Genomic DNA, 115,343 nt, shown 5'->3' with positions numbered 1-115,343 from the left:
CCTGCTGCGTTTCTCGCGCAATTTTGGCAAGGAAGCTGCACTCTCGGCCGGAATCGATGTGGCTCTCGAAGCGGATGCTGCAGTTTTGATGGATGCAGACCTCCAGCACCCTCCCGAAATGATCTCTGAATTTGTCCGTATCTGGCAAACTGATTGCGTGGACAGTGTCTATGCCTATAAGGTTGATCGCCGTAATTCGGAAGGACCAATAAAGGCTGCGCTGTCGCAGATATTCTTCTGGGTTATTAATCGCGACCAACGATATCAGATACGGCCCGGTGCCGGCGATTTTCGGCTGATCACTAAGCCATTTATGAGTGCACTGCGCAGTTTGCCGGAAAATGACCGCTTCATGAAAGGTCTGTATGGATGGGTGGGCTTTCGCCAGGTCGGAATTCCGCTTGATCCGCCGCCACGACTCCGGGGCGCGAGCAAATATACTTCGCTCCGTCTGTTGCTAATGTCGCTTGGCGCGATAACAAGTTTCTCGACCACGCCACTACGTTTGATGGCAATGGCTGGCACGGTTATCGCCACGATCAATCTTGTATACGGTATCTATATCGTCATTCAGCACTTTTTGTTCCCAACTGTTCCGGTTGGCGTCACCTCTGTCCTGGTATTGATTGCTTTTTTTGGCGGCATTCAGCTGATGTTTCTAGGGCTGATTGGGGAGTATATCGGTAAATCCGTTCTGGAGGCTAAAAGACGTCCAATTTACATTTTGGCTGAAGACATTCGCTACAAGGAACGGGAAGATGCGGATCGCGGATGACTTTGGGCTGGGACGTGGTCATGACCGGGTCATCCTGTCGCTGCTCGAAATCGGCCGGCTTGACGGGACATCAGTTATGATCGGCAATGCTATGAAGCCTGAAGATATTGCTCGTTTGCGGAGATTGCGCACTGGCGGTGCAAAGGTTGGGTTACACCTGAACCTCACAGAAGTGGTTCCCGGAGGCGACCCTGTCTGGCGATTGTCCCAATTGCTCAAGCCGATATTCGACGCACAATTCTTACGGGAGATCAGAACGTCCCTGACCCGGCAGGTAGAAGCGTTTGTTGTACTTTTCGGAAGCCTCCCCGATTATTATGACGGCCATCAGCACTGTCATTGTTTTCCGGCGATCGCACCGTTGGTGACGCGTCTGCCCTATGGGGACAAAACATGGGTACGCGTGCCATTGCCTGCCACCTGTGCGGGTCGATGGCTTAATTTTCGTGCAGGCGGAGCCAAGGTCCTGATCATTATGGCGCTAGCGGCGAGAGCACGCACCATATTCGCCAAGGCAAAACTGCAAACAAACCGCGATTTCTCGGGCTTTCTTCGCCTAAACGATCCTTCCAGTGTTCGGCGGTGGCTCCCGCGCCTCTTGGCTGAGATGCGGCCTGACTGCCTGATGATGCTCCATCCCGGTGAAGACGCTGACCCGATCCAATGCGCCGGACATGCACCAGTCAGCCGCGTGATAGAGGCCCAGATTCTCAGTGAAGGTCAAACAAAATGACAAAGAGCCGGTTTATCCTGTTGGGCCTTGTTTTACTGCTTTTTGTAAGGCTTCTCGCGATGGTTTGGTTTCCCCTGACAGACCCGACCGAAGCGCGTTATGCTGAAATCGCCCGCAAGATGGTTGAAACGGGCAACTGGATCACACCCCAATTCGATTACGGCGTACCTTTCTGGGCCAAGCCGCCACTGCATACATGGTTATCGGCGGCGGGGATTGCCGTGTTTGGTGCCACTCCCTTTGCTGCAAGGCTGGGGATTTTGCTTGCAACCTTTGCAACATTGATAATCTTATGGCGGTGGGCCTTAACACTTACTGACCGCCGCACAGCGGCGGTTGCTGTCTTGGTTGCCGCCAGTTCAGGCCTGTTTTTTGTCTCTGCTGCATTTGTCCAGACCGACATGGTGCTGACGCTTGGCGTAACCGCCAGCATGGCGGGTTTTTATAACGGATTAGCAGGAAGCCGCCGCTGGGCCTGGCTTTTCTTTCTGGGCCTCGCTATCGGCCTCCTGGCCAAAGGGCCTGTTGCTGTGGTTCTGTCCATCACCCCGATTGCCGTCTGGATGCTATGGCGCGGCAATTGGAAGGATTTTGCGCGTCTACCGTGGATCGGCGGTATTGTATTGTGCGTCGTACTGGTCATTCCCTGGTACATTGCAGCAGAAATAGCGACACCCGGCTTTTTACATTATTTCCTGATAGGCGAGCACATCCAGCGCTTCCTTCAACCCGGCTGGACAGGCGATCTCTACGGTGCAGGCCGCGAACATGCCAGAGGATCGATCTGGTTGTTCTGGATTGTGGCCACATTGCCGTGGAGTCCGTTGTTGCCCATTCTCGTATGGCGGCTGAGAAAGAACGGCGTACCGAATGATCACAGCCTCCAACTCTACCTACTCCTTTTTGCACTGACGCCGTTGGTCTTTTTTACGCTCGCCGCCAATATTCTGCTAGCCTATGTGTTGCCAGGCGTGCCTGCAGCAGCTCTGCTTGCCGTGATCTTGTGGACGCGAACAGGCTCCACCGGAGCTGGCTGGCTCAAACTCGGGGTAGTCGAAGTCCTGGTGATCTTCACCTGCCTGATCGCCGCCTCGTTTATTGGCCTGGACCGTTCGTTCTTGCCGACCGAGGCGCGCCTGATAGCAGACTACCCGGGTTCGGGCCGTCTGGCCATTCTGGGTGCGCGAAGCTTTTCAGCCGAATTCTATACACAAGGCAAAATAACACGGCTGGAAACACCGAAAGAACTGGCAGCTTGGCTCAAACCGGGCGATGGGGTTCTGGTCGCAAAAGGTGACTATGACGCCTTTGCCAGTCAATTCGGCAATATGATCAAACCGACATCCGAAGACCGAAGATATCTGCTGTTCATCCCTATACCAGCTTCAGCTATTGCTGAGTAATCACGAGGATCATAGCGACTTCAGTGACAATTGAAACATTGTAGTCGCTCTAATTTTTATCGTTACCAGAATCCTATACGGAAGGCGCTTTAGATCTGGTGATCTAACTGCGACTTCAAACCGTATGACCATGTCTGTCATGGCTGGGGCCAAACATGGTGAAGCTGGTTGGAGAAATTTTGCCGTCGGGCTCACAGTGGGTTCAACGGCCCAGTTCATTCAGCACTGATATCAGCTTTCGCCTTCTACAGCCGTCAATTTCTGGCTGGAGTTGCTACTTATCAATTCGTCATCGTTGATTTCCGCGAATTCGTCCCCGTCGTGTCGTAGGCTCATAAATATGACAATCACGACAATTGCGGCGAGAAATATTACGCTGGTAATGATTACGCCGAGACCCAGCCCACCATATTGAACAGGCTGAGACATGAAGTCGCCTAATGAGGCACCGAGAGGTCTGGTGAGAATGTAGACCAGCCAGAAGCCGAGTATCGGGTCCAGGCTGAGGAAGAAATAGCCGATGCTGAGCGAGAGGATGATCATCCCGAAAAGGACACCGGTCGCCAGATAGCCCAGTGCGAATTTTTCGGCCACAAGGTCGCCCGCCGCCGTGCCGAGCGCAAAGGTGAAGAGGATGGCCAGCCAGTAAAATGCTTCGCGCCGCCCGGTGTAAATGGAGTGGATCGAAAGCGTTCCTTCGGCTCTGAACCACAGGAAGAACGTCAGGGCCAGGGCACCAGAGAACGCGATCGTCGTATTCAACAATGGCACATGGAAATTGTCGACCAGGTTATCTGTAATCAACGTGCCGACGATACTGATCAGCACCACGGACAGCCAGTAGGCGGCGGGAACATATTTTTTCTGGGAGAACTGCCAGATAAGGGCAAACGCCAGTACTGCCGACATGATCAGCGACGTAGCCGTTAGCCCTAAACCCATCTGCACATTAAGATAATCAGCCGCCGTCTCTCCCATGGTGACGGCCATCAGTTTTATGAGCCAGAAGTCGGTCGTAACGCGAGGAACGCGATTGTAGACAGCGGCATTGGTAGCCAGTGCAGACATTGTGAATCTCCTTGAATGGTCGTCGAAGGAAGGCGGTTTGAGGAGCGATGGTGTTTGTCGTCAGCCTATTGAGCAGGCTGAGCCGGATTGTTGAGGACCATCATCAAGGCTGCGAGAGTCATGTTGACCTTGTCCACCGACGGGTTCGATTGACGAAGAGCCTTCAGTGCCGCATCGGAAGCAGCGTCGATGTTGTTCCAGTCGTTCTGGTTCAGTGGACGTATCGCGGTCTCGGCCTGGTCCCACGCCGTCTCATAATCGGAGATGCGCTTGGCCGCGCCAGTGAGATCTCCCCTGGAAGCGAGGGTCTGGACGTCAGCAATGATGGTCTTGAACGATGATAGGTCGCCTAGGCCCGATGTTTTCGCTGGCGCCGTACTCGCATAGAGCTCGAAACCTGTGAAAGCCGCTACCGGAGCAGCAATGAGCGCGATGGCAAGAAAAATCTGTCTCATCAATGGTTCTCCGTGAATTTTGGGCCGCCTGAAAGGCAGAAGTTCCAGGTCAACCTGCATTGGTTGACACATGCGTAAAGTTACAGTTCGAAACCTGTTGCGATCATTGGGTTCGGCTGGAACATAATGACTAAGCCAGTTCAATTAGCTGAGAATTAGAACAGACGTCGGCGTGGTTCGGACGCTGTCAACGTTCGGCAATTGTGCACGAAAGTATTATTAATGCTCCCGTGGGGGATTGAAGACGGTACATCGCTCGAGCAAAATTCAGCAGATCTTAGATTAATCGCCGCGGTGCAGTTGGCCCCCGCACCAAAATCTATTCACATGACTGCGTTTAGGTTACGCTAAAGCATGCGTATTCTCGTTATCGAAGATGATGTCATGCTCGGACGGGCCCTCGTGCAGGCCCTCGATGACGCTGGCATGTCGGTTGATTGGGTACGTGACGGGCGGATCGGGGATGAAGCCATCGCGGTCGGCGGCCATGGTTTGGTGCTTCTTGACCTCGGTTTGCCTGGCCGCTCGGGCCTCGAAATACTGCGCTCGCTGCGGACTGCCGGTGACAAAAGGCCTATACTGGTGATCACCGCACGTGACGAACTCGACGATCGGGTCGCTGGACTCGACTTTGGAGCGGACGACTACCTGGTGAAGCCGTTCGAGGTTAAAGAACTGCTCGCGCGCATGCGCGCGGTCTTGCGTCGGCATGGCGGCCATGCAACTTCGATCCTCGTTACGGGTGAGATTGAGCTGGATTTATCGAGTCATGAAGTAAAATATCGCGGGTGTAGCGAAGTGTTGCCCGCGAGAGAATTCGCGCTGCTTCAGGCGTTGCTGGAGCGTCCAGGCACAATTCTATCCCGCAACCAGCTGGAGGAAAAACTCTATGGATGGGGCGAAGAGGTAGAAAGCAACGCTATCGACGTCCTCATCCACTACGTCCGGCGCAAGTTCGACAAGGACATTATACGCAACATCCGGGGAGCCGGTTGGATGGTTCCCAAGTGAAAGGCGCGATTTCGATCCGACGTACGGCTTTCATATGGCTCGCTGGATTAATGGCGGCCATCGGCGTCTGCGCGGCCATAACATCATTCTTCCTCGTCAGGAGCGAGGCAGACGACCTGCTCGACAATCAGCTGCGGCAGATTGCGCTCTATATCGGGGAGGCGCCTGCTGTACCAGCCGGGCGGGTTGGCGATGTGCCGCATGACCCCGAGGATGACTTCGTCATCCAGGTCTGGAATATCGCCGGCAAGCCGTTGCGACTTTCACATCCAGCCGTTGATATTCCCCGCCAATCAGTGAGCGGGTTTGCCGACATTTCGATCGGCGATGACAATTGGCGCGTCTATACACTGGCAGCGCCGGACCGAACTGTTCAGATTTCCCAGGATATGAGGGTTCGGCAGGAACTCGCCTCCAATGCAGCGCTCCAAGCTGCATTACCGATCATTATGCTGATACCATTGTCATTGGTGACGCTGGGCTGGATCATCGATCGGATTATGGCGCGGCTTAATCGCCTGGCAGTCGCGGTCGCTTCCCGAGACGTGGGGGCGGACGACCCCGTTCCCATAGACGACGTGCCTCGCGAAGTTGCTCCTTTTGTAAGCTCGATCAACCTGTTGCTCGCGCAGCTTCGCGCACTATTGGAACGCCAGCGGCGGTTTATCTCAGATGCAGCTCATGAATTGCGCACACCACTGTCGGCGCTGCAGATTCAAATCGACAACCTTCGTCACGATGACCGGGATGACCGATTTACTCAGCGTTTGACTGAACTTGACGCCGGAATCAGCAGGGCCACCGGCCTGGTAACCAAGCTATTGCGCCTGGCGAGGTACGACGCCAAAGAGCCCGCACCATCACCGCAGCCGATTGATCTTGCCCAGCTCGCATTCGATACAGTCGCCCGTCTATCACCACTCGCGGAGAGCCGTCAGATTGACCTAGGCATCACGCGCAAAGACAGCGCTACGGTGGTCGGCTCGTGGGTTGATCTCGAGATCATCCTCGGTAATCTGGTAGATAACGCCATTCGGTACACTCCGCCGGGAGGAACCGTCGACGTCGCGATAGCAGTCACTGGAAAAGAAGTTCACGTGGAGGTCCGCGACACTGGTCCCGGCTTAACGGAAGAAGATTTGCCGCGTGTCTTTGAACGGTTCTTCAGGGCAAAGCCTCAGGACAGCGAGGGAAGTGGCCTGGGGCTGGCAATCGCAAAGGCTGCAGCCGAGAGACAAGGAGCGAGACTTAGGCTTGACAGCCGCGAGGATGGGCCAGGCTTGATTGCAAGCCTCATTTTACAAGCGGAACCAAGCGGTTTTAGCATGCGCTCGGGACACCATAGTCCGGTGAAAGAAGCTTAGCCGAACGGCTATCTGGTTGGTCTAACGAAACTGTGCTGGCGAAACAGATACTGACTGGCGAACAAGATTTTGGCTGTGTTTCTGTTTCGATGTCTCGCGCCATTTTCCGGACTTTGGAGCAGAATGCGATGCTGCCACCAAATCGGTCCATTAGAAATAAATAATAACAGCATCCGCGGCTCTTCCGCGAAAAAATCATGCATACTTCGTAGCAATAAGAAGCAAATTTCTCGCCTATCGCGATTTAGCGTTGTTGGAAACGCTAGGAGGCAACGTGACCATTCTAAACAAACACCCTGATTTTGGTTGTCCGCTCCAGTCTTCGGACGCTGAAATGTTCGGCGAAGAGGCGGCGCAGGAAGTCGAGCGCTTTTTGTCCTACCGCGAAAATCACGCCGAAACACCACTGCATTGCTTGCCGGCATTAGCGAGCGATCTCGGTGTCAGCGCGATCTATGTCAAGGATGAAGGGCATCGCTTGGGGCTCGGCAGCTTCAAGGCGCTCGGAGGCGCCTATGCGGTCATCCGCCTAGTGCTCGATGAGGCAGGTAGACGATTTGGCCGGCGTGTCGATATTGCCGAACTGCAGACGTCCGCTGTCAAAGCCGTTGCCGCAACAATGACGGTGGCCTGCGCGACTGACGGAAATCACGGCCGCTCAGTGGCACAGGGTGCGCAATTGGTTGGTGCCAGAGCAAGGATACTCGTCCATTCTGGCGTCAGCGCCGAACGCATGGAGGCGATTGCGCTTTTCGGCGCCCAAGTGATCCGGGTCACTGGCACTTATGACGACTCCGTCGCCGAGACGGCACGCATTGCTGCAAATAACGATTGGATCGTCGTCTCTGACACATCGTGGCAAGGTTATGAGTATATTCCCGCCCTCGTCATGCAGGGTTACACGGCTATGGTGCGAGAGATATTGCGTCAAGTTCCACACCTGCCTACCCATGTCTTCGTGCAGTCCGGCGTTGGCGGTGTCGCGGCGGCTGTTGCCGCTCATCTGTCTGTCGCGTTGGGTAAGCAGCGCCCGGTATTTGTCGTCGTCGATCCAGCGCGAGCGGCCTGCCTCTACGAGTCGGCTCGTGCTGGCCATCCGGTCAGGGTTGAGCCTGGTGAGCCGACTGTCATGGCGATGCTCGAATGCTACGAGCCGTCGCGCGTTGGCTGGAGGATGCTGGTTCGTGTGGCGGATGCATTCATGACTATCGACGAGGAGGATGCTATCGCTGCGATGAACCGCCTGGCGCGTCCTACCGGAAATGATGTGGCGATTGTCGCAGGCGAGAGCGGGGGTGCAGGGCTGGCCGGCCTTATGCGGGCCGTGGCGACCCCTGCCGACAAATCGGCACTTGGTCTTGATACTACGTCCCGTATTCTCGTCATCAATACAGAGGGCGCAACCGATCCCGGCCGTTACTTGCAACTCGTCGGGATGAGCCCGGCAGAGGTCGTTGCTGGAGCGTAAGGATCGGCCCGGTGGCATGGGCTGATTGCCTCTCGGGAGTATCGAGGACAGCGGTTCGAGGAGGGCATGAATTGAACGACATGATGACTTTGGAACGTGAGATGACGGTATGGCGACGAGCGTTACACGCCTATCCGGAGGCAGGATTCGAGGAAACGCGCACCGCAGCCTTTGTCGCCGCGAAGCTGCGGGAACTGGGCGTAGATGATATTGCGCAGGGTGTCGGCGGAACCGGGGTTGTAGGTACGCTGAAGCGAGGCAGCAGCAATCGCGCCATAGCCTTGCGCGCCGACATGGATGCGCTACGCATTACGGAGCAGGGACAGGCTGATTATTCGTCACAAAATCCGGGCGTCATGCATGCTTGCGGCCATGATGGTCACACCGCCATGCTGCTTGGTGCCGCGAAGATACTCGCGGAAGAAGGTGGGTTTGACGGCACCGTGCGCTTTATCTTTCAGCCTGCTGAAGAATGGGGAAAAGGTGCACTCGCGATGTTGAATGATGGGTTGATGCAACGCTTTCCGTTCGAGGAAATCTACGGTCTTCACAACATGCCGGGTCTACCGGTTGGACATTTCGAGACACGCGCCGGCCCCATCATGGCAGCGGAAGACAATTTCGAGATCGTGCTGAGGGGCGTCGGCGGCCATGCTGCTCGTCCGCACTGTGGTAGCGAGGTTCTGGTTGCTGCTTGCTCACTGGTTACCTCTTTGCAAACGATTGTCTCTCGCCGGCTGAATGCTACCGACATCGCGGTCGTCTCGGTGACAGAACTGATTTTAGACGGCACCCGTAATGCCTTGCCTGGACTGGCTCGTATTCTCGGTGACGCGCGCAGCTTTCGTCCCGAGGTTAGTGCGGAGATCGAAAAGCAAATGCGTATCATTGCCGAAGGCATAGCGTTGAGCCACAATCTAACAGCGAAAGTTGCCTATAGCCGTGAATTCGCTCCGTTGTTCAATGAACCGGCATTGGCCGAAGAAGCCTTTGCCGCCGCGGGCATGGTGTTCGATGCAGGCAATATTCGCATCGCTGCTCAACCGATGGCCGCTTCCGAAGATTTTGCCCGTTTCATCGACCATGTGCCCGGATGTTTTGTTTTCCTGGGGAACGGCGTCGAATCCGAACCTTTGCACAATCCGAGTTACGACTTTAACGATGACGGCCTGCTTCCCGGGGCTCGCTATTATGCGGCCGTCGCGCGACGGCGCCTGCCGATGACGTGATTTCGTATCGATCGGCACTCCAATCCCCGGCGGACATTACACCACCGACGCCAACACCTCATTGCGAAGGTAGAGACCCTTATGCACCTGATTGTAAATCCTTTTGCTTCCGATGATGTTGCCGAACTCATGACCTGGTTCCCGGATATGGCGAGCGTCGTCCAATGGGCTGGTCCGCGCTTGCGTTCTCCACTCGACCATTCGCAATTTCAGTCCCTGCTTGACACTCCAGATCAGGACGGGACATGGAGAGCATGGACGGTCCGCAAGAGCGGACATCAGATTGTCGGGCATTTTGAGCTGCTTTTCGATCCCATCTGTGGTCAGGCGACCTTGGGTCGCGTCGCCATCGCGCCCAACGCCCGGGGAAAAGGATATGCGGCTCCATTGGTTCGGGCAGCGTTGGAGATCGCGTTCGGCCGGGACGACATTCATCGCGTTGAACTGCGCGTTTTTGATTTCAACGCTGCGGCAGTCGCCGTCTACGAGCGGCTAGGCTTCGTCCGGGAGGGAACGTGCCGCGACGCCGTCCGGGTCGGGGCTGAAGCCTGGAATGTTCACATCATGAGCTTGTTGCGCCGAGAGTGGAACACGGTTGCGCTGGATGATCGGACGACCTCTCGATGAGATTGTTTTATTCGCCTACCTCGCCTTTTGTGCGAAAGGTGATGGTGGTAGCTCACGAGCTTGGGATCGCCGACAAGATCGAGCTGCGGCGGGTGCTCGTTTCTCCGCATCTGCCGAATCCCGAGCTTGCCACCTTCAATCCTCTGATGAAATTGCCGACGCTGTTGGCTGACGGCGGCGAGGTACTTTTCGGATCGCAACTCATTTGTGAGTTTCTGGACCATGACTGTGGCGCGACGCTATTTCCGCAAAGCCAGTCCATGCGCTGGCGGGTCGGCCGACTTCACGCCTTGGCGGACGGGATGCTGGAGGCCGGCATCGCCTGCCGAGAAGACTTGCACCGGTTCGGGACGGCGACATCCGACATATGGAGCGACGGACGAGAGATGAAAATTTCCCAGGGACTAAGTTATCTGGAAAGTGTCGCCGACGAATTGGAGAACCAAGTTAATATTGCGACAATCACTATTGCTATCGCTATCTCCTGGCTTCGCTTTCGCGGATTCATTGATGATCTGGTCCCCTCCGCACCGAAGCTGGCTACATGGCACCAGGGTTTTGCCGCTCGCCCCTCCATGCAGCAAACGAAACCCGCCGACGACAGTTTCAGCTGGAAGGCCCGCTAACCCGTCAATGACTCGCCCACGGGGCTTCCACTCGGCCTGTCCGATAGATCCGCGACGGGAATGCGAACTCCCGACTTCACTCGCTTCATCGACACAACTGTCCTGAACCGTCTGACATTACGGTCGTCGTGGAACAGTATCTGACATATCTCGTCATATTGCTCCATGGATTCGACTGTTAGAATTAAGAAGAAGTCTGTTTCACCTGTCACGTAGTAACATTGTTGGACTTGGGGGCAAGCCAGGAATGATTTGCGTGTCATCTCAAGTAGATCGATGCGTTCACTCTCAAGTGTTACCTCAACAATGATTGTGGTGTATCGGCCGAGCTTTGCGGGGTTCAGCACCGCGACCACCGTGTCGATGATCCCGATATCCTCCAGGCGCCGGATTCGTCGTTGAACCGCGGCGGTTGACAGATGCACCAGCTCGGAGAGCTGCCGCAAGGGCCGACGCGCGTCCAGCTGGAGATGGTCGAGGATCTTTGTATCAAAACTATCTAGATCGGTTCGTCTGCTTTTCATTTGCCTGTTCCTCCTGAAGCTTGCCGATGGAGCGTTGTTGTTGCAGTACACAAATCGTCCTACGCAAAAAATTCTCGCCAAACACAGTCAAAACGAGCACACGCGACACGATCTCAGTTCTACTTTGCGTTCGCCCGTTGGATTGTTAGAGGTGATTGCGCGTATGATTGAGCATGTCGTTATGGTGCCAGGACTGGCTTGCACATGGGAGCTCTTCGCGCCGCAGTCGTCTGCGCTCGAAGGGCTGGCGACGTTTTCCGTCGCCAACCATAGTGCTTGCGATGATCTGCCCTCATTGGCTCGGTCGATCCTAGATGATGCGCCTCCGCGGTTCGCGCTCTGCGGGTTTTCGCTTGGGGGATATGTCGCGTTGGAGATCATGCGACAGGCCCCCGATCGCGTAACCCGCCTTGCGCTACTTGACACAGCGGCCGGACCGGAATTGCCGGAACAGACCGTCCGGCGGCGGAGGCTGCTTAAACTTGCCATAGAAGAGGGTATGGATAGGGTTTGCGACCTCATGATGCCGTACCTTGTGGGCACTACCAGGTGGAATGATCCGGCACTTGCGGCAACGGTACGGCGTATGTTTTCTGATACAGGCGCTGCAGCCTTTTCGCGACAAGTCCAAGTCATCATGTCCCGCCCGGATTCGCGGCCCGATCTCAGGCATATCCAATGCCCGACGATGATCTTGGTCGGCCGGGACGACATGTTGACGCCCGTCGCCGCGGCAGAAGAAATGGCAGCGGAAATTCCCCATGCAAGTTTCATTGTGCTCTCCGATTGTGGTCACCTGACCACGCTGGAACGTCCCGCCGCTGTAAGTGCAGCGATGCAGAATTGGTTGGCGAAAGGGATTGCAATGTAATTTACATCATGCATAATATGTTTTATGTAAATGGAAAGGAACGAATATGCAAGTGTCGCCAAAGCGCTCGTCTCGGAGGACTCAGCAGGAGCGGCGGGAGGAAACCCGGAAAGCCCTACTGGAGGGCATGATGTCCGCTCTGATGGAGCTGGGCTATGCACGCACCACGACAGGAGAAATCACGCGCAGGGCAGGATTAACCTCTGGCGCCCTGCAGCATCATTTCGCTTCCAAGGAAGAGCTTGTCCTCGCTGTCGTGGAGTATCAGTTTGAAGAAGTTCGGGTTCAGCTTGAGGCATTCGCGCACGATCATAAGGCCGAGCACACTTGGAAGCCGTTCATCGAATTATTGGGCAGTATCTATGCCGGCCGCCGCTACATGGCGATCTGGGAAATTGTGATGGGAACGCGCGCAGACGCAAATCTCCACATTTTGGTCATGCAACACAGGATCCAGTCACAGGCCACTTTGGAAAGGCTTTGGAGCGCGATCTTTATGGACAGTATACCAGACAAGACCAAGCGCGTGGACCTCATGCATTTCACGCTGTCCACACTGCGCGGTTACGTCTTCTACAACGCAATTGCTCCAGACGACCAGTTCTTCGAGAGGCAAAAGGAAGTTCTCTTTTCCTTTCTGGAGGCAGAGATGCGGCCATCAACAGAAGTGATACCCAAAATACCCGACCGCGAGCGCAGGCTCTAGATCTTCAATTCCAAGCAACAAAAAAAGGGGAACGAACGTGGCTGGACTACGAACGAGATCGGCTGTCCTTGCATTGGTTTTAACCATGGCGAGCTCTGCCTCTGCTGCCGAACTTCAGATCGGCATGAGGTCGGAAGTGGTGATGGATCCGCATTTCATGTGGAGCAACAGCAATGCCGCGTATTATGTGCAGACATATGGCTATCTGCTGCAGCCGGACGAAAAGGCGCAGATGCAGCCCATGCTTGCGAAATCCTGGAAGGCGGTTGATGACACCACCTGGGAGTTTCAATTGCGTGAAGACGCGAAATTCCATGACGATACACCGGTGACGGCTGAGGATGTGGTCGCGTCATTCAATCGTGCCGCAAATCTCCCCGGAGCCGCTGCGCCCTATGCGGGCGCGATTGCCGGAATCAAGGCGGTCACAGCTCCCAGCCCATTCTTGGTACGTATCGCGACGCATGGCCCCTTGCCGCCGCTTCCATATCAGGCGGCGCAGATACCAATCATTCCGAAAAGAATTGCCGCCTCCGCTTCCACGGCAGATTTCAGCAATCTCTCTGCCGCCATTGGTGCCGGACCCTACAAATTTTCGGCCTACGTGCCTGGTGATCATCTTGTGGTGGAGCGCTTTGACGGCTATTTCGGCCCGAAACCCCAATGGGATAAGGTCACTTTTAAGTTCATCACTGACAATGCCAGCCGCACGGCGGCATTGCTGGCCGGTAGCATTGATGTGGCGGACGCCGTGGCCACCGCAGATGTGAAGCGACTGCGCGAGGATCCCAATATTTCCGTCCACAGCGGTACCTCGGACCGTGTCATTTACATGGCAATGGACACCGAGCGCGATCGATCACCGTTCATCACTGACAAGAATGGGGTTCCGCTGGAGCATAATCCATTCAAAGATATCAGAGTCCGCCAAGCCATTACCCACGCCATCAATAGGCAGGCTATCGTCGATCGCGTCATGGATGGGCTTGCCGTACCGGCAAGCCAGATGGTTCCTCCCGGCTTCGGCGGATACAATCCCGATATTCAGGTGCCGGCCTATGATCGCGAACTTGCAAGGAAGTTGCTGGCCGAGGCAGGATATCCGGATGGCTTCGGATTAACGATCCATTGCCCGAACGACCGCTATGTCAATGACGCTAGGGTCTGTCAGGCGGTAGGCCAGCAATTGGCGCAGATAAACCTCAAGGTCAAAGTCGAGACCTTGCCGCGCAATGTCTATTTCCCAAAAATTCTCGACCACAAGGGTGAGCGCTTCAGTTTCTTCATGTTCGGGTGGGGCAGTTCTTCCGGTGGTGAAGCTGAGGCGCTGTGGCAGATCATGCACAGCTATGAACCGGGAAAGCAGCTGGGTGCGGTCAACTCCGGTCACTACTCCAACCTTAAGCTCGACGCGATGGTTGAAGAGGCTTTGAAGGTCCTCGATGTATCCAAACGCCATGCACTGGAACAAAAGGCTATGGCGATGGCGATGGACGACGTTGCGACGATCCCGCTTCACTACCAGGCAGTCGTCGTGGCGACACGCAAGGGACTCGACTACCGCATCCACGCCGACGAAAGCACGCTTGCGACCGCTGTGTCCACATCACCCTGATCTGACTGAAGCACCACAAACCAACCGAACCATTCTCTTCAGGAGCGACCAATGGACTTTGTCATAAGTCGCATTGCACAGTCGATCGCCGTTCTCTTCGTGGTGTCGATCCTCGTTTTCTTTGGCGTATACATGATCGGAAACCCTGTATATGCGCTGATTGATCCGAGATCTTCACAAGAGGCGATCGATCTGGCGATCAAGTCCCTCGGTCTTGATAGACCGGCGTGGGAGCAATACCTCACCTTCCTGTGGAAGGTCTTTCATGGCGACTTCGGTGTCTCCTACGTTTATAGCCAGCCGGCTCTGCACCTAATCGCAGAGCGACTACCCGCGACGCTGGAATTGGTGTTTACGGCTTTTGTTTTCGGATCCGCAATCGGCTTGCCACTTGGTCTAATTGCTGGAAAGTCGAACAATGGTCTGCTCAGCCGGTCTATTTCAGCCGCGTCGATCATGGGTTTCAGCCTGCCAACTTTCTGGGTCGGTATCATGCTCGTGCTGGTGTTCTCGGTCCACTTTCATGTGCTGCCTCCAAGTGGGCGCGGGGAGATAGGCACTGTCTTCGGTATTTCAACAAGCCTGGGGACATGGAACGGAATCCAGCATCTGATGTTGCCGGCGCTTAATCTCTCTCTTTATCCGGCGGCCCTGATGATCCGCCTGGTGCGCTCCGGCGTACAGGAAAATCTGCGCGCGGAATTTGTACTGTTCGCGCGCTCCAAGGGGCTGGCGCCAAGGCGGATCCTGATCACATATGTCTTGCGAAACGCGCTCATTCCCGTGGTCACTGTCATGGGTATTGTCGCTGGTACTCTGATCGCCTTTGCCGTCGTCACCGAAACCGTTTTCGCGTGGCCCGGCACAGGCAAGCTCATCATCGATTCCATTCGCATGCTCGATCGCCCTGTGGTCATCGCCTATGTGTTGTTCACTGTTGTGCTGTTCACGATGATCAATTTGGTAACCGATTTGGTGTGTGCGCTTATCGATCCTCGCCTGCGTATCGCGAGGGCGCGCCAGTGAAACGTTTGAGCCAATTTCTGACCCTGTACAGCAACAGTAGTATCGCAGTTGTTGCCATGGGTATGTTCCTGTTGCTGCTGATCATGGCACTGCTGGCGCCGCTCATCTCGCCACAAAACCCTTACGATCTCGCCCAACTGAACCTCCTCGATGGTCGCCTGGCGCCAATGACGCGCGGATCAGATACCATGCTCTATCTGTTGGGAACCGATGACCAAGGCAGGGACGTGTTGAGCGCGATCCTCTACGGACTGCGCATCAGCATTGGCATTGCGTTCCTAAGCGGGGCGATTGCGGTGACGATAGGTGCGTCGGCGGGCATGATAGCAGCCTATGCTGGCGGAGCCCTTGATGCGATCGTTATGCGTATTGTCGATATTCAGCTGTCCTTTCCCTCGATCCTGATCGCTTTGATCTTGCTCGCGGTGTTCGGTCCGGGTCTGGATAAAGTCGTTATCGCGTTGGTCATGGTGCAGTGGGCCTACTACGCCAGAACCGTTCGAAGCGCTGCGCAGACGGAGATCGCGCGCGACTACATCGAAGCCGCACGATGCCTCGAACTTGGCGCCATGCGCATCATGTTCCGCCACGTCCTGCCGAACTGCTCGGCTCCACTTTTTGTGGTGGTTACAGTCGAGGTGGCAAGCGCGATAGCGCTGGAAGCAGCCCTTTCCTTCCTCGGAGCTGGTGTTCCCGTTACGGAGCCTTCCCTGGGGTTATTGATAGCGAATGGCTATTCATTCGTGTTGAGCGGAGATTATTGGCTCAGCCTCTATCCCGGTGCGGTGCTGTTCATCCTTGTGGCTAGTGTCAACCTCGTGGGCGACCGGTTGCGTACCATCCTCAATCCCCGTCACACCAATTGATGAAGAGTGCTGTGATGTATCGCAAACAACCATTGCTCAAGGTTACGGACCTTTCGGTCGATATCGTTCTCTCGGGAAAAGGACTGACTTCCGTCGACCGTGTGAGCTTCGATCTCAACGAGGGAGAAATCCTTGGTTTGGTCGGGGAGTCTGGATCGGGGAAATCAACAGCTGGTCTTGCCGTTCTCGGCCTGCTGGAGCCGCCGATGCGAATTGCGGGGGGAAATGTCGATTTTCGCGGGCTCAACCTGCTGGAATTGCCGGCGCAGGAGTTGCGTCGCATGCATGGCGCGGAAATGGCGATGGTTCTTCAAAACCCGATGTCTGCTCTCAATCCGACGCTTCGTATCGGCGACCAAATGATCGACGCGATATTGGCGCATGAGACTGTGTCGAGGAAGGATGCCTGGAAACGCTCGCGCGACGCGCTGGGGCGGATGGGGGTGCCGTCGCCGGATGAAAGAATGGAAGCCTATCCGCACCAGTTCTCCGGCGGTATGCGCCAGCGTATCGTGATCGCCACCGCACTTCTCAATCGGCCGAGCCTCATTATAGCGGACGAACCGACAACGGCGCTCGACGTAACCGTGCAGGCGCAGATCTTGCACGAGGTGCGCCATATGTGCTCCGAGCAGCGTACCGCCCTTATCTGGATTACGCATGATCTCGCGGTCGTGGCGGGCCTCGCCGACCGTCTCGCAGTTATGTATGCAGGACAGATCGTGGAGCAGGGGAGTGTCGATGAGGTTCTCGACAGGCCTGCCCATCCCTATACGCGCGGCCTTATCGCTTCCGCCACCGGGGCACATCGCGAGCAGAAACGTTTCTTCCAAATCCCCGGTCTACCGCCGAAACTTGAGCAGTTGCCACCCGGCTGTCGGTTCGCGCCACGCTGCGGTGAGGCGACGGAACTTTGCCGCTCTGCGCCGCAATCGAGGCTTATCGAGGAAGAGCGTAGGGTGAGCTGTCACCATGTCACGACGAAGCTGCCGTTGGAACCGGAATGCGGAGTAACAGGATGAAGACCGTCACGCCACTTGAACTTGCCTCCATTTCCAAACAGTTCCAAATCCCTGCCTCGCTCGGACGCAAGCTGGCGGCACGGATCACGGGAAAGCCTGCAGCGTCGACTTTGCAGGCACTCGAAGCCGTTTCCCTATCATTGGGCCATCGCGAAATCGTGGCACTGGTTGGTGAATCCGGCTGTGGGAAAAGCACAGCAGGCCGCATCGCGGCAGGAGCGATTGCCGCCTCCGGTGGTGAGGTTCGCTATGCGGGCAAGTCTCTGTCGACGTTGCGCGGGCGCTACGCTCGACAACAGCGGTTGGGGGTCCAGATGGTGTTTCAGAATCCGCGCGAGGCGCTCAATCCGCGCATGCGCGTTGACCGAATTCTGGCTGAGCCTGCGCTTCGCCACGGCTTTACCACGCCCGCGCGAGCCGCCGCCTACACAGACGATCTGATGAGGGCGGTCGGTCTCGATTCGAGCATGAAATCACGCTTTCCGCATGAACTTTCGGGCGGTCAATGTCAGCGCGTCGGCATTGCGCGCGCTCTTGCCGTGCAACCCGACGTGCTGGTCTGCGACGAAGCGCTGTCAGCACTCGATGTTTCGGTCCAAGCGCAGATCCTGAACCTGTTCCTTGATCTGCGTGAAACGCACGCGCTGTCATTTCTGTTCATCAGCCACGACCTTTCCGTGGTCGAGCGCATCAGCGACCGCGTGGCGGTCATGTATCTGGGGCGCATCGTCGAGCTTGCGGACACCCAGGATATCTTCTCAAGGGCTCACCATCCCTACACGAAAGCCCTCCTCGCCGCCGCGCCGCGCATGGATCAGCGGCGCCAGACGTACGGCGCGATTTCCGGTGAGGTTCCGTCCCCGCTTGCTCCGCCGAGCGGCTGCCATTTCCATCCGCGCTGCCCGCACGCCACGGCTCGATGCGCGCTGGAGCGCCCGCCTTTGCGCGAGGTCGCGCCGGGACAATGGTCCGCATGTTTTCTCGATTTCCGCAACTAACTCTTCACAGGAGGTATCCGATGAGCAGACAGTTCAAAGTATCATTGACCAGACGCGGCGTTTCCGCAATCGCCCAGATGCAGGAAACAGCGGCTCCCAAACTTGCTAATCTCATATGGTCGGCACTGCCGATCGAAGGGCCGGTGTTCCACGCCAAGCGATCCAATAACGAAATCTATACACTTGCGGCTCCATTTGGAACCGGTGAACCGATGCCGGAAAACGCGACGATCTTTCCCATCCCCGGCGACATCGCCTATTTTCACCTGCCGCCGGTTAAGGTCGTGAACTATGTCACCGCGTTGAAACAGCATTTGCCGCCCGAGCTTTATGAGGTTGCGCCCCAGACTGGGCTTGCTGACTTGGGTATCTTTTACGGGCGTAACAACTTTCTGTTTGGTCCACTGGGGCCGGGGCCGGGTAGCGTCTTTGCTACTATCGTTGAAGGGCTCCAGGAGTTCGCAGCCGCTTGCAACGACCTATGGTATGCCGGAGCGGTCGACGAGAAGCTCCGCTTTAGCCATATCGATTAGTAAAATCATCATAACAATGTTAATGTATTGGATATACCTATGACAGTCCGAATTGGAATCGACATCGGTGGGACATTCACCGATGTCAGCCTTTTGCGCGACGACGGAAGCGCGCTGGTTTTCAAGACGCCCTCGACGCCTTTGTCTCCGGAGACCGGGGTTATCCGCGGTATCGAGATCGCCCTTGAGCGGGCGGGTGCCGCCGCCGCCGACTGCGTGGAGCTGATTGTCGGCGCGACTGTAGGGCTGAACGCGATCATCGAGCGCAAGGGCGCGCCAGTTGGGTTTCTCGTTACCGCCGGCTTTGAAGACATGCTCGAACTTGGCCGGGTCAAGATGACCAATGTGTTTAGCCTGAAGGAGGTACGTCGTCCCCCGTTGATCCGGAAGAACTGGGTACGTGGCGTCGAAGAAAGGCTGGACGCGCAAGGCGCTGTCATCAAGCCGCTAGACACCCGGCAGCTCGTCGCGGCAACCCGAGAGCTCGTTGACATGGGTGCGCAGACGATTGCGCTCCTTTTCCTGCATTCCTATCGGAACCCACAGCACGAGCGTATCGCCAAGGAAAGCCTCCAGAAAGCGTTTCCAGGACTGGATGTTGCAATTTCAAGCGATCTGTGGCCGCAACTGCGGGAATATGAACGCGCTACCGTTTTGGCCATGAACAGCTACATATTGCCCAAGACCCGGAGCTACCTTACCGCGATCGAAACTGAAAAGAAGCGTTTGGGCATCAAATGCCCCGTCTATGTGTCCGCTTCGAACGGCGGGTTGGTGCCAGTATCGCAGGCTCTTGAGCGGCCGATCTCGACCCTGTTGTCAGGACCCTCGGCAGGGGTCGTCGCCGCAGTTGAACTAATGCGCCGCAGCTCCATCCCCAGTGCAATAACCTTCGACATGGGTGGGACGAGCGCGGACATATGTGTTCTGGAAAAAGAGAACATTCCCTATGCCTGGGGGCAGGAAATCCAAGGGCTGCCGGTTATCATGCCCTATGTCGACGTTTCGGCAATAGGCTCCGGCGGTGGATCGATTGCTTTTCTGGACAACGCTGGGCTCCTCAGGGTTGGTCCACACAGCGCGGGATCCAATCCGGGGCCTGCTGCTTATGGACGTGGCGGCACGAGCCCGACGGTGACGGATGCCTATCTCGTCAGCGGTTTCATAGATCCGGAAAACTTTATCGGCGGCGAAATCGATCTTAGCCTCGATCGTGCGGTGGCAGCCATCGAAACCGTCGCCAGTCCGCTCGGTATGACGGTCGCGGAAACTGCTATGGGCATTATCAAGATCACGACCTCCGTTCAGGTTGCGGAGTTGACGCGCCTTGCTGCAAAAAAGGGAATTGATCTTCGCGATTTCACACTGTTGCCCTTCGGAGGCGCCGGACCAACTCAAGCATGCCTTCTGGCGGATGAGTTACAGATCCGCAAAATTGTCATTCCCGCCGCGCCAGGCGTGTTCTGCGCATTCGGCGCTGCGCACGCCGATTTCCGGTTGGATTATGTCCGTACCGTCTACGGTTTGCTCAGCACGCTTCTGGAAGCCGATGTCGAAGCATGGTTTGCTGCTCAGGAGGACCAAGCCCGTTTGGCTCTGAGCGATGTCGCGGATCGCATCCGGACATTCGAGGTCATTCGCACAGCCGATGTGCGCTATGCAGGTCAGGGATTTGAAATCTCAATCCCCTTTACCACGATTGATGACATTGATGGTAACTTCCGTGCCGAATATGCGAAGCGCTACGGCCCTCAGCATGGCCACGCCCCCGTGGAGATCATTACCTTCAGAGCCACGGTGGTTGGGTGTCGTACACACCCCCCACTGTCAATCCGGAAATCCGGCGAGGCTCCCGACACAAACATTTGTCGCGAGATACTTCTTGGCGGCGGCGCTCTGAACGTTCCCGTCTTTCAACGGTCGACGCTGAATCCAGGTTGGCGCTCGACCGGCCCCTTCCTCATCGACCAGGCAGATACGACCTGCGTCGTCACCAGTGGCTGGCAAGCCGAGGTCGATGACTATGGCGCCCTGCATCTGACCAAGGAGACCACCAATGCTTAGCAGAAGCGAATTCTGCCCAAAAGACAGGTTCGAGCTTTCGGTATTCTGTAATCTCGTCACCGCGATCACGGAAGAGGCGTGTGGTGTACTCGCTCGTACCGCCTATACAACCTTCATCAAGGAGGCCGAGGACTTTTCAGTCGCCCTTGCGAAGCCGGATGGAACCTTTTTCGCTTTTCCCGGACGCTCCGGCGTGCCGACCGCGGTCGCGTTGCCGATGGATGATGTCCTGGCCCGTATTACTTCCTGGAAACCTGGTGACATTCTCCTGACGAATGATCCGTATCTTTCGGGCGGCATGGTCACCCATACGCCGGACGTGACGATGATCGCTCCAGTCTTCTTCGAAGACCAGCTTGTCGCTTTTCGCTGGAGTTTCCTGCACTCTTCTGATGTCGGCGGTGCTGTACCCGGCAGCTTGGCTGCGTCGTTCACGGAGGTGTTTCAGGAGGGCTTGCGTATTCCGCCGACGAAACTCTACCAGGCGGGAAAGCTCAACGAAGATCTCTACAACCTCATCGTCACCAATGTCCGTGTGCCGGACCAGCTTTGGGGTGATCTACAGGCGATGGTGTCCGCGTTTCATGTCGCGGGCGATCGGTTGGTGGCGCTTTTCACCAAATATGGGCTGGAGCGCACCAACGAGCTGATCGACGAGTGTATTTCATATGCAGAGGTGAAAGCACGCGCTGTCATTGAATCCATCCCCGATGGTGTTTATAGCTTCGTCGACTATCTCGACGACGATATAAATTCTCCGCACCCGGTGAGGATATGTCTGGCGCTGAACAAGGCTGGCAGCGAAATACATGTGGATTTTAGCGGCACCGATCCGCAGGTCATGGCTGCGATCAACCTCGCTACTGCGGGAAAGAAGGCTCACACCTGGCTCACTGTGGGAATCCTTCAATTTCTGCTGACAGCTGATCCGGAGATTCCAGTTAATGGAGGCGTACTGCGTCCGATTTCGGTTCACGCACCGGTTGGTACAATTGTCCACGCCGTGGAGCCAGCAGCACTTGGTGGACGGGCCGTTAGCGGCATTCGTGTGATGGACGCGACCTTCGGCGCCCTCATCCAGGCGCTACCGGGTCAGGTCCCGGCGGCTGGAAGCGGGCAAGGGTTGTTACCAGTAATCTCGATGCCAGATATGGAGAGTGGCCGCCGCAAGGTGAATATCCTGCAGCCATTGATTGGAGGCACTGGCGCGCGGCCCGGAGCAGATGGCTATGACGGAACGCACTACTCGCTGGGATTCATGAAGAACACACCCATTGAAGTCATCGAGACCGATATGGACGTATTGATTCATTCTTATGGGTATGTTCAAGATTCAGGCGGTGCAGGAGAGTTCAGGGGCGGACTGGGAGTGGGCTTGCGAGCGGAAGTGACTGCTGCAGATACAACGGTGGCGATTCGTGGCATGGAGCGGACACGCTTTGCTCCGTGGGGGGCGTTCGGTGGGCAATGTGGCGGCCTTACCAGTAAGCTGCGAACGAACCCAGGACGACCAAACGAGCTCATTCATCCGAAGGGTTCTGATTTTGTTCGTCTCTCACCCGGAGACTTGATCGAGTTCGCGACGTCTGGTGGAGGGGGCTATGGGGAGCCGTTGCTACGCGCACCAGAAAAGGTGGCGGAGGATCTCGCTTTCGACTTTGTGAGCAAAGCTCAGGCAGAGGAGATTTATGGCGTTGTCTTCAAAGATGGCATCGACCAAGTTGATCTCGCAGCCACCAGTAAAAAACGAGAAACGATCCGACAGTTGCGCCCATATCGATCCGATCTGTTTACATTTTGCGAAGCCAGACGGGCGCACGAGGCGACCTGGACGGTGCAAGCTTATGACGCACTAGGCGCAATCCTATCGACCTTGCCGATATATGCCCGCCCGTTTGCAAAGCAAGTACTGATGGATAGGGTCGCGGCATTGGGGGAAGCGCCATCTTCAATGTCTCGAGAGTTCATCTGGCGTCTTTGGAAGGAAAATGAGCAGACACCTTGTCCCTCGCGCTCGCGGAACGAATGATCGGGTACGTATATACTCGTTACGATAAGTGGCAGATTGGTTTCCGGATCAATGGAACGAGCTTAGAAAAATTGGTCTAACTCGGCTCCATTCGATCATTTCCCCAAGTGGTTTAATTTCTGCTTATGTTGTCGGGATGAAGACTGTGATTGTCATGGTGCACGATAGCTCTATGCCGTGACTTTTTTCCGAAGCCTCTCGATCTCGAGCTGCCCTTGACAAGGAAACCCCTGCGCCGGAACCGAACCGTATTTCCTGACCCACTTGCGCAGGATATTCTCATGAACATCCAGATCGCGGGCTGACAGCGCAACGCTGACCCCGCGCTCTAGCACCAACTTCACCGCTTCAAGCTCGTACTCACTGCTAAATTTGCTTAGTTACTTTTCTGTGTTCGAGTGTCTTTGGAAACACCTTAACTCGGTGCCCACCAAACGGGCAGTAGGCTACATATAATGACATTGGACGGAATTGATATGGGCATGGTTTACTGGCTGCAATGAAAATTACTCGGGATGAAACCTCATGAAAGACCTAACCCAATGCGTTGCTATTCCTAGCGTTAAAACTGATGGATTCGACACCTTCAGCGTTGCCACCCACCGGGCCTCGACAATTGTGTTTAAAAATGCGGAAGAATATGCCGCTCGGGAACAGCGTGGTCACGACGGCTATACCTATGGTCTTTATGGAACGCCGACAACACGGACGTTGGAAGCCAAGCTCACGGCTTTAGAGCAGGGCGTGCGAACGTTCCTTGTCCCTTCGGGTCAGGCTGCAAACTCAATTGCTATCCTTCCGTTTCTAAAAGCCGGCGACAAAATCCTGATCGCGGACACATCGTATCCACCGATGCGCGATTTCGCCAATCGCGATCTCGCGAGGTTCGGCGTCAATGTCGAATATTACGATCCGGTCTCTATTGAAGATCTCGGGAGAAAAATTGACGGTCGGACCAAACTTGTCTGGTGCGAGTCCCCCGGCTCGACAACGATGGAAATACAGGATCTACCGGCAATCGCCGAAATTTCGCATCGCCACGGTGCCCTGGTCGGCTGCGACAACACTTGGGCTACACCGCTGAACTATAAGCCCCTGGTGCTCGGCGCGGATATCGTCACTGAGGCGCTGACCAAGTACATTTCAGGTCACTCTGACTTGCTTATGGGCTCCATTACAGTACGAAGCGAGGAGTTGATCACCCCAATCCGGGCGTTCCTCGGTCGCTTCGGTGTCGGTGTGTCGCCTGATGATGCCCAACTCGTGCTGCGGGGCATGGAGACACTCGGTGTCCGGCTAAAGCACGCTGCTGAAGGTGCATCCAAGCTCATTACATTGATCGAACGCCACCCCCTGGTAGATCGGGTTCTCTTTCCATCGCTCCCGAGCTTCCCTGGCCACGCCATATGGAAACGTGACTTCCTTGGAGTGAGCGGGGTGTTCAGTGTCGTGCTAAAGCCGAGGGCCGTACCGCACGCGGCAGCGTCACTCAATGTGCTCAAGACAATTGCGATCGGTGCATCCTGGGGTGGAACTCGCAGCCTTATTGCTCCAATGCCGGTGCGGCAAAGCCGCAGTGCCACGAGCTGGGCAGAAGATGATCTGGTCTTGCGGATTAGTGTCGGATTGGAACATCCCGACGATCTGCAGACGGACATTGAAGCATTCCTCGCCGAGATCACATCACGTGCCGAAGGCGGAGGGATTGTAAGTCCGAGCTAGGTCGCTTGGACGAATCGAATCGGTAAGGGATTTTGGATTTCGCGAAGAAACCCAATCCGTTTCTTGAATTATTCGTGGCGTTTAAGAAGCACCTCTCAAAGCTAAAGCTGAAGTATACTAACGCTTCCGCTCGCAGCCTGCACTAAATTGATAGTTCCGGGGTCGCATACACTCATCGTTACCGTTTGAGGGAGTTTTTCGACGTTAATTGACACTCAAAGCTGAGTCCCAAAGCAAATTGAACATCTTTTGGTGATTCTTGACTGGCAATCAGCACCTGACCCAATGGCCGGCATTCTCGTGAATTGTATTCCGCCAGGCCTCGTACAAACCGAAATTTCAATGAAATGAGCAAGAACGCGATTGCGCTTTCGGTATCGAAGATTCCACTGAAACGTCTTGGCACAAATGGCGATATTGCAGCCCGGATCCTGTGGATAGCATTGGAGGAATACAACTTCGTCACCGGCGCTGCATTTGATGCCTGCTATGGCGGACGCTCCAGCTATTAATTCCGGTCGGAAGCACCCGGCATATCTCTTGGGTGCTTTGAAAACTTAATAATCGGCCTTGAGCAATTGCTATAGTTTTAAAGCAGACAGAATCTCAATGTTGCGGTCCGAACCCACATCGCTGATATCACGTCCTAGCGACTCCACGTAAGAATCGCGTTCGAGATTGAGTCTGATAATTTCGGCTTCATATTGGGTTACAACAGCAGTCAGCCAGCGGTTTACTAAAAAATCTGGATCTGCAAGTTCGATATTGAACCGTTCGAGATATCCATTTGTTCTTTCCGCGTCATACCATTGGCCACCCACAACCCATTGATTGACCGTAAAAAGCCGTCGCAACTTGCCGCGCGCATCGACGCTAATGGCAATCAGATGGCAAGGTGAACTTTCTGGTCCGTCTGGACGGACGAAGCAATGAAAATGGCCATGTTCCCCCTGGCTTTCAGCATCGTCGTGGCAGTGATAATACCACTGAGCGCCAGTAGCGTGATCATAAACGTCCTTTTCAGGATAATGTTTCCATGTCTTGAGACCTTGCGCAGGCAATATCCTCAGGAGCACACCAGAACCCGATTTTGCGAGAATATTCTCACAATAAGCCATTTCCTGCGCTGCTCGCTCTTTTGCCGCCGAGGATATCAAAGTGCACCCGCTGAACAGGGGTTGCCGCCAGATACAGCGTTAGAGCGAACCGCCGGCTCAGGCGTGGGAGCCGTTTCGCCACTATATTCGTCGGCGAGATTGTCGTAGCTGCGCTGTCCCGGCACTTTAGGTATGGCTGCGGCGCATGGATTAAAGCTTTCGTCCTGCGCGATGGTCGGTTTCGGCGCTTCGCTGGTTGCATAGTCGGCAACTATTGCACCAAGGACCGTGACGAGGGAAGCACCGAACAGGAGAGTGTTTTTCTTGCTCATATTCTCTTGAATCCATCGAGACCAAATAGGGGGCGCAAAGCAATTCCCAGTAGGCTTCCCAGGAATGCCATGACAAACCACACCCAGCCATGCAGGCTGCCGGAAGCGATGCCGCTGAAAAGCGCCCCGATATTGCACCCGAATGACAGGCGCGCGCCATAGCCCATCAGCAGACCGCCGACAATGGCGGCGAGATAAGAGGCGAAATGCACTTTTGCCTTCTCGGCAAATTTACCAGCCAGAGACGCCGCGAGAGCAGCGCCGAGAATGACGCCGAAATTCATTACCGATGTTACGTCGAAGAGAACGCTCTGGCTCAAGGCCCGTGCCTGCGCTGGATTCTGCCAGAAGGTCCAACTTTCGACAGGGATGCCGACGGCGTTGAATATTTTTGCGCCCCACAAGCCGAAGCCATAGGTCACCGACCACGGATGCCCAGCGAGGAAAAGCGTCAGCACGTTGCCGAGAGCAAGCACCAGGGCTGCGATAATCAGCGGCCAAGGTCCATGGAGAAACCTTGCCGGGGTCAAATCCGCAAGGCCGTTGAAAACAGATTCAATATTGCCGTACTTGCGCCTTTCGACAGCAGCCAGAATGCCGATGATCGCGGCAATTCCGATAAGCGTAATGGCAGTACCTGAAACCGGGCCGAAAGAACCGCCCAGAGTTATGAGGGGCAATGACGGCAGAGAAAGCCAATAGGACAGATGTGCTGTTGCAACCGTTGCGCCGGTAATGAAGCCCACCAATGTCAACAACATACGGCTGCTTCCGCCTCCAACGGTGAACAACGTGCCTGATCCACACCCGCCGCCGAGCTGCATCCCAAGGCCGAAGATGAACGCACCCAAAATGACCGATACACCAACCGGCGCCCAGGCGCCGACCAGCGAACGATCAAACGGGTTGAGCCCATTCAGAAGTGGTATAAAGACAATCGCGGTCAAACCGATCATCAAGAATTGCGCCCGCATGCTTCTGGATCGGCCTTCTGTGGCAAAACGCCTCCAGCCACCCGTGAAGCCGAATGACGCGTGGTACAATGCAAGACCGATCATGGTGCCTGTCATAAAAAGCATTGCTTGCGTCAGACTGACGAGTGTACCGATCACGGCGACACCTGTGCCCATTACCGCCAGAACAGTCAGGAGAGGTGGAACACTCACCTTTGGGGATTGAGGCAGCGTGTTTGCCGCAAAAAATGCCATAATATTCTATTCCTCTGTGCAGGCGTCCTTATCCCACGATTGCCCCCGGTCGGAAAATAAATGCGATCCCTAAAGCCAGCATTTCGGGGAAATTTTCCGCGGAATATATGAGATAATAAGTAATTTCTTCCTTTAGTGCGAATGTTTCACTGGTTACTTTCCAACGGACACCTTTGAAGGACCGCGCTGTGAAACCGAGACCGTACCGCGAAGCTATAGTCGCATTCGGACTTCTTTTCTCTTCAATCTACTATAGCACCGCGACCGTTTCCGCTTATGCTGAAGAGCAGCGCGCCCAACTGGTTCAGTATACGCCTAGCACTAACCTCAAAGCTCTGGCTGCCAACGGAAAGACGGTCGTATTCTTCTTTGCGACGTGGTGTCCGAATTGCATTTTGACCCTGACGGAACTCAAGGAAAAATGGAACGAGATATCGCCCGATATCACGCTTGTGATTGCGGATTATGATCAGGAGACCGCGCTTAAAGCCGAATATGGTGTTACTTATCAGGACACATTCGTGCTCCTCGATAAAAACGCAAAAAGTGCAAGGCTCTGGAATGCAGGTGGTGTCGTCGGGTTGAACCAGAACACACGGCCACAATGAGCCTTCTTTTCGCTTTTATCGCCGGCGTGGTGACAATACTGTCACCGTGTGTATTGCCGCTTCTGCCGGTTATTCTTGCCAGCACTGCGCTTGACGGTCGGTCGCGTCCGATCGGCCTCATCATCGGCTTTGCAGTGTTCTTTACCGCCATTACCCTGCTTCTCAGCGTGTTTGTGCGCCAATTTGCGGTGTCGCCGGACGTTCACCGCACATCTGCTGCGATCATCTTCATCGTGCTTGGCATCATTCTGGCAGTGCCTCCCCTCAAAGCTGCCTTTGAAATGAAGACATCCCGGATCATCGGGCGGTTTGCATCAAACGGCAGAGTGGCGAGCGGTTTCGGAGGCGGTTTCGTCACCGGAGCAGGATTGGGTCTCGCATGGACGCCATGTGTCGGCCCCATCATGGCCTCAGTGATAACATTGGCACTCAACCAGCAGAGCACCATGGCTTCCGCCCTGACTGCAATTGCCTTCAGTCTCGGTACGGCCATTCCCATGGGACTCGTTGTCCTGCTTGGTAACCGGGTTTACAGCCGTTTGGGTTTTCTCAAGAGACATAGCGCGTCAATCCAACAAGGTATGGGAATACTTATTTTGCTTGTTGGCCTTGCCATCTGGTTCGGCTTTGACCGCACAATCCAGGCGATTTTGTTCCAATCGTTTCCGGGCTGGGATAGTGCCCTTACAAGCTGGGAAAAAGCGGCGGCAAATTGAGTTTTGCAGAATGAGCTTACAGGAAAACAATTTACCCCTAACAGCCTGATAATTGGCAGGCTATTCATTGTTTTGAGCGTGGCTTTCGTGACAATTCGTCCTGTAAGTTTCAGGAGATATCGCAATGTCGACCCAATCAGCAAAAACCCTTCTCGCCGCCAGCGCTCTGTCGGTACTGGTTCTCGGTGCCGCTCCGGTGATAAGCCCGCTCATCCCGAATTTGCCTGTTAACGCCGAAGCGTTTGCTCAGGAGGCGGCAACTCCGATCATCATCAATGGGCAGCAGTTTAAGGAACTGGTAGATAAGGGAGCCAAGATTGTCGATTCCCGTCAGCCTGCAGCTTATGAAAAAGGCCACATTCCGGGCGCGGTCAATCTGCCTTGGGCGAAGCTCAATGTCTCTGAACGCGATGGCATTCGTAACGAATTTGCCGAAGATTCGGTCTTTGAAGACGTGATCAGCACTGCTGGATTGAAGGCGGGCGATACGCTTGTCATTTATGACACCAATTCGCTGCCCGGTCGCGCATTTATCGCGCTCGAATATGCTGGTTTCAACAATATCCACGTTCTGGATGGGGGTGTGGGTGCGTATTCTGGCGATCTTTCGACTGAACCTGTGCCGGTTCAAAAGAGCGATTTCAAACTTACCGATAAGCACGATGTGCGCGTCGACAAGGCCTATGTTGAATCGAAGCTCAAAGCTAAGGACACGGTTATTGTCGATGGACGTAATGCCGACGCTTTTGTCGACGGTCATATTCCCGGCGCCAAGTCGATTGTCGCAGCCAATCTTTTGACACAGGACAAAAAAGTTCAGCCCGAAGATGTAATCAACAATCTGCTCGCTGCACGCGGTATCGACAAGAACAAGGAAATCCTTTCTTACTGCGGTAGTGGCGTGGCGGCTGCCAATAATTATATCGCTCTGCGCAATCTCGGTTACACCAATGTGCGCATCTATGATGAAAGCTGGGACGAGTGGAGCCGCGATCCCAAGGCGGGTCAGTCGCTGGCCCTGGGAAATTATACTTTCTCAGGCGATGAAGTTTCCGCCGCATCGAAGGAACCGGGCCCGCATTTTCTGACTGAAGCGCAGGTCAAGGAACTGGCAAAAGACCCTGAAGTTGTTGTTGTCGATGTGCGCTCGCCGTCCGATTATAGCGCCGGTCAAATTCCAGGCTCGGTGAATGTGTTTTGGGACGCGACACTCGATGAAAATCGGGTACTCAAAAAGCCGGATGATCTGAAGAAGATCTACGCCGAAGTCGGTGTGACGCCGGACAAGAAGGTTATTCTCTTCACTCGCGGCGGGGTGCAGTTGACCCATAGCTATACCGTGCTTTCCCTTCTCGGGTTCAAGAATGTTGATTTCTTCACCGGCAAATTTGAGGGCTGGGAAAACGGAGCTTTAAAAAAAGGCTGAGGTCTTTTCCGCACTCATACAAATGAACCCGTCGCCCCGCTGTCGACGGGTTCATTGCTTCCAAAGCATACGTTACTCGCCGGCTTGAACCTGCCGTTCTCGACCAGGCGACGCCGGCCAATCGTAAGGCATCTTTACTATATTCTTTGAGATGCGCATCTTATGAGCACGATAAATGCATGATGTCGGCTAGGAAAAACAATTTATATTATCTATGGAATTAGTGTATTATTGTTGGCTCTTACGTAAAACCCGACATATTCTCGCCCTCCAACGTCGAGTTTACCTGCAGACGAGTGCGGGACGTAAAGAGGGCACGAATGACCAAAATTGGTTTAAGAGGGATTTATGCGGCTGGTCTAATCGGACTTACGGCCACGAGCTCGGTAGCCGCATATGCTCAGACCCCGGTTAGGGGCGGGACATTTACCGTCGCTACGAATGGTCAGGAGCCCGCTTGCATCGATCCACTCATTAATGCGACGGCAGGAGTGATTGTATCGCGCAACTATTCGGATTCGCTCGTCTGGCAAACTGAGGACGGAAAATTTCTTCCGTGGCTTGCGGAAAGCTGGACCATATCCGACGACGGAAGGGTTTATACCTTCAAAATCCGCAAGGGGGTGACGTTCACGGATGGAGCCAAGCTCGACGCTCAGGCGGTGAAAACAAACTTCGATTACATCGTCAATCCCAAGACGAAATCGCAGCTCTCAATGGCTTATTTCAAGCCTTACGAGAAATCGGTCGTGATCGATAACGATACGCTCGAAGTCCACCTCAAGCAGCCCTACAACTCCTTTATTAATATTCTCGCACAGTCTTATTTCGCGCTTCTGTCGCCCAAGCAGATTACGGAAAAGCCGGAAACGACTTGTGACGCGCCTATCGGCTCCGGCCCCTTCAAAATTGTGAAGTGGAACAAGAACAGCAACATCGAATTTGTTCGTAACGACAATTACAATTGGGGCCCTCCCGGCAGCCATGAAGGTCCAGCTTATGTGGAGAAACTCGACCTGCTCTTCATTGGAGAAGATCAGATCCGCTATAATTCCTTGCTGAATGGTGAGATCGACGCCGTCGATTTTGTGCCTCCTGAGAATGTCGAGGAGATCAAGCAAAACCCCGATTTCGGCTTCATCAGGGCAATTCGTCCGGGCACGGCCTATTCCTGGCACCTCAATAATTCCAGGCCACCATTTAACGATCCGCGTGTCCGTAAAGCCTTGTTGAACTCGATCGATCGCGCGACGATTGTTGCGGCGTCTTCGTTTGGACAATGGGAGCTCTCAGATTTTCTAACATCTTCCACTCCCGATTTCGCCGCCGATCTCGGCAAGCATCTGACCTATGATCCGGATCAAGCCAACAAGTTGCTGGACGAGGCAGGTTGGACAGAGCGGGATTCCGATGGTATTCGCAAGAAGGACGGAAAACGGCTCGAAGGTTTCATCCCACTTGATGGCACCAATGCATCGCGCAAGCGACTGGCCGAGCAGGCGCAGGCTGGAGCACGCGCCGTTGGCTTCGATCTGAAAATTGAACTGTTGCCCTGGCAGCAACTGTCGGAACGCCAGCTCAAGGGCGATTACGATGTCAATGCAGGGCTTTGGTCGTCAAACACCGCAGATATGTTGTGGTTGAGATTTTCGAGTAAGAACATTTCCGATGGAAAGGTTTTGGGCCAGAACGCGGCATATTTCAATGATGCAACGTTCGATGATCTGGTTGAGAAAGCCCGCCAGTCAAGTGATCCGGAGGAACGCAAGGCACTCTATCGGCAGGCGCAGGAAAGTCTCGTCGAACTGGTGCCCAGCGTGCCTCTTTACGGAGATCCGCGCACTGCGGCGTTCCAGAAACGGGTTAAGGGCGTCAAATTCGACTATGCGTATCTACAGCCCTACTGGTTTGACGTTTGGCTGGACGATGCAGCCCTATGAGTAATTTCCTTTCCCATCTGGGCTGGCGCCTGCTCCAAGGCGTTGGCGTCATGTTCGGTGCGGCGGCGCTCACCTTTGTTGCCGCGCGCATGGTTCCCGGAGATCCGGCGCAAGCGATTGCTGGTGGCCCGGAAGCCTCTCCTACGCCCGAAGTGCTCGCGCAGATCCGGGCCGAATATGCACTGGATGCACCGCTTGTAACCCAGTTTATTCAATATGTGACAAAATTTCTGTCCGGCGATCTCGGCATGTCTTACCGGCTCAATATTCCTGTCCGGGACGCCATCATTGAGCAGGCATGGCCGACACTTGCGCTGGCGTCTTCGGCCGCGCTGATTGCGGTTGGGCTTTCCGTGATTCTGGCGCTGGCAACGGCGGGTCGCAACCCGGTTATCAGAGCCGTTTCTTCGGCGATCGAGCTTACATTCGCGTCGATGCCGACTTTCTGGCTTGGGCTCCTGTTGCTCACGATCTTCTCCTACAAGCTCGGATGGCTGCCCGCGATTAGCAGAACACATCCATTGGCATTGGTGCTGCCGGCACTGACACTTGCCCTGCCATTGGCCGGTTCCATGACGCAGGTGCTGCGTCATGCTCTGGAGGAAGGGTTGGAGCAACCGTTCGTATTGAGTGCACGAGCGCGGGGACTTGGCGACTGGAGCATTCGCACGGGCCACGTCCTGCGCCATGCATTGCCGCCCTATCTCACGATGGCTGGGTATCTTGTGGGCAGCTTGCTGGGCGGTACGGTCATTACCGAGATGCTGTTCAACCGGCAGGGCATTGGCAAGTTGCTGTTGCATGCGGTGCTGGGGCAGGACCTTCCAGTCGTCATGGGTGTGGTGCTTCTGGCCGCGCTCGTCTTCGTGACAATCAATTTGATCGTGGATCTGCTCCATCCGATTATCGATCCGCGTTTGAGGAGTTTTGCCCAATGACAGCATACGACACATTGGTCATAAAGCCTGCAGAATATGTTCGAGAACGGCCACGGTTCGGCGTTGTGTTTGTCGCCCTGACCTGGGTTTACCGGCATGCGGCACTCTCGCTATCGGGCGCTATGCTGCTGCTATTGATCGTGAGTGCGCTTTGGCCGGGGCTGCTGGCACCATACGATCCTTTTGCCGTTGATACGCATAATATCCTTGCTGCGCCTTCGCTCGATCATCTGTTCGGGACCGACGAGAATGGTCGCGATGTGCTCAGCCGTATCATCTATGGCGCGCAAAGTTCGCTCCGACTGGGCTTCGGCGCTGTGCTTATTGCGCTGGTGGGCGGTATCGCGCTTGGTCTCGCGGCAGCGCTTGGCAACCGTCTGGCGGATATCCTCGTGATGCGCACCGTCGATGTCGGTCTGGCATTTCCGGAATTGCTTCTCGCATTGATCGTGATTGCGCTGATCGGGTCGGGACCCGATAGCGCAATGACTGCAATCGGCATCGCGACAATTCCGAGTTATGCACGGCTAACGCGTGCGCAAGCGCTCGGAGTGAGCAGATCAACTTATGTCGAGGCCGCGCATGCGCTGGGGCTTGGCTATTCACGTGTTTTGTGGCGCCATATCCTGCCGAATGCGGTGCCGCCTATTCTCGTCGTCGCTGCGATCGGCGTGGGTACGGCAACGCTTGCGGGCGCTGCGCTCAGCTTCATTGGTCTTGGTGTTTCTCCGCCCGAACCGGAATGGGGATCGATGCTGGCAGCGGCCCGCAACTTCTTGCGTCAGGCATGGTGGTACGGAACTTTTCCAGGCTTCGCTATCATTCTTCTCGTTATCTCGACCTCCGTTTTTGGACGCCAGCTGCAAAAGCGTCTGGAGGGCAGGGCATGAATCAATTGCGGGTTGGTATCGATCAGCGCCCGAATAGTGCGGAAACACTTATCGATGTTTCACGCCTGAAGGTCAGCTTCGACGGCGTGCATGAACCGGTCGTGAAGGACATCTCGTTCTCCATCGCGAAAGGGGAATGTCTGGCCATCGTTGGGGAATCCGGTTCCGGCAAAAGCGTCACAGCGAGGTCGCTTATCGGCTTGGCAGGACGTAAGGCAATCGTCTCAGGCGACCGACTGGCCTATAAGGGGGCAAATCTTCTCGCAAACAGTGATCGCTCCTGGCGGCGGATACGCGGCGCCGAGATTGGTTTTGTATTGCAGGACGCGCTGGTTTCTCTCGATCCGCTTCGCACCGTGGGAAGGGAAGTTGCAGAGGCGGCTCGCGTGCACAATCCCGATCTGAAGGGCAAAGCGCTCGAGGCATTTGTGATCGACCTTTTGAGCCGGGTGGGAGTTCCCGAACCCGCACGCCGTGCGCGCCAGCTGCCGTCAGAACTCTCTGGCGGTCTGCGCCAACGGGCGCTGATTGCGACAGCCCTTGCAGGCAATCCCGATCTCCTTATCGCAGACGAGCCAACAACCGCACTTGATGTCACCGTTCAGGCGCAAATCCTTTCGCTTTTCGAGACATTGAAACAAGCTGGAAAAGGGCTGTTGGTAATCAGTCACGACCTCGCTGTCGTCAGTCGTCTGGCCGACCGCATTGCCGTCATGAACAATGGTCGGATCGTTGAGATCGGGACGGTGGATCAAGTTCTGTGCGATCCACAGGATGACTATACGAAGCTTCTCATTGCAGCGGTCCCGACTGGAAAACCTCGCGGCACGCGCCTATCGACAAAGTCAGCGCCGCCAGCTGTAGTGACACATGCGTCATCGGCTCAAGTCGTGGCGCGGGTGGAGAGTGTCAGCAAACGCTTCCTGGGTGCAAACGCTGCTGGGCGAAATGCGGTTGAATCCGTTTCATTTGAATTGCGGGAGGGGGAAACTCTCGGTGTCGTAGGGGAGTCCGGCTCGGGTAAGACCACAACATCGCGCATTCTGCTCGGGTTGACTCAGCCGGATAGCGGGTTGGTGGAGATCGGAGGCAAGAACTGGTCGTCGCTTCGGGGGCGTGAAAGGCTGGAGTTGCGCCGGGGAATCCAGGTCATCTATCAGGATACGCTGAGCTCGTTTGATCCGCGCTATTCGGTGGGGCCAACCCTCGATGAAGCCATTTCCGTTGCCGGGATTACGCGTGCGGAGGTTCGAAAAAAGCGCGCACTCGAACTTCTCGACGCAGTCGGCCTGAATGCGTCCTTTCTTGACCGGTTCCCAATCGAAATGTCTGGTGGACAGCGCCAGCGCGTCGCTATCGCCCGGGCGCTAGCGCCAGAGCCGAAAGTTATTGTCTGCGACGAGCCGGTTTCAGCATTGGATGTCTCGGTGCAAGCGCAGGTTCTCGATCTTCTCGCGGATCTTCAGGCGCAGACCCGCGTAGCCTATCTTTTCATCTCGCATGATCTCGGCGTGATTAATCACATCAGCGACCGCGTGATCGTGATGAAGGACGGGCGGATTGTCGAAGAAGGCGAGACCTTCCACACCATGACGCAGCCGAGTCATCCCTACACTATGGAACTGATAGCGGCGATCCCACGCATCAAAGGCTCCAGCCAAGCAGGAATTCATGTATGAGCGCCTCGACATTGTCTGCGCGTATCGAACACGCTTCCAACCCGATTGAATATTCATTCGACGCAGTAGCAGAGATTTTTCGACCCATTTTCCGTCGCATTGCTGAGGGGACGCTTGACCGCGAACAGCAACGCCGTTTGCCGTTCGAACAGGTCGCTTGGCTCAAGGAAAAACGGTTTGGTGCTTTGCGGGTGCCGCAGCAATTTGGCGGTTACGGATTGGATCACCGCAGCTATCTCCAGTTGCTCATAGAACTGGCGGAGGCCGATCCCAACGTAGCGCATCTTTTCCGAGGCCATTTCGCTGTGGTTGAGGAAAAGCTCGCCGAACCGGATGCCCGCAAGCGTCTCCTATGGCTGGAAAGGCTTGGGCGCGGTGATATTGTCGGCAATGCATCGACGGAACCCGGTGACGGCGCTGTTGACAAGAAATCCACACGCCTCCTGGAAAGTGATGGTGTATGGAAACTGAGTGGCACGAAGTTCTACACGACCGGCAGTATCTTCGCCGATTGGATTGATACGTCGGCGCGGCGTAGCGACGATGAACATGTGTCTGTCCTTGTCAACCGCAATCACTCTGGTGTGGCGATCACCGATGATTGGGATGGCTTCGGCCAGCGGCTTACGGGTACCGGGACTGGTGTATTTTCGGATGTCCCGGTCGATGATGACGCCATTGTGGTGCGTTCGGAACGGCTTCCTTATCTCGGCGCGGTCTATCAGACGGTTCTGCTTGCAGCACTCGCTGGTATTGCGCGATCCATAGCGAATGAAACGGCCGTCCACTTGAAAACGCGTAAGCGCATTTATAGCCACGGCAACTCGGATCTCGCGAAGGACGATCCGCAACTCAAACAGGTGGTTGGCGAAGTCGCCGCTGCTGCTTATGCAGTGGAAAATCTCGTGCTTTCCACCAGTGGCCGTTTCACAGAGGCCGAGGCTGCGGTTCTTTCACGCAATCCCGAACTCGCCAAGGCGGCGGCGCAGAAGTTGGAGATAGACGTGAACAAGGTACAAATTGTCATTGCCGATCTTGTGCTGCGTGCCGCAAGCCGCCTCTTCGACGCGCTGGGCGCATCCGCTGTGCGGACCGAGAACGGACTTGATCGCCACTGGCGCAATGCCCGCACTATTCTTTCGCACAATCCTTTGGTCTATCGCGCACGCATCGTGGGTGACTATCACGTCAACGACAAGCTGCCAGAACTTGCCTGGAGTGTCGGTATCGCCAATGGCGTGAAGGGAAACTGATCATGGCCGAACTTCTTTTCAATGCTTTCGTGATGAACACCGCCTCACATATCCAGCATGGCCTCTGGCGGCACCCAGATGCCAGACAAGCCGATTTCGAGGATGTCGATGTCTGGATCAATCTTGCCAAGACGTTGGAAGCAGGACTTTTCGACGCGATGTTCTTCGCCGATGTCGTCGGACTCTACGGACCGTTGCATGGTGACTACGAAGTCAATGCGCGCGAAGGGCTCCAGATTCCAAGCAATGATCCTTCTGTGCTGATGTCGGCACTTGCGGTTCATACGGAGCATCTAGGTCTGGCCTTTACCAGTTCCGTTCTGCAGGCGCATCCTTATGAATTTGCGCGCCGGATATCGACACTCGATCATATATCCAAGGGCCGCATTGCTTGGAATATTGTTACCAGTACACAGGAAAATGCAGCACGGAATTTCGGACTCGATCGCCTAACAGATCATGATGAGCGCTACGTCTGGGCGGAGGAATATCTCGATGTCGTCTACAAGCTCTGGGAAGGATCCTGGGATGAAGGCGCATTGCTAAAGGATCGCACACGCGGTGTCTTTTCCGATCATACCAGAATTCACAAAATCCATCATACCGGTCAACGCTATCGCGTCGAAGGCCCGCATTTGCCATCGCCGTCGCGCCAGCGGACGCCGCTTTTGTTCCAGGCGGGATCTTCGGGTGCCGGGCGGGCATTCGCCGCGCGCCACGCCGAGGCGCAGTTTATCGCTCCTCCGAATCCGGCTGCCGCTGCGGAGCTCATCGCCGATACCCGGCGTCTTGCGCAGAGCTTTGGACGGCTGCCTGAGGATATCAAATTCTTTCAGGGCTTTTCGTTTGTTGTGGGTAGTACCGAGGAAGAGGCTCGCCGCAAGGAGGCGGAGCTTGATGACTATCTGAGCGGCGAGGCCTTTCTAGCCCATTCCAATCTGGGGGTTGATCAAAATACGGGACGTCCATATCCATCCGATATGCTTCTCGCCGAAATCCGGACCAATGGAGGCCACAGCCATATCGAATGGCTCCGGAAAGCAACACCGGGACGTGAACCTACCGTGGCCGATCTCGGTCGGCTGACCTCCCGTCGTCATGCACGGCTTGTCGGAACTCCCGACCAGATTGCAGACGGACTCGAGGTGTGGCGCGATGCAGGCATTGACGGTGTCAATCTCATCAACTGGATGATCCCGGGTTCCTATGAGGAATACAATGCGCATGTTTTGCCTACACTACAAAAGCGTGGCCTTGCCAAAAGCGAATATGCAGACGGTTCGCTACGCGCCAAGATGTTCGGATCAGACCGCCTCAATGAACGCCATCCAGCCATACGATACAAAGGCGCTTTTTCCTCACTCGCTAAAGTGCCTAAGAGCGTGAACGACTGAGCCTTCACGGCGGGCAGAAGATGTGCTCGGTGACTCTGTTGTAGTGCATTACTTTTTCGAACTTGATGTTTGATGTTTTTGACCGGCAATCAGTTGGTTTCGCTCACAGACAGTGAACAATACTAAGCACACGCGACCAAATGTCGGCGCTTACTCAAGTTTCGTCAAAGCCATTATCCCGCGATTGAGCCTGTCGTGCGAGCCGTAAAGCACTAAACATTAGCTCGATTTCCATGAAGATATTAAAGTCAAGGTGCATTTTAATTTGGCATCGTGTTGTCCTGCTACTGGCTCTTGGGTCCGAACCGGTTAATTGAATACCGGTCCATAACCGAACCTGTACAAACTTACATGCGATCGCCGTTCGAAGCAGCTGCACCATGATCCCGCATTCGGCGGGTCCGGGGTTCGGGAGAAGGAAACCATTCTTTGTACCGGCATTTTAAACCATGTCGAGCTTCGGTCCATTCTACCAGAGATCCGTCGGAGCGTGATCAGGCTCCGGGGATAAGAAAAGGGTGATAGGGGATGATCAGGCGTGCGACATCACAGCGCCTACGATCACTACACCGCGCGTGGCAAATTTCCACAAAGTGACGAGAAGTTTGCGAGCAAGTGCGATGGTCGCAACCTTCTTGCCACGGCCTCCATTCTGGCTGACCCGTTGCTGGAATCAGCATGCCAATTGGGAGTCCGGCTGATAGCGCAGCCACAGCCAGGAGAGCTAGACCAACGTCTTACGCAGCCGCGGGTTTCCCAATTTGAACACGCCCTGCTCATGATCGATCGAGCCGCTTTTCCAGGGACTGGCAGCCAGACCTGCATAGGCAGCGACTTGTCGTCGATTGTTAAAGTCCCGGAACAAGCCTTCATTTGCAAGAACATTGGCGAATTTGGAGCCAATCCCGTTGAGAGCCAAAAGTAGCGTCCTGGGATCATTTTCTTTTGCCTGCTCCATGCCCTTATGCGCATTGATGAGACAGATTTGCAGTTGGCATTGATTGCGAAGCGAAATGCAGTCGATGCTGCACGGGCACTCCTCGTACAAGCTCAGGCCGACGAACGGCGCTATGCGATCCTGGTTAAAAAAGGACTGGCAGCGACGCCGCAATGTTACGAACAGGCAAAGGCTGCTCTCGACACGGCTGCGGCTCAACTATCGGCTGTCGAGGCCTAAGCCCGCGTTGCAGAAAACGAAGTCAGCTATTCGGTCCTGACCGCAGATGCTGACGGTACGGTCGTAAACACTCTGGGCGAACCGGGACAGGTCCCTCCAAACGTGCCGTGAGGCAGTGGAGGACGCGATCCAGGCGGTTTATTCAGCTGATCAGGGTGTCGCTCTCAGTATCCCACATAGCTGATGCTCACGGTTCCTCGCGAATTGACATTTCGCCAAGCTTCGTATGAGTCTGCGTGTGACGCCGTCTGGAAAACTTCTCACACTCTGCCCCTGTCACGCGGAGTGCAGATACCTGTCTTAAAATGAAATACCAGAATGCGGTTTTAAATGAGTTGCAATAGCACGGTCGAGCCCTTCGATTGCCTGTTGCGCACCCCTTATACGACCAGTCGCCGCCAGCGACGATGCAGAGCTCGCCCCGAAGACGAGTTCGGACACTGCGTCCACAGGTAACGTGATAGACGGGTTTTCGCCATTTTGCATTGCCCCGTCTCCATTGATCGTCCACACGCCATTGTTCTCGGGGATCAGTTGATCTTCAATCCGGAGAACAACATCTTGAGTAGCGTTGTAGCTGCGAGCGTTTAGGAATTTGTGCAAGTCCAGCGGTCTGATCCAACTCTCGTCGCGGAGTTCTGACGTTTGCACGGCGCGGGCATTTTCGACCAGCCGCGGCAGTGGATCGTCGACCGGACGTGATGGCAGGATGACCTTGTGGAGAATGTCCTGTGATAACACATGGCCGAGCAGCGCCCGCCAGGCATCATCATCATGAGCGATTAGATCATCGACAATGGCCGTGCGCTGCGTCGCGGTAAACCAGTTGTCCGTTGCCTGAATATGGAAACGGATATAACCGCGTTCCGCACCTTTAGCGCCAACCACCACGGCATGATGCGGGGTGGACCCATGTCGGGTGCGAAACTCCTGAATTTTCCACCAACCGTCCCAACGCTGCAGACTGGCGGACCGTGGCGACGGTACGACCGCTGCAATTTTCTGAAACAGATCAAAACTCTCAAAGGCATCGACCACGCGCAAATCCGTGCGCCGCTCGGGCTTGGGCCGACCGCCATTGGTTAGGTCAACATCCTGCCGAACAGACCAAGACGCGATTCCGTATCCGTAGCGTCCATAGATGCGAGCGTCGGATGCACGCAACCCCGCGACAACATAACCTTGCGCATGAGCGCGCCTCAACTGCTCGCTCAGCAGTGCGCGGGCAATGCCATTGCGGGTCTGGGTTGGGGCAACGCCGACATGCGTCACCGCAAGGTGACTGACGTAAGTGCCGCCGGGCAGGGCAATCGCACCGGCAAACCCATTGACCACGCCCTGCAACGTACCGTCGATAAATCCACCGAGTGGTGAACCGCTTTCCAGATAGGCGGTTTCGGCCGCAGCATCGGCCCGTCCAATATCGCCAATGCCAAGCATGGCCTGACGGAACTGTGCAAAGGCCTGCCGTTTTTCTTGCGTGCTGGTAAGGGCACGAACCTCTACGGGGCGGGTGTGTTCAGTCATGTGGGCTATCCCGAAAATTGAAAGCTGTGGTGGCCTGCGCAACGGATCGCCCGTGCGCAGCCGTCGTCGGTGGTGCTCAGGGGGAGGACATCAGGTCGCTACGTCACGACACCGGTGCCAGAACACCACGGGATTTCAGGCGGGCGGCAGCGCCTTCACCGAAATGCCATGCTTCTTCCAGATGCGGTTGGCCGGAGAAGATGAAATGATCAAACCCTGCCTTGTGGTAGGTCTCGATCAGGTCCGCCACCTGTTCATGGCTGCCGACCAGCGCGGTTCCTGCGCCACCGCGCACGAGGCCGTAACCGGACCACACACCGGGATGGATTTGCAGTTCACGGGCTGATTTTGGCAGGCCATCCCGTTCAGCATGCAGCGCCGTCATATGGCTTTGGCCGACGGATTCCGATTTTGCCGCAAGGCTTTTGGCGTTTGCCACCTGATAAGGGGAAACCCAACCGAGCAGCTTGTCGGCCACCGCCCATGCCTCATCCTCGGTGTCACGGGAAATCACATGCAGGCGAATGCCAAATTTCAGGTCGCGACCCTTCGCCGCCGCCTGTGCCTTCAGCTTCTTGATGTTGTCGGCCTCAAGTTCCGGCTGGCGTCCCCAGACCAGATAAACGTCGGAATGCGAGGTGGCGACTTCGGTTGCTGCACCGCTTGCGCCACCAAAAAAGATCTGCGGCAGGCCGTAAGGGGCCGCATTGATGCGGGCTTCGCGGATGTCGTAATGTTTGCCCTTGAAGGAAAACGGTTCTTTCGCGTTTTCATCGGAGACACCGCGCAGCACCTGAATGAATTCTGCCGTGCGCTCATAACGAGCGTCATGACCAAGGTGGTCACCAAATCGCGCCTGTTCAAAACGGTCACCGCCGGTCACCACGTTGAGCAGCAAACGGCCCTGCGTCACCCGCTGAAAGGTGGCGGCTTGATGCGCAACCAGGGTTGGCGAAATCAGACCTGGGCGAAAGGCCACTAGAAATTTCAGCCGTTTTGTCTCGGCGGACAGGGCAGCGGTGGCAATCCATGCGTCTTCGCACCACGTGCCGGTTGGGGTCAGCACAGCGTGAAAGGGCTGGGCTTCGGCTGCCCGTGCAACCTCACCAAGATAGGCAAGAGTGGGGGCGCGGTAACCGCCAGCAAAGTCGATAAGGTGGCTGTCATTGCCCGAGCCGGTCAGTCCACGGCTGTCGCCATTGGTTGGCAGATACCAGTGCAGATGAATTTTCCCACTCATGACCGGGTCTCCGAAGCGACGGATGAAGGTCGCTTCCGTCTTGATGAAATGCTGTTATGTGTCATGCGAAGTCTCGTTGTGTGAAGGAAGGAACCCGGTGGACTGCCTCATCGCGCCGGCCAGGTACGGAGGCGATGAGGGTCCGGGCATAGTCTGATTTTGGTGCGCGAATAAGCGCATCGGCGGGGGCAACCTCGACAATCTGACCGCGTTGCATCACCGCAATCCTGTCGGCAATCGATACGGCGACCCTGATGTCATGGGTGATGAACAACATCGCTAGGCCAAAGTCCATTTGCAGCTCGGTCAGTAGTGTCAGAACCTGCGTCTGCACCGAAACATCCAGTGCCGAAACCGGCTCATCGGCCACCAGTAATCTGGGCTGCAGCATCAGCGCACGCGCCAGCGCGATACGCTGTCGTTGGCCGCCCGAGAAGGCGTGCGGTTTGCGGTCGGCGGCGCGCGCATCAATGCCCACCCGGCGCAAAAGCTCGTTCATGCGCGCCTCTGCCTCATCCCTACTGACGCCGAAATGCCGGGCAGCCTCGGTCAGGATGCGACGTATGCTGTGGCGCGGATTGAGAGAGGATTGCGGGTCCTGAAACACCATCTGCACCAGCGGGCGTCGCTCGCGGGTAAACAGGTCCTTGGCGTTTTCAATGTCGTCTCCGGCAAAACGGAAGGTGCCGGCATCCCGTTCAATCAGCCCAGTAATGACTTGACCGAGCGTTGATTTGCCCGAACCGCTTTCGCCGACCAAAGCAAGCGTTTCACCCTGCCGCAGCAGCAGGTCTACGCCACCAAGCGCTGCCACCGGTTCCTGTGTTGTGCTGAGCAGACGGCGGGAGGCGGCATGGGTTTTGCGGATGCCGTCAAGCTGCAGTAGAACGGCACCATCGACCGGTGGGCGATGTCTGTTGTCATCAAGGTCAGGCACGGCTGCCAGCAAGCGGCGTGTATAGGGGTGCTGCGGCCGCGCCAGCAGATCAGGGGCGGTGCCAGTCTCAACGATTTCGCCGTTCTGCATGACCACGATACGGTCGGCAATGTCGGCAACCACACCAAAGTCATGGGTGATAAACAGCACGGCAAGGCCGCGTTTTTCGCGCAGATCAAGGATCAGTTTGAGGATTTCCGACCGGGTTGTGACATCCAGTGCCGTGGTCGGTTCATCGGCAATCAGCAGTTCCGGTTCGCAGGCAATGGCCATGGCAATCGCCACGCGCTGCCGCTGCCCGCCAGACAGTTCATGAGGATAGCGCTGGCCGATCGTGTCCGGCTCCGGCAGCTTCATGGCGGCAAACAGTGCAGCGATCTTGTCCTTAGGTGCAGGAAAACCGTGCGCCTCAAGCGTTTCCGTCACCTGCCGACCAACCGTCAACAGCGGGTTAAGTGCAGTCATCGGCTCTTGAAAAATATAGCCAATGCGCGTGCCACGCAGTCTGCGCAGCTGTACCTCATTGAGAGAGAGAATATCCTGGCCGTCAAAGGACAGAGCACCGCCGGTAACCTTCAATGTGTTGCCTGGCAGCAGACCGGCAATGGCTGAGGCAAGCACTGATTTGCCCGAACCGCTTTCGCCGACGATGCACAGCACCTCGCCGCGTTTGATCGACACCGTGGCGTTGGACACAGCAAGAGATCGATCAGCCCCTTTGGGAAGGGCAATGTCGAGCCTGTCTATGGCAACAAGTGGGGTGCGTTTCTGGCTCATGGCTGATGCCTCCCGGCATGTTTGGGGTCCAGCCAGCGTTCCAGCCCATCACCAACCAGATTGAAGGCGAGCACAGTCAAGAAAATTGCCAGCCCCGGCAGGGTCGACAGCCACCAGTTGACGCTGAACGAGGTTCTGCCGGACGCGAGCAGGAACCCCCAGGACACGGAGTCGCGACTGCCAAGGCCAAGAAAGCTGATGCCGGATTCAATCATCACGGCACCCGCAATCAGCAGCGAGGCCTGCACCACCACCTGCGGCAGCACATTGGGCAACACATGCAAAAGGGCAATGCGCAGATGCGACAGGCCACTGATACGCGCAGCGCGCACCCAGTCGAGACGCCGCAGCGACAGCACTTCGGCCCGCACGATCCGCACGATGGGCGGCCATGATATCAAAGCGATTGCAAACACGACGGTCCAGCGGGTGGGCGAGAGAATGGCAACGATCATGATCGTCAGCAGGAAACCGGGGATTGTCTGGAAAAACTCGGTGATGCGAATGATCAACTCGTCAACGATCTCGCCAAAGTAACCGGCCAGCAGCCCGAGCACGACACCAAGGCTGACGGCAAAGGCAACGACACTGACGGCTACCGCCAGCGTTGCCCGGCTGCCATGCACGAGACCGGCGGTCAGGTCACGCCCCAGCATATCGGTACCAGCGGGAAAGCCAGGCGAGAGGGGCGGCAGGTTTGGCCGCGCCACCATACGCCATGGATCGCCGGGATAGATCAGATCGGCAAAGATCACCAGAATTGCCAGTGCGGCCAGCACCGCAAATCCAAAGATCACAGGTGGTCGGAGCAGGGGATGGTTTGGCCAGCTGATCATACCGTTCCCTCCCGCTCAAGGCGCGGATCGATCAGCCGATAGGCGGCATCAGCAATAAGATTGGCAAGGATCACCCCGAAGGACGAAACGATGAATACGGCAAGAAGCACGTTATAGTCACGGGTAGTCAGCGCGTTGAACGCCATCCTGCCAATGCCCGGCCAGGCAAACACCGTCTCGACGAGGATCGAACCGCCAATCAACTGGCCGGCCTGCAAGCCGGCAATGGTGATGGTCGGCAACAGGGCATTGCGCAGCAGATGGTCGCGCCAGATCCGCCAAGGCGAGAGGCCCTTGGCGCGCGCCGTGCGAATGAAGTCCATGCCGGACACCTGAAGCAGTGCGGTGCGCGACACCCGGGCGTGAATCGACATATGGAAAAGCCCAAGCGTAAGCACCGGCAGCACCATATGGGCCAGACGATTGACAACGGCTGGCCATCCGCCTTGCGAGGCGATGGCGGGTGTTTCCATGCCATAGGAGGGCAGCCAGCCGAGCTTGACGGCAAAGATGATGATGAAGACAAGGCCTACCCAGAACATCGGCATGGCAAAAAACGCCACCGATATCGTGGTGATGACGCCATCCAGCGCCGATCCCGGTTTTCTAGCCGCAAGGGCACCCAGTGTCACGCCGAGGGCGACCGAAAACAGAAAACCGCTTATCGTCAGAACAAGCGTTGCCGGAACTTTTTCAAGCACGATGTCAATCACCGGTCGCTGGTCACGATAGGACAGGCCGAAATCGAAAGTCGCGACACTCTGCAGATATTTCCACAGTTGCAGATAGACCGGCCCATCTAGTCCGAGGTGACGGCGCAGGTCTTCGACAAAGGCCGGGTCACTGCCACCCTGGTCGCCAGCCAGAATGAGCGCCGGATCACCGGGCGCCAGACGCAGCAGCAGGAAGCTGCCGATGACCACGAACAGCAGTGTCAACAGCGCCTTGGAAAACCGCAGCCCAATGGCATAGGCGGCATGTGCCGCCCGGCCTCTGAGCGCAGGGTGGTGCCCCTGCGCCGTGTTTTGCTTTGCCGCCATTACTTCTTCAGCCAGACATTGGCGAATTTGTCATCGGTGCCGAGCGCCGTGGTGATGAGGTCCTGAACCTTGTCGCGGTAGAGCGTCGGGAAGACAATGTCGTGTGTCCAAACCATCGGCACATCCTGCGACAGGATTTTCTGGACCTTGGAGTAGATTTCCTTGCGCTTGGCGTCATCCTGCTCATGCGCACCCTGATCGAGAAGTGCGTCAACCTCGGGATTGGAATAACCGTTGATGTTACCGCCGGTGCTGCCGGCATTGTCGCCCTTGACGGTCGTGTAACCGTAGGAAATGCCAATGCCCGGATCGGCCGTGGTGTAGACGAAGTTCTGGGCAATATCATAATCGAAGGTGGTCAGGCGTTTGAACCAGCCGGCAACGTCAACTGACTGGATTTCAACCTTGATACCAACCGCACCCAGCGCCTCACGCAAATATTCCGCCTGCCGCGACCACAATTCACCATAGGGCAGAGGCACCAGCTTCAGCGTGAAACGTGTGCCATCGCCACCCACCTTGTAACCGGCCTCGTCCAGCAGGGCTGCGGCCTTTTCCGGATCATAGGGGTAAGTCGTCTCGACGCTTGCATCCTTGTAAGCCCACAGGCTGGAGAAGGGGCCGTTGATCGGTTTGCCATAACCAGCAAAGATCGTGTTGATGATGAAGTCGCGGTTAATCGCCTGGGTGATGGCCTGACGGACCGTCCGGTTGGCGAGAAGCGGATTGCGGTTGTTGATATGCACATAACCGATCGGCTGCAGGAACTCCCAACCACCTTCATTGACCGCAACACCCTCAAGTGCAGAAAGGCGCGGAATGTCGAAATTCTCGACATCGCCGGAGCGCAGCACGTCGACCTGTCCAGTTTCGAAGGCAATCGAGCGGGAGTTCGCATCCGGCACGATCTGGAAATCAATTTCATCGAGATAGGGTTTGCCCGCATCCCAATATTTGTCGTTACGAACCAGACGGATGATGCTGCCCTTTTTCCACTCCGAGAACTTGAACGGGCCGGTGCCGATAAATTCCGAATTGGCAGGTGCGGCGCGCAGATCGGTTACGCCGACATATTTATGGGCCGGGACGATCGCCAGATTGAGCGACCACAGGATGGCCGGGTAGGGCGCCTTCAGCGTAAAGACAACGGTCAGATCATCAGGCGTTTCGATGTGGTCGATCTGCGCGCTGAGGTCTTTTGAACGTGCGTGCTGGATCGGCAGGAAGTCGCCGATGCTGAAGGCAACATCCTTTGACGTGAAGGGCTCGCCATCATGCCAGGTAACGCCGGGGCGCAGCTTGAACGTATAGGTCTTGCCATCGGCGGAAACCTCCCAGCTTTCCGCCAGCCGCGGAATAGGTTTGATGTCCCTGGCGGAATAACCAAGCAGCGAATCGTAGATCTTGTTGCCAACAAAGGTCGCCGGACCCAAGCGGTTGATGCCGGGATTGAGCGAGATGGGCTCCGGCTGGACAATCAGGTTCAGTGTGCCTCCGGTCTCCGCCGAAAAGGTCGTGGACGCGAAGGCCATACCGACAATCGCTCCGGTTAATCCAAGCGCAAATGATCTCCAGCCGCGAGCAAACATCTCATGATCCTCAATTCTATAGTTTTAGTAGATATGATCGAAAAAGGAATCAAAGGTGCGCTGCTTCTGTTCTAAATTTGGGCCGAAAAATGAAATTCTTCTATCGTGAAGTGGTGAAGGCATGATTGCGCAGCGCCGCTCGCGATCAAGAGCGAACAAAAGTTAGCGGAAGCGTATTCCCCATACGATGTGTGAGGCGGACAGATATTTTCCCGAACGCGCGCAGTTTGGAACTTTGCGACACTCGCAGAATTTTCGAAATCTATAAATATTATAGACATTATCAATTAAGGTTGTTCCAATGAAATCTTATTCTCACTGCTCAGCACTGGGACGTGTTGCATCGAGCCTTGCCATTATCGTTTCGCTTGGGGGAGAGGCGCTGGCAGGTGAGCCGCAATATGGCGGTACGCTGCGCATTGCTTCCCAGCAGGCAGATCTCGATGCCTTTGATCCGCTGACGGGTTACAGCACCGATTCCTGGGAGATCCTGCGGGCAGTCACCCGCCAGCTGGTCACCTATCCTGGCGCATTCACCGATATCAAGGACGATACCAAGCTGGTGCCTGACCTTGCCAAGTCCTGGGACGTGTCGGATGAAGGCAAGACCTACACCTTTCATCTGAAAGACGATGTGTTCTTTTCCGGCCCCATCGATCGCAAGATTGTAGCAGGCGATTTCGTATATAATATCAAGCGCTTCTGCGACCCGAACAAGCAGGTCGCAGCCATCAACTACTTCAATCTGGCGATATCAGGCTTCAAGGCCTATTGCGAGGAGTTTGCCAAGGTTCCACCAGGTGATCTTGCCGCAACCAAGGCATTCATCGATTCCCACGAAATCTCTGGCGTCAGCGCCCCTGATGACAAGACACTCGTGATCAGGTCGGATTCAAAAAACTACGACTTCCTCAACATTCTCTCGATGAACTTCGTGTCGCCGCTGCCGCCGAAAGTCGCGTCGAAATATTTCCCTGACTCTGCGGAGTTCCGCAAGAACTTCCCCTCCAGCGGTCCTTATTACGTGGATAGCTATCAGGATGGCCAGAAGCTGGTGCTGAAAAAGGCCAAGGGCTTCAAGGCCGAAAGCGACGAAGCCCGCAAAGCCTATGTCGATGAGATCATCGTTGATTTTACCGCCAACAGCGAAGACAGCATCGTCCAGAAGATCGAAGCGGGTGAGGCGGATCTGTCGCTTTATCTCGACACACCGCCAAGAACCGCAATCAGACGTTTCCAGACCCAGAAGGCGGAACAGCTGCATTCGTCCAACAGTGGTGCGGCCAACTTCATCACCTTCAACGCTCGCCCGGAAGCCCAGAGCGACGGCGCCAACGCGCTGAGAAAGCTGGAAGTGCGCCAGGCTCTGACCTATGCCGTCAACCGCGCCCATCTGGTGCAGGTACAGGGTGGCCCGATTGCCGCCGTGCCGCTGTCGCAGATCATCACCTCGACCATTCTCGGTCACGAGGCGTTTGATCCGTACCCGACCGAAGGCAACAAGGGTGACGCGGCGAAGGCCAAGGAGTTGCTGGCAAAGGCCGGTTACCCCAATGGCGTGAAGTTTGATGCCATCTACCGCACCACCGCCCAGTTTGAGGCAATTGCCGTTGCGGTGAAGGAAGATGTCGCTGCCGCCGGTATCGAGCTTAACCTGATCCCGGTTCCGCCAACCCAGTGGTATGCCTTCATTCAAGACGCCAAGAGCAGATGGGATATTTCGCTTGGTGGACAGTTCGCGCCAGACTGGCAGGGTCCAAGCACCCGCATGCTTCTGGGAGGCTGGCTCAACTCGGATGCTGCACCTTGCGGTACCGGCAATGTCAACTCGATTTGCTACAGCAATGCCGAGCTGAACAAGCTGGCCGCTGAGGCATTCCCTTCGGATGACCCCGGTCCGATCTGGGCCAAGGCTGACAAGATCGTCTCTGCCGACATTCCGTGGATCCCGCTGTTTGAAAAGCGCAAGATCGCCATCACCTCAGACCGCATTACCCACTGGGCATGGTCTTCGCTGGCTGTTCAGGCGGATATCACTAACATCGCAGTGAAGAAATAAGTCCGATGAGCGTCTTCTCCGTACACGATTTGCAGGTTCGTTTTGGCACCGTCGAGGCTGTCAGAGGCGTATCATTTGATGTCGAAGCGGGAAAGACGCTGGCCATCGTCGGCGAGTCCGGATCGGGCAAGAGCACCAGCCTGCTGGGGGCGGCTGGTCTCCTGCCAGCCTCGGCAAAGGTGCGCGGCAGTGTTCTCTACCGTGGGCGGGAGATACTAGGTGCGTCACCGGCGGTGTTGCGAAAGATAAGGGGGGCCGAGATCGGCTTTATCTTTCAAGATCCGCTGAGCAACCTTCATCCGCTCAAGACGATTGGCGACCAGATCGGTGAGGCGATATCGGCTCATCGATCCATCGGCAAAAAGGAGAAGCGCGAGCGTGTACTTGCGCTTCTCCACGACGTTGAAATATCGAACCCGGAAAAGCGGCTGGATGATTATCCGCGCCATCTCTCGGGCGGCATGCGCCAGCGCGTGATGATTGCCATTGCCATTGCGCTGAACCCCGGCCTGATCATCGCCGATGAGCCGACCACGGCGCTCGATGTGACTGTTCAGGCCTCGATCCTTGATCTGCTGCGACGTTTGCAGGAGAGGCACGGTACCGCACTGGTCTTCGTCAGCCATGATCTGGCTGTCGTGTCCGATATCGCCGATGATGTGGTGGTGATGCGGGACGGTCTTGTGGTCGAACGTGCCGCCGCCGATGCCATCTATGCCACGCCAAAACATTCCTATACACGCGAATTGCTGAGTGCAGCACGGCTGGATGGCCCAAGAACTTATACACAGCCACCTGCGGTCAGCGCAAGCCAGTCGCTGCTTGATGTGGACGGTCTCAGCCGTTCCTTTGTTGCAGGCCAGCCGGTCCTGGAGGACGTAACGTTTTCTATCGCCAAGGGCGAAATTCTCGGGCTGGTTGGTGAATCCGGTTCTGGAAAATCAACCATTGGCCGGCTGATTGCCGGTCTTGATCGGCCGGATGATGGCTCCATTGCACTCTCCGGCACCAATTATGCACGGGCCGGCCGCCCTACCACGCTGACCGCCGCCGCACGCCGCGACATTCAGGTGGTGTTTCAGGACCCTTACGCCAGCCTCAATCCGCGTCGATCCGTTGAATCCATTCTTGGCGACAGTTTCGTCATCGCCGGTGAACGAGACCGCACGCGCCTGCGCCAGCAGGTTCACCAATTGCTGGCAGAGGTGGAACTACCGGAGGCCATCGCCAGCCGTTTCCCGTCGCAACTCTCGGGTGGTCAGCGGCAACGTGTTGCCATTGCACGGGCAATTGCTTCACGGCCATCGCTCGTTGTCGCGGATGAGCCGGTGTCGGCGCTCGATATCACCACTCAGGCCAAGATCGTCGAATTGCTGCGCCGTCTGCGAGATCGCATGGGAATTTCTTTCCTGTTCATTTCCCATGATCTCGCTGTGGTCGGTGAATTATGCGATCGCATCATCGTGCTGGAGAAGGGGCATATCGTTGAGGCTGGCCCAACCGGGCGCATCTTCGAACGTGCCGAACACACCTACACAAAACGTTTGCTGGCCTCGATGCCCGGCAGCAAACGGCAACCCGTCAATACAGTTGTGAAGGCCGTGTCCTATGTCGGTTGAGATCATTGAGGACGCACCGCGCCGTCACTGGTTGCCGGAATTTGTCGGCGTCTTGTGGCGTGAGCGAAGCGTGCGGGTTGGCGCCATCATCGTTTTTGCAGTGCTGGTCGCAGCGGTCTTGGCGCCACTGGCTGCCTATCTGACCGGGCATGGCCCGACGGACCTGTTTCCGGATGTGGCGCTGGATGAAATGGGCCTGCCGGTTGGCCCATCCTGGGCCTTTCCGCTGGGCGCTGATGGAAATGGCCGCGATGTGTTCGTGCGCACACTGTACGGCGCGCAGATTTCACTGCTGGTCGGTATTCCCGCGACCACGGCTGCGATGATCATCGGCACGTTGATTGGCATGATCAGCGGTTTTCTGGCGGGCCGGGTCGATCGGATCGTCAGTCAGGCAATCGATGTTGCCATGTCGTTTCCCTTCGTCGTCACTGCACTCAGCCTGTTGTCATTGAACAGGGGCGAGCAGGGCATGCCGTTGATTTCGCCTGTCGTTGTGGTCATTTTGGTGATTACGCTGTTTTCGTGGACCTACTTTGCCCGCCTGACGCGCGGCATGGTGCGGGAACTGCGCTCAAGTCCGATGATCGAGGCATCGCTGGTGGCGGGCGCTTCAAAATCCCGCATCATCTGTCTCGATATCCTGCCCAATATCCTGCCGACCCTGCTGGTATATTGGGCGGTGCAACTTCCGGCCAACATAGTGGCGGAGGCCACCTTGTCCTTCCTCGGTGTGGGCATTCAGGCACCGGTACCAAGCTGGGGCAACATGATTGCCGAAGCCCAGCGCACCTCGCTTTATCAGGACCAGCCCTGGTTTTTGGCCGGACCAGCTCTTGCGCTTTTTCTCACCGTGGTCGGCTTCAACACCCTGAGTTCCGGTTTGCGAACCGTGCTCGATCCGCATCAGAGGCGTTTGTAATCCATGACCAGAAACTTCATTTCAACCGTGTTTCGGTCCGCGTCGACACTCGTCATCGTACTGATCCTGTCTTTCTTCATCACTCGCATTGCCTATCGTAATCCTGCGGCCATGCTGGCGCCACGCAACGCCACGCAGGAAACCATTGACGGTGTGGCGCGGGCCTTGCGCCTCAACGAGCCATGGTACGATCAGCTGTGGTATTACCTGTTTCGTGGTCCTGACATTCAAGGCGCGCCGATGGGCTTGATGCACTGGCCACCGGCGCTTGGATTTTCGTTTCGCAAGCAGGCGCCAGTCACCGATCTCATTCTGGCAAAGGCCCCGGTGACCATTTCGCTGGCACTTGGCGCACTGGTCATCTGGATGGCGATCTCCATCATTTCTGGCGTTGTTGCCGCCCGGTGGCATGGCCGTTTCATTGATCATGTATTGGCGCTTTTTGCCTATGTCGGCCTGTCGATCCCGACATTCCTCAGCGGCATTCTGATTTCCTATTTTTTCTTTTATCAACTGACCAACCATGGTTACAGCTGGTTTCCGAGCAGCGGTTATGTGCCCCTGACGGAGAGCCCGCTGGAATGGGCGCGCCATCTGGCATTGCCCTGGGCAACGCTGGCCATTGCTGAAATCGGCATTTTCCAGCGCATCGTCAGGGCAGGCATGCTCGATGTTCTGGGCCAGGATTATATCCGCACCGCCCGCGCCAAGGGGCTCAGCGAAAGCCGCATCTACCTGTCGCACGCCTTAAAGGCGGCCCTCAATCCCATCATCTCGCTGGGTGGGCTTGAGCTTGCCGTGATCATGGGCGGCGCAATCGTCACGGAAACGATCTTCGGTCTCGATGGTATTGGCCGGATGGCGATTACCGCCGCACTGGACGGCGATTTTCCGCTGGTCATCGGCACGACTATCTTTGCCGCATCCGTTTTTGTGGTTTGCACCCTGATCGTTGATTTGGTCGCGCAATGGCGTGACCCGAAGTGATCCGACGTGACCCGGCCAATCCTGTCCGATGCGCTGATGCCGGCGCTTAACCCCTCAAACCCGACAATCCTGCAGATGGCCTTCAAGGCTCGTCGCCAACACAACAGACATTCGCGCCCGCATCTTTTGCTGATGCTGTGCCACTATGAAGGATAATGACATGACCGCAGTAGATGCAACGATTTCACGCAGCTATTTGCGCCCCGCAACGGCACGAGAAGAGGCACTCGTCGAGCGCTTCCAGCCGGTCTTTGACCGTATTGCCGAAGGCAGTATTGAGCGTGAGCGCAACCGCACCTTTCCCTTTGAACAGGTGCAGTGGCTGAAGGATGCCGATTTTGCTCTGGTGCGTGTGCCGGTGGAGTTTGGCGGTTTTGGTGCCTCGCTTGAGCAGGTGTTTTACCTGCTTTCCCTGCTGGCAGAGGCCGACGCCAATGTCGCCCATATCTGGCGCAACCATCTGGCCTTTGTTGAGGACCGCCTCAATGCCCGGCCATCCGCCGCCAATGAACGTTGGCTGCAGCGCTTCCGCGACCGCGAATTTGTTGGTGGCGGCTGGACGGAAGCCAATAACGGCACCTATGCCACCATCAAGACCACAGTCACTAAAACCGATGACCACTACCGGGTATCCGGCGCCAAGTTTTATGCCACCGGCAGCCTTTATGCCGACTGGCTGGATGTTATCGGCAAGGACGCCGACGGCACGCTGATCACCACACTCGTCAACCGCCACCAGCCCGGCGTTGAGCTGACCGATGACTGGCCGGGTTTTGGCCAACGCACCACGGCCAGCGGCAGCGCTGTTTATACGGATGTTGTGGCGCATGAGGGCGATGTTTTTCCAGCCAGCGAACGTGTTGTCTATCAGGGGCATTTCTACCAGACGGCGCTGCTGGCGGTTCTGACCGGCATCACCCGGGCCGTGCTGCGTGATGGTATCAAGGCGCTCAAATCCCGTGGCCGCAATTATCCGCAAGGGCTTGATCCGGTGCCGGCACTGGATGCGCAACTGTTGCAGGTGATAGGTGAGGTTTCGGTGCGTGCCTTTACGACCGAAGCGGCACTTCGCCGTGCAGCAGCTTCGCTTGACCTTATTGCTGCCGCCCACGCTGCTGGTGATGTGGAACTGCGCGACAAGCGCGCGACAGCCGGTGAGGTGGCTGTTGCGCAGGCGCAGATCGCCATTGTCGACAACACGCTCTATGCCGCAACCCATGTGTTCAACGCGCTTGGCGCCTCGGCCACATCAGAGGAAACCGCGCTCGATCGCCACTGGCGCAATGCCCGAACGCTGGCCTCGCACAATCCGGTTGCCTACAAGGCCCGCATCCTTGGTGACTATCTGGTCAACGACAAATCGCCGGTGTCGAGCCTCGCGCGGCTTGGTCGCGGCGGGCAGGGCAACTAAGGAGCGACACCATGACCAGACCTTATCTCGCCCTTGCATTGGCCGGTCCACATCTGGTGGAACTGACCGGCAGCCGTGAACTGCTGGCACGCTGGGATGCCTTGCCGGTTGCCTTTACGGTGCTTGGCATCGACCGCATCGATGGTAGCGAACCGGCAGCCGTGACGCTTGCCAGCAGTGCCGCCGGTGCCACGCTGGCCGGTGCGACCGAAAACGGCCGCTTCCTGATTGCCGCTGCACCACAACGTGACCACCCCTATAATCTGGCACGCCGTGTTGCGTCGCTTGCCCATCTCTCCGGCGGCCGCAGTGGCCTGCTTGTCGGTATTCGTGATGCCTATGCACCGGAAGGGCCAAAGGATGCTCCGGCATGGGGCGGGGCGGGGCTTGGCGGCGGGGCGCAGCTTAATGCCAAGACGGCCTATGACACGGCCGTTGCCGTAAGAGCGCTGGAGCAAAGCTGGCCGCATGACACGATCATCGGTGACCGTGAAAGCGGTATTCTCGTGCAGTCGGACCGTATCGTGCATGTCGATATTGCCAACAGCTTTTCCATTGCCGGACCGCTCAATGCACCGGAACCACAGACCGGTGCCTCGGTCATTGCCTGGTACGGCCACACAAAGGCGGATGCGCCACCGGCGGGAGACAATAACCCGATTGAGCTGGTGTTGGGTGGCGCGGGTGCTGTGCCCGTAGTCTCCTTGGAGGAGACACCACCCACCCAAGGTGTGACCGGTGTCGTGCTGAAGGCAGGCAACGAGCAGTCGGTGCGCGCGTTGCTGGATGCGGCAGAGCGCCTGTTGGCGGATGGTTTTGAACCAACGCCGCTTGGCGGCTCCCTGCGAGATGCCATCAAGCTCGTCCTACCGCAGCCGCTGCCATCCACGGTGCGTGCTGCTTTCCCGGCGCCAAAACCTCAAGTCGCGCTGTAGACGGTATTGGAGACATTTCAGATGACAAACAAACGATCTGGCCACGCCCTGCTCGGCATCAACGTGCTGGTTCTCGGCTATCTTCCAGCCGCTTGGAAAACACCCTTGCTGGAAAAGGATGCCTTTATTGATCCGGCCTATTGGGAAAACATCGGCAAGACGGCCGAACGTGGCACGCTGGATGCGCTGTTTCTGGCCGATGGTCCGCTGCTCGGTGACCCGGCCTATGATGCCAATCCGATACGGCTGGAACCTTCGGTCAATTGGGGGCACGTGGCGGCCGCAACCTCGCATGTTGGTCTGGTCGCAACGGCCTCTTCAACCTTCAACGATCCGTTTGAACTGGCCGAGCGCTTTTTATCCTGGGACCACCAGACCGGTGGACGTGCGGCATGGAATGTCGTGACCACACGTGGTGTGCCGGCGGCGCGCAATTTTGGCATTCCCGACATTCCGGCCCGTGATGACCGCTATGAACGGGCCAGCGAATTTGTGGATGTCGTGCGGGCGCTGTGGGCTTCGGCGGTTGACGGGCGCGACATTAATCATCAGGCCGAGTTTTTTAACATTTCCGGTCGCCTACGTGTGCCGCCATCAAAACAGGGCCAGCCAGTCATCTTTCAGGCCGGTGGCTCACCGCAGGGCCGCACACTGGCAGGCCGAATTGCCGAAGGGGTATTTGCAGCAGAACTGACCAAGGCTCAGGCAATCGAACATTACCGGCTGGTCAAGGGATTTGCCCGCGACAATGGCCGCTCGCCGGATGATGTAAAAATCCTGCCGGGTCTGCTGCTGAGCCTTGGCAGCACGGAAGAGGAGGCACGTCGCCGCAGCGATGAAATCCATGATGCCGGTCCAGCATCCTATTCCATCGGTTGGCTGTCACAGGCCATCGGTTACGATGCATCGAAACTGGAACTGGACGAACCGTTTCCCGATGAGGTTCTGGGTCCTATCAAGGACACCAAGACCTTCCTTGGCAGCATCGGATTTCGCGAATCCATCATCACGCAGATCCGCAGGACCAACCCGACGGTGCGCGAATATCTGCGCCAGACCCGTTACACCGGTTCGGGCCACGCCGGTTTCGTCGGTACGCCGGAGCAGCTAGCAGACCATATCGAGGACTGGTTCCACGCTGGCGCCATCGATGGTTTCAACCTGCAGCCTGATCGGCTGATCGATGGCCTGCCGGTGATTGCCGATGAGCTGGTACCGATCCTGCGAAAGCGCGGTCTCTATCGCCATGAATATGAGACCGAAACGCTGCGCGGCCACCTTAAAGCTGCTTCGCCAACGCCTTTCGTCTGAGTAGTTGTGAGCAATATTGGGCTTGGCGTAGGAGGTTACGGAGTTTGGGAACGGCGGTAAAACCGCCAATTCCAACGAATGTCGGTATCGGTAGTTGCGGCCCCCGCAACCAGAATAGAACCAAAAACCTCGAGCTTCTTTACCACACGGCCGTCAGCTGCGGCGGTGGTGTTCGGCTTTGCAATCGGGGCAGTGCTTGGCATTGCCTTTGCTGCGGCGTTGGCTTCCTCACGCCTTGCCGACAGGCTGGTAATGCCGACCTTCAACGGGCTGAAACAGATATCACTGCTTGCATGGATTCCGCTTATCTCGGTCTGGTTCGGCTTTGGTGAGCAGGCGAAGATCGTTTTCGTGGCGCTTGCCGCCTTCATTCCAATCGTTCTCAACACTTATGACGGCATGCGTGCAGCCCCTGCCGATCTGCTCGAGGTCGGGCACGCGCTGAAATTCAACCGTCGCCAGCGGATTCAGCGTATTTACCTGCCATCCGCAATGCCATCCATCGCAACGGGCGTGCATCTGGGTCTGATCTATTCCTGGCTTGCGACGGTTGGGGCAGAATATTTCCTTGCCGTCGGGCCGGGCATCGGCGGACGCGAACGGTTCGATATGGCGATGGTGATGGTCGGTGTAATTATTCTCGGTCTTGTAGGATTTTCGCTCAATCGTCTGGCCTATACGCTGGAAGCATACCTGCTGCGGTGGCAGCCGAAACGCTCTGCATAACCGGCATCGATAAGGTCAGCGCAGCAGCGGCAGCAATTGATCGCCCTGCCTTTTGATCTCTGAAAGATAGGGCGTATCGGACAAAACGAAGTGGGAAATCCCGAGATCCTGATATTTTTTCAGCGAACGGGCAACCTCTTCGGCAGTGCCGACGAGCCATGTGGTGCCAGCCCCGGCGGCTCCAGCCTTCCCCGGAGCGGTATAGAGATTGTCATCCAGAACATCGCCGCGTTCATGCAGGGCGAACAGTCGTTGCTGACCTACGGCAACCATGCGGCGATGATCGTGCCAGCGGTCTACTGTGACCGTGGTCATAGCCGCGACCTTGGCTTGAGCATCCGCCCAGGCCTGTTCCGCGGTGCCGCGGATTAGCGTCGTGATACGCAACCCGAATTCAAGCGGCGGAAGGTTGCGGTCTAGTTTTGAACTCAGGCTTTTGAGCCGGTCGATCCGCGCTGCGATATCCTCGATCGGCTCGCCCCAGAACAGTTGCACATCGGCTTCGGTTGCTGCGACCTGTTCGGCAGCATGCGATGCGCCGCCAAAATAGAGTTTAGGGTGACGGCGTCCACCACGTTCCACGATGCTGGGGGCGACCGTCGAATTTGTGACATGAAAATGCTCACCGGCCCACGTCACATTTTCTTCTGTCCATAGACGGCGGATGAGATTCATGAATTCCCTGGTGCGGGCGTATCGCTGTGGCTGATCACCTTCGCTGTCGCCATAGGCGGCGAGATCATCCTGGCCCGAGACGATATTGATCCGTATGCGGCCATTGCTGAGATGATCAAGAGTCGCTGCGGCGGCGGCAAAATGAGCCGGGCGCCAATAGCCCGGACGTATCGCGATCAGTGGCTCGAATGTGCGGGTACGGGCAGCAAGAGTTGCGGCGACGGTGAATGTGTCCGGCCTTCCCCATCCAGTACCGATCAGCGCACCCTTCCAGCCATGATCTTCAACGGCAGTTGCCTGCGAAAGCAGGGCATCCAGACTGTTGTGATCTGGTTTCGCAATGTCACCTCGATGACCGGGCTTGGTATCATTGGGAATGTACCATAGAAATTCAGATGCCATGCTTATCACGTGCTCAATCGATTTCTGTTTAAAAATATCCGCGACTATGTCGCCTGCGAATGAACAAAACCCGGATTCTTGCTCTATGCAAAGTTATAAATTCTATAGAAGCAGCTACGCGTAAAACATCTTTGCGGAAATATCTCATTCTTGTTCGAGGAAGGGCGAATGAAAAGCGACGGTTACGTTAGCTTTTGTTCAAGTTCGAACAGGAATGTGGGCGATATGCTTTCCTTTTATTGAGGTTTCACGTGGTTTTCCCTGGAATATTGGATCGAGAAGCTACCTCGCCAACGCCCACTGAATGGCATTCAGAATAAAAGGGTTGTTCCGCTTATCAGGCAGACAAACGTCTTAGAAACCGTCGCGACGGGTGTCCTGCCTCATGATCCAGCACAATACGGATGACACGTCCGCGGCTTCAGGTGAAAACTTGTTCGTTGCCTTGCTCATATCGGCTCCGCTTTCATAGAAGTAGGTTTCTCAAGCAAATCTAGTGCGGTTCACCTGAACTGAGGATCGGAGGCAAAGTTGTGTTGAGAGTTTAAGATGCACCATTAATGGTGATCACAAAAGTTCCGTTTGCACTGAACACAGGTTCCTGACTAAGGAAGGAGTGTTCAAAAATTGGACGGTTAGAGGCTGAAGCGGTGGGAGATAGCGGCAAATGTTAGGTTCTGTGAAAAAAGCGGTCACCATCATCGAGGCCTTTGCGGATGGGCAGCGTGAATGGTCCGTCACCGAACTGAGCCGCGAACTGAATTTGCCACAGCCCTCCCTGCATCACTTCCTTTCCACGTTCCGCAATGTCGGATGGGTCGTGCAGGACCCGGCCAGCAAGCGTTATCGCCTCGGTATCAAATTGTGGGAAATCGGTTGTGCTGCCGTCAATTTTCGGGAGAACGCGGAAAGCGCACGTCCCTTCCTGCATGGGCTTATGGAAGCGTGCGGCGAAACGGTCCATCTGGGCATGATTTCGCAAGAAGACCCAGCAAACGTTGTCTATATCGACCGGGTTGATAGTGCAGAGCCTGTGCGGATCGTGACAGCCCTGGGAAGTCGGGCGCCGTCGCATTCATCAGCGATGGGCAAGGCCATTCTTGCGCATAATGAACGCTTTGAAAATGCGGTCGTGGCAAAGCCTCTCGTAGCAGTTACAAGCCACACGATCACCGATCCGGTCTTACTGAAACAGGATTTCGCCGAAACGCGGCAGCGCGGGTATTCAATCGGCAAGGGCGAGTTTATCGGTGAAATGATCGGTATTGCTGTGCCCGTGCGCGACCGGTTCGGCGAGGTGACGCTCGGTATCGGTCTATGGGCGCCGGCGCAGCAAATGACCACTCAATATATAGATCGGATTGCGCCGATCATGCTGGAAACCGCCCGAAAGGTTTCGCAGCAGCTCGGTTATCTCTCAGCGCACATTTGAGAAAATCGGTCTAATTCCAGATTGAGAATTGAAAATCCATTCGTTGAATGCGGGCGGTTTGCCATTATTCTTTATATGAAACTAGATTTCATATTATGAAATATGATGGAAGATCGAAGTGAGCGTCGAATTAATAGGCTATGTTCCGCATACTAGGGCCACGGAAACTTCCGGCCTGTGGTGGTCGTCGGATTTTGATGTCGATTACATTGAAGAAACGGCTTTGGCCCACGAGGAAGCGGGTTTCGACAGCGTTCTGGTCGGGATGCATTCCTGGTCGCCCGATCCGTGGATGATCGCTTCGCATATTTTGCGCATTACGAGAAAGCTCAAGGTTCTGGTTGCGCATCGGCCTGGTACTGTGCAGCCGACCCTTGCAGCAAGGCAGGCAATCACGCTCGACCGGCTTGCCGGCGGCGGGCGCCTGGGTCTGCATATCATCACCGGCGCGCCGGGTGGCGAATTGCAGCGCGATGGCGACACGCTGGCGGATGATCTGCGCTATGAACGCACGGCTGAATATATCGACGTCCTGCGCAAGGTGTGGACCGCCGATCAGCCATTCGATCATGCAGGCCCATATTATAGCGTCAAGCAGGGTTTCAGCTCGGTACGGCCTTTGGCGCAGCCTGCGATCAGTTTTGCGGGGTCTTCCGCAGGGGCTTTAGCGGCAGGACCGGGCCGCACAGATTATTACATGGTCTGGGGTGAGCCTCTGGCTGCATCCAAGGCAACCTTCGATGAACTGCACGGCCTTGCCAATGAGCGCGGTCGACCCCTGACGATCAGTGTTTCGCTTCGCGCAATCATTGGTGAGAGCGAGGACAAGGCCTGGAAAAAAGCCGAAGACATCTACAATCGCGCAGCCTCAGAGCTTGCGACGGTCGGCACGGCTGAAGGCAATTTAAAGCAAATGGAGCAGAAAGCCGATTCCGTCGGGGCCATCAAACTCGACGCTATAGCGCGTCAGGGCGATGTGCAGGATGAACGTCTTTGGCTTGGCTTCACACGCCTCGTAGGGCGGGGTGGTTCTACCGCCACACTGGTTGGAACGCTCGATCAGGTGACGGATTCATATTTGCAATATTACCAGCTGGGTGCCAGCGCCTTCTATCTGCGCGGGTGGGAGATTGCCGCAGATGCACGGAAATACGGACGGCAGCTGATCCCAGCGCTGCGGAAAAAAATCGCGAAATATGAGCTGCGGAAAAACGCTGTACATCAGGCCGCCGAATAACCACCCCCCAAATTGTTCGAGATCATGTCAAACAGCCATCAACAGACACCGCGCCGTTCCGGTCTTATTCTCGGCCTGAGCGTCACCTCCAACGGTTCTCACACGTCCGGCTGGCGCTATCCCGGTGCGCCTGCAGATTCTTCGCTTGATATCGATTTCTGGCAGGACCTTGCGCGCCGCGCGGAAGCCGCCAAAATCCACTTCATCTTTTTTGCTGACGGTGCCGCAGTGCGGCAAGGCGCGGACGATCCGGAGGCGCTACGCTATATCGGCAAGGTCGACCAGTTCGAGCCTTTGACCCTGATCTCGGCGTTATCGATCGCAACCAGGAATATCGGCTTTATCGCGACCGCCTCGACTACCTATAACGAGCCATACACGGTTGCGCGCAAATATGCCTCTATTGACTATATCAGCAAGGGGCGCGTGGGCTGGAATGTCGTCACCTCCTGGAGTGAGGCTGAAGCCCAGAATTTCAATCTCGATCGCTCTCTTGAACATGGTCTGCGCTATCGCCGCGCCAGCGAGTTTGTCGATGTTGTGTTCAAGCTCTGGAACAGTTGGGAAGACGATGCCTTCTCGCGCAACCAGACTTCAGGGCAATATCTCGATCCGGCTAAGCTGCATATCCCCAATCACAAGGGAGAGTTCTTTTCCGTCAAGGGCCCGCTCAACGTCGCCCGTCCCATTCAGGGCTTTCCGGTTATCGCACAGGCGGGGTCGTCGGAACCAGGCCAGCAACTGGCCGCGCGCACAGCCGATCTCGTCTACACCGCACAGCAGAATTTCGAGAATGCCCGTGTCTTTTATGAAGGTCTGAAAGCGCGTCTTCCAGCTGATGGGCGAGGCCGGAATTCGCTGAAAATCCTGCCGGGTGTCCTGCCCATCATTGGGCGTACGCGGGAAGAGGCAGAGGAGCGCCACCAGAAGCTGCGGTCGCTCATTCATCCAGCCGTTGTTTATGCGATGCTGGAACCGAAATTCGGCGATATGTCTGCCTATCCGCTGGATGGCCCCATTCCGGATCTGCCGGAAACCAATGGGATCAAATCAATCAAAGCACAGCTCGATGCGGCGCGCGCGAAGGGGCTGACGATCCGCGAATTATACGAAACATCGGGTGCAGGCGGCCATCGCCAGATCGTGGGCACTGCGCAAGAAATTGCCGATCTCATCGAGGAATGGTTTGTCGGCGAGGCCTGCGACGGATTCAACATCATGCCACCTTATTTCATCGAGGGTTTGCAGGATATTTTTGATCTTCTGATCCCTGAATTGCAGAGGCGTGGCCTGTTCCATAGCGATTATGAGGGGCACACCTTGCGCGAAAACCTCGGTCTGGAGCGCCCCGCTCATCCCGCCGCACAACTAGCTGCCAATGCTGCCGCTGAATAATCACGAGAGACAGATCATGACATCATTCAATCGCAGTGCTTTTATTCTAACCGGTATTGTCGCGCTCGGCACAAGCCTTGCAGGCACACCGTCCAGAGCCGAGGAAGCGCTCGTCGTGGTCGGGCAGGGCGGCTCCTATCAGGAGGCGCAGCGCAAGGCGTTCTTTGAACCCTTTACCAAGGAAACCGGCATCCGGATTATCGAGCAGTCTCCCTCCGATCCAGCCAAGTTTCAGGCCATGGTTGAGAGCGGAAATGTCGAGTGGGACGTGGTCGATGTCGACCAGGAATTTGTCTATCGCGGCTCAAAGCTCAATCTTTTCGAGAAAATCGATTATGCGACCGCTGGCATCAAGGCTGGTGATTTTGATGCGGGACTGATCAGCGATTATTCGGTGCCGAGCATCGTCTGGTCAACGACGCTCAATTATAATTCCGAGCGTATTGATGCAGAAAAATCAGCCAAGTCTTGGGCCGAATTCTGGGATGTCGAGAAATTCCCCGGCGATCGCACCTTGAACAAGCGCCCAATCAACACACTGGAAATTGCTCTTCTGGCCGACGGCGTAGAGGCGGATAAGCTCTATCCTTTGGATGTGGATCGCGCTTTCAAAAGTCTCGACAAGATCAAGCCGCATGTTCAGGTCTGGTGGGAAACCGCAGGCAAAGCGGAGCAATTGCTAGTCGATGGCGAAGTTGCCTATTCGGCAGCTGGCAATGCCCGCGTGCAGAAGGCAAAACGTGACGGTGCGCCTGTGGATGTGAACTGGGGACAGGCCCTTCAAACATCTCAGTCGTGGGTTATCCCGCGTGGTTCGCAGCACAAGGACGCTGCGGTGAAATTCATCGCTTTCGTATCCCAGCCAGAACGGCAGGCAGACCTTGCAAAGCTCATTGATTATGGTCCGAGTAACAAGCGCGCATTCGAATTTATCGATGATGATGCGCAATTGCCGACTTCGCCGCGGTTGCAGGAACAGGCTGTGAAAACCGATCCAAAATGGTGGTCCGAGAATTACGAAAAAGTCAGTGAACGTTTCAATCAATGGCTGCTTAAGTAAATCTCTGAAGGGAGGGCCTCGCCCTCCCGTCCTCTTCCTATAAAATATGGACGACAGTCGTGCCTCCCTTAAACGACGACAATATCATTCAGATCAGACGGCTGAATAAAAATTACGGTTCAACGCCTATTCTGCGCGATGTCGATCTTGACGTTCGGCAAGGTGAATTCCTAACCCTGCTTGGGCCAAGCGGGTCGGGCAAAACCACGCTTCTCAATATCATTGCCGGTATCCTCCAAAGCGATTCCGGTTCTATCCTGCTGCGTGGTCGTGATATTTCGCATCTGCCGCCCGAAAAGCGCGACATTGCGGTCGTTTTCCAGAACTACGCGTTGTTCCCGCATATGACGGTTGCGCAGAATGTTGCTTTTCCGCTTAAAATGCGGGGCATCGGCCGCGATGAGTGCCGCAAACGCGTGGAAGATGCACTTTCTATTGTCAAGCTTGAGACATTTGCTGGCCGTTATCCCTCGGAGCTGTCTGGCGGGCAACAACAGCGTGTGGCTCTGGCGCGTGCTCAGGTCTTTGGTCCAGCCATCATGTTGATGGACGAGCCGTTAAGTGCACTTGATAAACGGTTGCGTGAGCATATGAAGACCGAACTCAAGCTCATTCAGCAAAGGCTGGGCCTGACGGTCATCTATGTCACTCATGATCAGGGTGAAGCGCTGGCTTTGTCCGATCGTATTGCCGTGATGGAAGAGGGGCGTATCGCGCAATTATCCTCACCGCAGGAGATTTACGAGCGCCCGGCTAACCGTTTTGTGGCCGAATTCATTGGCGAAGCCAATCTGATGCCGATGGAACTGTTCAAGCCGGGACAAGCGGGAACCATGCTTGTTCGTCCTGAATATATCCATGCCGGCGATCCGGTCTCGCGCTCGGATTACAGGCTGGATGCGCAGGTGCAGACTGTCATCTATGAGGGCACGCATTACATCGTATCCCTACAGGCACAGGAACGGCCAATCACCGTCCGGCTCGAAAAGGGTAAACTACCCGTTTCTTTGGAACCGGGCCAATGGCTGCAACTCGGATGGAATGCCAATAACGCGCATGAGTTAGCGCAATGAGCAATTTTTCAGCCGCCTATCCGTCGAAAATAGCCGGAGAAAATGGCCATACGCTGCTTGCGCGCTTTCAGATGCGCAAAGCAGCCTTTTCAGCCTATCTTCTCTGTGCTCCCGCTCTCGTCGTACTGCTGTTCATCTATCTTGGCCCGATTGTGCAGACGCTGATGCGCAGTTTTGCGACCCAAGGCGCATGGTATGAAAACTATGCCCGGCTGTTCTCGACCGATATTTACTGGCAGTCCTTTGTCATAACGTTTCGCATATCGGCCATCGTCACGCTGGTCTGTCTTGTGCTTGGCTATCCGGTCGCCATATGGCTCACACGGTTGACCGTGAGGCGGCGCGCGATTGCCTTCGCTTTCATCCTGATACCCTTCTGGACCAGTGCGCTCGTCAGAACCTATGCCTGGACTGTCATCCTGCAAAAGCGCGGTCTCATCAATGCCACGCTTAAAACTCTCGGCCTGATCGATACCCCGCTAACGTTGTCCTATACGACGCTTGGAACGATTATCGGCAATGTGCACATCCTGCTGCCTGCCATGATACTGACGCTATATGCAGTTCTTTCTAGGATAGATGTTTCGCTGATCAATGCTGCGCGTTCGCTAGGTGCACGGCCCGTTTCGGCGTTCCTGCGCGTTTATCTGCCCTTGTCGCTTCCGGCGATCATCGCGGGAAGCACACTGACTTTTGTGGCCTCTCTTGGCTCCTATATCATCCCTGCTCTACTTGGGGGACGCGAAGACCTTTTCGTAGCCCAACTGATTGACCAGCAGGTCAGCAAATTGCTCAATGTCCGCTTTGCTTCGGCCATAGCCATGGTTCTGCTGGTGTTGTGCCTCATATTATGCGTGGCTTATGCCCGTTTTATGGAGCAGGGCGAACGGCGGAGCGGAACAAATGGCACTCTTGTTGTCAAATCTTCGGGATGGGGTCTTCCATCCTATGCGGCACTGGTGCTCCTGTTTCTGGTTCTGCCTACCTTTGTGCTAATCCCGCTTTCGTTCAGTTCGGCGCGTTATCTGACATTTCCACCGCCCGGTTATTCCTTGCAATGGTATCAGTCTTATCTTGGCAATCCTGCATGGATGGAGGCTACATTTCGCAGTCTGCGCATTGCGCTGGCCGCAGCCATCGGCGCGGCCATTTTGGGAACCCTTGCCGCACTCGGCATGAGCCGTATGAGCAAGCTGTCACGATATATCTTTACAGGATTGATGCTTTCGCCGCTGCTGATCCCCAATATCATCTTCGCGCTTGGGCTTTACCAGCTTTATTCAGCTTTGGGCCTGATCGGTACGGAGACGGGACTGGCGATGGCGCATACGGTTTTGGGCCTGCCCTATGTCATTATCACGGTCAGTGCGGCTTTGTCGGCCCGCGACCATCATCTGGCGGTGGCAGCACGCAGTCTGGGTGCCGGCCCGGCAGATGTCTTTCGCTTCATCCAGTTTCCACTGCTTCGCAATGCCATTCTTGCCGGCGGGTTTCTCGCCTTTATAGCGTCCTTTGACGAAGTGCTGATTGCGATCTTCATTTCTGGTGCGCGCACGTCAACATTGCCGAAAATGATGTGGGATGGCGTGACGACTGAAGTCAATCCGACCATATCGGCGGTATCGGTCATAGTGATCTCGATTTCGTTGCTGGCAATGCTGCTTATGAATTTGCTGCAACCGCGAAAAGAGAGGTCATCCAAATAGGTTTGACGCCATTTCCCCTATTCATGCGAACAAGGTTTTACTTAACCTGGAAACTAAGGTTCTCATTTCTTTAAATGCTAATGGCGCAGGACAATATTGGAATGACTTCAGGAAGGAATCCAAAATGACGGCTTTAAAACTTGTTGGTTTGGCAGGCAGCTTCAACCGGCCCTCAAAGACATTGTCCCTCGTGCAGCATATCGCAGAACGTGCGAGCGCCGAGTACGGCTTTGAAGCCACGAGCTATGATTTGCACGATGTTGGGCCATCACTTGGCCGGGCTCTGTGGCGCAACGACCTTGACGAACAAGCCGAAGGCATCATCAATCAGATTGTTGCAGCCGATGTTCTCGTCGTCGGTTCTCCTACCTTCAAGGGATCCTATCCCGGACTTTTCAAACATCTTATCGATCTCATCGATCCGCAGGACTTACACGGCAAGCCGGTTGTCATCGCAGCGATCGGTGGCGGCGACAAGCATGCTTTGATCGTCGAGCACCAGTTGCGGCCATTGTTCGGGTTTTTCTCCGCGCATACGTTGCCGAACGCTATTTATGCATCCGAGCGTGAATTTACGGATTATCGCGTGTCTTCCGAGCCGCTTTTCCGCAGGATCGAGGATGCAGTTTCGGAACTTGGCGCTTTTTTCCCGAAGGTAAAGGCTTCGCTTGTCGCTGCCGAGTGACGCCCGTTTGCTTCGCGGCGGCGTGATTGAAATGGAAACAGATATCGGGGTGTGGAATGCCACTCCTGCCCGCGGGGCTTCGTATTGTGATGATCAACTGCATTGCAGTCCAGCCATCACCCGTCTTAGGTATGAGCCAATCGGCCTTGCAACGCCCCAATGGAACGCCGCACCGATCTTTGAAATTGATGTCGAGCGATTGTCATTGGCGAACTGGTTCGTGGGGAGCAAATCAGAATAAGCAGTTCAACGTTGTCAATGCGGTGAGGCGGGTGGCAGACCTAGCGATTCTTGACTGGCAATCATGCGAGATGCGTTCCATTCGATATCGAAGGGTAGCGAGGTAAGCGACGAAATTATCCTGTCGTCAATCAGTTCCCGTCAGATATGAAGGAGAAGAGATGCTTGCTGTTATGCCGGGCACTACATCATCAACCGCCCTTGGAGGGATAGAGCGTCTCCGTACCCATCTGTAAGTCAGCTTTTCAGCAGCCAAAAGATCGCGATAACGGTCTCGTTTGGAATTGCTGAATATCAAGGCCATGACCGAAAGTTGCTTCTTTTGGCGGCCGACAAGGCGCTTTATTCTGCAAAGAATGCCGGTCGAAGTCGTATTTTTGTCAGCATTGGATCTCAGCTAATAGCAGATGTCGCAGTGTTGCATATGCACACCGTAAATTACGCGCTGCGTCATCCGTTTTGCTAGAATCCGGCTGATCGCTCCTCCTCAATCTATATAAAAAGAGCGCGTAAGATGCGCTGGGCGAGGCGTGTCTGCGAAAATGTGCTCGAAGATTGCCAATCCCCTCTTTGATTTGGGCACAATCTACAAAAAATTCTAGAAGGCAATTCTCGAAACTCAGAAGACCATCTGTAATTAGTTTATTGTTGCATTTTTGCTACCTCAAATTGCATTCTTCTGTGTTAGCTGGAGTCTAAATAGCTATTTCAGGAGTATGGCATGCAGTATCGGAAATGCGCCCTTCTTTCGACCTGTTCCGCTTTTGCGTTCACAGTTCTCCTTCCAGTCACCGTCACTCTTGTTCCATCACAGGCATTAGCCGCATGTACGACAACCGGCAGTTCTACGGTCTGTACGTCGACAGCGCCTGCGGTGTGGAGTACTACAGTTGGTACAGGTCGTGCAGACAATAACCGATCCATTGACGTGCAATCGGGGGCGGGAATCAATACAAATAATGTACCTGCCATCAGCATCGGTGACGGCGGTACGATTAATGTTCGTAATGGTGCAAGTGTCACAAACACTTCCAATCCGTCCGGTTCGGGTCCGTTCGGTACCGGACCCAATACTATTGAGTTTGGCAGCAATGGTCAGTTGATAATCGAACAAGGCGGCCAGGTCATTGCGAACGGCACCAATACACGGGCCGAAGCCGTCAATGTGCACGGTTACGGTAATACGATCATAAATCGCGGCCTCATCCAGGGGCAAAGCAGCGCTGCAATCTGGTTCGAAGATCAGGTGACCGGAGCCAAGAATACGGTAGATAACTACGGAACTATCCAGAAACTTGGCGGTGGTAGTGTTATCGGAACGAACGGTGGTGCCGGTATCAACTTTATCAATCGTACAGGCGCTCAGGTGGTCGGCGATTTGAGCTTCGCAGGTGGTAACGACACGCTCACATTTGAACCGAATTCCGTTGTAACCGGTAACATTAATGGTGGCGGTGGCGTAAACGACCTTATTTTGCAAGGCATTCTGGGATCAGACGATACGCTTGCAGGCGCGCTGAGAAACTTCACCACCCTGACAAAAAATGGCGATGGGCTATGGACGGTGAGCGGTAGCCTTTCTGGTTTCACCACAGTTACGGTAAACGATGGAACGCTGGCGCTAACCGGTAACAATGTTGATTATACCGGAACTGTGATTGTTCGACCGGACGGTGTTCTGGAAGCGCGTGCACAAAGCCTTCCAGTGAAAACTATCGCAGTCAACAACGTCAACAACGTGCAGAATGACGGTCTCGTTCGTTTCACGCAACCGGACGACGGCACTTATATTGGCCAGATTGTTGGTTCCGGCGCAGTTGAGAAAACGGGTGCCGGGGTGCTGACCTTAACGCCTGCTACGCCAGCTGGAAACACCTATTCTGGCGGTACGAGGATCAATGGAGGTACAATTGCTGCCTCGGCCGACAATGCGTTGGGCAATGCGGGGGGTGGTCTCACCTTCGATAGTGGCACGCTACGTTTTGACACTTCGTTCGATCTCGCCAATAGCCGTGCTATCGTTCTGAATGCCGGTGGCGGCACGTTCAATACGAATGGCAATACGACCAATGTAACACAGGCGATTACGGGTTCAGGCGGCCTCACCAAGGCAGGGGGTGGTGTGCTGAATCTTGAAGGCTCCAACGCATATGGCGGCGCGACGACGGTAACGGGCGGAGCGCTTTATGTAAATGGCGATCAAAGCGCTGCGGGTGGCGCAACGAGCGTAGAAACTGGTGCAACAATAGGTGGCGTTGGTACGATCGGTGGCGACGTTACGATTCAGGACGGCGGTACACTCGCGCCCGGTCGAGCAGGAGACATTCCTGGTGCGCTGACAATAAACGGTAATCTCGCATTAAATAGCGGCTCCACGCTCGAATACAGTTTTGGTCAGGCCAACGTTCCGGGTGGTCCGCTCAATGATCTAACCACAGTTCATGGAAACCTAACGCTCGACGGTACGATCAACGTTGTTGCCACGCCTGGGGGATCGTTCGACCCCGGTATTTACCGTGTTATCAGCTATGACGGGTCCTTGACAGATAATGGACTGGCAATTGGCTCCATTCCTTCAACCGGCTATTATGTGCAGACTGCAGTCGCCAATCAGGTTAATCTCGTTAACACGAACGGATTGAACCTGAACTATTGGGATGTCTGGCCGGCATCGAATGGAGCTGCGGGCAATGGCGCGGTAAACGGTGGTACCGGTATATGGCAGAGTTCGGGTTCAGGCGGAGCTAATATCAATTGGACCGAGCCAACGGGGGCCATTAACGCTCCATATCAGGATGGTGCTTTTGCCATTTTTATGGCGACGGCTGGAACGGTTACAGTTGACAATAGCGTCGGGGGCGTTCGCGCAGCTGGTATGCAGTTTGCAAGTGACGGCTACATCATCACAGGGGATGCGATCACCTTGGTTGGCGCGCCTTCGTCGATTATCCGCGTGGGTGATGGTACGGCTGCGGGTGCTGGGTATACGGCGACGATCAACTCGGTTCTCACTGGCAATACGCAGCTCACCAAGACCGATCTCGGTACGCTCATTCTCCAGGGGAACAATAGTTATTCAGGCGGCACGGCGATCAATGGCGGTGTTCTCCAGATCGCAAGCAATGCGAACCTGGGCGATACAACGGGCGGCATGTCCTTTAATGGCGGCACACTGAGGACGACAGCCGACTTCACCATCGATCGTGCTACTTCGCTTGAGTCCGGGGGTGGTACGATCGATACGCTTGGTGCGACGACGCTCGTTTATGACGGTGTGGTAAGCGGCGACGGCGGACTAACGAAAATCGGTACAGGTACGCTCGTCCTGAATGGCGACAATACTTACGCTGGCGGAACCGCGATCAACGGTGGAACTGTTCAGATCAGTTCTGATGCAAATATGGGGGTGACTTCCGGTCCGCTTGGCATCGACGGAGGTACACTCCATTCGACCGGCAATATTTCGATGAATCGCGCGACGACCATCGGGTCTGGCAATGCAACTATTGAAACGGATGCGGGAACGATCCTCACACAGCAGGGAAATATCACGGGAGCCGGAACGCTGACCAAATCCGGCGACGGTGCACTGGTCCTAACGGGTATGGGAACTTACACAGGTGGCACCACCATTACATCGGGTCTGCTTCAGCTCGGCGATGGCGGGACATCGGGATCGATCGTCGGTGACGTCTCCAACAACGGTACTCTGGCATTCAACCGGTCTGACGCGTTCGTGTTCGATGGCGTGATCTCTGGAGCAGGTAATGTTCGTCAAATAGGAACCGGTCTCACTGTTCTCAACAAGCAGAGCGCTTACTCGGGTGCGACCTCTGTCGAGGCTGGAACACTCGCGGCGGGCGGAGTAAACTATTTTAGCTCCAACTCTGATTTTACTGTGGCTCAGAGCGGTACTCTGGCACTCAATGATCTCAACCAGTCGCTGAAATCACTGGACAATTCGGGAATTGTGGATCTTGGTCCCAAGGCAGGAACGACGCTGACTGTGACCGGCGACTATAACGGCAACAGCGGGACGGTCCGGATCGGAACCACGCTTGGCAACGACAGTTCCGTTACGGATAGACTGGTCGTCAACGGCAACACGAGTGGAACTGGCATTCTGGCGGTAAAGAATGTTGGCGGTAGCGGTGCCCAGACAAATGAGGGCATCAAGATTGTCGATATTGCTGGCACGTCCAATGCCACATTTACGCTGCTTGGTGACTATGTGTTCCAGGGAGCGCCAGCTGTCGTCGGCGGTGCCTATGCTTATCAACTCTACAAGAACGGGAAGACCGATCCAAACGATGGCGACTGGTACTTGAGGTCCGAATTGGTTCATCCGTCCAAGCCTGAGCCAGAGCCTCTATACCAGCCGGGTGTCCCTAGTTACGAAGCCTACCCGCAGCTTCTGCTGGGTTTGAATGGCCTGCCGACATTGCAACAGCGTGTTGGCAATCGCTACTGGAGCAATGCGGGCAATATCATACTTGCAGAAGGCGCTGATCCAGTCGGCTCACCTTACGCTCCAGCAGAAGAAACTGGCAATCTTATTGAGGGTAACGGCGTATGGGGGCGCATTGAAGGTGCACATACAAAGACCGACCCACGTTTCTCCACGTCCGGAACGGATTACAGCTTCAATACGCTTAAGCTACAAGCCGGGCTTGACGGCATGCTGGCTGAAACGGAGAATGGCAAACTGATCGGCGGGATCACAGTCCAATATGCCCATGGCAAAGCCAAAACACGATCGCTTTATGGTGATGGTGAAATTTCTACCGATGGTTACGGTTTTGGCGGTACGCTGACCTGGTATGGCGATAACGGATTCTACCTTGATGGTCAGGCGCAAGTGACATGGTATAATAGTGATCTTAGGTCTGATCTTGCCAATATAGCGCTTGCGGATGGGAATCATGGCTTCGGTTATGCCTTTTCTGCGGAAAGTGGCAAGCGGATTGCCATCGATCAGGGCTGGTCGGTTACGCCACAGGCACAGCTGACCTACTCGAATGTGAATTTTGACAGCTTCAATGATGTTTTCGATGCGCGGGTCAGCCTTGATCGCGGTGAGAGCCTGCAAGGCCGCATTGGGCTTGCTGTTGAACATCAGAACTCATGGTACAACACCAACGGCCTTATCGACAGAACCTATCTATATGGTATCGCGAACGTCTATTATGAGTTCCTTGACGGAACAAAAGTCGACGTATCGGGTACGAGTTTTGCCAGCAAGAACGAACGTCTCTGGGGTGGTATCGGTCTGGGTGGCAGCTATAACTGGAATGCAGACAAATACTCGATCTATGGCGAAGGATCGGTCAATACCAGTCTCGAAAACTTCGCCGATAGCTATAGCTACAAAGGCACACTAGGCTTTCGCGTCCGGTTCTAATAAAGCCTCGCTAATTCACAACCACCAGCAAGCAGATTGCTGGGGGTTGCATTAAAAGGCTGTACCTTACAATTCCCGAAGTCTATTTTGTTCCTGACTGGCAATCAGGTGCGGTTGAAATTCGTTTTGCGCGGCAAGGTCAGCGATTCACGCTACCTAATCGTCGCGTCAAAAAGCAATCATGAAATCTGCAAGGTGATTTCGTGTAGGTCCATAAGGACGCTTAACTAGTTGTACTGAGGCTAGTACTGATATGATGCATGAAGGCCTCGGTTGCCGCGGATAGTTCACCATTGGCGAGCGTCAGTTTCATGCCAAGCACGGGGAGAGGCGGCATGGGCGCTCGTATTACATTGAGATCCGGCGGCACCGCGTTCTTGGTCATCACGCTGATAGCGAGCCCCGAGCGCGCTACCGCGATCAGGCCAGCGATGCTGTTACTGGCGTAAGAGATACTATATTGCAGCCCGGCTTTCGTCATGGCGTCACAGGCAGCGCGGTGATCCATCGCGTTGGAAGCTGGTAGTGCAAGCGGTATCCTGTCACCAAACTCATGCTCTTGAAGCGTCGCCTTTGCGCCAACCCAGACCATCGCCTCGGTTCGTATGATATCTTGAGCGTCATTCGGGTTGAGGGTCGAGACTAAAGCTAGGTCAACCTGACCCGAGTGCAACAGGCCACGCAATTCGACCGTGGGCGCGGCGACGACCTTGATATCAACATTGCCGTGGTTGGTGCCAAAGCTCCTGAATATCTTAGGAAAGAAAGCCAGAAGATAGTCTTCCGGGCAGCCAAAGACGATGGACCCCTTAAGACCGCGATCTGAGAAAGCTGCAAGCGCTTCATCATGTGCTTTCAAGATACGCTCGGCATAGGTGAGAAATTTTTCGCCCGCGCTCGTGAGCCGAACACCGCTTCCGCCGCGATGCATAAGCGTTTGCCCAAGCGCCTCTTCAAGCCGCTGCATCTGCATGGTCACAGCCGATTGCGTTCGCCCGACCTGCAGCGCTGCCGTGCTGAGCGAACCGGTTTGTGCGGCGCGAACAAATGTCTGCAACAAGCGGGGGTCTAAGGATGCCTGCATATCAATTTTCCTGATAACTCAAAGCCATGATTATCAAATTTACTTGGAACTATCCAGCTGCAATGGTTGTTGAAAATCTGGCCGGAGAACCGTCATGTCAAACAACCTCGAGCCTGAATTCTGGGCCAATGTCGACAAGCACCTGATCCGATACGGCGGCGCATTTGATCCGGCGATCATTGAGCGCGCGGACGGCTGCTTCGTTTATGATGCGGATGACAGGCCCATTCTCGACTTCACCTCCGGACAAATGAGCGCTCTGCTTGGCCATTCGCATCCGGCAATCGTCGAGAGAGTAAAAGGACAGGTTGAGACCGTCGCCCATCTGTTCAGCGGTATGCTTTCCCGACCCGTCGTCGAGCTCGCAAGAAGGCTCGCGTTTCTGGCACCCGGTCTCGACAAAGTGCTTCTTCTCTCCACTGGTGCTGAATCGAACGAAGCTGCGATTCGCATGGCAAAACTGGTAACTGGCAAACACGAAATTGTAGCGTTCTCAAAGAGCTGGCACGGCATGACGGGTGCTGCCGCCTCTGCGACCTATTCCGCAGGGCGTAAAGGCTATGGCCCGGCAATGGCCGGATCGATCACCGTTCCGGCACCCAACACATTTCGCCCGCGCTTCAAGAAGGCCGACGGCTCCATTGATTGGCATGCTGAACTTGACGACGCCTTCGCCTTGGTCGACGCCCAGTCAATTGGTAGTCTCGCTGCGTTCATCGCCGAACCTATCCTTTCCAGCGGCGGCATGCTGGAACTGCCTGAAGGATATCTCGGCGCACTTAGAGAAAAATGCCATGAACGCGGCATGCTTCTCATCCTTGACGAGGCGCAAACAGGCATTGGCCGCACCGGTGAAATGTTTGCCTATCAGCGCGATGGTGTGACACCGGATATCCTGACCATTTCCAAGACAATCGGTGCGGGGTTGCCACTGTCAGCCGTGCTGACAACAACCAAGATCGAACAGGAGGCCTTTGAACGCGGTTTCCTCTTCTATACGACCCACGTCTCGGACCCACTGCCCGCAGCGGTCGGTCTGGCGGTATTGGATGTCGTCGCCGAACAGGATTTGGTCGAGCGCGCACGTCACCTCGGCAAGAGGCTGATCGATGGCCTCAATACCATCAAGCAGCGTTACGAATGTGTCGGCGATGTTCGCGGTCGCGGGCTCTTTGTGGGCATGGAAATTGTAACGGACCGCACGAGCCGACAACCGGATCATGAATTGGGCGCGCGTATCGCTAAAGAAGCATTCAATCGCGGCTTAAACATGAACATCGTCAAGCTGCCGGGCATGGGGGCAGTGTTTCGCATCGCGCCGCCATTGATCATTACCGAAGAAGAAATCGATCTCGGCCTCGATATCATCACCCAATCCATCGAACACGAACTCATGACAGATCAAAAGGCAGCAGCAGAATGATGAACGCGGCAACGCCAGTTCCTGCGGAACAAGAACAGCCGCAAACAATCCGCGTGTTGGTAGCAAAACTTGGCCTCGACGGCCATGATCGTGGCGCAAAAGTAGTAGCGCGTGTTCTGCGCGATGCTGGTATGGAAGTAATCTATACCGGACTCTATAAAACGCCGCTTCAGGTCGTTCAGGCTGCCATTCAGGAGGACGTTGACGTCATCGGCGTCAGCCTTCTTTCAGGCTCACACGTGCCATTGTTTCGCGAACTCGGACGTTGCCTGAAAGAACAGGGCGCGGGACACATCTTTGTCGTTGCTGGCGGCGTGATCCCGGAGCAGGACTATGCAGCTTTGATCGATGGTGGTGTGGACGCCATTGTGCCACAGGAAGCGCGTGTGGAGACAATCGTTACAACCATCTCCGATCTTGTAACGTCCCGTGGCCGCATATGACAGCAGTCGCTCAAGCCACCACACGGACGAAAGCCACCTACAGACCATCGCAGGAATTCGTCGCCGATGTGCTTGCCGGAGACATTCTGGCTATCGCCCGGATGATTTCGCGGGCCGAGACAGGAATTGCCGAAGCAAGTACTGCATTGGCGGATATCTACCGGCATGCGGGTAAGGCTCATCTCATTGGCATCACCGGTGTACCGGGTGCTGGAAAATCGACGCTCGTTTCGGCACTCATAAAGGCATTTGCCGCTGACGGTCACAAGGTCGGCGTGGTTGCAGTAGACCCCAGCAGTCCCTATTCCGGCGGTGCGATCCTTGGTGACCGCGTGCGCATGAGCGACAATGCTCAGGCGAACAACGCATTCGTCCGCAGCATGGCGACACGCGGCCATCTGGGGGGGCTTGCACCCGCCACCTTACAGGCTGTCGATGTGCTCGATGCCGCAGGCTATTCACCGATCATTATCGAAACCGTTGGTGTCGGCCAAGATGAAGTTGAAGTCGTTTCTGCGGCGCACACGGTTGTGGTGCTTTCCGCACCAGGTCTTGGTGACGATGTTCAGGCGATCAAGGCAGGCATTCTGGAAATTGCCGATATCCATACAGTCAGCAAGGCGGACAAGCCGGAGGCAGCCGCGACACTTGCGGCACTGAAAGCCATGATGACCCTAGGGGGACCGGCGGAACAGACATCCTGGACTGTTCCAGTTTTCGCGGTCAGCCCGGTTACAGGCGACAAGGTGAGCAATCTCAAAGAACTGATCCAGCAGCACTGGATTCATCTCAATAACACTGGCGAGCTTGCGGCCCGCCAACGAAAAATCTGCATGACACGAATATTGGGTGCCGCGCGTCGCTTGTTTCACAAGCGTTTCGTAACTGGCGCAACCGAGATCGAAAACCTGCTGCAATCGGTGTTGGAGCGGCGAGACGATCCGGAGACGGCGGCACGCACTCTTCTCAGCCGTAGAGAGGCTTTGAAATGACAAAACTATATCGGGAAGAAGCAATCGGGAACATCAGTGCGGCGCAGGCCACATGGGAAGCCAATGAACTTGCCGCCATACTCGCCAATCGTCCCGAAGAGAAAGCCGAATACGAAACCGAATGCGGCATTCCGCTGAAGCGTGTCTATACGGCGGCAGATGTCGCCGATATCCCTGCCGATGCGCTCGGCTTTCCCGGAGCCTATCCTTTCACGCGTGGACCCTATCCAACCATGTATCGGGGACGTCCCTGGACAATCCGGCAGGTTGCCGGGTTTGGAAATCCGGAAGCCACCAATCAACGCTACAAATACATGGTTCAGACCGGACAGACCGGCCTCTCCACCGATTTCGATCTACCCACGCTGCTCGGTCTTGATTCAGACGATCCGATGGCATTTGGCGAAGTAGGCCGATGCGGTGTTGCCATTGATACGATCGATGATGTCGATCGCCTGTTCGACGGGATCGATCTCGAACAAATCTCAGTATCCCTCACGATCAATCCATCGGCCTGGGTCATCTATGCCATGTATGTGGCCGTTGCCGAAAGCCGTGGCTACGATCTGACGAAGCTTGCAGGCACTTTGCAGGCTGATCCGCTGAAGGAATATGTCGCGCAGAAAGAATGGATTTATCCGGTTCGCCCCGCTGTGCGGCTGCTGCGTGACCTGATCATGTATAGCGCCAAGGCCACGCCGAAGCTCAATCCGATCAGTCTCAGCGGCTACCACCTTTCCGACGTCGGCGGCAATGCGATCCAGGAGATCGCCTTCATCATGGCCTTCACCACAGCCTATTGCGAAGAGGTGATTGCCGCCGGCATGGACATCGACGACTTCGCGCCGCGTCTCTCTTTCTTCTTCATCAGCCAACAGGACTTCTTCGAACAAATCTGCAAGTTCCGGGCCGCAAGACGGGTCTATGCCAAACTGATGGCTGAACGTTTCGGCGCGAAGAAAGCGGAGTCGATGCGGTTGCGTGTGCATGTGCAGACCGCTGCCATGAGCCTGACCAAAGTCGAGCACCAGAACAATCTGGTGCGCACGGCAATTCAGGCACTCGGTTCCGTTCTGGGTGGATGTCAGAGCATGCACACCAACGGGCTGGATGAAGCTTTTGCTATTCCGACCGAAGAAGCCATGAAACTCGCCATCCGCACCCAGCAGATTATTCGTGACGAAATCAATGTAACGTCTGTGGTTGATCCTCTTGGCGGTTCCTTTTTCGTTGAGCGCCTGACGCACGATATGGAAGAGGAAATCTGGAAGGTCCTGAACAAGGTTGACGAGCGCGGCGGCGCAATCAAGCTTGTCGAGGAAGGCTGGTTTCAGCAACAGCTGGCCGATTCCGCCTATGCGACATTCAAGAAGATCGAAACTGGTGAAAAGGTTTCCGTCGGCGTCAATCGTTATGTCGATGAGACGGCTACGAGCGCTGATGTCGACATCCATCCCTATGACGAGGAATGCACCCAGGTTCAGATCGACCGCCTCAATGCCGTGCGTGCAAGCCGCGATAATGAGCATATCAAGACCTTGATGGCGGAACTGGTTGCGCAGGCGCAAACCGACGACGCAAACCTTTTGCCGAAAACCATAGAACTCGTGAAAGCAAAGGCGTCGCTCGGCGAGATATGCCGCGCGTTGCGCGACACCTGGGGCGCTTATGACGAGCCAATGATCGTATGAGACATAAAATGGGAAATACTGTTGTCGTTCATGTGGATGGCGTCATTGCCTGGGTCAAGCTCAACCGACCCGACAGGCTGAACGCCATGAATCAGGCCCTGGTGGATGATCTTGCTGCTGCACTGGATCAAATCGAGGCTGACGAGAAAATACGCGCCATCATTTTGCACGGTGAAGGTCGCGCATTCTGCTCTGGTGATGACCTGCAGGATCTCGATAATCAGACCACGTCGGCTGATGCGACGCAGGCATGGGTTGAATCCATTCAGGCGATCACTTTGAAGATCATGGGATCAAGAAAGATCGTCATTGCTGCTATTCATGGTTGGTGCGTTGGCGGCGCGCTCGAATGGGCCCTAAATTGTGACTTCCGGATTTTTGCAAGAACAGCACGTTGGTTTTTTCCCGAAGTCACCTACGGGTTTTTTGTCACCGGCGGCGTCACCGCCTTGCTGACCAAACACATCGGTCCGCAGGCTGCGAAGGAACTCATCATTCTGGGCGAGCGTCACGACGCAGCCAAAGCACTGCAAGTCGGCCTCGCCTGGAAAGTCGTCCCTGACGAAGAATTGCTCAAGGAAGCACGGGCGCTCGCGCTAAGAATAGCTGACCGCCCGGCAAATTCAGTTGCAGCCATCAAAGAGGCGATCAACGAAGGTTTCCATTCGTCGCTCGAACAGGCCATGGCGCGTGAAACACGCGCTACGGTCTCCGGCTTCCTGTCGCCTGACGCGCAGATGCGCGCGAAGCATTATTAAAACAGATGGGGTTGGCGATGGATCAAATCCCCCTGCAAACAGTCATTCCCGGACAGAGCGATAGTGCTATTGAAATGCGGGTAATGCCCAAAATTCTCGCGCACCAAGCAGAATTGCTGGGCGACAGGCCCTTTGTCGACATTTGCGGTCGCAAGGCCAGCTTCCGTGATATGCACCGCATTTCGAACCAGCTCGCCAATGGCCTTCGCGCGCTTGGCGTCGAGAGGTCGGACCGTGTAGCGCTTTTGCTGCCCAATTGTTTCGAGTTTGTCGCGATCTGGTTTGCCGTTGCAAAACTGGGCGCCATTGAAGCTCCAAACAATCCAGACCTGAAAGGCGAACTTTTAAGCCACAATCTGAACAATTGCGGCGCGAAAGTGCTGGTTGCCGATGCGAAAAGGCTTGGCGACCTTGCCGATATTCAGGACCAGTTACCACTTCTCGATACGCTCATCGTGATAGATACGACTGCCGACGCCGCGCGTACGGCTGGTGTGACTATCAGGCAGATCGTCACTTTTGACGAATGCATGAGCCAACCGGATGAATTCGAGCCGGTTGATACTCACTATTCTGATCCAATGGCAATCCTCTATACGTCTGGTACGACCGGTCCTGCAAAAGGCGTTTTGATGTCGCATCATCATTGCTATTGCTGGACCATGGCGATGGCGCTCAATCTTGGCTATGCCGCTACCGACAGCTATTTCTGTACCCTTCCCCTTTTCCACACCGACGCGCAGATGTTTGGTGTCTACCTGCCGCTCATCTTTGGAACGCAGACCACTCTGGTTGAGAGCTTCAGCGCATCGCGCTTTTGGGAACAGGTTCGCGCTAGCGGAGCCACGGCCACGAACCTGCTCGGCGCCATGGGTGTCATTCTCGCCCGGGCAGAACCAAAAGCGGACGATGGCAATAATCCTCTTCGGGTCTGTCAGTGTATTCCAATGGTTCCTGACAAAGCCGCGTTTGAGCGCCGCTTCGCAATGAAACTCGTCACCGGCTACGGCCAGACCGAAACCAGCTTCGTGACGCTCGATACACCTGGCACAACGCGCGACGGATCATGCGGAAAACCTCATCCGGATTGGGAAGTGGCAATCGTCGACGAGCATGACCGACCTGTGGCACCCGGTATGGTGGGGGAGATCGTCTCGCGCCCGAAAAAGAACTGGTACATGTTTTCCGGCTACTATCGGGCCGAAGCCAGAACCGTTCAGACGCTGCGCAATCTCTGGTATCACTCCGGTGATGCCGGTTATCAGGATGAGGATGGCTGGTTCTATTTCAAGCATAGGCTGAACGAAGCAATTCGGCGACGTGGGGAAAACATCTCCGCTTTTGAGGTCGAGACAATTGCCGAAGCGCATAACGACATTGTCGAGAGCGCCGCATTTGGCGTTCCCTCAGAATTTACCGAGGAAGACATCATGCTGGTGGCCATGCGCCGACCGGGATCTTCACTGACACCAGCCGAACTGGTCGAGCATTTTCGTGCTCAGGCGCCACGCCATATGACCCCGCGTTACATCGAATTTACCGCTGGGCCGCTGCCACGGACCCCAACGGAAAAGATTGCCCGCAGCGAACTTAAAAAGAGGGGAGTGACTGCGGAAGCATTTGACCGGGGGACACGCTGACACGCGTCACCCGGCCCACAGGTCCTGAAAACAAGGGAAATCTGCGCATGTGGGCAGCGTAGGCAGGGACACAGTTTATGCCCACGAATAAAATGGGAGACTTTCATGAAACGGATACTGCTTCCGGCAATCAGTTTGTCAGTCGTACTTTCCCTGGCCGGCGTTGCCTCCGCCGATATCGTGGTTGGCGTGGCTGGCCCAATCACCGGTCCCAATGCTGCATTCGGTGCCCAGTTTCAAAAAGGCGCGGAACAGGCGGCGAACGATATCAACGCAAAAGGCGGTATACTCGGCCAGAAAATCAAGGTTGAGATCGGCGATGACGTTTCCGATCCAAAGCAAGGGATTTCGGTCGCCAACAAATTCGCTGCTGATGGCGTGAAATACGTCATTGGTCACTATAATTCGGGCGTTTCAATTCCTGCCTCAGAAGTCTATGCCGAAAACGGTGTGCTGGAATTTTCACCGGCATCCACCAATCCACAATATACCGAGCGCGATCTTTGGAACACGTTCCGCACCTGCGGTCGCGATGACCAGCAGGGCAAAGTGGCCGGCGACTATATCGTCGAGCATTTCAAGGGCGCCAAAATCGCCATCGTGCACGACAAGACGCCTTACGGCGTCGGGCTAGTCGATGTCGCCAAAAAGGTGCTGAATGACGCTGGCGTCAAGGAAGTACTCTATGAGGGCATCAATCAGGGCGATAAGGACTTCTCAGCTCTCATCAGTAAGATGAAAGAGTCGGGCGTTTCCCTGATCTATTTCGGCGGTCTCCATACTGAAGCCGGGCTGATCATGCGACAGTCTGCCGATCAGGGGCTGAAGGCGACACTCTTTTCCGGCGACGGCATGGTCTCCAATGAGCTTGCCTCCATCGCAGGCGATGCGGTCATAGGCACATTGAATACTTTCGCGCCCGATCCGCGCAAGAACCCGGCGGCGAAAGAACTTGTCGAGAAGTACCGCGCGCAGGGCTTCGAGCCGGAAGCCTATACGCTTTATTCCTATGCCGCGATGCAGATCATCACACAGGCCATCGAAAAACTCGGCTCTGCCGACGATGCGCAAAAAGTGGCCGAGACAATCAAATCGGGGGGAGCCTGGCCAACAGTGATCGGCCAGATCAGTTATGATGCAAAAGGTGACATTACCCGGCCGGACTACGTTGTCTATGAGTGGACGAAAGGCGAGAACGGCAAGCCAACTTATGGGGAAAAATAGTTCAAATCGCCTTCTGTGTTGAGGCCAATATTTGAGTTCTCTCTCGCACCATTCACCACTATTCATCTGGATGGTGCGGGCCCCATTGCGCTTCTGGACCTGGATTCGCGTTGTTGAGTTTGTTTTAAGATCAATGATAATTTCACACCTCACCGGGCGAAGACATAGAATCTTGACTGGCAATCATAGACTGAGCTGTCGTCGTCTTTCGTTTCTCGCGAAATCTGTCAATCACCTTTTCAGTAAGCCTTCCACAACATCGGAACCGAGTACATCTCTTAACGCTTCCACTCCGTTTTTGGGTAGTCTGGATAAGCCACTGACGATGCTCTCTTTCCACGCATCACCGCGCTCCCATGCTTCCTCCCAAGCATCGCTTAATTCATTGCCGTGGCGCGTTTTCACGAGAGCTTCGAAGAGCAAAGCGGCTTGCGTTAGATCTTTGTCAGCCTTCAAACGCCCCAACGTATCAGTGAGTCTTCGCGACGATACAATCAGCTTGTGTACGGCATACCTCTCGGGAGCAGGAACGAGAACGTTTATGCCTTCGCGGAAAAGAAGCACTGTGCGGACAGGCTCGTAGATCAGGTAATCAAGGAACCGCAGATTCTCTGCCGACGCGCCGCCGAGGGCGGGCATAGGCGACGGCTTGCCAGTGTATTCTTCTGATCCCCGATTTCCGGTCAAGAACTCCACCCGATAGCCTTTGGCGTTCACGAAGGCGACCACCTTAGCCTTATCGGCCTGGTGCGGAATCGCTCGGAATTCAGGGTCGACTGACTGGAGGATTTCGAGGATTGGCGGGAGACTATCTTGGACACTAGCCGATATTGCGAAGTCCTGAGCGAAGTCTGCGTCGCCTGTCTGCAGTGCGGCAGAGGGCAGCCGGACACCGAGCATTCCAGCATAGGTGCTGAATGCCACCGACCCAATCAAGATCGCGCGCAGCCGGAACAACCCAGCATCGGCTAAGGCTTTCGTGACGTCCCCAGCGAAGGGATCAGGACCGGGAAGGCCGGCGCGTCGCAGCGTGCTAACCATGCGTCTACGCTCTCGGATGTTGTCCTTGATCTCCTTGTGGGCTCTTACCCGCTTAGTGATGGCTTCGTCACTCGCGGGGCCGACGTAGCTTCGTTTGTCTTTGCCCTCGGGGGTGGGGAGATCGAAATACCAATAATCGCGATCTTTGACGGTTACGGTCACAAACCATCCTTCTAAAGGGAAGTCTGCTACGAATTGTGCATCCATTGTCCGCTGCGCCAACTCCGCGAACATCGTTCTATAGCTGATGTCGATCTCTTTCATCCTTGGCCTTTTCGAATGAGTTGGTCGTACCGGCGGCGAGTTGAACTATGTCGTTATAAGTTCCTGCCAAAAACCTTATAGCCAATCTTACCGTTAGCAGCGTTATAAGTTTCTGCCAAAACCTTATAACAAGTTGACCGCGAATAAAAGCCTAGGAACGGGCGCAAGATATGGTGCTTGCCTGTACCAGTGCGGTCACAGGCAAAACAGGCTAGAGGGCGCGAGCCGACCATTACCCCTCCAGTCGCAAATCACGGGCCCGCCTGAAAACCCAGGCGAGATTTTACGCATTCGGGGAAGGCGGCGTTATATCCTGACGGCAGTTGTTCCAATTCACAGCAAAAAAGCCGAATGGCCGCCTCGGACCTTATTCCGGACGTCAGAATTGAAAGAGTGTGGGTTCTTGACTGGCAATCTGGAGGGGCTGCCGCAGGCGGTTCCGTTGCTGCTGATCTTTCCGAGGCTAACATAACAGGAGAGTCAGCGTTAATTATGCCAGCGTTTACTCGCCGGACGCAGTGGCGCGGGGCCGGGTCTTTTAGGCGCATAATTGTGTTTTAGCGGCTTCCCCTTAGCTCTTCTGCTATCTACCATCGAAACCGTCGCTGCGGGCAAGGATCCTTGGAATGAAGTCTCGTGGCCGGTACCTTGCGCGTATTGGATTTCCGGTTTGGCCGGCCCATGACCCTAGTTTTCTTTGTTGAATTGCTGTTGCCACCAGACACAGCTGGATGAAAAGAATCTGGACGGCGACCTGTGCCGTACTTGTCGCTGGATTATACTGAGGCGCGACTTCAACTACATCCGATCCATTGAAATTCAAGCCGTTAAGACCGCGCATGATCTGCATTGCCTCACGGGTTGCGGCCCGCCATCACCACACCAATACCAGGGATAGTCGTTAACCGGTTACTGATTTCATTGTCACGGTGCCATACCAAAATTGCTCGGTCGAGTTTGGCAATCTGCCTGTCAGGCTCAAGCGACATCTCAACCATTGGCTGTAGAGCCGACGATCACGGGTGCGGGAAGTCTATGAGTCATGTCTGATACGTGGCTGATCAACGTAAACCGGATCAGTCACAGGAATGCATGAGAGAAAGCTGGCCCTGGTTGCCCGATCCCCGTTGCCTGAAGTCCGGGGCGCTGCCCGGTTATGCCCCTCTGCCAAGGCCAAATTAAAGCTGCCGCTCACCCTCTTCTCGACGCGAAATGGTTGCACAGCACGCTGAACTCCGCCGTTAGTTTGGGGCAGATCAAGATAAGTTGTTGCCCTCCCTTTACCAACGCTCCTTCACATCCGCTTCGCCGCGCAGGATGATGACTTTCGGGGTCTGGTAAAGGCGTTCCGTCAGGTCTGCCGTATGAAGTCGGCTTTCAACATGCATTAACCGGACTTGACAGATTGTGCATCACTGTCTGAATCTCTGGCTGCTTTGCCGCTTCACAAGTTGAAAACCAATATCGATGACCTTCTCGCTGAATTTTTCTCCCTCAATCGCTGAGAGGAGCATGGCGACTGCCTGTTCGCCCATTTCCTTTCGATGCGTTCGAACGCTGGTTATGGAAGGATTTGCAACGCTCATCATTTCCAGATCATTGAAGCCACAGATTCCGAACTGATATGGAACTTCGATACGTCGGCGCTGACATTCAAAAAGAGCCCCCAGAGCAAGATCGTCATTGATACAGAATACAGCATCAGTATCTGGGGAAATCGACAGTATTTCTGCTAACAGATCGCAACCCAATGACACGGTAGATGGCCTGGTCGTCGTAACCACCAGTTGCTCATCATATAAACCGGCATCTCTTAACGCTTGTGAGAAGCCTTCGAGGCGGCGCTGAGTCCGCGGGTCCATTCGGGCTCCAAGAAAACCGATCCTGCGGTATCCTTGCTCAACCAGATGTGTGGCTGCGTCGTGCGCACCTCGCCAATGGGAAAAGCCCACCATCATATCGATCGGCGCGTCCCCGGTTTCCATGATCTGTACAACAGGACAGCTTGCCTGTTTCAACAACTTCAAGGAGGCTGGGGATTGGTCGATGCCGGTGACAATGAGACCCGCTGGACGCTGGCTCAGAAAGACTTTCAGCAGCTTTTCTTCTTCCAATGTCGAATAATGAGTGTTGCCTAACTGTACGTCGAACTGGGAACCCCGAATCTTCGCATAGATGCCACGCAACACATCGGAGAAAACGTTGTTTGTTACTGAGGGTATCAGTACACCGATGACCTTGGTTCGGGCGGAGGCAAGTGCTCGAGCTGCAGGGTCGGGAATATAGCCCAGCTTGTCAATTACATGCTGTATGCGGCTTCTCACGCCTGCTGACACCATGTCAGGTGTGCTGAGCGCGCGCGACACCGTGGCCGGGCTCACGCCGACCTCTCTTGCAACGTCCGCAAGCGTTATCTTCCGTTGTTTCACCTGCTCCCCCGTTTTCTCGTTCTGCTATTTGCCTGGCGCAGTTGCATTCGGACCGTATTTTACTGAACGATTGTTTTTTGATTGACAAGACAGTTTACATGCCTCACTCAATGAAAGCGCTTGCATTGGCAAGCAAGGAGGAGATTTTCGGGATGAATATACCGTTGAGCGGCAGCCGCTCCGGCAGGTGTATTATTGTTATGGGGGTGAGTGGTGCCGGGAAAACGTCTGTTTCGGAGCAAATTTCTGTCTGTTTAGGGGGCGTTTTTGTCGAGGCAGACGATTATCATCCACAAAGCAACATTGCATTGATGTCTTCTGGACAGGCTTTGGAAGATTATCACCGTTGGCCGTGGCTGAAAGCGGTTGCAGAGGCTGCTCTGCTGGAAGCGAGGCTCAATCAGCCATACGTGATTATCGCTTGCTCTGCGCTTAAGCGCATCTACCGCGACAGATTACGTGAAATGCTCGGTCCGGTGGTGTTCGTGCATCTGACCGGATCACGATCCCTAATTGAGAAACGTATGCTTGCCCGGCATTCGCATTTCATGCCTTCGGTGTTGTTGACTAGCCAGTTCGAGACGCTCGAGCCGCTTGAACGCGACGAAGATGGGATCGTTGTTTCAATTGAGAAACCGGTTAAGCAAATCGTGGAAAGCTTATGTACACGCTTTTCCGATGCCTGCTCAGATTGAGATCGCTCGTTGGCCGTAATTGGACGAAGGGCTGGGAGGAATATAAGTGACTGTAGAGCCGTGGCGCTGGAGCGCAACGCAGATGGCGGCGGCCATTCGCGTTAAAGAACTATCATCTCTTGAATGTGTCGAAAGCTGCATTGGACGGATCGAAGCTATCAATCCCGCAGTGAATGCGGTCGTGGATTTGTTGTATGACGAGGCGCGCAGCGCCGCGAAAACTGCCGATGCTGCGCTGGCACGCGGCGAGGCGATTGGCCCACTGCACGGAGTACCAGTCACCGTTAAAATTAATATCGATTATGGAGGTCGACCGACGACCAATGGTGCGGCGCAGTTTAAAGGGCGCATTCCAGCCGCTGATGCTCCCGTCGTTGAACGTTGGCGGAATGCAGGCGCGATCATAGTCGGGCGTACCAATACACCGGCCATGTCGTTCGGTCTTTTCACCAACAACAAGCTCTATGGACGCACTTGGAACCCCTGGGACCACAAGGTATCCCCTGGCGGGTCGAGTGGGGGGGCTGCCGTATCGGTCGCAACCGGCATGGTACCGCTGGCGCATGGCAATGACAGTGGGGGATCGATCCGCTATCCGGCTTATTGCTGCGGGGTGTTCGGCATGCGCCCCACCTTCGGACGTGTACCTCATTTCAGTAGTACAGCAGCCACCGAGATGGCCATCATGTCACAGCTAGCCATCTGCAATGGCCCCTTCGCGCGCACCATAGACGATTTGCGCATCGCGCTGAACGCCATGTCGGGACATGATCCGCGCGATCCATGGTCGTCCTTTGCGCCGATCCCTGAAAAGACCGACATCGCTCCCGGCAAGGTAGCAGTGCTGACCGATCTTCCTGGCGTCGAAAAGGACCAGGAAGTGGTGGCAGCCGTGCGACAAGCCGCGGCCTGGCTCGCAGACGCTGGTTATGAGATCGAGGAATGCGCGCCACCGCACTATGCCGAGGCCTCGGCGCTGCGCGACAGGCTGCTTATCCACGAATTGCGCATTCACAACTTGCCGATGATTGAGGCGAGCGCCCCACTGGAAGAAATCAACGAGGCGTACGCGCTGCTGAACGCAACCCCAACGGTAGACTTCGAGGATTTTCGCACCGGACTTGCACGCCGCACCACAATCCTGCGCGAATGGCTGGCCTTCATGCAGACATATCCTATCGTACTGACGCCGACGGCCTGGCGTAAGCCACAGGCCATCGACACCTATGACAATCCGGTTAGCCTGACCGCCGAGCAGGTACTCGAACTGTCACCACTCCATGTCGCGCCGCTTCTGGGGCTGCCCACGCTGGCTGCGCCCACCGGATTGGTCGGCGGCGTACCGATGGGTGTGCAGCTTATGGGATCGCTGTTCCAGGAGGAGCAGCTGTTCGCTGCTGGCGCGGTACTGGAGGCCAGATGCTCAAGTCTGACACCCGTCAATCCTGTCCCCGTTCGCTGAAGGGGCGTCTTTATATCTCAACCAAGAAACCAAGAGGAGGGGTTTCATTCATGAAAATGCTCAAGTCCATACTGGCCGGCGCCGTGTCGCTGATCGGCCTCACTGCTGCGGCCTCTGCCGAAGAGATCGTCGTCGCCACCGTCAACAACGGCGACATGATTATCATGCAGAAGCTGTCGAAGGAATTCGAGAAGGAAACGGGCATTAAGGTGCGCTGGGTCATTCTGGAAGAGAATTCCCTTCGTGAGAAGCTTGCCACCGATATTTCGATGAAAGCGGCACAGTACGACGTGATCTCGGTAAACTCACATCAGACCCAGCTCTGGGGTAAGATGGGTTGGTTGATGAAGCTCGATGATTTCGGCGCAGACTATGACTACGATGACATTATCCCTGCAACGCGCTCCAGTGTGAGTGTAGACGGCGTGATGTATGCGGCGCCTTTTTACGGCGAGAGCCTCATTACCTATTACCGTAAAGACCTTTTCGAGAAAGCTGGCCTGAAGATGCCGGAAAGGCCTACCTTCGCCAACATCGCCGAATTCGCAGCCAAAATCGATGACAAGGCCAATGGTGTGTACGGCATCTGCCTACGTGGCAAGCCGGGTTGGGGCGAGAACACGCCGCTCATCTCAACTTTCGTGGCAGCCTTTGGCGGTGAATGGTTTGATATGAAGTGGGAGCCAGAGCTCACCGCCAAGCCTTGGCAGGAAGCACTCGACTGGTATCTTGACCTGATGACCAAGTATGGTCCTCCTGGAGCTTCATCGAACGGCTACAACGAAAACCGGGTCCTCTTCAGCACTGGCAAATGTGGCATGTGGATTGACGCCACAGTGACCGCTGGGTATCTGCTCAACCCCAAGGAATCGACCGTTTCCGATAAAACGGGTTTTGCACCTTATCCGATCACTGAAATCAATCCGAATGCAGCTGGGTGGAGCGGTGCGTGGTCGCTGGCTATACCTGTGAACTCCACAACGCACGAAGAAGCCTCGAAGAAGTTCATTCAGTGGGCGACCTCGAAATCTTACGTGCAACTCGTGGGCGAGCGAGAAGGCTGGCTGCTGGCGCCTCCGGGAACCCGCACATCGACCTACAAGTCGCCGGAGTATCTGAAGGTGGCCGCGCCTTTTGCGGATCAGGTGCTGCACGCCATTTCCTCAGTCAATCCTGATAAGCCTTCAATCCATGAAGTGCCCTATGTCGGTGCTGGCTTCATCCACATACCTGAATTCCAGGCAATCGGCACCACAGTGGGCCAAAATCTGGCCGCTGCGCTGGCTGGTAGCAAGAAGCCGGAACAGGCGCTGCAGGAATCGCAGGATTTTGTGAAACGCACCATGCAGCGCGCCGGCTACTACCGTAACTGACGTTTCTGAACTGGTCCGTCTGTATGTGCTTACAGGCGGACCAAATGATAACAAGAGGAACGCTGGTGGCTGTAAAACACATGCGCTTGGCCGGGCGGCTCGCCCTGGCGCCTTCGATCATCGTGCTGATCATCGGGATGGTTGTCCCGCTGTTGATGACGTTCTGGTTCTCCTTCCAGTTCTATAATCTGATGAACCCTTCCGTGGGAGGCTTCGCCGGTTTGGAGAACTACACCTATTTTGTCACCGATCCGGCTTTCGGGCAGGCGATCAAGAACACGCTGCTTCTGGTCGTGGGGGTATTAGCGTCTACCGTCATTGGTGGTATTTTGCTGGCGCTTTTGTTCGACCAGCCCATGTGGGGGCAGGGTATCGTGCGTCTTCTTGTGATCGCGCCATTCTTTGTCATGCCGACTGTCGCCGCACTGGTGTGGAAAAACATGTTCATGCATCCGGGTTACGGCTTGTTCGCCTGGATCGCGCTGAAACTGGGCTTCACACCTATTGATTGGTTGGGCGAGTATCCTCTGCTGTCCGTCGGTATCATCGCGACATGGGAGTGGCTGCCATTTGCAACGTTGATCTTTCTGACTGCCTTGCAGTCTCTTGACGGTGAGCAAAAGGAAGCGGCACGCATGGATGGCGCTGGTGCATTGTCGCGCTTTCGTTACTTGACGCTGCCGCATCTTAGCCGCGCCGTCACCGTGGTCATCCTCATGGAGACGATCTTCATCCTGTCGATTTTCGCCGAAATCTTCGTGACAACCGGCGGTGGTCCGGGCACCGCATCTACGAATTTACCGTTCCTGATCTATGTGCAGGCCCTGTTACAGTTCGATGTTGGAGCGGCGTCGGCAGGTGGAATTATTGCAGTGATTCTGGCGAATATGGTGGCTATCTTTTCCCTGCGTTCAGCGGGCAAGAACCTGACCGCGTGAGGAGGACATTATGAAAATTCATTTAGCAACTCTTCACAAAACGATTTTCACCGTGTGCGGGTGGAGCGTCGCCTTCATTCTTTTTTTCCCCATCTTGTGGACCGTGTTGACAAGCTTCAAGACCGAGGTGGAGGCAATTTCGTTTCCACCTTCGCTCATCCCAAGCTGGACGCTGGAAAACTATGCGGAGGTCCAGGAACGATCCGACTACTTGCTGTTCTTTCGTAACTCCGTGATCATTTCAATCGGTTCCACGGTGATTGGCCTGTTCTTGGCAGTTCCTGCGGCCTGGTCATTTGCATTCCAGCCAGCGCGCAGCACACGTCCACTCCTTATGTGGATGCTTTCCACCAAGATGCTGCCCTCGGTTGGTGCACTTGTGCCGGTCTACCTCATTTATAAAACAACCGGCCTTCTCGACAGCCTCATTGGTTTGACGGCGATCATCCTCATTGGTCATCTGCCACTGATGATCTGGATGCTCTACACTTATTTCAAGGATATCCCTGTTGACATCCTTGAAGCGGCGCGCATGGACGGTGCCTCCGCCAGCAAGGAGCTCTTCTACATCCTCTTGCCCATGGCATTGCCGGGCGTAGCTTCGACCATGTTGCTCAACATCATCCTTGCTTGGAACGAAGCTTTCTGGACTCTCAACCTCACGGTTTCCAGGGCAGCTCCACTCTCGGCGTTCATCGCCTCCTATTCCAGTCCACAGGGACTGTTCTGGGCGAAACTCTCGGCCGCTTCGGCGCTCGCCATCATTCCAATTCTGATCCTTGGCTGGATCAGCCAGAAACAGCTTGTCCGCGGCCTGACATTTGGCGCGGTGAAATAAGGAGGAGCGATCCGTGGGTTCCATCAAACTACGCAGTATAGAAAAATCCTTTGGTCAGCAGGTGGTGCTGCCGGATGTCAACCTTGATATCGAAGACGGCGAGTTCGTCGTTTTCGTTGGTCCATCTGGATGCGGAAAGTCCACGTTGTTACGTTTGATCGCGGGTCTTGAGGAGCCAACTTCAGGGAATATTATGATCGAAGGGCAGGATGTTACCAGCGTCACTTCTGCCAAGCGCAAGCTATCGATGGTTTTCCAGTCATATGCGCTCTACCCACATATGACAGTTTATCAGAACATCGCTTTCCCGTTGAAGATGGCGGGCGAAAAACGCGATGTTATTGATGGCAAGGTGAAGGAAGCCGCACGTAGCCTCAATCTGCTCGATTATCTCGAACGTCGCCCGCGCAATCTTTCTGGAGGGCAGCGCCAGCGTGTTGCTATCGGTCGCGCGATCGTACGTCAGCCTACGGCTTTTCTTTTTGATGAACCTCTTTCCAATCTTGACGCCGCCTTACGTGTTGGTATGCGACTTGAAATCTCCGAACTTCATCAAAAGCTGCGAACTACGATGATCTATGTAACTCACGATCAGGTCGAAGCTATGACGATGGCTGACCGAATTGCAGTCATGAATGCAGGCAAGATCGAACAGTTCGGCAGCCCGCTTGATCTTTACCGAAAGCCGGCTAATCGCTTTGTTGCCGGATTTATCGGATCTCCGAAGATGAACTTCGTCGACGGATCTGAAGCAGCAAAATTCAACGCTCATTCGATCGGAATACGTCCCGAACACATCACACTCTCTCACGAAAAGGGACAGTGGAAGGGAAGCGTTTCTCTGGTAGAGCACCTGGGGGCTGATACGTTTGCCCATGTCGATGTCGCGACGCTCGGCATGATAACGGTGCGCACGGGCGGTGATTATCCTATCAAAATTGGCGATGAAGTTTTCTTGTCGCCGGAACCAAACTGGATTTATCGGTTCGATAAACAGGGAATTTCTTCGACGATGGCGCCCTAACTCGCTGAAAGATAAGGATATTGGGCCTCCTATTCCTGAGTGCATTGGTTCATTACGCAACATCATGGCCCTGGGGAATATATGTGATGGAAACTCTGTTAAATCTAAACAATCTTTGAGGGTACCAAGTATACCCTGGCTGGAATAGGTGTTCATCGCCAATCGATGTACGTCACATATGAACAAAATAAGGGATCGAGATTATGCGTAAATTATTAGGTGGCTTGGCGGCATTGGCTCTCGTCTTGTCATCGGTATCGATAGCCAACGCTGAAGAAAAAGTGTTGAAGATTGCAACGGAAGGAGGATTTCCTCCCTTCAATATGACGCTTCCAGATGGAACATTGGATGGTTACGAGATTGATCTTGCCAAAGACCTTTGCGCTCGTATGGAAGTCAAATGCGAGATCGTGACCCAGGAATGGGATGGAGCTGTACCAGCCCTTCAATCGCGCAAATTCGATGTCCTGATGGCAGCAATGTCTATCACACCGGAACGAGAGAAGCTGGTCGATTTCTCCATTCCGTATCAGCTCGGCCTCATGGGCTTTGCTGCGATAGCTGGAACGCCTGTCTCCGAACTGCCCGGCACGGGCGAAGCTGTCAATATCAGTTCCAATCCAGAAAAATTTGCCGAGGTTATTCAGAAGTGGAAGCCTATTCTTCAGGGCAAGACTGTCGGCGTGCAAAGCAGTAGCAGCAATGCCATTTTTCTTGAAAAGTATCTCAAGGACGTCGTGGAAGTCCGCGAGTATCCTTCTACGGAAGAACACGACATGGACCTTCTGGCTGGTCGTATCGACGCCGTATTTGCAGCCTATCCGATCCTGATGGGTGATATGGAAAAGCCCGATTTCAAGGACATGAAGATTGTGGGCACTGGTGTGCGTGGCGATGTATTCGGTAAAGGTGCGGCTGCGGCTTTTCACAAGGGCGACACTGAATTGAAGGCGAAGTTCGATAAGGCTATTCAGGCCGCCATCGACGATGGCACGATTAAGAAACTGAGCATCAAATGGTTCAAGAGTGATCAAACTCCTTCGAACGACTGATCGAGCGACAGTGACGCAGGATTTGGCGTGCATCGTGCGCCATATCCACTTTTGGAAAATAAGCTCAGGATAAAATGCCGATGAACACACTTGTTAACGACACTGACCGTCTCATAGATGATCTGGTAGCTATGGAAGAAGCGCGTCTGATCGAGATCAGACGCGATATTCACGCTCATCCCGAGATTGGTTTCGACGTTCAGCGCACAGCTAACGTCGTCGCACGTGAGCTCTCCCGTCTAGGCATCGAACACCAGACGGGTGTAGGTCGTACCGGAGTGTTGGGTATCGTCAAAGGCGGACGCCCTGGTCCGACACTGTTGCTCCGCGCTGATATGGACGCATTGCCAATCCTTGAAGAGACCGGGTTGCCTTATGCGAGCACCATCGAAGGCCGTATGCATGCTTGCGGTCATGACATCCACACTTCCACGCTAATCGGGGTGGCGGCTGTACTCAAGGAGATCGCGCCCCGCCTTGCTGGTACTGTGAAGCTGATGTTCCAGCCAGCGGAAGAAACTCCCGATAGTGGCGCCAGAGCGATGATAGAGGATGGCATCCTGGATGGTGTGGACATGGCGCTGGGTTTCCACAATCATCCCGACGAACCAACAGGCATGTTCAGTTATATCGAGGGCAACGCCAATGGTTCTTGCGACGAATTCGAGATCACGGTTCATGGCCGCTCCGGCCATGCTGCTCATCCCGATCAGGCAGTGGATCCCATCGTCGCATCGGCTCATCTGGTGCTGGCACTACAGACTATCGTCTCGCGTGAGACGAATCCGATGCACCCGGCGGTCTTGACGATCGGGGCGATCCATTCCGGCGACGCATATAATGTAATTCCCGAGACTTGCAGACTAATTGGGACTGTGCGTTGTCAGGACCCGGCGACGCGGCGCTCCATAGATGAGGCGATCCATCGACAGTGTCGTGCACTGGAGAGTTTGTTGCGTGTCAGTTGCATAGTGAACTATATGCGCACTCTTCCATCTCTCCACCACGATCCGGAGGTTGTCTCGATCACTATGAAGGCGATTTCTCACCATTTCGGCAAAGAAGCGGTAATGAAACGAGCACCCAGCCTGGGGGCAGAGGATTTTTCCCTGGTCGGAGAGAAGGTGCCGTCTTTCCAGCTTGGCATCGGCTCTCAAACTACCGGGCGGAACGACTTCCTGCATAATGGTGATTACCAGCCTGACGAAGCATGTATTCGTCTCGGCGTTATAGCACTGTCCTGCGCGGCAGTGCGCCTTCTCGAAGGAAGAGACTAGGAGGAACTTTGCCGCATCAAAGTTGTTGTCGTGCGACACTGGTTTGTTCAGGTTGTGAGGCTCCCAAAACCATGAGATCGAGTTGTTGGTAAGGAGGATCAATGGTAGCTGGCAATTAGCTATCCTGCCCGAAATTTGTTGCGTCAAATAGTACCATTCTGAACGCGTGAGAAGATTCTTGACTGGCAATCAGATGGCACGACCAGCAGCGGAGTGGGAACAGTTGTCTGAAAACCGGTTCCTGACGCTGTACCGCAACTTAATAGGAGGGAAACGGCTTATAGCCTATAATATTAACGAATGCGCAGAAGCTGGTTTTCACCTATAAAGCTGGGTAGGGCCGCTTACTCCCACGCCCGCCCGTGCTCCGATCAGGTGTTAGCTCTCTTGGGCGGGCGAGTGTTCATAAGACGGTTGAGCGTAACGGACCTTGGCTGCTTTAGGCAACGTAAACGCCGCTGAAATAAAATGGTTGCCCATTCATACCTTCCGGCATAATACACGCACCACCAGAGGTGGAGAACTAAATCTTCTCCGCTGTTTCTGAATTTAACGAACGGCGTTCCGAAGTGATCGTTATATACAGAGCTGGCAGAAAGATAAGAGTTAGAAGAGTAGCTACGAGCAAGCCGCCCATTATCGCGAATGCCATCGGTCCCCAGAAAACAGTGGGGGCTATCGGTATCATTCCCAATACCGTAGAAATGGCCGTCAGCATTATCGGTGTAAAGCGAGCAGAAGATGCGTCTAGCACGGCCTCATTTATACCCTTGCCCGCTTCTCGTTCAGCTTCAATTTGACCAATTAGAATGACTGCGTTCTTAATGATCATACCGACAAGGGCGAGTACCCCGAGTATAGCCACGAAACCCAATGGCCGGTTTGATATTAGCAGAGCGAGCACGACTCCGATTAGACCTAAGGGCGCGACGCTGACTACTATTAATGTCAACGAGAACCGCCGCAGCTGGAACATAAGTACGGCAAGCATGATTAGTAGCATCACCGGTACGACTGCCATAACGGATGCCAGAGATGCCGCACTTTCCTCAACTGTTCCGCCCGTTTCGATCCGGTAGCCCGTCGGTAATGTATCGGAAAGTTCTTTGACGCCTGGAGCGAGTTGTTGCACGACCGTTTCAGGCAATGTTCCGCTGCCGATATCTGATTGTACCGTCAAATTGGGCGTTCTGTCTCGTCGCCAAACCATGGGATATGTTTGATCGAAATCGAAGGTGGCAAACTGGCTGAGAGGTACGGTTCTCCCCCCGTTGATGGGAATTTGGACCGTGCGCAGGGTGTCGAGCGAGACACGTTGTTCGTCTGTAGCGCGCAGTGTTACGTTCACTAAATATATGTCGTCACGAACCTGTGTAACGGGCGCTCCAGTTAAAATAGTGTTCAGTACACGTCCGATTGCTTCGCTGGAAAGCCCTAACAAGCGTGCCTTATCCTGATCAACACGGACTCGAACTTCACGCGAAGGTTCAATCCATTCATAATTCACCGTTTTTGTCAGAGGACTTTTCGCGATGACCGCAGCGAGCTTATATGCGATATCACGGACCTGTCCCAGATCTGGGCCAAGTACACGATATTGTATGGGCCACCCGACAGGTGGGCCCAATTCGAGTGGAGAAACCCGCGTCACCACATTTGGAAATTCCTTTTCAAACAGCGAAGCAAGTTTTTGCTGTATGCGTAAACGGGCGTCGACATCCTTAGCAACCACGACGGCTTGCCCAAAAAAATCATTTGGCAGTTTTGCGTCAAGTGGAAGATAGAAACGAATTGCCCCGCGGCCAACATAACCGCTCCATCTTTCAACATCGATGTCTGGGCGCAGTGCGTCGTCTAATCGCTGCATTACACGCTCGGTGGCATAGATAGAGGAGTTTTGGGGGAGCTCAAGGTCAACCAGAAGTTCGGGGCGATCTGACGCAGGAAAGAATTGCCGTGGAATCATGGGCAGGAGAAAAATCGAGATAGCAAACAAAACGAGAGTGACCGCAATAGTCAGCCATCTAGCTTTTAACGCAGCAGAGAGGAAGCTGCGATAAATGCGCATAACGGGGTCTGGACTGGCCGTCGTTTTCTTTGCTGGTTTCAATACATAGATTCCAAGCAGAGGGGCAAAAATAACAGCGACGAACCACGAAACAAGAAGCGCTATGCTTACGACGGCGAACAGCGAAAAAGTATACTCGCCAGCTGAACTTGCGGCAAAACCGACCGGCACGAAACCTGCGATGGTGACAAATGTGCCGGCGAGCATAGCAAAAGCATAGGTTTTGAAAGCGTATACTGCCGCTACTTCCTTTGGTTCCCCTAGGGCAAGCCTTCCCAGTGTGGCATCCGTTGTGGTCATTGCATCGTCAACCATCAGCGCCAGCGCAATGATCAGAGCGCCCAGTGAGATGCGTTGCATATCAATGCCGACCAACCACATAATTGAGAATACGGCAGCGAGGGTGAGTGGGATGGTGAATGCAACCATCAGGCCAGCGCGTATACCCAATGCAACAAAACTCACGACGAGAATAATTGCGATAGCTTTCCAGATAGATTCCATGAATTCCGAGATTGCACCGCGTACGGTAACAGCCTGGTCCGCGACGAGATGGGGTTCAATGCCGAGCGGCAGATCACCTCGGATCTCGTACATAGCTTCGTCGATGTTGCGGCCAAGACGAAGTATATCGCCTCCTTCGCGCATCGAAATAGCTAATCCGATTCCCGGTTGACCATTAACTCTGAACAACGGTGCTGGAGGGTCCGAATAGCCGCGGCGCACTGTTGCGATATCAGCAAGTCGGACCATTCTGCCATTTACGGCGAAATTAATGTTTGCAATGTCCTGCTCGGTCTTAAATGCTCCTGATACGTCGACAGAGAGATTTTCATCGCCGGTGAGTATTGTCCCGGACGGCTGCACGACATTTTGAGCGCGCAGTGCCGCGATTAGAGCAGACCGATCAATTCCCAGGCTGGCAAGCTCCTGCATTGAGAACTCGACAAAGATCTGCTCATCCTGTTCACCAAGCAGTTCAATCTTGGCGACGTCGGTAACCTTGAGTAGACGGGAGCGTGCTTCTTCGACGTAGTCCCGCAATTGCCGGTGAGTAAACCCGTCAGCGGTAAAGCCATAAATGAGGCCAAATGTGTCGCCGAACTCGTCATTAAAGCCAGGGCCAACAACACCTTGCGGGAGTGTGTGGCGCATGTCGCCAACGCGTTTGCGAACGTTATACCAGGTGTCTTCTACCTCCCTAGCGCTTGCGCTGCCTTCCAGATTCACAAAAATGGTTGTAACGCCTGCGCGAGTAAAACTGCGAATATTATCGAGATGCGGCGTTTCCTGAATTGTCCGTTCCAGTCGCTCGGTCACTTGTTGAAGCGTATCGGTGACGTTCGCTCCGGGCCAAGCGGCCTGTACAACCATTGTTTTTATCACAAAAGATGGATCTTCTGCGCGACCGAGACGCGTATAAGCAAAAATCCCGGCTCCCAGCACCACGATCATCAAGAAAATGACTAACTGCCGTTCGCGAACGGCCCATTCAGAAAGATTGAATCGCATCACGACCCCGACGAACCTAGCAGACGGACCTTCTGACCAGGATGTAAAGCTTGAATTCCTGCGGTAACCACGATATCGCCAACGCTTAGACCCGACTGCACGCCGACATTGGTATTACCAAACCGAGCAACTTCAATATTTCGCAGCGCGACAGTTTCGGCTTGGGGATCAACCACCCAAACCGCAGGAGAACTATTTACCGCAGTTAAGGCGCTCGCGGGGATTTCAATTTCAGCGTCGTTCTCGATCTTAACGATCCCGTTAACTGTGGAGCCGAGGCGCATAGCATCGGGGGCATTATCCAACCCCACTCGAACCCGAAAAGTTCGCGTCACAGGGTCAGCCTGCGGGGATACTTCCCTCACACGACCAGAAGTGAATACGTTTGGATCATTGGCGAGGCTAACGGTAATTACTGAATCAGGATCAGCCGCTCGCAAAATTTGTGGGGGTACATCGAATACGCCGTCTCTGCCTCGCTCGCGTGCCAGTCGAACAATCATCTGGCCAGCTTGCACAACTTCCCCAGGTTCTGCACCTCGCGCAGTTACCGTTCCTCCAGCATCAACGATGAGGTTAGAGTAACCTACATTATCTTCAGCTATCTTCACCTGTGCTTCAGCGCGGTCGACTGCCGAACGGGCGTTTTCCAAAGCATTACGGGCTTCATCATGAAACGCACGTGTGGTAAACCCTTGTTGTAATAACCGATCCTGTCGCGAGAAGGCATTTCTCGCAGTAACCAGCTGACTTTCCGCGGCCGAAAGAGCCGCTCTCGCGGATCGCAGAGAATTCTGCGCGCTCTGAGCATTTAACCGCGCAACAATTTGCCCTGCTGCGACTGTATCACCAACATTGACGCTTCGCTCGATCATCCGTCCGGATACACGGAATGCGAGGGATACTTCTTCTTGAGCTTGAATTTCGCCCGTAAACGTAGAGGTTTGTCCAGATGCGCCCTTCTGAACAGTTACGACTTGAACAGGGCGTATTTGGGGCGGTTGGGCTTCCGTTTCTTGAGAACATGCGCTTAGTGATGTAATCACGAGAGCGAGTACCAGTGCTCGGTTTATACTGGCGCTTGAACGCTGGCGCTTTTCCAATTTGACCGCAAAAATATCCGATCTTGTCGTCATTTGCTGAGATGTCCCCTTCCTCCGGACTTCAAGGTCAACTTCCCCTGTAGGACGCTCTCGAAGAGCGATTACATAAAAGTAACGTAGAAACAGACCAAAAGCCTGGTGCAAGGCAATAGGACTTGGAGCAATATGGCTTTTTCAAACTAAACGATTGCAAAATATGCTGTTCTGCTCCGATTGGCCAGTAATCGGTGCGCGATTAACGGCCTTTCTCCACGCAACCGCACATTAATACTGACTATTCTGCTTAACATATAATCTTTCACCTAACCAGCCAATTTTGGCTAATTGGAAGCTATCGATTTCCTCCCATGTAAAGAGTGTGGCCGGTGAAACAGTCTGTGCAAAAAAAAACGTTACGTACGCTTCGACACATCGCTGGGTTTTCAAAAAAGCGAGATCCCGTTATTATAATTTTTGTAATATCGTTGCAGAATGGAGCGCGTCTGCAAGGTAATTTCTGACTCTACTATCTTGCCTTCGAAACGCAGGAGGTCGTTATGTTCACAAAAATATTGTCTCTTAGCCGATATATAATGATTTTGCCGGTTATTGGAGCATTATTTGGATCAATTGCCTTAATAATGTACCAGATCGCCGTCATGGCGAGTGCGAGTTTCGATATACTTAAGAATCTTGAATTTACATCAAAAGCGTCCAAAACATATGCGGTGCGTGTCGTAGAAACTGTTGACGTTTTTCTGATAGCAATTGCCGTTTACATCATTAGTCTGGGGCTTTATTCTCTTTTTATCGATGATCGGGTTAAGATGCCATCGTGGCTAAAAATATCCAACCTAGAAGATCTAAAAGAACATCTGTTAAGTGTTGTTGTTGCGGTTTTAGGGGTATTATTTCTTAGCGAAGCGGTAGCATGGGATGGAACACGGGATGTTTTCAGTTTTGGTCTTGCTATATCAGCCGCTATTGCAGCTCTCGCCTTTTTCCTCAAACAATCAAAATGATTATATAATTACTTAATGATACTTTATGAATATTTCATTTTCTGAATGTAACGGATTTCTGCTTGCCAAGAAACAATAATCACATAGTTTATGATTGAAAGCGTTTGGAGGGACGCAATGAATTCTCGAGCTTTTTCCTCGTCTTTTGTCTTTGTCGCTTCCTTGGTCTTACAGCTTGGTATGGTAGCGAATTCTCCTGCCCGGCCATTAGCAAGGAGCGTCGTGGTTGGTACTGAACTTAACGATGGCGGTCCCATATCTTGTCGTGAGGCAATGCGGTATCTGTCCATGCGAGGACTAACACATCTGCGTAGCATCAGCTGTAATGCCCCTCATTTTGTATTCAGAGGCGAGCGTAGACAACAAACTTTAAGAATAGAAGTGCGTGCCCGCGATGGCCGTGTGGTGCGTGTCGATCGAGTGATGGGTCGTCACAGTCGATAAGTATCCCACTGTACGTGAAGGCCGCATTTGTGCCCACATTTGTCGCACTTTTTCGCGTTACAATGAGTATCAATAGTCGTTTAGATTCATGTTGGGAAAGAGGTTACAATGAGAAACCGAGTTTGCACCTTACTAGCAGTTTGTTCGATAGCGATCGCAACAGCGGCGTGTACCACCGATGACAGACGGACTGCTGGATATGGTGTAGGTGGTGCTGCAATCGGTGGTCTTGCGGGCGCTGCGATTGGTGGGGATACGCGCGGAGCGCTTACTGGCGCGGCTATCGGCGCAGCTGCAGGAACGCTCGTCGGCGTTGCTCAGACTCGAAACGGTGTTCAATACTGCCGATATCGTGATCAGCATGGCCGCGTCTTTGAGGCGCGTTGTCGATAAGATTACATCTCGAGCATTTTATGAGAAGTTTCCGGCGCCCTCAGCTCTGGAAACCATGTGATCTGGTTCGGCAGTCATGTCGAGCCAGATCACCTGTCAGCTTGTTTGTTGAAAACAGCTTCGTGGAGGGGATGATGTTACGAGCCATTGCCGCCACTCTCGCATTGTTTGCATTAACCGTCGCGGGCACGGTGGCCGAACCCGTTCAGGCATTCAGCCAGAACCAGACTGCTTTGGTCGGAACAAGGTTGAATAATGGTCACAGAATCCGCTGTTCTGAAGGGACCAGAATCCTGAGAACACGCGGGTTCCGAAACGTTCGTGCAATTGACTGTAGAGGTAGCCACTTTCTCTATCGTGGGGATCGTTTCAGGCGCACCTATGATGTGACAGTCCGTGTACGTGATGGGCGCATAACCAATGTTCGTACTGTGAGGTGGCGCCGCTGACGCGGCATTATGATCTACAATCATCGAAGGGAAAATGCTTTGTCTGAATTGGTTGTGATAGGCTTCGATACCGTTGCAGAAGCTGATGATGTACTGCTCAAGCTCGGCCAGCTCCAGAAAGAATATCTTGTTGATCTGGAGGACGCAGTCATCGTGGTGCGGGATGGAACTGGAAAAGTTCATCTCAAACAGAAATTCAATTTGCCCGCTTTGGGTGCCGGGTCAGGCTTCTTGTCAGGGGCACTTTGGGGCGGGCTTGTTGGGTTGATTTTTCTCAATCCCTTGGCTGGTATGGCACTCGGCGGTGCGGTTGGGGCTGGCGCTGGGGCGCTTTCCGGCTCGCTGACTGATTATGGGATCGATGACAATTTCATTCGCGCGCTCGGGGAGACTATCCCTCAAAACTCATCCGCCCTTTTTGTTCTTTTGCGGAAGGTGCAGTGGGATCGAGTGATCGCGGATATGCCCGATCTGAAAGGACGAGTGTTGAAGACCTCATTGTCGTTAGAACAAGAAAAGCATCTTCGTGAAGCCGTGGAGGGCGCGTTACCGAAGAACTGATATGGCGAAATCAATTTTCCGACGGATATATGGTCAAGCGCCGCGATTTCTCATCGCGGTGCTTATCATGCAGTTTTCTGTGGGTTGCGCTGGACCCAGAGCCGTGACTGGGCTTGGAACGGTTGACAACAAAGGTGCTCAGCGGTCTAGCCTCATTCCACTTCTTGTTGCTACCACGCGTGAGCGTGTTGAAGATCCGGAAATAGCGTATTCGCGTAGTCGGGCGGATGCTCTGATGTTCTCATCTATCGACGTGCGAATCCCCGACGCACACCGCCCCGGCGACGTCCCAACATCTTCGGCCCAACCGGATCCCCGCCGGCAATTTACGGCAGCAAACTACCAGGTCATTCCGAACGCAGATGCTTTCGTGCGGGAAATGAACGCTCAGCTAATGAAGCGGTCCGAGCCCCAACGCGAGGTTTTTATCTTTGTTCATGGTTACAATAACAATTTTGCGGAATCTCTCTTCCGGAATGCACAAATTGCCCATGATTATGACGTGCGTTCTGTCCCTGTGCATTTTTCCTGGGCTTCAGCGGCCAATTTTACCCGCTATCTTTATGATCGAGACAGCGCCATCATCGCCCGCAATGGTTTGGCGCAAACACTTCAATTGGCAGCAAGAACCAACACAAAGGGAATTATCGTCGTTGGCCACTCTATGGGTGCACTTGTGGTTATGGAAGCGTTAAGAACACTCTCCATGGAGAAACGCACGGCGGAACTCAAAAAGATCAAAGGTGTGCTGCTCGCGGCACCCGATATTGATCCGGACATGTTCCAGAGCCAAGTCAATGATATTGAGCCATTGCCGCAACCATTCACCATAGTGGTTTCGCGGCGTGACCGAGCGTTAGATATCTCTCGGCGATTGACCGGAGGAAACGCCCGGATCGGCAGCGGCGCAGATATCGCCTTTTTACAGAAGAAGAATATTCAGGTTCTCGATATTTCCCAGGTTGATAGTGGCGGGCACAGTTCATTTGCCAGCTCCAACACGCTGATCAAGCTTTTAGGGTCGGGTAAACTCCTAAGGCAAATGATCACGGATGAATATGCGGGGCTGGACGATGCTTTCGTTACTTCAGGTCAGGGCACATTCGAACAGGCATCGTTGGTCTTGCATTTGCCTGTCCGCATAATCGACCGCTTATCCAAACGCTAAACCGAAAGACCACCATTATCGATTATAAAATCAATGACGGTATTAAGCTCTCTGCCCCGGGTGAGATCCGTAAAAGCGAATGGTCGACCCGCTCGCATTCGATCCGCGTCTCTTCTCATGACTTCGAGGTCCACGTTCACGTGAGGAGCCAAGTCGCTCTTGTTTATGATCAAAAAGTCAGATCGAGTGATGCCCGGACCCCCTTTGCGCGGTATCTCTTCGCCCTGACAAACGGAAATTACGTAAAGCGTAAGGTCTGCCAGGTCTGGAGAAAAAGTTGCGGCAAGATTATCGCCGCCCGATTCGATAAAAACGATATCCAGATCGGGAAATTTTCTGTTCATTTCCGCAATTGCTTGCAGATTGATGGACGCATCCTCTCTAATAGCGGTATGAGGACAGCCGCCTGTTTCTACGCCCAGAATTCGATCTTCCGGTAGGGCTTGTTGCCGCGCAAGGATAAGTGCATCTTCCTTTGTATAGATATCGTTGGTTATCACTGCGATTGAATAGCGTGCTCGAAGCGCCTTACATAGCTTTTCAGTAAGAGTGGTCTTTCCCGAGCCCACAGGGCCGCCGATTCCAACGCGCAAGGGACCATTCTTTGAAACCATGATTGAAATTTCCTTCGCAAACTAATGGCAACAGGGCTATTCAGGTGTGCGGTGAGTTATGATTATGATCGTGATGATGGCCAGCGTACGCGCCTCTAACGGGATTAAAAGGCATGACTACTTCCGCTACTGTTGCGCCGAGCCCCTCTAGCATATCTTTAATAACGTGGTCTCGGGCGATCAGGATGCGATCCTGCGAAATTTCAGCGGGGAGGTGTCGGTTCCCAATATGCCAGACGAGCTCTATCAAATGATCCAGATCGGAAGTCGTGACGGAATATAAAAGCTCATCAGCAGCTTCTATCTCTATGATCGATCCATCATCGAGTATAAGTTGATCCTCGGCTGTAAGAATAACGGGATCTGGCAGATCGATGAACACTCTGATCCCGTTTGTTAAAGAGATTGCTTTTCGCCGCAGATGTCGCTCATCGTATCGGAGAACAACAGTTCCCGATAAAGGCCTTTCATCTGCCAGTTGATCGTCTGATTTGCGTCTGACCGATGCTACCTGCAGCATTTTTCTCCCTCCCAAGGAACTTTCCATCTACAGCTCTTGTATTTAAAGTGGCATCAATGGCAACCTCGTGAACCGGTCTCTTTCTTACATTTAGGCTTGTATGAACCGATTTGTCGAGCTAGCTTAAGTAAAAAATGTATATGCATCTCCATTTTGTACTGAATGTTTCTTCCTATTCTGTGACTTGTCGTTAGATTGGAGAGGTGGCAGTGTCGAAAAAGGGTTGGCATGCCGAGCTTGAACTGCAGTTTGAGCATAATCGTGAAGTGACGCGACTGATGCGGCGACGCCACGTGGGGCCGCTTGCGGTGCAGCAACCCTTCTATCCTGAAAAAGACGGCAGCGCGCATGTCTATCTTCTTCATCCGCCGGGCGGTGTTGCTGGTGAAGATGTTCTTGATATTTCTTGCTTTTTGGGGCGCGGCGCCAGGGCAGTCCTGACGACGCCGGGTGCCACCAAATTCTATCGCAGCGAGCGGGGCCGTAGCAGCCAAACGACCAGGATCGAGGTGGGCGAGGGCGGTATATGTGAATATCTCCCGCAGGAAACAATCGTTTTTGACGGCGCAAAGGCCTCCATAAGCACGCAAGTCTCGCTGAGCAGAGATGCGATCTATTTGGGCTGGGACATTATCAGTCTCGGGCGGCCCGCCTGTCAGGAAAGTTTCGACAAGGGAGAAGTTCGTCAAAGGGTCGAAATACTCAGGGACGGAAAGCCGATCTGGTTCGAGCAGTTCCGCCTTTATGGCGCCGATACGGCGATGAATGCCGCTTTTGCCTTCTGCGCAAAACCGATTGTCGCGACGATGGTTTATGCCGGTCCGGCAGATGAAAACGCGCTTCATGCTATTCGCGAAGCGGTCGGCGATGCAGCCAGAAATCTGTTTTCGGCGTCGCGGCTCGAGCGGATAATCGTCTGCCGCTATCTCGGCGGGCGCATGTCGGAAGCCAAGACATTGTTTCGAAAAGCCTGGGAAGTTCTGCGCGAAACCGGACTGGGGAAACCGGCTGCTGCGCCACGCATCTGGGCAACATAACTCAGTTTAGAGAGGGCCTAAAAATGGAACTATTGCCACGTGAAAAGGACAAGCTTCTGATTTTCACCGCAGCACTGGTTGCGGAGCGACGCAAGGCCCGAGGGCTGAAACTGAACTACCCGGAAGTCGTGGCTTATATCTCCGCCGAAATTCTGGAGGGAGCACGCGACGGCAAGACGGTTGCAGAACTCATGTCCTATGGAGCCACGCTTCTCACCCGTGACGAGGTGATGGAGGGCGTGCCTGAAATGATCCACGACATTCAGGTGGAAGCCACCTTTCCGGACGGCACCAAGCTTGTGACCGTTCACAACCCCATTCCGTAAGGCATTTCCTGAAACATTGGAAACGCTCTGGCTTTGGTTTTTACGCGCATCTTGTCCGAAAACCATTTCACAGTTTTCGGGATGTGCCTCAGGAGACGATCATGATACCGGGTGAATATTTCATCGAAGACGGGTCGATCGACCTCAATAACGGTCGCGAAACGCGCACCATCGCCGTGGAGAACACGGGCGACAGGCCGATACAGGTTGGATCGCATTATCATTTCTATGAAACGAACGAGGCGCTTGCCTTCGACCGCGAACGGTCGAGAGGTTTCCGGCTCAATATTCCGGCCGGGACTGCGGTGCGGTTCGAGCCGGGGCAGGACCGTGAAGTCGAACTGGTTGCACTGGATGGTGACCGGGAAGTCTACGGCTTCAACGCAAAAATCGACGGAAAACTCTAGGAGGGACAGATGGGAAGGATCTCAAGACAGGCCTATGCCGAACTGTATGGCCCGACCAAGGGGGACCGTCTGCGTTTGGCGGATACCGAACTCATCATCGAGGTCGAGGAAGATCGTTGTATCTACGGCGAAGAAGTAACATTCGGCGGCGGCAAGGTCATCCGAGACGGTATGGGGCAGGGGCAGCGGCCCTCGTCCGAAACTGTCGATCTGGTTATCACCAATGTCATCATTCTGGACTATTGGGGCATCATCAAAGCCGATGTCGGTATCAAGGATGGTCGTATTTCGGGGATCGGCAAGGCCGGTAATCCTGATATTCAGCCCGGCGTCAACATCGTCGTCGGACCTGCTACCGACGTCATTGCGGGCGAAGGCAAGATTCTCACCGCGGGCGGTATCGACACCCATATTCACTTCATCGCGCCACAGCAGGCAGAAGAGGCGCTGGCCAGTGGCACCACGACTTTGGTCGGCGGCGGAACGGGGCCGACGGTTGGCACGCTCGCAACCACAGTTACACCGGGGCCCTGGGCTATCCATCGTATGCTTGAGGCTGTCGAAGCTCTTCCAATCAATGTGGGACTGCTCGGCAAGGGTAATGCAAGCAAGCCCGAACCTCTGCGTGAGCAGATCAGGGCCGGTGCTGTCGGCCTGAAGCTGCATGAAGACTGGGGAACCACACCAGCCGCCATCGATAATTGCCTGAACGTCGCTGACGAAGAAGACATTCAGGTGGCTATCCATACGGATACGCTGAACGAGAGCGGGTTCGTTAAGGATACCTTTGCTGCCATGAAGGGCAGGACCATCCACAGTTTCCATACGGAAGGCGCCGGCGGTGGTCATGCGCCTGACATCATTACGGCGGCGGGCCAAGAAAATATCCTGCCGTCCTCCACCAATCCGACCCGTCCCTACACCATCAATACGGTCGACGAGCATCTTGATATGCTGATGGTCTGCCACCACCTCAGCCCGAAAATCCCGGAGGATGTAGCATTTGCTGAATCCCGCATTCGGCGTGAGACGATTGCTGCAGAAGATATTCTCCATGATCTGGGTGTGTTTTCGATGATGTCATCGGATTCTCAAGCCATGGGTCGCATTGGAGAGACAACGCTTCGCTGTTGGCAAACTGCCCATAAAATGAAGGTGCAGCGAGGCCCATTGAGTCAGGATAGCAGCCGGAACGATAATTTTCGCGCAAAGCGGTACGTCGCCAAGTATACGATTAACCCCGCAATTACGCACGGGTTTGCCCATGAGATTGGGTCTGTCGAAGTTGGAAAGCGCGCTGATCTGGTATTGTGGAAGCCGGAATTCTTCGGCGTGAAGCCAAGCCTAGTAATGATCGGCGGCATGATTGCGATTGCGCCGATGGGCGATCCCAACGCATCAATCTCAACGCCCCAGCCCGTCCATTACCGCCCTATGTATGGTGTGTTAGGACGGGCGCTCAGCTCCACAGGCGTCACCTTCGTCTCGAAAGCGGCGCTGGATGATGGCATCGGCGAAAAGCTGAAACTCAGCAAGCAGTTGGTTGCGGTCAAAGGGATCCGAACGATCCGCAAGAAGGACATGATCCATAACGGTCTGACGCCGAAGCTGGAGGTCGATCCGCAGAGTTATCAGGTGCGGGTGGATGGCGAGTTGATCACGTGTGAACCGGCTGACATACTGCCGATGGCGCAGCGTTATTTTCTGTTTTAGAGCATGTCTCTCGAAAGTGGAGACCGGTTTCGGGAGACATACATAAAAACAAAGAGATTGAGTATTTCCGGTGATTCAGTCGAAACAGAAAATGCTCTAGTCAGCGGAAAATGGATCACGAAAGACGGGGAATAAATCCATGCAGCTCAATGCTTTGCAGGATCATCCTTCGCTGGGGTTTGTGGACTGGACGCTGCGCGGTATCGGGCAGGTGGTGTTCCAGAACAACCCTCTGTCGGGGCTGGTCATTTTGTTCGCCATTCTGGTCAATTCCTGGATCTATGCTTTCATCTGCGTGCTTGGCGTTGTCGCCAGCACGCTGACGGCAATCATCCTCAAGGCTGACAAGGGGCTGATCCGGGATGGCTTGTTCGGGTTCAACGGCGCTCTGGTCGCCCTTGCACTGATTGCCTTCACCAGTGCGGATTTCCGCAGCGGTGCCCTGCCGTCGCCTACCATGACGATCTATCTCATCTGTGGCGCTGCTTTCTCCACCATGGCTTTCGCCAGTATCGCCACACTGCTAGGGCCGCACAAGGTGGCGCCCCTGACAATGCCATTCGTACTCGTCGGCTGGCTGTTTCTGTTCGCGATACTCAAATTCGATGCCATAGATGCCGGTCCGATGGCAAAGCCGGTTTCGCCGGAACAGTTTTCCTATGCTGTCCCTTACGTGCTTCCGACCTGGTATATGGGGATCGGTACTGCCATCGGGCAGATATTCTTCCAGGATAACTGGATCACCGGTTACATCATCCTTGCCGGTATCGCGATCCATTCGCGAATAAGCGCTCTTATGGGCCTTCTGGGAGCGGTAACCGGCGCAGTGGTTGCAGCCGCATTCGGTGGTCCGGAAGGCGCCATTCGCGATGGGCTTTTCGGCTATAACGCGGCCTTGACGGCGATTGCGCTTGGCGGCTTCTTCCTTGTTTTTAGCTGGAGCAGTTTTCTTTACGCGATCTTCGGTGCCATCGTGGCGACATGGCTTTGGGCTTCGGTCGCCATATTCCTGAAACCGATTGGGATGCCGGTGCTGACCTCGACATTCGTGCTCGTCACCTGGGTCATGTTGATCGGTCAGTATGCCTTCAAGGCACTGGTGCCCGTCGCACCGGCTGATGCGACTTCGGCTGAGGACAATCTCAAGCAATACCGTGAATCGCTTCGCTCACGACCGGAATAGGCGGCTATATTGTGTCTCGTGCCAGGCACTTGCCATGGCCAGTGCGGGTGCTGTGTTGCCGATTTCGTCGTCATTCAGAGTCCGGGCCTTTTCGACGGCCCGCTCGATCTTCGCCGCTCCGGCGATAAGTATCCTCTGGCCTGCTGTGTGGCCGAGGGGGACGAGACGGATTGCAGCCATGATCTGGCTTTCAACCACACTCCACATGAGACCGCGCAGCGCATCAACAGGCTCGATATTCCAATGACATGCTGCAATGGCGAAGGCTGCAGGATAGGTGGCTTGCTGTACCAAAGCGAAGCTGCGTGCCTGTTCGACACCAAGTTCCGACAGTAACGTGAGCAAGGATTCACCCATGCGGCGATCTTCAAGCTCAAGCTCGCTGCTTTCACGGCTTGCTCCAAGCCAGTTATTCAGGCGGCAAAATTCTGCATCGTCATTTCGCATCAATGCCGAAATTATTCGCCAGAAAATTGCTCCGTCAAGCGCAGCATAACTGTGTTCCAGAAGGCCGAACACCCACCCGGCACAACTTTCCTCATTCGTCACTGTTCCCGCATGGACTGCCCATTCAAGGCCGCGCGAATAGGAAAATGCGCCGACTGGCTGGCTGGGACTGACAAGCCGCATGAGATGCAGCATAGGCAGCGCCGGAGAATGCATAGGTATTTCCGGCACTGACCCATCATGTTCAATATCAGTTTCAGCGTGTCTCTTCGAATGATCCAGCAAAATGATGCTCACATCACCCGGCCATCAGGTAGAGTCCGCTAAGGGCGGCAAAGCCGCCAGCGATCCGCATCACTATCTGTCCCGTGCGTCCCTGCAGCATACGGCCCGCTGCAAGACCGACACTGATGCCTGCCGCGTGGAGCAATGCTGTCGCAAGAGCAAAACCGGCACCATAGGAAAGAAACGCAGCGCTGCCTATTTCTCCGCCATGAGCATAGCCATGGAAGAATGCAAAGAACCCGACGATAAGTGCTGCGGTCAGGGTCGATGCGTGGAATGCCATGGCGACGAGGAGGCCAAGCACAATCACCGATGCAAGGATGACCGGTTCGACAAAGGGGAGGGATACTCCGCCAAGCGCTGCCACGAAGCCCAGGAGCATGACGCCTACAAAGCTTAGCGGCACAATGACGAGCGCACGTCCGCCAAGCATTGACGCCCAGAGACCGACGGCGACCATTGCAAGGATGTGATCGACGCCCGAGAGGGGATGCGTAAACCCGGCGGCAAACGAACCGTGTTCTGCTGGGTTGAGATGCGCGAATGCAGGGCTTGCCATCAAAGAGAGCAGGACGGCAATCAGGAGAGAAGTCCTTTTCATTTCAACTTCCTTTCAACAACAATGGCCATGCTCAGAAGGAACCAAACATTGATCCCAGCGCGAAAACCGCGGCGAGCGATATGATCACACCGACAATCACGGTCATGACCATGTCGAGATAGCTCGATGCGTGGGTCTGCTTGCTGATCTGTAGAAGTAGAAGCACCGTGCCGTTATGCGGTAGCGCATCCAGCGTGCCGGCGCTGATGACCGTCAAACGGTGCATGAGTTCGGGATTGATCCCGTACTGTATCGCTAGCCGCATATATTCGTCTCCAAGTGCATTGAGCGCGATGGCCATGCCGCCGGATGCTGTTCCGGTGAGGGCTGCGAGCGCGTTCATGGCGACGACAAGTGAGACAAGCGGGCCGCCCGGCACTTCGAGCACCGCATCGCGAACCACCGCAAAAGCAGGCATGGCAGCCACGACTGCACCGAAACCGACGAGGCTTGCAATTGTGAGGATTGGCAGAACAGAAGAGTTTGCGCCTGCGTCGAGGCTCTCACGGATTGCCCGCAGCCGCCCAAAATTGACCACTATCAGGGTCAGGATGGCCGCTGCCAAAGCGATCAGAACCGCCCACAGACCAATCGATGAGCCGACGTCAATTCCCCACGGCTCCTGTTCCAGAAACGAGAAGTCGATGCGGGGCAGAATGATCAGCGCCATCAGGAAATTGACGATGATGACGACAAGCAGGGGCAGTACCGCAAAGAAGAACGGCGGCTGATTGTCGGCACGTACACCATGTTTGAGTTCGGCCGGATCGAAGTCTCCCGATAATGTCGATTGTTCTCTGACTTTCTCTGTGATTTCGAGGTCGCCGGTGTCATCGACATAGTTTTCACCTGCGGCCCTTGCCTTGGCTTCCGCCCGCTGTAACCACCACATGCCAAAGACAAGTGTGATGATGGATGCGATGATTCCAAGGCCAGGTGCTGCAAAGGTCGTGGTTTCGAAATAGGGCATCGGAATGGCATTGTTGGTGGAAGGTGTGCCAGGCATGGCCGACATGGTGAAAGTAAAGGCGCCAAGCCCAATGGCGGCAGGCATCAGCCGTGCTGGTATGTTTGCTGCTTTGAACATTTCACGTGCCATGGGAACCAGCACGAAGAAGGCAACGAAGACGCTGACGCCGCCATAAGTGACGACTGCCGATGCGAGCACGACGGAAAGCATCGTGCGCTTTACGCCGAGTTTCTCCGTCAGATATCGTGCAATGGATGTGATGGAACCGCTATCGTCCATCAGCTTGCCAAAAATGCCGCCCAGGAGAAAAAGTGGAAACCATCGGCCTACGAAACTGGCCGCCCCGCTCATGAAAGTCGATGTCCAGTTTGCCAGAAGTGGCTCTCCCGAAATGAGGGCGGCGAGAAGAGCTGCGGCGGGAGAAAGCAGAAGCACACTCCAGCCGCGATAAGCAAACCACATGAGAAGAGCTAGTCCAAGCAGTATTCCAAGCAACCCCATTCAATCTGACCCCTCAGTCGATGTTGGAGAAAATGCGAGCAACGTATCGATAGAACTACTATAGAAGAGATAATTCAAGCATTATTATGAGGTATGAGTGTCGCTATAATAGGAAGACTTCCTTAACTTCATAAGGGTGTCTATAATGCACACTGCTCAATTCAGCGGCATTAACCGCTACTTTTTAGTTGAATTGCAGATTGCAGTTCGCATTCATCCCTACTAACCAGCCCGTCGCGCAGGGCGTGAAGAAGGGCCACTATGTCAGAAGTTGCCGCAATCTCGTCCATCATGATCAATCTTGCGATCGCTCTTCTGCTCGGTTCTACAATTGGATTGGAACGGCAGTTAAGGCAACGCCATTCCGGCCTTTCTACACACGGTCTCGTAGCTTTGGGTGCCGCAGCATATGCTTCGCTGCCCTACGCTCTCGGATTTGAAGGCGATCTTAGAATGGGCTCGCAGGTTGTTACCGGGATCGGCTTTCTTGGCGCCGGGCTCATTATCAAGGATGGCGCAAGCATCAAGGGGCTCAGTACGGCTGCCACTATCTGGAGTACGGGTGCTGTTGGCGTTCTAGCTGGTTATGGGCAGTGGTTGCTCGCCGTGGAAACGGCATTTTTCATTGTCTGCCTCAATATTTCCTTGCCAAAGATTGCAATACTCGTGAACCGCTATTCCTTTGTAGAGCCAGAAGTCGATCAATTCTATCTGGTTAAGTTTCGATGTCCCGGGGAAAGCGAAATTGCGGTTAGGGCACTGTTGATCCAGACACTCGATCTGAAAAGACTGCGCTTCCACGCTATCCGGAGCCATCACATCGATGGAAGCAATGAGGTTGAGGTGGAGGCCACGCTGTTCGCAGGCAAGGAAGAAGACCGAATGGTCGAAGCGTTGGTTGCGCAACTCAGTTTGCGATCTAATATTGCTGCGACCAGCTGGCTCAAGCTGGAAGACGGCGACTGGTCGGCGGTCCGTTAGGCGAACAATGGCAGCGGCAAGTGGAATTAGTGCATCGCATACTAAATCGCCTAGCGCCGCACTCTCCATGCCATCGCAAGCGCAACAAGTCCCAGAACAGACGTAAGGAAAGCTTCAGCCAAGATGATCCAACTCACTTATGTTCCCCAATGCACAATTTATCAATGCGATGGCTCAATCATACAAGCGAAGCTCGCCACGTTTCGCCAGAGCCAAAGTTGGCGAAGATTCTAGTTAATATTTCAGCGGGGTTGCGCGCTCCATTCGCACCTCTAGATTTTGCTTCGCTCTAGCCCCTGAGATGCGAACAATGGCCTGCTGCCGGTTTCGTGGACACCGAGTTAAGGTGTTTCCGATGAAACTGGAGCGCATGAATGCAACGAAGGAAATTCAGCAGCGAGTACAAGCTCGAGGCAGTGAAGTTGGTGCGAGAGCGCGGGGTCAGTGTTGCGCAAGCCGCCCGCGACCTGGATGTTCATGAGAATGTCCTGCGCAAGTGGGTTAGGGAATACGGTTCAGACCCGGCGCAGGCGTTTCCCGGTTCCGGGCAGATGAAGCCCGAGCAGCTTGCGATCGAGAGGCTTCGGAAGAAGTCGCCAAGCTGAAGGCGGAGCGCGACATCTTAAAAAAGGCCGCCGCCTACTTTGCGAAGGACGTGATATGAAGTTCGCGTTCATTGCAAAGCACCGTTCGATCTGGCCGGGGGCATGGCTCTGCGAAGCGCTGGGTGTATCGCGTTCCGGCTTTCATGCCTGGCTACATCGGTCTCCGAGCCAGCATGCCCGGTATGACGAGGCTCTGCTCGACAAGATCAAGATCAGCTTTAAGGACAGCCACCGCACCTACGGCGCGCGGCGTGTCTGGCATGATCTTCTCGCGGAGGGCTTTTCCTGAGGTCTCCATCGCGTCGAGCGTCTCGTGCGCGACAATGCATTGAGAGCACGACCGAGAAGACGGGGCTTGCCGAAAGACGACGGTGAGCGCCCAGTCATCATGCCGAATGTGCTGGACCGGCAGTTCGCGGCAGCAAAACCGAACCAGAAGTGGGTAGCCGATTTTACCTATCTATGGACGGCTGAGGGCTGGCTCTATGTGGCTGCCGTCATCGACCTGTTCTCGCGCCGTGTCGTTGGCTGGTCGATGAACGCAAACATGACGGCCCAGCTCGTCACAGATGCGCTGATCATGGCCATCTGGCGCAGAGGCAAGCCGGATGCGCTTCTCCACCATTCGGACCAGGGTAGCCAATACACGAGCCAGCAGTTCCAGCGTCTCATGGCTGATCACGGCATCACCTGTTCTATGAGCCGATCCGGCAATGTCTGGGACAATGCCGCGATGGAAAGCTTCTTCTCGTCACTCAAAACGGAAAGGACAGCTCGCAAGGTCTACAGAACCAGAGACGATGCAAAGGCGGACGTGTTCGATTACATCGAGCGCTTCTACAATCCCAAGCGTCGGCATTCGACATTGGGCTATCTCAGCCCGATGGAATTTGAAAACAAGGTGGGATTAGCCTAACTCGGTGTCCGAAAAACCGGCAGCAGGCCACAATCGGACTATCGCAATGAGGTCGAGACGACGATTTTGATGAGATCCTCGCAATGTACTTGCTGCTGCGCTGTTCAACGCAACATGTCAGCAAGTGCAAGACGCATCGAGTGGCTCGAGATTTCAAACATTCCACCATAGGGCCGGTCAAGGTCCAGAATAACGAACACTACGCTTATAACCGAAACTATGGCGATTGCGACAATGCAGAAGGATAGGGAGTTTCGAGGCGCCTGAAGGCCAAAACTCAGGAACATCAACATTAGCCAGAACACCAATACCCCAAAAAATGGTTCTGAGAGCGAGCCTTGGGTATCTTCAATAACGGTCCAGCGGGCCGCAGAGACAGAGGCGAAAATGTCCTTGCACCGCGTCGCCAGTGCCTGATGCAGCGGATCCCGCGGTTGCAAAGCCGCCAATGCAATGCCGATACCGTTCATTACGCCAGTGAGCACAGGGGCTTCTCCGACGAGCGGAAACTGGGATGTGTCCGGATATTTCACTCCTGCTGGGTGAGGTTCATCAGGCCAGGTGCTGGCGATGACTGCGGCTGTGTAACCGTGCAATTGCTTCTGCTGTTCCACCAGTTCAGGGCCGAAATCTCTCATGCAGCCATCCAGTTGCGTGAGGTTTGCGGCATAATGATTACGGTCATGAGAGGCTGTATTATAGGAAGCCAGTTCAGAAGCGAGTAGCAGGCTCAGGACCAGTGCAACGAAGGTTACCAGAAGTGCGGTCACAATTCGTAGAAAGTCTAAGGATTCATTGCTACGGTGTGGAGCGGGAAGGCGGACCCGTAAAAACGCACCTGCTGCCGCGCTGGCAATCAGGATTATCAACAATAACAACGTCCAGACTATTTCCCGATTCACGACAGCCATCCATTGATCATGAACAATCTTGCTGGTGTATTATTGTTCCGAAGAACTAAGCCGCTATTCTTCCAACGGACAGCGTAGATCGTCAAAAATATTCGGCATGAACAAGAATTTTTACGCCCAATGGTGTATGGATGTGTCGGCGAACATGAGAAAGGCGAAGCACGACTTATCGCCTGACACAATTCTGCCGATAGTTCAAAAAGCTATTGCTTGAACGCTAGGCCGTGCACTCATAAATAGGCTAGCTATTTGAATGGATTAGTTATTTAAAGACCTCGGATTTGGAGGTCTTTGATGTCACGTCGCCGCTATGAACTCACAGAACGAGAATGGTCGATTATTGCACCGCTGTTGCCGAGCAAAC

The 115,343-nt window shown here is 54.9% G+C and carries 98 protein-coding genes and 4 pseudogenes (1 of these 102 running past the window's edge); 75 read left to right on the top strand and 27 right to left on the bottom strand.

Annotated elements, in window-relative coordinates; all coding sequences use genetic code 11:
* The 3 genes in view from QBD01_RS07135 to QBD01_RS07125 are tightly spaced (each overlapping or abutting the next) and all read left to right on the top strand, a layout consistent with a single transcriptional unit that may run on beyond the window.
* Window positions 1-775: the 3' portion of a glycosyltransferase family 2 protein gene (locus tag QBD01_RS07135; RefSeq protein WP_280992215.1), read on the top strand. The gene continues 206 nt to the left of window position 1, outside the view; only the last 775 of its 981 coding nucleotides appear in the window; its start codon lies beyond the left edge, outside the window; the stop codon is at window positions 773-775.
* Entirely contained in the window at window positions 759-1,508 is a 750-nt protein-coding gene (locus QBD01_RS07130) for a ChbG/HpnK family deacetylase (RefSeq protein WP_280992214.1), read from the top strand. The genes QBD01_RS07135 and QBD01_RS07130 overlap by 17 nt, the downstream gene beginning before the upstream one ends.
* Window positions 1,505-2,911 (top strand): glycosyltransferase family 39 protein, encoded by a 1,407-nt coding sequence (locus tag QBD01_RS07125; protein ID WP_280992213.1) that lies wholly within the window; start codon window positions 1,505-1,507, stop codon window positions 2,909-2,911. The genes QBD01_RS07130 and QBD01_RS07125 overlap by 4 nt, the downstream gene beginning before the upstream one ends.
* A gap of 231 nt (window positions 2,912-3,142) precedes the next feature.
* On the opposite strand, the gene QBD01_RS07120 is transcribed toward QBD01_RS07125, so the two are convergent.
* Window positions 3,143-3,979: a hypothetical protein gene (locus QBD01_RS07120; RefSeq protein ID WP_280992212.1), complete on the bottom strand. Its 837-nt coding sequence runs from the start codon at window positions 3,977-3,979 to the stop codon at window positions 3,143-3,145.
* Window positions 3,980-4,044: 65 nt separating this feature from the next.
* The gene (locus QBD01_RS07115) at window positions 4,045-4,434 is read right to left on the bottom strand and encodes a hypothetical protein (RefSeq protein WP_280992211.1); all 390 of its coding nucleotides are present in this window, start codon (window positions 4,432-4,434) and stop codon (window positions 4,045-4,047) included.
* 354 nt (window positions 4,435-4,788) lie between these two features.
* Here QBD01_RS07115 and QBD01_RS07110 point away from each other — a divergent pair, with 354 nt between their 5' ends.
* From QBD01_RS07110 to QBD01_RS07085, 6 genes are all read left to right on the top strand, one after another.
* A complete protein-coding gene (locus QBD01_RS07110) occupies window positions 4,789-5,445 on the top strand; it encodes a response regulator transcription factor (protein ID WP_280992210.1) in 657 nt (218 codons plus the stop codon).
* The gene (locus tag QBD01_RS07105) at window positions 5,427-6,809 is read left to right on the top strand and encodes an ATP-binding protein (protein ID WP_280992209.1); all 1,383 of its coding nucleotides are present in this window, start codon (window positions 5,427-5,429) and stop codon (window positions 6,807-6,809) included. The genes QBD01_RS07110 and QBD01_RS07105 overlap by 19 nt, the downstream gene beginning before the upstream one ends.
* A 274-nt stretch (window positions 6,810-7,083) precedes the next feature.
* A complete protein-coding gene (locus tag QBD01_RS07100) occupies window positions 7,084-8,277 on the top strand; it encodes a diaminopropionate ammonia-lyase (RefSeq protein ID WP_280992208.1) in 1,194 nt (397 codons plus the stop codon).
* 80 nt (window positions 8,278-8,357) lie between these two features.
* Window positions 8,358-9,506, top strand: coding sequence for an amidohydrolase (locus QBD01_RS07095; RefSeq protein ID WP_280992504.1), 1,149 nt, complete (start codon window positions 8,358-8,360; stop codon window positions 9,504-9,506).
* Between the two features lie 81 nt (window positions 9,507-9,587).
* A complete protein-coding gene (locus tag QBD01_RS07090; protein WP_280992207.1) occupies window positions 9,588-10,133 on the top strand; it encodes a GNAT family protein in 546 nt (181 codons plus the stop codon).
* The gene (locus QBD01_RS07085; protein WP_280992206.1) at window positions 10,130-10,759 is read left to right on the top strand and encodes a glutathione S-transferase N-terminal domain-containing protein; all 630 of its coding nucleotides are present in this window, start codon (window positions 10,130-10,132) and stop codon (window positions 10,757-10,759) included. Before QBD01_RS07090 ends, QBD01_RS07085 begins: the two co-directional genes overlap by 4 nt.
* On the opposite strand, the gene QBD01_RS07080 is transcribed toward QBD01_RS07085, so the two are convergent.
* Window positions 10,756-11,283, bottom strand: coding sequence for an Lrp/AsnC family transcriptional regulator (locus tag QBD01_RS07080; RefSeq protein ID WP_280992205.1), 528 nt, complete (start codon window positions 11,281-11,283; stop codon window positions 10,756-10,758). The two genes, QBD01_RS07085 and QBD01_RS07080, sit on opposite strands and share 4 nt — an antisense overlap.
* Before the next feature lie 37 nt (window positions 11,284-11,320).
* Between QBD01_RS07080 and QBD01_RS07075 the strand changes: the two genes are divergently transcribed.
* The 10 genes from QBD01_RS07075 to QBD01_RS07030 all read left to right on the top strand — a co-directional run bounded on the left by QBD01_RS07075 (window position 11,321) and on the right by QBD01_RS07030 (window position 23,013).
* The gene (locus QBD01_RS07075) at window positions 11,321-12,154 is read left to right on the top strand and encodes an alpha/beta hydrolase (RefSeq protein ID WP_280992204.1); all 834 of its coding nucleotides are present in this window, start codon (window positions 11,321-11,323) and stop codon (window positions 12,152-12,154) included.
* Between the two features lie 127 nt (window positions 12,155-12,281).
* Window positions 12,282-12,860, top strand: a complete 579-nt coding sequence (locus QBD01_RS07070) for a TetR/AcrR family transcriptional regulator (protein ID WP_280992203.1) — start codon at window positions 12,282-12,284, stop codon at window positions 12,858-12,860.
* Between the two features lie 142 nt (window positions 12,861-13,002).
* On the top strand, window positions 13,003-14,475 hold the full coding sequence (locus QBD01_RS07065) for an ABC transporter substrate-binding protein (RefSeq protein WP_280992202.1): 1,473 nt from the start codon (window positions 13,003-13,005) through the stop codon (window positions 14,473-14,475).
* 51 nt (window positions 14,476-14,526) lie between these two features.
* Window positions 14,527-15,501 carry an ABC transporter permease gene (locus QBD01_RS07060; protein ID WP_280992201.1) on the top strand — a complete coding sequence of 325 codons (975 nt, stop codon included), beginning with the start codon at window positions 14,527-14,529 and terminating at the stop codon, window positions 15,499-15,501.
* Window positions 15,498-16,367 (top strand): ABC transporter permease, encoded by an 870-nt coding sequence (locus tag QBD01_RS07055; RefSeq protein WP_280992200.1) that lies wholly within the window; start codon window positions 15,498-15,500, stop codon window positions 16,365-16,367. Before QBD01_RS07060 ends, QBD01_RS07055 begins: the two co-directional genes overlap by 4 nt.
* A 14-nt stretch (window positions 16,368-16,381) precedes the next feature.
* Window positions 16,382-17,389, top strand: a complete 1,008-nt coding sequence (locus QBD01_RS07050; protein ID WP_280992199.1) for an ABC transporter ATP-binding protein — start codon at window positions 16,382-16,384, stop codon at window positions 17,387-17,389.
* Complete coding sequence (locus QBD01_RS07045; RefSeq protein WP_280992198.1) at window positions 17,386-18,387, top strand: ABC transporter ATP-binding protein; 1,002 nt, start codon at window positions 17,386-17,388, stop codon at window positions 18,385-18,387. The genes QBD01_RS07050 and QBD01_RS07045 overlap by 4 nt, the downstream gene beginning before the upstream one ends.
* A 20-nt stretch (window positions 18,388-18,407) precedes the next feature.
* A complete protein-coding gene (locus tag QBD01_RS07040) occupies window positions 18,408-18,920 on the top strand; it encodes a DUF3830 family protein (protein WP_280992197.1) in 513 nt (170 codons plus the stop codon).
* A gap of 39 nt (window positions 18,921-18,959) precedes the next feature.
* Window positions 18,960-20,984: a hydantoinase/oxoprolinase family protein gene (locus QBD01_RS07035; RefSeq protein WP_280992196.1), complete on the top strand. Its 2,025-nt coding sequence runs from the start codon at window positions 18,960-18,962 to the stop codon at window positions 20,982-20,984.
* Window positions 20,977-23,013 (top strand): hydantoinase B/oxoprolinase family protein, encoded by a 2,037-nt coding sequence (locus QBD01_RS07030; protein ID WP_280992195.1) that lies wholly within the window; start codon window positions 20,977-20,979, stop codon window positions 23,011-23,013. Before QBD01_RS07035 ends, QBD01_RS07030 begins: the two co-directional genes overlap by 8 nt.
* Before the next feature lie 176 nt (window positions 23,014-23,189).
* Here QBD01_RS07030 and QBD01_RS07025 read toward each other — a convergent pair.
* Window positions 23,190-23,384: pseudogene (locus QBD01_RS07025) on the bottom strand (transposase); the annotation flags it as partial.
* Between the two features lie 154 nt (window positions 23,385-23,538).
* Here QBD01_RS07025 and QBD01_RS07020 point away from each other — a divergent pair.
* Window positions 23,539-24,735, top strand: a complete 1,197-nt coding sequence (locus QBD01_RS07020) for a PLP-dependent aspartate aminotransferase family protein (RefSeq protein WP_280992194.1) — start codon at window positions 23,539-23,541, stop codon at window positions 24,733-24,735.
* A 347-nt stretch (window positions 24,736-25,082) separates the two neighbouring features.
* Window positions 25,083-25,247: a hypothetical protein gene (locus QBD01_RS07015; protein ID WP_280992193.1), complete on the top strand. Its 165-nt coding sequence runs from the start codon at window positions 25,083-25,085 to the stop codon at window positions 25,245-25,247.
* Between the two features lie 69 nt (window positions 25,248-25,316).
* On the opposite strand, the gene QBD01_RS07010 is transcribed toward QBD01_RS07015, so the two are convergent.
* Genes QBD01_RS07010 through QBD01_RS07000 form a run of 3 tightly spaced genes read right to left on the bottom strand, consistent with a single transcriptional unit; the run spans window position 25,317 to window position 27,372 of the window.
* Window positions 25,317-25,892 (bottom strand): DUF6969 family protein, encoded by a 576-nt coding sequence (locus tag QBD01_RS07010; protein WP_280992192.1) that lies wholly within the window; start codon window positions 25,890-25,892, stop codon window positions 25,317-25,319.
* On the bottom strand, window positions 25,889-26,164 hold the full coding sequence (locus tag QBD01_RS07005; RefSeq protein WP_280992191.1) for a hypothetical protein: 276 nt from the start codon (window positions 26,162-26,164) through the stop codon (window positions 25,889-25,891). The genes QBD01_RS07010 and QBD01_RS07005 overlap by 4 nt, the downstream gene beginning before the upstream one ends.
* On the bottom strand, window positions 26,161-27,372 hold the full coding sequence (locus QBD01_RS07000; protein WP_280992190.1) for a YeeE/YedE family protein: 1,212 nt from the start codon (window positions 27,370-27,372) through the stop codon (window positions 26,161-26,163). The genes QBD01_RS07005 and QBD01_RS07000 overlap by 4 nt, the downstream gene beginning before the upstream one ends.
* A 173-nt stretch (window positions 27,373-27,545) precedes the next feature.
* Between QBD01_RS07000 and QBD01_RS06995 the strand changes: the two genes are divergently transcribed.
* From QBD01_RS06995 to QBD01_RS06955, 9 genes are all read left to right on the top strand, one after another.
* Entirely contained in the window at window positions 27,546-27,980 is a 435-nt protein-coding gene (locus QBD01_RS06995; protein ID WP_280992189.1) for a thioredoxin domain-containing protein, read from the top strand.
* Entirely contained in the window at window positions 27,977-28,696 is a 720-nt protein-coding gene (locus QBD01_RS06990) for a cytochrome c biogenesis CcdA family protein (protein WP_113533637.1), read from the top strand. Before QBD01_RS06995 ends, QBD01_RS06990 begins: the two co-directional genes overlap by 4 nt.
* A 124-nt stretch (window positions 28,697-28,820) precedes the next feature.
* Window positions 28,821-30,122, top strand: coding sequence for a rhodanese-like domain-containing protein (locus QBD01_RS06985; protein ID WP_113533636.1), 1,302 nt, complete (start codon window positions 28,821-28,823; stop codon window positions 30,120-30,122).
* A gap of 320 nt (window positions 30,123-30,442) precedes the next feature.
* Window positions 30,443-32,062: an ABC transporter substrate-binding protein gene (locus QBD01_RS06980; RefSeq protein ID WP_280992188.1), complete on the top strand. Its 1,620-nt coding sequence runs from the start codon at window positions 30,443-30,445 to the stop codon at window positions 32,060-32,062.
* On the top strand, window positions 32,059-33,000 hold the full coding sequence (locus tag QBD01_RS06975) for an ABC transporter permease (RefSeq protein ID WP_280992187.1): 942 nt from the start codon (window positions 32,059-32,061) through the stop codon (window positions 32,998-33,000). Before QBD01_RS06980 ends, QBD01_RS06975 begins: the two co-directional genes overlap by 4 nt.
* The gene (locus QBD01_RS06970) at window positions 32,997-33,890 is read left to right on the top strand and encodes an ABC transporter permease (protein ID WP_280992186.1); all 894 of its coding nucleotides are present in this window, start codon (window positions 32,997-32,999) and stop codon (window positions 33,888-33,890) included. The genes QBD01_RS06975 and QBD01_RS06970 overlap by 4 nt, the downstream gene beginning before the upstream one ends.
* Window positions 33,887-35,569, top strand: a complete 1,683-nt coding sequence (locus tag QBD01_RS06965) for an ABC transporter ATP-binding protein (protein WP_280992185.1) — start codon at window positions 33,887-33,889, stop codon at window positions 35,567-35,569. The genes QBD01_RS06970 and QBD01_RS06965 overlap by 4 nt, the downstream gene beginning before the upstream one ends.
* Window positions 35,566-36,822 (top strand): acyl-CoA dehydrogenase family protein, encoded by a 1,257-nt coding sequence (locus QBD01_RS06960; RefSeq protein WP_280992184.1) that lies wholly within the window; start codon window positions 35,566-35,568, stop codon window positions 36,820-36,822. The genes QBD01_RS06965 and QBD01_RS06960 overlap by 4 nt, the downstream gene beginning before the upstream one ends.
* Before the next feature lie 2 nt (window positions 36,823-36,824).
* Window positions 36,825-38,216 carry an NtaA/DmoA family FMN-dependent monooxygenase gene (locus tag QBD01_RS06955; RefSeq protein WP_280992183.1) on the top strand — a complete coding sequence of 464 codons (1,392 nt, stop codon included), beginning with the start codon at window positions 36,825-36,827 and terminating at the stop codon, window positions 38,214-38,216.
* Window positions 38,217-38,748: 532 nt separating this feature from the next.
* On the opposite strand, the pseudogene QBD01_RS06950 reads toward QBD01_RS06955, so the two are convergent.
* A pseudogene (locus QBD01_RS06950) lies at window positions 38,749-39,141 on the bottom strand (transposase); the annotation flags it as partial.
* Between the two features lie 36 nt (window positions 39,142-39,177).
* Here QBD01_RS06950 and QBD01_RS06945 point away from each other — a divergent pair.
* Window positions 39,178-39,486 (top strand): annotated as a pseudogene (locus QBD01_RS06945) (efflux RND transporter periplasmic adaptor subunit); the annotation flags it as partial.
* A 207-nt stretch (window positions 39,487-39,693) separates the two neighbouring features.
* Here the strand turns inward: QBD01_RS06945 and QBD01_RS06940 are convergent.
* The 6 genes from QBD01_RS06940 to QBD01_RS06915 form a co-directional block, all read right to left on the bottom strand.
* Window positions 39,694-40,920, bottom strand: coding sequence for a GNAT family N-acetyltransferase (locus tag QBD01_RS06940; RefSeq protein WP_280992182.1), 1,227 nt, complete (start codon window positions 40,918-40,920; stop codon window positions 39,694-39,696).
* A gap of 103 nt (window positions 40,921-41,023) precedes the next feature.
* Complete coding sequence (locus QBD01_RS06935; protein WP_280992181.1) at window positions 41,024-42,160, bottom strand: LLM class flavin-dependent oxidoreductase; 1,137 nt, start codon at window positions 42,158-42,160, stop codon at window positions 41,024-41,026.
* A 61-nt stretch (window positions 42,161-42,221) separates the two neighbouring features.
* Window positions 42,222-43,874 carry an ABC transporter ATP-binding protein gene (locus QBD01_RS06930; protein WP_280992180.1) on the bottom strand — a complete coding sequence of 551 codons (1,653 nt, stop codon included), beginning with the start codon at window positions 43,872-43,874 and terminating at the stop codon, window positions 42,222-42,224.
* Complete coding sequence (locus QBD01_RS06925; protein ID WP_280992179.1) at window positions 43,871-44,710, bottom strand: ABC transporter permease; 840 nt, start codon at window positions 44,708-44,710, stop codon at window positions 43,871-43,873. The genes QBD01_RS06930 and QBD01_RS06925 overlap by 4 nt, the downstream gene beginning before the upstream one ends.
* The gene (locus QBD01_RS06920) at window positions 44,707-45,750 is read right to left on the bottom strand and encodes an ABC transporter permease (protein ID WP_280992178.1); all 1,044 of its coding nucleotides are present in this window, start codon (window positions 45,748-45,750) and stop codon (window positions 44,707-44,709) included. Before QBD01_RS06920 ends, QBD01_RS06925 begins: the two co-directional genes overlap by 4 nt.
* The gene (locus QBD01_RS06915) at window positions 45,750-47,339 is read right to left on the bottom strand and encodes an ABC transporter substrate-binding protein (RefSeq protein ID WP_280992177.1); all 1,590 of its coding nucleotides are present in this window, start codon (window positions 47,337-47,339) and stop codon (window positions 45,750-45,752) included. The genes QBD01_RS06920 and QBD01_RS06915 overlap by 1 nt, the downstream gene beginning before the upstream one ends.
* 301 nt (window positions 47,340-47,640) lie before the next feature.
* Here QBD01_RS06915 and QBD01_RS06910 point away from each other — a divergent pair, with 301 nt between their 5' ends.
* The 8 genes from QBD01_RS06910 to QBD01_RS06875 all read left to right on the top strand — a co-directional run bounded on the left by QBD01_RS06910 (window position 47,641) and on the right by QBD01_RS06875 (window position 57,309).
* Window positions 47,641-49,398, top strand: coding sequence for an ABC transporter substrate-binding protein (locus QBD01_RS06910; protein WP_280992176.1), 1,758 nt, complete (start codon window positions 47,641-47,643; stop codon window positions 49,396-49,398).
* Between the two features lie 5 nt (window positions 49,399-49,403).
* Complete coding sequence (locus QBD01_RS06905; protein ID WP_280992175.1) at window positions 49,404-51,017, top strand: ABC transporter ATP-binding protein; 1,614 nt, start codon at window positions 49,404-49,406, stop codon at window positions 51,015-51,017.
* Complete coding sequence (locus QBD01_RS06900; protein WP_280992174.1) at window positions 51,007-51,939, top strand: ABC transporter permease; 933 nt, start codon at window positions 51,007-51,009, stop codon at window positions 51,937-51,939. The genes QBD01_RS06905 and QBD01_RS06900 overlap by 11 nt, the downstream gene beginning before the upstream one ends.
* Before the next feature lie 3 nt (window positions 51,940-51,942).
* Window positions 51,943-52,926, top strand: a complete 984-nt coding sequence (locus tag QBD01_RS06895; RefSeq protein WP_280992173.1) for an ABC transporter permease — start codon at window positions 51,943-51,945, stop codon at window positions 52,924-52,926.
* A gap of 160 nt (window positions 52,927-53,086) precedes the next feature.
* Entirely contained in the window at window positions 53,087-54,337 is a 1,251-nt protein-coding gene (locus QBD01_RS06890; RefSeq protein WP_280992172.1) for an acyl-CoA dehydrogenase family protein, read from the top strand.
* Between the two features lie 11 nt (window positions 54,338-54,348).
* Window positions 54,349-55,272 (top strand): LLM class flavin-dependent oxidoreductase, encoded by a 924-nt coding sequence (locus QBD01_RS06885; protein WP_280992171.1) that lies wholly within the window; start codon window positions 54,349-54,351, stop codon window positions 55,270-55,272.
* Between the two features lie 21 nt (window positions 55,273-55,293).
* Window positions 55,294-56,583 carry an NtaA/DmoA family FMN-dependent monooxygenase gene (locus tag QBD01_RS06880; RefSeq protein WP_280992170.1) on the top strand — a complete coding sequence of 430 codons (1,290 nt, stop codon included), beginning with the start codon at window positions 55,294-55,296 and terminating at the stop codon, window positions 56,581-56,583.
* Between the two features lie 78 nt (window positions 56,584-56,661).
* Window positions 56,662-57,309 carry an ABC transporter permease gene (locus QBD01_RS06875; protein WP_280992169.1) on the top strand — a complete coding sequence of 216 codons (648 nt, stop codon included), beginning with the start codon at window positions 56,662-56,664 and terminating at the stop codon, window positions 57,307-57,309.
* Between the two features lie 15 nt (window positions 57,310-57,324).
* On the opposite strand, the gene QBD01_RS06870 is transcribed toward QBD01_RS06875, so the two are convergent.
* Window positions 57,325-58,392, bottom strand: a complete 1,068-nt coding sequence (locus tag QBD01_RS06870; RefSeq protein ID WP_280992503.1) for an LLM class flavin-dependent oxidoreductase — start codon at window positions 58,390-58,392, stop codon at window positions 57,325-57,327.
* A 661-nt stretch (window positions 58,393-59,053) separates the two neighbouring features.
* Here QBD01_RS06870 and QBD01_RS06865 point away from each other — a divergent pair.
* The 10 genes from QBD01_RS06865 to QBD01_RS06825 all read left to right on the top strand — a co-directional run bounded on the left by QBD01_RS06865 (window position 59,054) and on the right by QBD01_RS06825 (window position 72,615).
* Window positions 59,054-59,818, top strand: coding sequence for an IclR family transcriptional regulator (locus QBD01_RS06865; protein ID WP_280992168.1), 765 nt, complete (start codon window positions 59,054-59,056; stop codon window positions 59,816-59,818).
* 118 nt (window positions 59,819-59,936) lie between these two features.
* Entirely contained in the window at window positions 59,937-61,055 is a 1,119-nt protein-coding gene (locus tag QBD01_RS06860; RefSeq protein ID WP_280992167.1) for an LLM class flavin-dependent oxidoreductase, read from the top strand.
* A gap of 24 nt (window positions 61,056-61,079) precedes the next feature.
* A complete protein-coding gene (locus tag QBD01_RS06855; protein WP_280992166.1) occupies window positions 61,080-62,450 on the top strand; it encodes an LLM class flavin-dependent oxidoreductase in 1,371 nt (456 codons plus the stop codon).
* Window positions 62,451-62,466: 16 nt separating this feature from the next.
* The gene (locus QBD01_RS06850) at window positions 62,467-63,510 is read left to right on the top strand and encodes an ABC transporter substrate-binding protein (RefSeq protein WP_280992165.1); all 1,044 of its coding nucleotides are present in this window, start codon (window positions 62,467-62,469) and stop codon (window positions 63,508-63,510) included.
* A 59-nt stretch (window positions 63,511-63,569) separates the two neighbouring features.
* The gene (locus QBD01_RS06845) at window positions 63,570-64,583 is read left to right on the top strand and encodes an ABC transporter ATP-binding protein (protein ID WP_280992164.1); all 1,014 of its coding nucleotides are present in this window, start codon (window positions 63,570-63,572) and stop codon (window positions 64,581-64,583) included.
* Entirely contained in the window at window positions 64,580-66,289 is a 1,710-nt protein-coding gene (locus tag QBD01_RS06840) for an ABC transporter permease subunit (RefSeq protein WP_280992163.1), read from the top strand. Before QBD01_RS06845 ends, QBD01_RS06840 begins: the two co-directional genes overlap by 4 nt.
* 124 nt (window positions 66,290-66,413) lie before the next feature.
* Window positions 66,414-66,974: an FMN reductase gene (gene msuE / locus QBD01_RS06835; protein WP_280992162.1), complete on the top strand. Its 561-nt coding sequence runs from the start codon at window positions 66,414-66,416 to the stop codon at window positions 66,972-66,974.
* Complete coding sequence (locus QBD01_RS06830) at window positions 66,958-67,215, top strand: hypothetical protein (protein ID WP_280992161.1); 258 nt, start codon at window positions 66,958-66,960, stop codon at window positions 67,213-67,215. Before msuE ends, QBD01_RS06830 begins: the two co-directional genes overlap by 17 nt.
* 186 nt (window positions 67,216-67,401) lie before the next feature.
* Window positions 67,402-67,680 (top strand): diguanylate cyclase domain-containing protein, encoded by a 279-nt coding sequence (locus QBD01_RS25420; protein ID WP_392391347.1) that lies wholly within the window; start codon window positions 67,402-67,404, stop codon window positions 67,678-67,680.
* A gap of 255 nt (window positions 67,681-67,935) precedes the next feature.
* Window positions 67,936-72,615 (top strand): autotransporter outer membrane beta-barrel domain-containing protein, encoded by a 4,680-nt coding sequence (locus tag QBD01_RS06825; protein ID WP_280992160.1) that lies wholly within the window; start codon window positions 67,936-67,938, stop codon window positions 72,613-72,615.
* A 223-nt stretch (window positions 72,616-72,838) separates the two neighbouring features.
* On the opposite strand, the gene QBD01_RS06820 is transcribed toward QBD01_RS06825, so the two are convergent.
* Complete coding sequence (locus QBD01_RS06820; protein ID WP_280992159.1) at window positions 72,839-73,699, bottom strand: LysR family transcriptional regulator; 861 nt, start codon at window positions 73,697-73,699, stop codon at window positions 72,839-72,841.
* Window positions 73,700-73,793: 94 nt separating this feature from the next.
* Here QBD01_RS06820 and QBD01_RS06815 point away from each other — a divergent pair, with 94 nt between their 5' ends.
* From QBD01_RS06815 to QBD01_RS06785, 7 genes are all read left to right on the top strand, one after another.
* Window positions 73,794-75,122: an aspartate aminotransferase family protein gene (locus QBD01_RS06815; protein ID WP_280992158.1), complete on the top strand. Its 1,329-nt coding sequence runs from the start codon at window positions 73,794-73,796 to the stop codon at window positions 75,120-75,122.
* Window positions 75,119-75,565 carry a cobalamin B12-binding domain-containing protein gene (locus tag QBD01_RS06810; RefSeq protein ID WP_280992157.1) on the top strand — a complete coding sequence of 149 codons (447 nt, stop codon included), beginning with the start codon at window positions 75,119-75,121 and terminating at the stop codon, window positions 75,563-75,565. The genes QBD01_RS06815 and QBD01_RS06810 overlap by 4 nt, the downstream gene beginning before the upstream one ends.
* Complete coding sequence (gene meaB, locus QBD01_RS06805; RefSeq protein ID WP_280992156.1) at window positions 75,562-76,557, top strand: methylmalonyl Co-A mutase-associated GTPase MeaB; 996 nt, start codon at window positions 75,562-75,564, stop codon at window positions 76,555-76,557. The genes QBD01_RS06810 and meaB overlap by 4 nt, the downstream gene beginning before the upstream one ends.
* Window positions 76,554-78,248 (top strand): methylmalonyl-CoA mutase family protein, encoded by a 1,695-nt coding sequence (locus QBD01_RS06800; protein ID WP_280992155.1) that lies wholly within the window; start codon window positions 76,554-76,556, stop codon window positions 78,246-78,248. The genes meaB and QBD01_RS06800 overlap by 4 nt, the downstream gene beginning before the upstream one ends.
* Window positions 78,249-78,256: 8 nt before the next feature.
* The gene (locus QBD01_RS06795; RefSeq protein ID WP_280992154.1) at window positions 78,257-79,006 is read left to right on the top strand and encodes an enoyl-CoA hydratase/isomerase family protein; all 750 of its coding nucleotides are present in this window, start codon (window positions 78,257-78,259) and stop codon (window positions 79,004-79,006) included.
* Between the two features lie 17 nt (window positions 79,007-79,023).
* On the top strand, window positions 79,024-80,646 hold the full coding sequence (locus tag QBD01_RS06790) for an AMP-binding protein (protein WP_280992153.1): 1,623 nt from the start codon (window positions 79,024-79,026) through the stop codon (window positions 80,644-80,646).
* Between the two features lie 105 nt (window positions 80,647-80,751).
* Complete coding sequence (locus tag QBD01_RS06785; protein ID WP_280992152.1) at window positions 80,752-81,870, top strand: branched-chain amino acid ABC transporter substrate-binding protein; 1,119 nt, start codon at window positions 80,752-80,754, stop codon at window positions 81,868-81,870.
* A gap of 231 nt (window positions 81,871-82,101) precedes the next feature.
* On the opposite strand, the gene QBD01_RS06780 is transcribed toward QBD01_RS06785, so the two are convergent.
* From QBD01_RS06780 to QBD01_RS06765, 3 genes are all read right to left on the bottom strand, one after another.
* Window positions 82,102-83,175: a GSU2403 family nucleotidyltransferase fold protein gene (locus QBD01_RS06780; protein ID WP_280992151.1), complete on the bottom strand. Its 1,074-nt coding sequence runs from the start codon at window positions 83,173-83,175 to the stop codon at window positions 82,102-82,104.
* A 583-nt stretch (window positions 83,176-83,758) separates the two neighbouring features.
* Window positions 83,759-84,025, bottom strand: a complete 267-nt coding sequence (locus QBD01_RS06775) for an arginase family protein (RefSeq protein WP_280992150.1) — start codon at window positions 84,023-84,025, stop codon at window positions 83,759-83,761.
* Window positions 84,026-84,587: 562 nt separating this feature from the next.
* Window positions 84,588-85,604 carry a LacI family DNA-binding transcriptional regulator gene (locus tag QBD01_RS06765; protein WP_280992149.1) on the bottom strand — a complete coding sequence of 339 codons (1,017 nt, stop codon included), beginning with the start codon at window positions 85,602-85,604 and terminating at the stop codon, window positions 84,588-84,590.
* A gap of 77 nt (window positions 85,605-85,681) precedes the next feature.
* Here QBD01_RS06765 and QBD01_RS06760 point away from each other — a divergent pair, with 77 nt between their 5' ends.
* The 8 genes from QBD01_RS06760 to QBD01_RS06725 all read left to right on the top strand — a co-directional run bounded on the left by QBD01_RS06760 (window position 85,682) and on the right by QBD01_RS06725 (window position 94,263).
* Window positions 85,682-86,299, top strand: a complete 618-nt coding sequence (locus tag QBD01_RS06760) for a gluconokinase (protein ID WP_280992148.1) — start codon at window positions 85,682-85,684, stop codon at window positions 86,297-86,299.
* 46 nt (window positions 86,300-86,345) lie between these two features.
* A complete protein-coding gene (locus QBD01_RS06755; RefSeq protein ID WP_280992147.1) occupies window positions 86,346-87,761 on the top strand; it encodes an amidase in 1,416 nt (471 codons plus the stop codon).
* Window positions 87,762-87,811: 50 nt separating this feature from the next.
* The gene (locus QBD01_RS06750) at window positions 87,812-89,134 is read left to right on the top strand and encodes a sugar ABC transporter substrate-binding protein (RefSeq protein WP_280992146.1); all 1,323 of its coding nucleotides are present in this window, start codon (window positions 87,812-87,814) and stop codon (window positions 89,132-89,134) included.
* A gap of 44 nt (window positions 89,135-89,178) precedes the next feature.
* The gene (locus tag QBD01_RS06745; RefSeq protein ID WP_392391325.1) at window positions 89,179-90,072 is read left to right on the top strand and encodes a carbohydrate ABC transporter permease; all 894 of its coding nucleotides are present in this window, start codon (window positions 89,179-89,181) and stop codon (window positions 90,070-90,072) included.
* Between the two features lie 10 nt (window positions 90,073-90,082).
* A complete protein-coding gene (locus QBD01_RS06740; protein WP_280992145.1) occupies window positions 90,083-90,910 on the top strand; it encodes a carbohydrate ABC transporter permease in 828 nt (275 codons plus the stop codon).
* A 13-nt stretch (window positions 90,911-90,923) separates the two neighbouring features.
* Complete coding sequence (locus QBD01_RS06735; RefSeq protein ID WP_280992144.1) at window positions 90,924-91,934, top strand: ABC transporter ATP-binding protein; 1,011 nt, start codon at window positions 90,924-90,926, stop codon at window positions 91,932-91,934.
* A gap of 203 nt (window positions 91,935-92,137) precedes the next feature.
* On the top strand, window positions 92,138-92,986 hold the full coding sequence (locus QBD01_RS06730) for a transporter substrate-binding domain-containing protein (protein ID WP_280992143.1): 849 nt from the start codon (window positions 92,138-92,140) through the stop codon (window positions 92,984-92,986).
* An 80-nt stretch (window positions 92,987-93,066) separates the two neighbouring features.
* Window positions 93,067-94,263, top strand: a complete 1,197-nt coding sequence (locus tag QBD01_RS06725) for a M20 family metallopeptidase (RefSeq protein WP_280992142.1) — start codon at window positions 93,067-93,069, stop codon at window positions 94,261-94,263.
* 523 nt (window positions 94,264-94,786) lie between these two features.
* On the opposite strand, the gene QBD01_RS06720 is transcribed toward QBD01_RS06725, so the two are convergent.
* A complete protein-coding gene (locus tag QBD01_RS06720; protein ID WP_280992141.1) occupies window positions 94,787-97,843 on the bottom strand; it encodes an efflux RND transporter permease subunit in 3,057 nt (1,018 codons plus the stop codon).
* Window positions 97,843-98,979: an efflux RND transporter periplasmic adaptor subunit gene (locus QBD01_RS06715; RefSeq protein WP_280992140.1), complete on the bottom strand. Its 1,137-nt coding sequence runs from the start codon at window positions 98,977-98,979 to the stop codon at window positions 97,843-97,845. The genes QBD01_RS06720 and QBD01_RS06715 overlap by 1 nt, the downstream gene beginning before the upstream one ends.
* 503 nt (window positions 98,980-99,482) lie before the next feature.
* Between QBD01_RS06715 and QBD01_RS06710 the strand changes: the two genes are divergently transcribed.
* The 4 genes from QBD01_RS06710 (at window position 99,483) to QBD01_RS06695 (ending at window position 102,962) form a co-directional block, all read left to right on the top strand.
* Window positions 99,483-99,947 carry a YqhA family protein gene (locus QBD01_RS06710; RefSeq protein WP_280992139.1) on the top strand — a complete coding sequence of 155 codons (465 nt, stop codon included), beginning with the start codon at window positions 99,483-99,485 and terminating at the stop codon, window positions 99,945-99,947.
* Between the two features lie 552 nt (window positions 99,948-100,499).
* A complete protein-coding gene (locus tag QBD01_RS06705) occupies window positions 100,500-100,784 on the top strand; it encodes a glycine zipper 2TM domain-containing protein (RefSeq protein WP_280992138.1) in 285 nt (94 codons plus the stop codon).
* Window positions 100,785-101,272: 488 nt separating this feature from the next.
* Window positions 101,273-101,794: a DUF1269 domain-containing protein gene (locus QBD01_RS06700; protein ID WP_182523240.1), complete on the top strand. Its 522-nt coding sequence runs from the start codon at window positions 101,273-101,275 to the stop codon at window positions 101,792-101,794.
* Window position 101,795: 1 nt separating this feature from the next.
* Window positions 101,796-102,962, top strand: coding sequence for an alpha/beta fold hydrolase (locus tag QBD01_RS06695; protein ID WP_280992137.1), 1,167 nt, complete (start codon window positions 101,796-101,798; stop codon window positions 102,960-102,962).
* On the opposite strand, the gene ureG is transcribed toward QBD01_RS06695, so the two are convergent.
* Entirely contained in the window at window positions 102,959-103,576 is a 618-nt protein-coding gene (ureG, locus tag QBD01_RS06690; protein ID WP_280992136.1) for an urease accessory protein UreG, read from the bottom strand. The genes QBD01_RS06695 and ureG overlap by 4 nt on opposite strands.
* A gap of 40 nt (window positions 103,577-103,616) precedes the next feature.
* A complete protein-coding gene (locus QBD01_RS06685) occupies window positions 103,617-104,096 on the bottom strand; it encodes an urease accessory protein UreE (protein WP_280992135.1) in 480 nt (159 codons plus the stop codon).
* A 209-nt stretch (window positions 104,097-104,305) separates the two neighbouring features.
* Between QBD01_RS06685 and QBD01_RS06680 the strand changes: the two genes are divergently transcribed.
* The 5 genes from QBD01_RS06680 to QBD01_RS06660 all read left to right on the top strand — a co-directional run bounded on the left by QBD01_RS06680 (window position 104,306) and on the right by QBD01_RS06660 (window position 108,762).
* Complete coding sequence (locus QBD01_RS06680) at window positions 104,306-105,133, top strand: urease accessory protein UreD (RefSeq protein ID WP_182523236.1); 828 nt, start codon at window positions 104,306-104,308, stop codon at window positions 105,131-105,133.
* A gap of 23 nt (window positions 105,134-105,156) precedes the next feature.
* Window positions 105,157-105,459, top strand: coding sequence for an urease subunit gamma (gene ureA, locus QBD01_RS06675; RefSeq protein WP_021584970.1), 303 nt, complete (start codon window positions 105,157-105,159; stop codon window positions 105,457-105,459).
* A gap of 101 nt (window positions 105,460-105,560) precedes the next feature.
* Entirely contained in the window at window positions 105,561-105,866 is a 306-nt protein-coding gene (locus QBD01_RS06670) for an urease subunit beta (RefSeq protein ID WP_151554705.1), read from the top strand.
* A gap of 9 nt (window positions 105,867-105,875) precedes the next feature.
* Window positions 105,876-107,579: an urease subunit alpha gene (gene ureC / locus QBD01_RS06665; RefSeq protein WP_280992134.1), complete on the top strand. Its 1,704-nt coding sequence runs from the start codon at window positions 105,876-105,878 to the stop codon at window positions 107,577-107,579.
* Window positions 107,580-107,718: 139 nt separating this feature from the next.
* Window positions 107,719-108,762 carry an urea transporter gene (locus QBD01_RS06660; protein ID WP_280992133.1) on the top strand — a complete coding sequence of 348 codons (1,044 nt, stop codon included), beginning with the start codon at window positions 107,719-107,721 and terminating at the stop codon, window positions 108,760-108,762.
* On the opposite strand, the gene QBD01_RS06655 is transcribed toward QBD01_RS06660, so the two are convergent.
* The 3 genes from QBD01_RS06655 to QBD01_RS06645 form a co-directional block, all read right to left on the bottom strand.
* Window positions 108,748-109,425 carry an urease accessory UreF family protein gene (locus tag QBD01_RS06655; RefSeq protein WP_280992132.1) on the bottom strand — a complete coding sequence of 226 codons (678 nt, stop codon included), beginning with the start codon at window positions 109,423-109,425 and terminating at the stop codon, window positions 108,748-108,750. The two genes, QBD01_RS06660 and QBD01_RS06655, sit on opposite strands and share 15 nt — an antisense overlap.
* 82 nt (window positions 109,426-109,507) lie before the next feature.
* Window positions 109,508-110,095 carry a HupE/UreJ family protein gene (locus QBD01_RS06650; RefSeq protein ID WP_280992131.1) on the bottom strand — a complete coding sequence of 196 codons (588 nt, stop codon included), beginning with the start codon at window positions 110,093-110,095 and terminating at the stop codon, window positions 109,508-109,510.
* A 31-nt stretch (window positions 110,096-110,126) separates the two neighbouring features.
* The gene (locus tag QBD01_RS06645; RefSeq protein WP_280992130.1) at window positions 110,127-111,566 is read right to left on the bottom strand and encodes a GntP family permease; all 1,440 of its coding nucleotides are present in this window, start codon (window positions 111,564-111,566) and stop codon (window positions 110,127-110,129) included.
* A gap of 261 nt (window positions 111,567-111,827) precedes the next feature.
* Here QBD01_RS06645 and QBD01_RS06640 point away from each other — a divergent pair, with 261 nt between their 5' ends.
* Together QBD01_RS06640 and QBD01_RS06635 are read left to right on the top strand one after the other, a co-directional pair.
* Window positions 111,828-112,547: an MgtC/SapB family protein gene (locus QBD01_RS06640; RefSeq protein WP_280992129.1), complete on the top strand. Its 720-nt coding sequence runs from the start codon at window positions 111,828-111,830 to the stop codon at window positions 112,545-112,547.
* 374 nt (window positions 112,548-112,921) lie between these two features.
* Window positions 112,922-114,068: pseudogene (locus QBD01_RS06635) on the top strand (IS3 family transposase).
* Between the two features lie 104 nt (window positions 114,069-114,172).
* Here QBD01_RS06635 and QBD01_RS06630 read toward each other — a convergent pair.
* Window positions 114,173-114,979: a hypothetical protein gene (locus QBD01_RS06630; RefSeq protein ID WP_280992128.1), complete on the bottom strand. Its 807-nt coding sequence runs from the start codon at window positions 114,977-114,979 to the stop codon at window positions 114,173-114,175.
* Window positions 114,980-115,343 lie beyond the last annotated feature (364 nt).

The organism is Ochrobactrum sp. 19YEA23 (assembly GCF_029909865.1).
GTDB classification, from domain to species: Bacteria; Pseudomonadota; Alphaproteobacteria; order Rhizobiales; family Rhizobiaceae; genus Brucella; species Brucella gambitense.
Note: the sequence above shows the minus strand (reverse complement) of the source record. Positions and strands in the feature narration are given on the sequence as shown.

Coding starts and splice junctions, on each gene's coding strand:
- QBD01_RS07130 (WP_280992214.1), top strand. CDS start 759: ATGCGGATCGCGGATGACTTTGGGCTGGGACGTGGTCATGACCGGGTC.
- QBD01_RS07125 (WP_280992213.1), top strand. CDS start 1,505: ATGACAAAGAGCCGGTTTATCCTGTTGGGCCTTGTTTTACTGCTTTTT.
- QBD01_RS07120 (WP_280992212.1), bottom strand. CDS start 3,979: ATGTCTGCACTGGCTACCAATGCCGCTGTCTACAATCGCGTTCCTCGC.
- QBD01_RS07115 (WP_280992211.1), bottom strand. CDS start 4,434: ATGAGACAGATTTTTCTTGCCATCGCGCTCATTGCTGCTCCGGTAGCG.
- QBD01_RS07110 (WP_280992210.1), top strand. CDS start 4,789: ATGCGTATTCTCGTTATCGAAGATGATGTCATGCTCGGACGGGCCCTC.
- QBD01_RS07095 (WP_280992504.1), top strand. CDS start 8,358: ATGATGACTTTGGAACGTGAGATGACGGTATGGCGACGAGCGTTACAC.
- QBD01_RS07090 (WP_280992207.1), top strand. CDS start 9,588: ATGCACCTGATTGTAAATCCTTTTGCTTCCGATGATGTTGCCGAACTC.
- QBD01_RS07085 (WP_280992206.1), top strand. CDS start 10,130: ATGAGATTGTTTTATTCGCCTACCTCGCCTTTTGTGCGAAAGGTGATG.
- QBD01_RS07080 (WP_280992205.1), bottom strand. CDS start 11,283: ATGAAAAGCAGACGAACCGATCTAGATAGTTTTGATACAAAGATCCTC.
- QBD01_RS07070 (WP_280992203.1), top strand. CDS start 12,282: ATGATGTCCGCTCTGATGGAGCTGGGCTATGCACGCACCACGACAGGA.
- QBD01_RS07065 (WP_280992202.1), top strand. CDS start 13,003: ATGGATCCGCATTTCATGTGGAGCAACAGCAATGCCGCGTATTATGTG.
- QBD01_RS07060 (WP_280992201.1), top strand. CDS start 14,527: ATGGACTTTGTCATAAGTCGCATTGCACAGTCGATCGCCGTTCTCTTC.
- QBD01_RS07050 (WP_280992199.1), top strand. CDS start 16,382: ATGTATCGCAAACAACCATTGCTCAAGGTTACGGACCTTTCGGTCGAT.
- QBD01_RS07045 (WP_280992198.1), top strand. CDS start 17,386: ATGAAGACCGTCACGCCACTTGAACTTGCCTCCATTTCCAAACAGTTC.
- QBD01_RS07040 (WP_280992197.1), top strand. CDS start 18,408: ATGAGCAGACAGTTCAAAGTATCATTGACCAGACGCGGCGTTTCCGCA.
- QBD01_RS07035 (WP_280992196.1), top strand. CDS start 18,960: ATGACAGTCCGAATTGGAATCGACATCGGTGGGACATTCACCGATGTC.
- QBD01_RS07030 (WP_280992195.1), top strand. CDS start 20,977: ATGCTTAGCAGAAGCGAATTCTGCCCAAAAGACAGGTTCGAGCTTTCG.
- QBD01_RS07020 (WP_280992194.1), top strand. CDS start 23,539: ATGAAAGACCTAACCCAATGCGTTGCTATTCCTAGCGTTAAAACTGAT.
- QBD01_RS07015 (WP_280992193.1), top strand. CDS start 25,083: ATGAGCAAGAACGCGATTGCGCTTTCGGTATCGAAGATTCCACTGAAA.
- QBD01_RS07005 (WP_280992191.1), bottom strand. CDS start 26,164: ATGAGCAAGAAAAACACTCTCCTGTTCGGTGCTTCCCTCGTCACGGTC.
- QBD01_RS07000 (WP_280992190.1), bottom strand. CDS start 27,372: ATGGCATTTTTTGCGGCAAACACGCTGCCTCAATCCCCAAAGGTGAGT.
- QBD01_RS06990 (WP_113533637.1), top strand. CDS start 27,977: ATGAGCCTTCTTTTCGCTTTTATCGCCGGCGTGGTGACAATACTGTCA.
- QBD01_RS06985 (WP_113533636.1), top strand. CDS start 28,821: ATGTCGACCCAATCAGCAAAAACCCTTCTCGCCGCCAGCGCTCTGTCG.
- QBD01_RS06980 (WP_280992188.1), top strand. CDS start 30,443: ATGACCAAAATTGGTTTAAGAGGGATTTATGCGGCTGGTCTAATCGGA.
- QBD01_RS06975 (WP_280992187.1), top strand. CDS start 32,059: ATGAGTAATTTCCTTTCCCATCTGGGCTGGCGCCTGCTCCAAGGCGTT.
- QBD01_RS06970 (WP_280992186.1), top strand. CDS start 32,997: ATGACAGCATACGACACATTGGTCATAAAGCCTGCAGAATATGTTCGA.
- QBD01_RS06965 (WP_280992185.1), top strand. CDS start 33,887: ATGAATCAATTGCGGGTTGGTATCGATCAGCGCCCGAATAGTGCGGAA.
- QBD01_RS06960 (WP_280992184.1), top strand. CDS start 35,566: ATGAGCGCCTCGACATTGTCTGCGCGTATCGAACACGCTTCCAACCCG.
- QBD01_RS06955 (WP_280992183.1), top strand. CDS start 36,825: ATGGCCGAACTTCTTTTCAATGCTTTCGTGATGAACACCGCCTCACAT.
- QBD01_RS06940 (WP_280992182.1), bottom strand. CDS start 40,920: ATGACTGAACACACCCGCCCCGTAGAGGTTCGTGCCCTTACCAGCACG.
- QBD01_RS06935 (WP_280992181.1), bottom strand. CDS start 42,160: ATGAGTGGGAAAATTCATCTGCACTGGTATCTGCCAACCAATGGCGAC.
- QBD01_RS06930 (WP_280992180.1), bottom strand. CDS start 43,874: ATGAGCCAGAAACGCACCCCACTTGTTGCCATAGACAGGCTCGACATT.
- QBD01_RS06925 (WP_280992179.1), bottom strand. CDS start 44,710: ATGATCAGCTGGCCAAACCATCCCCTGCTCCGACCACCTGTGATCTTT.
- QBD01_RS06920 (WP_280992178.1), bottom strand. CDS start 45,750: ATGGCGGCAAAGCAAAACACGGCGCAGGGGCACCACCCTGCGCTCAGA.
- QBD01_RS06915 (WP_280992177.1), bottom strand. CDS start 47,339: ATGTTTGCTCGCGGCTGGAGATCATTTGCGCTTGGATTAACCGGAGCG.
- QBD01_RS06910 (WP_280992176.1), top strand. CDS start 47,641: ATGAAATCTTATTCTCACTGCTCAGCACTGGGACGTGTTGCATCGAGC.
- QBD01_RS06905 (WP_280992175.1), top strand. CDS start 49,404: ATGAGCGTCTTCTCCGTACACGATTTGCAGGTTCGTTTTGGCACCGTC.
- QBD01_RS06900 (WP_280992174.1), top strand. CDS start 51,007: ATGTCGGTTGAGATCATTGAGGACGCACCGCGCCGTCACTGGTTGCCG.
- QBD01_RS06895 (WP_280992173.1), top strand. CDS start 51,943: ATGACCAGAAACTTCATTTCAACCGTGTTTCGGTCCGCGTCGACACTC.
- QBD01_RS06890 (WP_280992172.1), top strand. CDS start 53,087: ATGACCGCAGTAGATGCAACGATTTCACGCAGCTATTTGCGCCCCGCA.
- QBD01_RS06885 (WP_280992171.1), top strand. CDS start 54,349: ATGACCAGACCTTATCTCGCCCTTGCATTGGCCGGTCCACATCTGGTG.
- QBD01_RS06880 (WP_280992170.1), top strand. CDS start 55,294: ATGACAAACAAACGATCTGGCCACGCCCTGCTCGGCATCAACGTGCTG.
- QBD01_RS06875 (WP_280992169.1), top strand. CDS start 56,662: ATGTCGGTATCGGTAGTTGCGGCCCCCGCAACCAGAATAGAACCAAAA.
- QBD01_RS06865 (WP_280992168.1), top strand. CDS start 59,054: ATGTTAGGTTCTGTGAAAAAAGCGGTCACCATCATCGAGGCCTTTGCG.
- QBD01_RS06855 (WP_280992166.1), top strand. CDS start 61,080: ATGTCAAACAGCCATCAACAGACACCGCGCCGTTCCGGTCTTATTCTC.
- QBD01_RS06850 (WP_280992165.1), top strand. CDS start 62,467: ATGACATCATTCAATCGCAGTGCTTTTATTCTAACCGGTATTGTCGCG.
- QBD01_RS06840 (WP_280992163.1), top strand. CDS start 64,580: ATGAGCAATTTTTCAGCCGCCTATCCGTCGAAAATAGCCGGAGAAAAT.
- msuE (WP_280992162.1), top strand. CDS start 66,414: ATGACGGCTTTAAAACTTGTTGGTTTGGCAGGCAGCTTCAACCGGCCC.
- QBD01_RS06825 (WP_280992160.1), top strand. CDS start 67,936: ATGCAGTATCGGAAATGCGCCCTTCTTTCGACCTGTTCCGCTTTTGCG.
- QBD01_RS06820 (WP_280992159.1), bottom strand. CDS start 73,699: ATGCAGGCATCCTTAGACCCCCGCTTGTTGCAGACATTTGTTCGCGCC.
- QBD01_RS06815 (WP_280992158.1), top strand. CDS start 73,794: ATGTCAAACAACCTCGAGCCTGAATTCTGGGCCAATGTCGACAAGCAC.
- QBD01_RS06810 (WP_280992157.1), top strand. CDS start 75,119: ATGATGAACGCGGCAACGCCAGTTCCTGCGGAACAAGAACAGCCGCAA.
- meaB (WP_280992156.1), top strand. CDS start 75,562: ATGACAGCAGTCGCTCAAGCCACCACACGGACGAAAGCCACCTACAGA.
- QBD01_RS06800 (WP_280992155.1), top strand. CDS start 76,554: ATGACAAAACTATATCGGGAAGAAGCAATCGGGAACATCAGTGCGGCG.
- QBD01_RS06795 (WP_280992154.1), top strand. CDS start 78,257: ATGGGAAATACTGTTGTCGTTCATGTGGATGGCGTCATTGCCTGGGTC.
- QBD01_RS06790 (WP_280992153.1), top strand. CDS start 79,024: ATGGATCAAATCCCCCTGCAAACAGTCATTCCCGGACAGAGCGATAGT.
- QBD01_RS06785 (WP_280992152.1), top strand. CDS start 80,752: ATGAAACGGATACTGCTTCCGGCAATCAGTTTGTCAGTCGTACTTTCC.
- QBD01_RS06780 (WP_280992151.1), bottom strand. CDS start 83,175: ATGAAAGAGATCGACATCAGCTATAGAACGATGTTCGCGGAGTTGGCG.
- QBD01_RS06775 (WP_280992150.1), bottom strand. CDS start 84,025: ATGCAGATCATGCGCGGTCTTAACGGCTTGAATTTCAATGGATCGGAT.
- QBD01_RS06750 (WP_280992146.1), top strand. CDS start 87,812: ATGAAAATGCTCAAGTCCATACTGGCCGGCGCCGTGTCGCTGATCGGC.
- QBD01_RS06745 (WP_392391325.1), top strand. CDS start 89,179: ATGATAACAAGAGGAACGCTGGTGGCTGTAAAACACATGCGCTTGGCC.
- QBD01_RS06740 (WP_280992145.1), top strand. CDS start 90,083: ATGAAAATTCATTTAGCAACTCTTCACAAAACGATTTTCACCGTGTGC.
- QBD01_RS06730 (WP_280992143.1), top strand. CDS start 92,138: ATGCGTAAATTATTAGGTGGCTTGGCGGCATTGGCTCTCGTCTTGTCA.
- QBD01_RS06725 (WP_280992142.1), top strand. CDS start 93,067: ATGAACACACTTGTTAACGACACTGACCGTCTCATAGATGATCTGGTA.
- QBD01_RS06720 (WP_280992141.1), bottom strand. CDS start 97,843: ATGCGATTCAATCTTTCTGAATGGGCCGTTCGCGAACGGCAGTTAGTC.
- QBD01_RS06715 (WP_280992140.1), bottom strand. CDS start 98,979: ATGACGACAAGATCGGATATTTTTGCGGTCAAATTGGAAAAGCGCCAG.
- QBD01_RS06710 (WP_280992139.1), top strand. CDS start 99,483: ATGTTCACAAAAATATTGTCTCTTAGCCGATATATAATGATTTTGCCG.
- QBD01_RS06705 (WP_280992138.1), top strand. CDS start 100,500: ATGAGAAACCGAGTTTGCACCTTACTAGCAGTTTGTTCGATAGCGATC.
- QBD01_RS06695 (WP_280992137.1), top strand. CDS start 101,796: ATGGCGAAATCAATTTTCCGACGGATATATGGTCAAGCGCCGCGATTT.
- ureG (WP_280992136.1), bottom strand. CDS start 103,576: ATGGTTTCAAAGAATGGTCCCTTGCGCGTTGGAATCGGCGGCCCTGTG.
- QBD01_RS06685 (WP_280992135.1), bottom strand. CDS start 104,096: ATGCTGCAGGTAGCATCGGTCAGACGCAAATCAGACGATCAACTGGCA.
- ureA (WP_021584970.1), top strand. CDS start 105,157: ATGGAACTATTGCCACGTGAAAAGGACAAGCTTCTGATTTTCACCGCA.
- QBD01_RS06670 (WP_151554705.1), top strand. CDS start 105,561: ATGATACCGGGTGAATATTTCATCGAAGACGGGTCGATCGACCTCAAT.
- ureC (WP_280992134.1), top strand. CDS start 105,876: ATGGGAAGGATCTCAAGACAGGCCTATGCCGAACTGTATGGCCCGACC.
- QBD01_RS06660 (WP_280992133.1), top strand. CDS start 107,719: ATGCAGCTCAATGCTTTGCAGGATCATCCTTCGCTGGGGTTTGTGGAC.
- QBD01_RS06655 (WP_280992132.1), bottom strand. CDS start 109,425: ATGCATTCTCCGGCGCTGCCTATGCTGCATCTCATGCGGCTTGTCAGT.
- QBD01_RS06650 (WP_280992131.1), bottom strand. CDS start 110,095: ATGAAAAGGACTTCTCTCCTGATTGCCGTCCTGCTCTCTTTGATGGCA.
- QBD01_RS06645 (WP_280992130.1), bottom strand. CDS start 111,566: ATGGGGTTGCTTGGAATACTGCTTGGACTAGCTCTTCTCATGTGGTTT.
- QBD01_RS06640 (WP_280992129.1), top strand. CDS start 111,828: ATGTCAGAAGTTGCCGCAATCTCGTCCATCATGATCAATCTTGCGATC.
- QBD01_RS06630 (WP_280992128.1), bottom strand. CDS start 114,979: ATGGCTGTCGTGAATCGGGAAATAGTCTGGACGTTGTTATTGTTGATA.